Source organism: Streptosporangium carneum (assembly GCF_027922005.1).
In the GTDB taxonomy this organism is placed as follows: domain Bacteria; phylum Actinomycetota; class Actinomycetes; order Streptosporangiales; family Streptosporangiaceae; genus Streptosporangium; species Streptosporangium carneum.
Window position 1 is genome coordinate 80,426 of record NZ_BSEV01000022.1, and the last position, 81,522, is coordinate 161,947.

Consider the following 81,522-nt stretch of genomic DNA (forward strand, 5'->3'; position numbering starts at 1 on the left):
ACTCCAGCCCCATGACGTCGGCGAAGAACCTGGCGGCCCGTTCGTTGTCCGCGGCGGGGACGATGGTGTGGTTCAGCGTGACGGCCATGACGGTCCTCTCAGCTCAGGGCGCCGTGGACGAACAGGTCCACGATCTCGGCGGTGCTCGGTTCCGGGTCGCCCGCCGGATGGCGGGCGGTCGAGAAGGTCAGGTTGAGGAAGAGCGTCGCCAGACGCTCGGGGGGAAGGCGCAGCCGGTCGCGATCCGGCTCGAACAACTCGGTCAGCGCCTCGCGGGTCTCCCTGAACGAGGCCTCTCGGCCCGTGGGGGGAGCGCCGCCGCTCCGGACGTCTCCCTCCGCGGTCGGGGCGGGTTCCGAGGCGCTCTGAGCCGGTTCCGCGGAGGTCCGCGCGGGTTCCGGGGCGGTTCGGGAGGGGGCCGTGGGGGCTCCTCTTCCGGGGCGGCCCCGGGAGCGGTGCCCTGAGGCGTGCAGGGCGCCCAGGACGGCGCCGATCCGCGCCATGTGGGCTCGCATGGCGTCGGCGGCCTCGACCAGCCGGTCGGTCAGCGGCTGATCGAGGGGGACGGCGGCGAGCTGTTCCAGCACGTGGTCGGGGCGCAGCGCCTCGACCACGCAGGCGTCCAGGAGCTCGTCCTTGTCGGCGAAGGCCCGGAAGATCGTGGCCTCGCCGATTCCCGCCGCCCTGGCGACCTGCGCGGTCGTGACCGCGCTTCCGTGTTCGGCGACCAGGGGGAGCGCGGCCAGGACGATCATCTGACGCCGCTGCTCGGGTCTCATTCCCGGCGCGCGCCGCCGGGGAGGGGTGGGTGACATGTCTTCATGATGCGGAGTGAGTGCTCACTCCGTCAACGGCTTTTCCGGAACGCCAAGACGGGCGCCCCTCGTCTTTCGAGGGGCGGCCGTCTCCGAACGCCTGCGCTGTCGTGCCCCGCGGGCCGTCCAGCCGGTGGATCGTGCGCCACCGGCCGGACGGGTCATCGGTCGACGATCTCGTTCTTGCCGATGACCACCACGCCGTTCTGGGTCACCGCGAAACGGCTGCGGTCGTATTCGAGGTCGAAGCCGATCCGGGCCCCGTCCGGGATGACCACGTTCTTGTCGACGATGGCCTTGCGGACGATGGCGCCCCGGCCGACCTTCACGTTGCCCATCAGCACCGAGTCCTCCACCTGGGAGTGGGAGTGCAGCACCACGCCGGGGGAGAGGATGGAGCGCTCGGCCAGCCCTCCTGAGACGATCACGCCCGCCGAGACGAGCGAGTCGATCGCCCGGCCCACGCGGTCGCCGTCGTTGTGCACGAACTTGGCCGGGGGCAGCGGGTCGTGGCCGGTGTAGATCGGCCACTGGCTGTTGTAGAGGTTGAAGACCGGGTGCGCCGAGATGAGGTCCATGTGGGCCTCGTAGTAGGCGTCCAGGGTTCCGACGTCCCGCCAGTAGCCGCGGTCGCGTTCGGTCGAGCCCGGCACGACGTTGTCGGCGAAGTCGTAGACCTCGGCGGTGCCCGACTTCACCATCATCGGGATGATGTTCCCGCCCAGGTCGTGCTTGCTGGTCGGGTCGAGCGCGTCCTCCCGCAGCGCGTCGAGCATCGCCTGCGTCCTGAAGACGTAGTTGCCCATCGAGGCGTACACCTGGTCGGGCGCGTCCGGCAGGCCGACGGCGTCCTTGGGCTTCTCACGGAACGCCGTGATCCGCCGTCCCGCGGGATCGGTCTCGATCACGCCGAACTGGTCGGCCAGCGACAGGGGCTGCCTGATCGCCGCCACCGTCACATCCGCGCCGGAGTCGATGTGCTTGGCCACCATCTGCCGGGGATCCATCCGGTAGATGTGGTCGGCCCCGAACACGATGACGTGCTCCGGCATCTCGTCGTAGATCAGGTTCAGGTTCTGGAACAGCGCGTCCGCCGAGCCGGAGAACCAGTGCGGCCCGAGCCGCTGCTGCGCGGGCACGGGAGTGACGTAGTTGCCCAGCATGGACGACAGCCGCCAGGTCTGGGAGACGTGCCGGTCGAGGCTGTGACTCTTGTACTGCGTCAGCACGACGATCTGCAGATAGTGACCGTTCGCGAGGTTCGACAGCACGAAGTCGACGAGCCGGTATATCCCCCCGAAAGGTACCGCGGGCTTGGCCCGGTCAGCCGTCAGTGGCATCAGTCGCTTGCCTTCACCACCGGCGAGCACAACCGCGAGGACTCTCATAACCAGGACCTTAACCTGATGAACAGGGCTGAAACACTATGGTGATCGTATGCGCGTTGATCTGCTGAGTCGTGAGTATCCACCCGAGGTCTACGGCGGGGCCGGGGTCCATGTCGAGTACCTCGCCCGGGAGCTGCGCCGGCTCGCGGACGTCCGGGTCCGCTGTTTCGGAGCGCCGCGTTCCGAGGGCGGCGTCCAGGCCTACCGGGTTCCCGACGGCCTGGAGTCGGCCAACGCCGCGCTTCAGGTGCTCGGCGTCGACCTGGAGATGGCGGCGGGCTGCGAGGGCGCGGACCTGGTGCACAGCCACACGTGGTACGCCAACTTCGCCGGCCACGTGGCCAAGATGCTGTACGGCACGCCGCACGTGATCACGACCCACAGCCTTGAGCCGCTGCGCCCCTGGAAGGCCGAGCAGCTGGGCGGCGGTTACACGCTGTCGTCGTGGGCCGAGCGCGGCGCGCTGGCGACCGCCGACGCGATCGTGGCCGTCTCCGAGGGGATGCGCCGTGACGTGCTGACCTGCTACCCGGAGATACCCGCCGAGCGGGTCTCCGTGATCCACAACGGGATCGACACCGACGAGTACGCCCCCGACCGGGGCGTCGACGTCCTGGCCAGGCACGGGATCGACGCGGGCAGGCCGTACGTGGTCTTCGTCGGCAGGATCACCCGGCAGAAGGGCCTGGTCCACCTGCTCCACGCGGCCAGGGACTTCGCGCCGGACGCCCAGCTCGTGCTCTGCGCGGGCGCGCCCGACACTCCGGAGATCGCCGCCGAGGTCACCGGGCTGGTCAGGGGCCTGGAGCGGGAACGGGAGGGCGTCGTCTGGATCTCGGAGATGCTCCCGCGCCCCGAGGTGATCCAGATTCTCACCCACGCCACGGTCTTCGTCTGCCCCTCGATCTACGAGCCGATGGGCATCGTGAACCTGGAGGCCATGGCCTGCGAGACCGCCGTCGTCGCCACCGCGACCGGAGGCATCCCCGAGGTGGTCGCCGACGGCTCGACCGGCCTGCTGGTGCCGATCGCGCAGAGTGCCGCCGACGGCACCCCCGACGACCCGGAGCGCTTCGCCGCCGACCTCGCCGAACGGGTCAACCGGCTGCTGGCCGACCCGTCGCTGGCGGCGGAGATGGGGGTGGCCGGACGGGTCAGGGCCGTCGAGCACTTCTCCTGGGCCAGGATCGCCGAACGGACGATGGAGCTGTACCGGTCGGTCGGCCGGTCCTGACCGTCGGCTGTGCCGCCGGCGACATCGCTGGTGAACCGGCGCACGCGTGGTGATTCGCCCCTCCGGCTGGGTAGGACAGAGTCGATCTTGTGCGAGCCCGCCAGTTCGTCTGACACAGAAAGTCAGGAGGGGTAATGGTTCAGGGAAAGGCTCGGGGGCGCTCTTCCGGGGTGCTCCTCACGACGGTCCTCGGTCTGCTCGCGACACTCGCGACGCCCGGGGCCGCCGCGGCGGCGGGGGCGTGCTCCGCCGCCCAGCGGGACGGGGACGCCGGACAGGCAGGCGCCCGGTGCGGCGGCGGCGCGCCGTCCCGCGTCGAGCAGGTCTCCACCGGCTGGTCGATCCCCTGGGGAATCGCGTGGCTGCCGGGCGGGCGCGACGCCCTGGTGACCGAACGCGACAGCTTCCGGGTCTTCAGGGCCACGCCCGCCGGGGCCAGGGCCGAGGTGGGCACGGTGCCCGAGACGGTGACGACCAGCGGGGAGGGCGGCCTGCTCGGCGTCGCCGTCGACCCCCGCTGGACGAGGAACCACTACGTGTACTTCATGCACAGCGCCGAGGAGGGCAACCGGATCGCCAGGATGACCTACGACGGCCGCACGCTGGCCGACTACACGGTCCTGGTGCGCGGCATCGCCAAGAACCGCTTCCACAACGGCGGCCGCCTCGCCTTCGGTCCTGACGGCTACCTGTACGCCACCACCGGTGACGCGCTGAACCGCGACGACGCGCAGAGACGCGACTCGCTCAACGGCAAGATCCTGCGGATGACCACCTCGGGCGCGCCCGCGCCGGGCAACCCCTTCGGCACGCTCGTCTACAGCTACGGCCACCGCAACCCGCAGGGCATCGCCTGGGACTCCAGGGGCCGCCTGTGGGAGGCGGAGTTCGGCAACAACGCCTTCGACGAGCTCAACCTGATCAAGCCGGGCCGCAACTACGGCTGGCCGGTCTGCGAGGGCGAGTGCGACACCCCCGGCATGACCAACCCCAAGCGGACGTGGCCGACCTCCGAGGCCTCGCCGAGCGGCATCGCGATCGTCCGCGACGTCGTCTACATGGCGGCCCAGCGGGGACAGCGCCTGTGGCGCGTCCCGCTGTGCCCCGGTGAGGGCACCGGGACGCCGACCGCCTACTACCAGGGCGTCTACGGCAGGCTGCGCACCGTCGTCAAGGTTCCCGGCGCCGACCGGCTCTGGCTGTCCACGACGAACGCCGACGGAATGGGAGGGCAGCCGGACGGCTCCGACCGGATCCTCCGGGTCACCGTCTCCTGACCTCCCGCGCTCCCGGCCGCCCTCGACTCCCTCGGGCCGCTCTCCCGGCCCCGGCCCCGGACCCCTCGGGGCCGCTCGGCCGAACGCGCGCGGCCGGGGCGGCCGGAGGCTCAGCCCGAGGTGATGAAGTGCAGGATCACGTTGTGCACGTGGTGCGCCTTCTCGTCCCCCCGGAACTCCACCTCGTAGGTGTGGGCGCCCACGTGGATGGCGATCGCCCCCGACGAGAAGAAGGAACCGGCGAACGACCGGTTGCTCACCACGCTGACCGCCGAGACCTTGCTGTAGGGGATGCTCGTGAGCGCGAGCCGCTTCCCCGCGAAGGACTTGTCCTGCACGATCACGCGTTTGTCGGTCAGCCCGAGGAAACCGGTGCCCGCTCCGACCGCGTCGTAGACGGCGATGATCTGCTCATCCGGCAGCAGGCCGCTCTCGATCTGCTGTAGCTGTTCCCTCCGGTCGTATGCGATCTTTGTCATGACGCTCCCAGTATGTGATGCCCCGTCATCCTGGAGAACGAATGCGCCAAGAGGGGGGTTCCGCGGGTGGGTAAGGTCGGGGCCGTGAACTTTCAGATGAGGATCACCAACCGCCGCGGCGGCGTCAGCGCGGAGCCGTACGGCAGCCGCAATCTCGGAGGCATGTGCGGGGACGACCCCGGCGCGGTCGCCGCCAACCGGGCCAGGACCGCCGCCGAGTTCGGCCTCGAACGGGTCGTGTTCATGCGGCAGGTGCACAGCGCCGACGTCCGCTATGTGACCGAGCCGTTCGGCGACGACCCGCCCGCCCTCGACGGCGTCTGCACCGACGTTCCCGGCCTCGGCCTGGCGGCGCTCTGCGCCGACTGCGCCCCCGTCCTGCTGGCCGATCCCGAGGCGGGCCTGGTCGGAGCCGCGCACTCGGGACGGGTCGGCACCGTCCTCGGCGTGGTCCCGGCGCTGGTCGAGGAGATGGCGCGACGCGGCGCGGACCCGGCGAGGATGACCGCCCTGATCGGCCCGATGGCCTGCGGCAGCTGCTACGAGGTTCCCGTCGCGCTCCGCGCCGAGGTCGCGGCCGTGCTCCCCGAGGCGTGGTCGATCACCCGCGAGGACACCCCCGCCCTCGATCTGCGCGCCGCGATCACCTCGCAGCTGGGCAAGGCGGGGGTGCGCGACGTCACCCACGACACCCGCTGCACCATCGAGACCGCCGACCTGTTCTCCCACCGCAGGGACCAGCCGACCGGCCGCTTCGCCGGCTACGTCTGGCTGGAGGGCTGAGCCTCCCCGCCCCCGTCTCCCCCGAACCGCGTCACCCCCGCCGGCACCGTGATCAGGACGGGAGACGCTCCAGCACGACCACCGGGATCTCCCGATCGGTCTTCGTCTGGTACTCGTCGTAGGCGGGCCAGGCGGCGGTCATGATCGGCCAGAGCTCGGGCTTCTCCTCCGGCGTCGCCGTGCGCGCCCTCGCCCTGAACCGGTCGCCCAGCACCTGGACCTCGACCTCGGGATCGGCGCGCAGGTTGAGATACCAGGTCGGCGGGGCGTCGGCCCCGCCGTTCGACGCCACGACGAGATAGTCGTCGCCGTGGCGCTGGTAGATGAGAGGCGCGTCGCGCCTCTCGCCCGTCCTGCGTCCCGTCGTGGTCAGGATCAGGGCCGTGGTGCCCTGCCACTCGTGCCCCTCGGCGCCGTCGGTCGCGCGGTAGCGCTCGACGTGCTCCTTTCCGAACAACATGATCAGATCCCCTCTGGCGACAGTCGTACCTGGCGGATACCCGCCGGAGGGGATCCCTCACATCAGCCCGCGGCCAGGACGCTCCCGTAGGCGCGGGCCGCCAGGTCGGCGATGAGCCCGTGCGCGCCGAGAGGCTCGGCGCAGTCGGCGCCCGCCTTCGCCGCGGCCGCCTCCGCCAGCCCCAGGACGGCCTCGGGGCCGATGAGGCAGGGGGACAGCGCGATGCGCTGCGCGCCGATGCCGCGCAGCCGCTCGACCGCGCCCGCCACCTCGGGGGCGCTGTCCAGTGAGGCGACCAGGACGGGCAGCGTCAGCCGCGAGGCGAGGAGCACGGCCGTCGGCTGCGCCTCCGCCGCCGCGTTCTCGCCGCCGACGGTGGTCATCACGACCCCGTCGACGGGGCTGGAGACGTTGAGCAGCCGCATGCGGTCGGCCCTGGCCAGATCCCTCTCCGCGAGGCGGATGTGCAGCGCCTCGGCGAGCAGCGGGTGCGGACCCAGCGACTCCGTGACCGTCACGGAGACCCCGCTCGAGGCGACGGCCCTGGCGATCAGGCCGTCGGCGACCGGGTGCGGCCCGGTCAGCAGCGGCACCACGATGGCGGCGGTGCCGTCCTCGGGGCGTTCGCGGGCGGCGTCCTCCAGCTCGGAGGTCAGCTCCTTGCCGTCTTCGCCGAGGCCGGCGAGGCGGACCTCGATCTGTGGGTTGTCCCCTCGGATCAGGGCGGCCAGGTCGGCGGCGACACCCGAGGCGTCGCCGAGCGTGGCCAGCACCAGTGCCGGTGCCTCTGGCGGGAGGTGGGAGGGCACGGGCCTGCGGTGCCTGCCTGAGGGCCGCACGGCGCGCCCGCGCACGGGGAGGATGGAACTCTCACTCACATGCGCGGACTCTAGGCCTATTTCACGCTCTTTGTTGGCGAAAAAGGCAGCAATTCCGTCACGACATCTCCGGGAGGGGGTGATCCCGCCGCGCGACCCGCCTCGAGGTCGCCCAGCAGAGCCAGGCTCCGCTCCTCCCAGTGGGCGAGGCCCAGCTCGCGATGCCTGCCCGCCGCCGCGCGCGCGTGCTCCCGCGCGGCGGCCGTACGGCCGAGTCGCGAGGCCAGACCGGCCAGCACGTGGTGGACGCACCCCCAGGCGGCGCAGCCCGTGCCCGCCACGATCAGCTGGTCGGCGTACGGCAGCAGCCGTTCGTAGAGCGGCCCGGGGTCGGGCACGCCGAGCCCGGCCGAGACGAGTCCCCAGACGGGGACGAGAAAGTCGGCGATCCAGTCCTCCCCGACCTCGGCGCCCCAGCGCCCAGTCAGCTCCCGCGCGAGGTCCCCCCGTCCCGCCTCCATCGCGGCCAGCACGGCGACGGGGCGCAGCGGGAGCATCGCGGGCTGCTCGGCGGCCGCGACCAGCTCGTCGGCGAGCCTGGCGAGCCCGGCGCCCCGTCCGCGCCCCCACTCACAGGTGAACGTCGTCACCAGCCTGCGGAACTCGGCGCCCTGCCAGAGGCTGGAGCCGTACCGGACGTCGCCGAACAGGGACAGCAGCGCCTCGGCGTCCGCCCAGCGCCCGTCGAGCGTGCACCTGGCGGTCTCGGCGATGCGCACCATCGCCTCAAGCTCGGGGCGGCGGACCTCGTCCAGGAGCCGTTCGCAGCGGGCCAGGTCACGGTCCCACCCCGCCAGGTCTCCCGTGCGCAGCAGGCAGGCCATCCTCAGCACCCGCGCCACGAGCTGGGCCGCCCTCGGCAGGCCGGGGACGGCCAGCATCTCCCCGGCCGCGTCCAGCCGCTCGGCGTTGCGCCCCGGCGTCCAGCTCACCAGCAGGTAGTTGTTGAGGGTGCGCGCGAGCAGCCCGGGGTCGCCGAGACCCCGGGCGACCTCCACCGCCTCGGCCGCGTGCCGCTCGCCCTCGGCCCGCCGGGAGCCGTAGTACAGCTCCATGCCCAGCGTGCCCAGCAGCGCCGCCCTGTCGGCCTCGTCCAGCGGCCCGGCCAGCAGGTCCTCCAGAACGGTGACCATCCCCTCGTCGACCACGCCGTAGGGACGCCAGTTCCACACGGTGAGCCCGCCGAACACGGTGATCGCCGAGACCAGCGCCGCGCGGTCGCCCGTGCGCAGGGCCAGGCCGATCGCCTCCTCCAGGTCGCGGAAGGCCTCCTCCGCGTTCCCCACGGTGCGGCGGGCCTGCCCCAGCCCGGTCAGCACGGCGCACCGGCCCGCCTCGTCGCCGGGCGGCAGGCAGGAGAGCGCGAGCTCCCACAGCTCGACGGCCTCGGCGTAGGCGAGCCGCGCCGAGGCGTGCCGCGCGGCGCGGCGGGCGTGCTCGACGGCCTTCGCCGCGCCCCCGGCCTTCGACGCCGCGGCGAAGTGGCGCGCCAGCCGCACCGGCTCGACCCCCGGCAGCGCCTCCAGGCACAGGGCGATCCTCAGGTGCAGCCGGGCCCGCGCCAGGCGGCCGAGGCCCGAGTACAGCGCGTCGCGCACCAGCGCGTGGGAGAAGCGGTAGTCGAAGCCGTCCGGAACCTCCGACAGCAACCCGGTCGCCACCGCCGGTTCCAGCAGCGACATCACCTCCTCCACCGGCGTCGCCGTGACGGCCGCGAGCAGGTCGACCTCGACGTCGCGACCGGCCGCCGAGGCGATCCCGAGCACCTCCCGCGTCTGCTCGGGAAGCCTGGCGACGCGGCGCGCGATGACGTCGCGCGCTCCCGGCGGCAGCGCCGAGGACAGTCCCTGCTCGCTCTCCCTGAGGCGGAGCAGCTCGCCCAGGTAGAAGGGGTTTCCGCCGCTGCGCTCGAGCAGCGCGCCGACCAGCTCCGGGGACTCGGCGACCAGTCTCAGGCGCAGGTAGGACGACACGTCGTCGGCGTCGAACGGGGTCAGCTCGATCCGCTCGGTCGCCCGCTCCCTGGACAGCGCGCCGAGCGTGTCGCGCAGCTGCTCGGGGTGCTCGCCCGGCTCGGGCCTGAGCGTGGCCACCACGAGCACCGGGTGGCGGGCCAGCTCGCCGGCGACGAAGCCCAGCAGCCGCAGCGAGGAGACGTCGGCCCAGTGCAGGTCGTCCAGGATCACCATGAGCGGCCCGCCCGTGCCGGTCAGCGCGGACACGACCGACTCGTACAGTTCGAACAGCGCGACGTCCGGGTCCCGGCCGTGCCCGGGTGCCTCGCCGGACAGCGGTCCCGCGCCGTCGCCGCACTCCCGCAGCACCTGGATCCACGGCCAGAACGCCGGAGCCGTGTCGTCGAGGCAGCGTCCCCAGGCCACCCGGAAGCCCCGCGCCGCGGCCTCCTCCGCGGCGGCCTGGGCGAGCCTGGTCTTGCCGATGCCCGCCTCGCCGGTGACCAGCAGCACGCCCCCGTCGCCGCGCCGTACGCCGGTCAGCCGCTCCCGCACCAGGCGGAGCTGGGCGTCGCGGGCGACCAGTTTCTCGCTGACCGCGGGCTCGACCGGTCTCGCCGCCACCGGCGCGGCCGGGATCTCCAGCTCGGGGGCCTGCCCGAACACCGCCTCCTCGAGCCGTCGCAGCTGCGGCCCAGGCTCGATGCCGAGGTCCTCGGCCAGCCGCTCGCGGGCCCTGCGCAGCGCGCCGAGCGCGTCCGCCTGCCTGCCGACGCGGTACAGCGCCAGCACCAGCAGCCCCCACGACCGCTCCCGGTAGGGGTGCTCCTCCACCAGCGACTCCAGGTCGGGCACGCACGCCGCGCCCTCGCCCAGCGCGAGCAGGGCCTCGAACCGGTCCTCGACGGCCGCGACGCGCACCTCCGCGAGGCGGGCGGTCACGGGCTGGGCGAACTCGAGGCCGGTGAACTCCTCCAGGGGGTTGCCTCGCCACAGGGCCAGCGCCCGGTCCAGGACCCTGCGGGCCTCGCCGTGCTCCCCGCGCGCCAGCGCGCGCCCGCCGTCCTCGGCCCACGCGGTGAAGCGCGTCAGGTCGACCTGACCCGGGGCGACGGCGAGCAGGTAGCCGGGCTCGCGGGTGAGCAGGATCCGCGGCGGCGTGCGGGGCCTGCGCTCAGGCTCGAGCACCCTGCGCAGATGGGAGATGTACGCCTGGAGCGTTCCCGTGGCCCCGGAGGGGGCCTCACCCGCCCACAGCTCGTCGATCAGCCGGTCCAGCGGGACGACCCGGCCCGGCTCGAGGGCCAGCATCGCCAGCACGGCGCGCTGCTTGCGGGCGCCCAGGTCGAGCGGGCGGCCCGCGGCGTCGGCGGCCTCGCAGGCGCCGAACAGGCGGAAGGTCAGCCCCGTATCCATGTGTCCTCGTCTGTCTGCTGCGGTGCTCGCATCAGCCTATGCCGAGGCCGGACGGGCCCGTGGCGAGCCCGCGCGAGGACCTCCGGCCGGCGACGGGGACGCGGGACGGGGCGCGGGCACGCCGGGTGGTGCGGGCAGGGGGCGAGGAACGGGAAAGCCGGACGCCGGCTCAGACGTCCCGGTAGCCCTCCCACTCGTCCTCGAGGGCCGAGTGGACGACGGAGTCACGCCAGGCGCCGCGTGCGCGCACGTGGTGCCTGATCCTGCCCTCCTCGACCATCCCCGCGACGAGCATCGTGAGCTGGGCGGCGGTGTTCGCCGGAGACCTCGCGCCCCAGATGCGGTGCAGGCGCAGGTGCCGGAAACCGAACACCAGGATCAGCCGGACCAGGTCGGTGCCGATGCCCCTGCCCCAGTGGTCGGGGCGCAGGCCCATGCCGATCTCCGCGCTGTGGGGGTGGTCGGCCTCGATGTGCAGTCTGGCGACGCCGATGGTCCTGCTGTCCTCGACATCGGTCACCGCCAGGACGTACAGCCGCCTGGGCTCGACCTCCGCCGCCCTCAGCGCCTCGGCGACGATCCCCTCGACCTCCTCGCGGGTGCGAGGGTCGAACGGCAGATGCTCTGTCGCCGTCGGATCGCCGTACACGGCGTGTAACGCGTCCACGTCATCGACGGTGACTTCCCTCAGACGGAGCCTTTTGCCGGTGATCTCAACGTGGCGCATGCGCAGACGCTAACGCCTCAGAGGTCTCCCCGCTAGAGATCGTTCCGCATGACAACTATCCCACAGGTAACAAATGTGGATAGTCGCCCGGCGTGGTTCCGTCAGGTGGAAAATCCGGCTGGAGGCGATGACGGGAAACACCCTCTCCGCTAAGATCCACAGCCTTCCCGTACGGGGTGCGAAGGGGCGGGGCTCAGCCTCCGTCGGCGGGGGAGAGCGGACGCCAGGGAACCGGGCTGGACAGGACCATCATGCTCGACGGGTGACCGTACGGCGCGAGCCTGTCGATCAGCTCCTCGAAGGCGGTCATCGAGGAGGCGGCGACCCTGAGCAGACAGCAGGTGTCGCCGGTCACCCGGTGCACCTCCAGGATCTCCGGCCAGGCCAGCGCCTGGTCGTCGCGGAGCACGCAGCGCGGCCCGTAACACGACATCCTGATCAGCGCGGCCACCCCGCGTCCCGCCAGCGCCGGATCGACCCGCGCGTGGTAGCCGGTGATCACTCCTGTCTCCTCCAGACGCCGCACCCGTTCCGCGACCGCGGGAGCCGACATGTGAACCCTCCGGGCGAGCTCGCTGTAGGACAGCCGCGCGTCGCTCTGCAGCTCGGCCAGGAGTGTCCAGTCCATCGTGTCCACTATCACGCTCCGTCATCTGCTAACCCGAATGCTTCCAGTGCCTTGTGTTCCAAAGGCGTAAATCTGGAATCGCCTTCATTCCATGGATTTCCGCGCGTGTCAAGCGGCTGGCCGGTCGTGGTGATCCACGCCGTGGGGGGGCGAGGTGTGGCCCGCCCGGCCTTCCTGCCACATCAGGTGATCTCGTGGTCGCGCTGAGCGTCCGCGGGCGCGGTCCGGGCGGAGGGGCGGACGGAGGGGCCGGTCAACGGGAGATCGACGAGCGCAGCGCCCCGGTGAAGGCGGCGAGCGCCGGGTGGGCCGCGGCTCCCCGCCGGAAGGCGATCTGCGTACGGCGCCGCATGGGCAGCTCGGTGAGCCGGACGTTCTCCGGCGGGTCGGCGGCCCCGAGCTCGGGCACGAGCGCGACCCCCTGCCCGGCCGAGACCATCGCGAGCACGGCGGCGAAGTCGTCGATGTGGTGGCGGATCCTGGGGGCGAACCCGGCCGCCTGGCAGGCCCGCACGGTCATCTCGTAACACAGCGTGCCGGGCTTCGACACGATCCAGGAGGCGTCGCGCCGCCGCACGAGTGAGTCGCCGTCGTCGCCGGAGGCGAGATACATCGGCTCCTCCAGCAGCGGCTCGGTGTCCAGTGCGAGGTCCGGGGCCGCGGGCACGAAGTCGTACTCGTGGACGAGGGCGACGTCCAGGTCGCCTGCCCGCAGCCGGGGGGCGACCTCCGCGGGGTCGATCTCGTCCACCATCGGCTCGAGAGCGGGGTGGTCACGGCCGAGAGCGGCCAGGGCGGCGGGCAGGATGGTGCGGGTCGCGGTGGGGAACGCGCCGATCCTGATGGTCCCGGCCAGGCCGGTGCGGGCGGTGGCCAGCTCGGCCGAGGCCTGCTCGAGGCGTTCGAGCACGGCTTCCGCGTGTCCCACCAGCGCGATCCCGGCCGGGGTGAGGACCACCCGCCTGCCCGTCCTCTCGAGCAGCGCCACCCCCGCCTCCCGCTCCAGCGCGGCGAGCTGCTGGGAGACCGCGGAGGGGGTGAACATCAGGGCCTCGGCGACCGCCGCGATCGTGCCCCGGTAGGACAGTTCGCGGAGCAGGCGGAGTCGTCGCACATCGAGCATCAGCTCAGCTTAATACTCTCGGAAGAAAACAGAACTGGACCTGCATGGTTGTCGGCCGCGAGGCTGGAGCCATGACTCTCAGCGGTGTTTACCTTCCTCTGATCACCCCGTTCGCCGAGGACGGCGAGATCGCCTTCGAGGCGCTCGAGGGCCTCGCGCACGCCGCGCTCGAAGAGGGCGCCGCAGGGCTGGTCGCGCTCGGCACCACCGCCGAGGTCGCCACGCTCACGCAGGAGGAGCGGCGGGCGGTCGTCGAGCTGTGCGCCAGGGTGTGCCGGGAACGCGGGGCCGAACTGGTCGTCGGCGCGGGGTCGAGCGACACCCGGAGCTCCGCCGAGGCGCTGCGCGCCCTGAAGGAGTGGCCCGAGGTGACGGCCGCGCTGGTCACCGTGCCGTCGTTCGTCCGCCCCTCCGAGGTCGGGGTCCTCGCCCACTTCACCGCGCTGTCCGAGCAGACCCCCGTGCCGATCGTGGTCTACAACATCCCCTACCGGACCGGCCAGTCCGTGGGCGCCGCCACCCTGCGGCGACTGGGAGAGCTGCCCATGGTCGCCGGGGTCAAGCACGCGGTCGGCGGCGTCGACCAGGACACCGTCACCCTGCTGGCCGACCCGCCGGAGGACTTCGCGGTGCTGGCCGGAGACGACCCGTTCTTCTCCGCGTTGCTGGCCCTCGGCGCCTCGGGAGGCATCCTCGCCTCGGCCCACCTGCACACCCGCCTGTTCGTCGACCTGGTCGAGGCCTGGCGCTCCGGCGAGGTCGCCCACGCGCGCGCCCTCGGTCACCGTCTCTCCGTCATGTCCGCGAGCATGTTCGCCGAGCCCAACCCCACCGTGATCAAGGGAGTGCTGCACGCCCAGGGCCGCATCCCCACCGCCTCGGTCAGGCTTCCCCTGGTCCCGGCGAGCCGGGACTCCGTCGAGGCCGCGCTGCGCCTGCTCTGACCGCGAGGCCACCCTTTTCCCCGCTTCGCCTCCCCGCTTCGCCTCCCGGCCGGCCGTCGCCGGGAGACCGGGGGCAGGCGGGGGCGGCCGCCGCGAGTGTCGTGACGGCCTCCCGCGCCCGCCCTCACGCGACGCGGCCCCCGGCGACTCCGCGGGTACGCGCCCGGGTCAGGCACCCTGGCAGCTCGGGCACCAGAACAGGTTGCGGCCGGCGAGCACCCCGGTCCTGACCTCCGAGCCGCACAGGAAGCAGGGCATGCCGGAACGCCGGTAGACGTAGACCTCGCCGCCGTGCTCGTCGACGCGGGGCGGGCGGCCCATCGCCTCCGGGGTGTGCTCAGGCCTGACCGTGTCGATGTGGCCGACGCGCACCCCGTCGGCCATGAGCAGCACCAAATCGTCCCAGATCGCCGTCCACTGCTCGCGGGTGAGGTCGCGCCCCGGGCGGGCGGGGTCGATCCCCTGCCGGAACAGCGCCTCGGCGCGGTAGATGTTGCCGACGCCCGCCACGACCGACTGGTCCATCAGCAGGATCCCGACGGACGTGCGGCTGCGACTGATCCGCCGCCAGGCGAGCTCGGGGTCGGCGTCCGCGCGCAGCGGATCCGGGCCCAGCCTGCCGTGCAGCGCCTTCTTCTCCGCCGGGTCCAGGAGCTCGCAGGTGTTGGGGCCGCGCAGGTCGGCGTACTCCTCGGCGTCGCTCAGGCGCAGCCGTACCGCTCCGGTGGGGGCGGGGGCGGGTGTCGGGCCGAAGGCGTACTTGCCGTAGATCCCCAGGTGCACGTGGAGCCAGCGGTCGTCGTCGAAGCCGAGCAGCAGGTGTTTGCCGTGCGCGTCGGTCTCCCTGAGCACCCGCCCGTCGATCTGGAGCGCCCCCGCGGCGAACTTTCCCTGGGGGCTCTCGGCGTGGACGACCTCGCCACAGAACATCTGCCGGTGCAGCCCGGCCAACCGGTGAATGGTGTGTCCTTCAGGCATGGTCCGCCCATGATATGGCCTGAAGGGCGGCGTGCCCCGCCGCGGCGAGGACGGCTCCGACGGCGTAGGCGACCAGGTCGGCGACGCCGAACGTGCTGCCGAACACCAGCCTCGCCAGCACGCTGGCCTCGGAGAGCGCGGCGGGGACGGGCGTCAGCTGGGCGAACTCGACCGCCCAGCTGACGGCCAGGGCCCACAGCGCCGCCCTCACCGGGGAGAGCCGCGGCGCGACGAACAGGACCAGCGTGTGGATGAGCACGGTGTAGAGGGCGTCCCCGGCGTACTTGCCGAACCAGCCGTCGGTCACCGCGCGGACCGTCAGCCCGGCGGCGACGGTCACGACGGCCGCCAGGGCGGCGGGCAGGCGGTCACGGACGGAGGGGGACAGGCGGGTGACGAGGGGGGAGCGCACGGGACCACGATAACGAGGCCGCGAGCCCGGCCATGACGACGATCAGGTCAGCCGGGCGGCGCGGTCCTCCAGGTAGCGCTGCTCGGGCAGGCTGGTCGTACGGCGCGCGGCCTCGAGGTAGCCGGAACGGGCGGCCTCGCGGTCGCCGGCCATCTCCAGCAGGTGGGCGCGGACGGCGTCGAGGCGGTGGTGACCGGTCAGCTGCCCGTCGGCGTCCAGGGTCTCCAGCAGGTCGAGCCCGGCCCGCGGGCCCCGCACCATTCCGACGGCGACCGCGTGGTTGAGGGTGACCACGGGGTTGGGCGAGACCCGCGAGAGCAGCCCGTACAGGGCGAGGATCTGCGGCCAGTCGGTGTCCTGCGCGCTCGGGGCCTCCGCGTGGACCGCGGAGATCGCCGCCTGGAGCTGGTAGGGGCCGACCGGCGACGTGGCCAGCGCGCGCGTGATGAGCGCGACGCCCTCCTCGATGTGCTTGCGGTTCCACAGGTCGCGGTCCTGCTCGGCGAGCGGGACCAGAGCGCCGTCCGCGCCGGTGCGCGCGGGCCGTCGCGCGTCGGTGAGCAGCATGAGGGCCAGCAGCCCCGCGACCTCGCCGTCCGCGGGCAGCAGCCGGTGGACGGCGCGGACGAGCCTGATCGCCTCCCCGGTCAGCTCGGAGCTCTGCAGTTCGGGGCCCGAGGTCGAGGTGTGCCCCTCGTTGAAGATCAGGTAGAGCACGTGCAGGACGACCCGCAGCCGGTCGGCCCGCTCGTCCTGCGGCGGCATGCGGAACGGGATGCCGGTGGTCTTGACGCGCTGCTTGGCCCGGCTGATGCGCTGGGCCATGGTCGCCTCGGGGACGAGGAAGGCACGGGCGATCTGCGCCGTGGTCAGGCCGCCGACGGCGCGCAGGGTGAGCGCGACCTGGGAGGCGGCGGAGAGCGCGGGGTGGCAGCACAGGAACAGCAGGGTCAGCGTGTCGTCCCGGTCGGGCGGCTGCTCCTCGCCGGGGCTCGGCGTCACTGACTCGTCCGCGGGCGTCCGCGTCGCGGCGGTGACCTCCCTGCGCCTGCGCGCGTGCTCGCTGCGCCACTCGTCGGTCAGCCTGCGGGAGGCGACCGTGACCAGCCAGCCCTTGGGGTTGTCGGGCACGCCCTCCTTCGGCCACTGCACGGCGGCGGCCAGCAGGGCCTCCTGAACGGCGTCCTCGCACGCGTCGAACTGCCCGTGACGCCGGACGAGCGTGCCGAGGACCTGCGGCGTCAGCTCGCGCAGCAGGTCCTCGACGCCGGGAGGCGTTCCAACGCCCTCGCCCCGGCCGGGTTCGTCAGCGGCCACGGTTCCACCTCGTTGTCGCGGGCGGCGGGATGCCAGGACGGCAGGCTACCCGATCCGCGGCGGGAGCCCCGCCGCCTCCGCGGGGCGCGCACAGGATCGGCTCCGCCCGCGTCGTCGTGAGGCGGAGGCGACGGCCGGGTCAGGGAAGCGGCGGGAGGCGGGAGCCGTACAGCCACGCGGTGAAGACCCCGTCGAACGAGTGCGTCGTGTACTGCAGCGCCAGGTCGAGGAACATGTCCGTGGTGACGTTCCCGTGCCGGTTCGTCGTCGTCCACTCGCGCAGCAGCGCGAAGAACGCCAGGTCGCCGAGGATCCGCCGGAACGCGTGCAGGGCGAGCGCGCCGCGCTTGTAGACGCGGTCGTCGAACAGCCGCCGCGCTCCCGGGTCGGCGAGCACGAAGTCCTGGGGGAGCGCGGACAGACGCCGGTGCCAGCGCACCGCGTGGTGGTCGGCGGACTCGTCCCCCGAGGCCTCCGACCAGATCCACTCCGCGTAGCAGGCGAAGCCCTCGTGCAGCCAGATGTCACGCCAGTCGGCGACCGTCAGGCTGTTGCCGAACCACTGGTGCGCCAGCTCGTGGGCGACCAGCCGCTCCTCGCCGCGCCTGCCGTCCACGTGGTTCGCGCCGAAGATCGACATGCCCTGGGCCTCGATCGGGATCTCCAGCTCGTCGTCCACGACCACCGCGGTGTACGAGCCGAAGGGGTAGGCCCCGAACCGCTCGCCGAAGACCGTCAGCATCTGGCTCTGCCTGCCGAAGTCGTTGCGCGCCTTCCCCGCGAGCCCCGCGGGGAAGGCCAGCCGGACCCTGGCGCCCAGCTCGGCCTGCTGGTAGCGGCCGATCTGGACGCTCGCGAGATAGGTGGCCATCGGCTCGGGCTGCTCGTACACCCACGTGGTCGACGACGACGCCCGCCGCCGGGAGACCAGCTCCCCGTTGGCGATCACGGTGTACGGCGAGGCCGTCGTCACCGAGATCCGGTAGGCGGCCTTGTCGTCGGGGCGGTCGTTGCACGGAAACCACGACGGGGCTCCGATCGGCTGGCTGGCCACGATCACGCCGTCGCTGAGCTGCTCCCAGCCCAGCTCGCCCCAGTGGCTGGCGACGGGGCGGGGGTTGCCCGCGTAGCGCACCTCGACGACGAACGGCCCGGGGGCGAGCCGCTCCGGCGTCTTCGGGGAGACGTGGAGCTTGCCGCCGCGGTGGAGGAACCGCGCCGGTCTGCCGTTGACCGTCACCCCGTCGACCCGGAACGGGCCCAGGTCCAGGGAGAGACGGGTCAGCGGACGCAGCGCCCTCGCGGAGAGCCGGGCGACCCCGCCGAGCCGGTTGGGGCCGACCCGGTAGTCCAGAGACAGGTCGTAGTGCTCGACCCGGTACCCGTCGTCGCCGTGCGTGGGGAAGTAGGAAGGACGGGGGGTGCTCGGAACCACGTGTTTCCTCAGTGCTTTCCTGTGCCGCGTAGCGCTATGTGCGTTTATGCCATGCCGCGATCGGGTTGCCGAACCAGCGGGTCCCCGGCGGCACCGACTCGCCGCGCATCACCAGGGACGCCGGTCCGACCGTGGTGTTCTCCCCGATCGTCGCCGCGGGCAGCACCACCCCGTGCGGGCCGAGCGTCGATCCGTCCCGCAGGACGACAGTATCGATGCTCATGACCCGGTCATGGAACAGGTGCGTCTGCAACACGCAGCCCCGGTTGACCGAGACCCCGTCGCCGAGGCTCACCAGGTCGATCTCCGGCAGCCAGTACGTCTCACACCACACGCCCCTGCCGACGCGCGCGCCCATCGAACGCAGCCACAGGTTCAGCGGGGCCGTGCCCAGCCACATCCTGGCGAACCAGGGGGCGCCCAGCACCTCGACGAAGTTGTCCGCCAGCTCGTTGCGCCACACGAACGAGCTCCACAGCGGCCGGTCGCCGACCGTGATCCGGCCGAGCAGCGCCCACTTGGCCACGGTGGTGACCGCGGCGGCCAGCACCCCGGCGCCGAGCAGCACCACGCCGCTCAGCAGCGCCGCGACCGCGAAGCCGTACGATCCGGCGAGGCTCAGCAGGCAGGCGGCCACGAGCACGCCGACCGCGACCGCGCACATCGCCGGGACGAGACGGCACAGCTCGACGGCGGCGCGGGCGGCCCTCAGCCGGAACGGCGGGTCGTAGGTGCGGCTGCGGTCGGTGTCCTCGGCCGTGCGGCGCAGCTCGACCGGCGGCATGCCGAGGTAGGAGGAACCGGCCTTCGCCTTCTTCGGGGCGGCGGAGAGCACCGCGACCAGGCCGTCCTTCGGCACCTTGCGGCCGGGTGCGGTCATCCCCGAGTTGCCGAGGAAGGCGCGCTTGCCGATCCGCACGTGGTCGACCCTGAACCGCCCGCCGTCCAGCTCGTACGGCGCGACCATCGTGTCGTCCGCGAGGAACGCGCCGTCGCCGACGGAGGTCATCGACGGCAGCGCCAGCACCGTGGACAGCTCGACGTCCCGGCCGACCTTCATGCCCAGGGCGCGCAGCCAGACGGGGGTGGCCATGCTGGCGTACAGCGGGAACAGCCAGACCCGCGCCATCGACATCAGCCGGCCCGTCGACCACGCCTGCCAGGCCTGGCGGCTGTGCACCGGGTGGTGGCCGGGGCGCAGGCCGACCGCGAGCAGCCTGACCAGCACCAGGATCGTCAGGGCCAGGACGGCCATCGAGGTGACGGTGGCGAGCGGCACGCCGTACAGCAGGCCGGCCAGGGACGTCATGTCGCCGCGCAGGAGCACGGCCAGCCCCGGCAGCGCCGCGGCGACCGGCACGAGGCTGAGGGCCAGTGCGGACAGGCCGTAGACCGCGACCCAGCGGGGCGAACGCGGCGGCCGGTCCGCGGGCTGGCGTGCCTTGCCCATCCTGACGGCGGGGGCCCCGGCCCAGCGCTGCCCCGACGGGACCGAGCCCGCGACCGCCGAACCGGGCGCGACCTGGGCGTTCTTCCCCACCCGCGCGCCGGGGAACAGGGTCGTGCGGGCGCCGACCGTGGCGGAGGCGCCGATCTTGATCTCGCCGATCCGCACCTTGTCGCCGTCGATCCAGTAGCCGCTCAGATCGACCTCGGGCTCGACGGCGGCGTTCCTGCCCAGCTTGAGCATTCCGGTGATCGGCGGGGCCGAGTGGAGGTCGGCGTCCGCGCCGACCTGGGCGCCGAGCGCCCGCGCGTAGTGGGTGAGCCAGGGGGCGGTCGACAGCTCGACCACGCCGAGCCGTTCCGCGAACTGCTCGGCGAACCACACCTTCAGGTGCACCGCCCCGCCCCGGGGATAGGAGCCCGGTTTGAGGTTGCGCAGCAGCAGCCGGGCCATCCCTGCGGCCAGCGCGATGCGCCCGGCGGGGGAGACGAACACGACCGCGCCGAGCAGCACCAGCCACCACGAGACGGTCGGGACCCCGGGCAGCGCGACCAGGTTGGCGAGCACGGCCAGGCCGACCACCCAGCGCAGCGCGCCCGCGGTGAGCAGCGGCACGGTGAGCGCCGCCTGCGCGATCGCGGCGCGGCGCGGCATCGGCTCGACGACCCGCCCCGTCGTCACGACCTCCGTCGCGTCCAGCGCGGACAGGTGGGCGGCGAGCCGCCTCAGCGTCGGATGGTCGTAGACGTCGCCGACCGTGACGGACGGATGGCGGGTGCGCAGCGCCGAGACCAGCCGGGCCGCCGCGAGGCTGGTGCCGCCCTCGGCGAAGAAGTCGCCCTCGGTGTCGCCCAGGACGTTCTGCCAGCATTCGGCCACCCAGGGGTCGACGTCGGGCCGCTCGGCCTTCCGCTGCCGGGGCAGTGGCCACGGCAGGGCGTCGCGGTCGATCTTGCCGGAGGTACGGGTGGGCAGCTCGCCGATCACCGCGATGCGCGGCACCAGCGCGGCGGGCAGCGCCTCGAGCAGCCGGTTCCTGGCGTCCGCCTGGTCGAACCCCTCGCCCGGCACGACGTAGCCGACGAGCAACTGGTGCCCGCCGCCGGTGGTGCGGACCGCGGCCGCGGCTCCCGCGACCCCGGGCAGGGCCTGCAGGGCGGCGTCGACCTCGCCCAGCTCGATGCGGCGTCCGCCCAGCTTGATCTGCTCGTCCGCCCGCCCGACGAAGAGCAGCCCGTCAGGCTCGGCGCGCACCAGGTCGCCGCTGCGGTAGGCGCGTTCCCAGCCGAGGGAGGGGAGCGGGGCGTACTTCTCCGCGTCCTTGGCCGGGTCGAGGTAACGGGCGAGGCCGACTCCGCCGATGACCAGCTCGCCGGTCTCGCCCATGGGCACGGGGTCGCCCTCGCCGTCGACGACGACCAGGTCCCATCCGGCCAGGGGCAGGCCGATCCGCACCGGCCCCTCCCCGGTCAGCGGGGCCGCGCACGCGACCACGGTCGCCTCCGTCGGCCCGTAGGTGTTCCAGACCTCCCGCCCGGGCACGGCCAGCCGCTCGGCGAGCTCGGGCGGGCACGCCTCACCGCCGAAGATCAGCAGGCGGACGTCGTCGAGCGTCTCGACCGGCCAGAGCGCCGCGAGCGTCGGCACCGTGGACACGACCGTGATGCCCATCTCGGTCAGCCAGGGCCCCAGGTCCATGCCGGTGCGAACCAGCGCGCGGGGCGCGGCGACCAGGCAGGCGCCGTGCCGCCAGGCCAGCCACATCTCCTCGCAGGAGGCGTCGAAGGCCACGGAGAGCCCGGCCAGCACCCGGTCGCCGGGACCGAGCGGGTCGCCGGTCAGGAAGAGCCTCGCCTCGGCGTCCACGAACGCCGCCGCGCTGCGGTGGGAGACCGCGACGCCCTTCGGCTTTCCCGTTGACCCGGAGGTGAAGATGATCCACGCGTCGTCGTCGAGCCCGGGGCGCCGGTCCGCGTCGGGGTCCCAGGTCCCGCCCAGGGTGCCGAAGACCGTGATCTTCCCGCCCTCGCCGATGACGGCGCTCACCGCCGCCTCGCCGAAGACCAGCTCGGCCCGCTCCTCGGGGTCGTCGGCGTCCACCGGAACGTAGGCCGCGCCCACGGTCAGCGTGGCCAGGATCGCGACGTAGAGCTCCACGGTGCCGGAGGGCACCCGCACTCCGACCCGGTCGCCGCGCCCGACGCCCGCCTCCCGGAGTTCGTCCGCCACCCGGTTCACCCGGGCGCGCAGACCGGTGTAGTCGAGCTTGGTGCGCCCGTCGTCGAGAGCGGCGGCGTGGGGGTGACGCCGGGTGGTCTCGTCCAGGATGTCGATCAGAGTGCGGGCGGGCGCGGCGGGCTCTCCCGCGAAGATCGCCTGTGTCGGGGCGTTCGCCGGTATGAGGGCGTGCTCGATTTCCACCGTAATCGGATGCAAGGTCTCTCCAGTCAGACGACCGTGGCTTGCGTCGGATTACGCTCGCCGCATGTGGCTCCCTGTGACGCCACTCATTGCCGTCGTCATCCAACGATCCTAGAACACCTGCTATTCCGATATTTCTGAACTTTTAGCGTTATGGCTGGTCACGGCTTTCGTCACCCAGGGTGAGCTGGGCGCGCGTCGCCGTACGGTGGCTGTGATCCCCGCCACTTCAGGCCTGTGGGCCCGGGCCTTCGCGAGCCGCCTTCCGCCCAGCTCGGAGGCGTTGTCCGGCACTCCTCACCGATCGTTAGGGCCCGCCCTTCCCATGACGCGCCGAAGAAATTTGCCGCATGCTCGGTGATCGACGTCCGCCTTCGCCCTGCCCGGCCGTCGCGGCAATTGTTTGTTCATTGTTTGTAAATCGAAAATTCACAAAACTGGGAAGTGGAGTGATATTTCCCTACATGGGCGATTCGATGAACGAGAACGGCGCCGATGGACAACGGCTCGCGCTCCGCGCCTCGCTCTGGTCCGCTGCCGGCCTGCGGCGTGCCGTGCCGCCGCAGGGGGTCGCCTCCGAGGCGACCCCGCTCAGCGTGGAGCGGACCGGGCGCGCAACATGTCCGCGACGCCGATCCCGGCGACCACGAGTGCGGTGAGAAGGAACAGGCCCACCGAGACCACCATATGGTGGACGCCTCCCAGGGAGCTCGACTCCAGTTCGCCGCCGCGCGGTTCGGCGAGCGGCAGGACCTGCCTGCCGCCGGTCACCAGGGCTGCGGTGATCGGGCCGAGGACGGCGGCCATGCCGCCTCGACGGGCCGTCAGGGGAGCCGCCGAGGCCGTGGCCGCGGTCGCGACGGCCACAAGCGAGGCCAGCAGCAGCGCGCCCGGTATCCACGTCCCCTGGGCGGCGAGTTTCTCCGGCTCGCCGCCGGTCGCGGCCACGGCCAGCAGGAGCACCAGCACGACCGCGACGCAGCCGGCCGCCGCCAACGGGATCCGCAGGCGCGTCACCGCGACGGCGCAGCCGACGGCGAAACCGAGGAGCGCGGCCACAGGGCCCGCCGCGGACTGGAAGGCGGCCGCGTGCACCGCAAGTGTCATCGAGGTGATCGCGCCGACCTGCGCGAGCGCGGCGACGGCGGCCCCGGTGAAGGCGCGGACGCCGTTCAGGGCGGCGAGCGCCGCGGCGCAGGCCAGCGTCACCAGGCCGATCGCGCCCACGAGCACGTACGACCGCCGCCCCAGCGCCTCCAGCGACACGCCCAGCACCGCGCTGAGCGTCTCCCCGGTCACCACGACCGGGACGAACGCCAGCAGGGCGGCCAGAACCCCGGTCACCAAGGCCGGTGTGAGCGCCGGACGCGCCGCGTGCGCCCCGAACGGCGTGGCCTGCGCTGCCGCCGGTTCCCCGGAGACCCGGGGCAGCGGGCGCGAGCGCCGGACGACGGCCGTCAGGACGGCGGAGGCCAGGCCGACCACCGCCAACACGACGTACGCCATGGGAAGCCACGGCTCCTGACGCAGCCATCCGGCACCCGTCACGCCTCCTATGAGACTGGCGCCGACGGTCGAACCCGCCATCCCGGCCGCCGCGCCGACGGCGCCGGAGTCCAGCAGCTCCTGGGCCGCGCCCAGCATCGCCGTCACGGCCAGCGGCACGACGGCGGGCAGGAGGTAGACGAACCTCGCGGGCAACGCCAGCCAGGGGAGAAGGTACGGCAGGACCGCCATCGCCGTCAGCGCGGCCGAGCCCAGCAGCGGCCATGTCCACCGGCGCCGCATGAGGAGGCCCGCGACGAAGGCCGTCGCCTGGACCAGCGCGAGGACGAGAAAGGAACCGTCCCACGAGATCCACGCCGTCATGGTGACCGTGCTGGTCGCCAGGCCGCCTCCCATGGAGGCGAAGGCGACCAGGACGCAGACTCCCGTGACCGCCGAGGACAGCACCCAGGTCAGGGGCCGGGAGGCGGCCTGCGCCGCCCCCGGTCTACTGTCCGCCGTGGGCTGCATGGCCGGTAACCGTGAAGCGGAAAATCACAAAAACCCCCGTAAATCCCGATATGGCATGACAAATGTGAGGCAGCCTGGGCTCAGGAACCGCCGCCCCGCCCCGCGGCCCCGCCGCGAAGCAACGGGAGCACGCGCTCGCCGACGTGGTAGGCCTCCTCCAGGTGGGGCACCCCACCCAGCACGAACGCCTCCACGCCGAGCCCGATCAGCTCGTCGAGCCGCGCGGCCACCTGCCGGTAGTCGCCGACCAGGCCGAAGGCCGGTCCGGCGCGCAGCACGTGGAACCCGCCCCACACGTTGGGCGAGACCTCCAGCGCGCGATGGCCGTCGTCCTCGTTCCCCTCACCGGCGAGGTCCTGGCCGCGCCGCCAGCCGACCGAGTCGCCCAGGCCGACGAAGGCCGGGGTCGCGGCGGGACCGGGCCGCGCCCAGCCCCGCCTGATCTCCTCCCACGCCTCCTGTTCGGTCTCCCTGGCCAGCACGTCGAGGCGGACGGCGAACCTCGGGACGCGGCCGATGCCCGCGCAGTGCTCGCGCACCTGGTCGAACTTGGCGGCCAGCGAGGGAAGAGGCTCAAGCCAGGACAGATAGTGGTCGGCGTGCCTGCCCGCCGCGACGATCGCCGCCTTCGACGACCCGGAGAAGAAGATCTCCGGAAACGGCTGGCCGCTCAGGGAAGGGGGCAGGCCGCCGCCTTCCACCCGGTAGAAGCGGCCCTCGTGGTCGTAGGGGCGGTCGGCGTACCAGACGCCCTTGAGCACGTCGAGGAACTCCGAGGTCCGGGTGTAGCGGTCGTCGTGGTCGACCTTGTCGCCCCACCACAGCTGCTGCGGGCCCCCGCCGCCGGAGATGATGTTGTAGACCACCCGTCCGCCGGTGGCCACCTGCAGGCTCGCGGTCATCCGCGCCGCCTGCACCGGGTGCAGGAACCCCGGCTGGAAGGCGACCATGAAGCGGTAGACGCTCGTCTCCCCGGCCAGCGCGGCGGCGGCCGCCCAGGGGTCGTCGGTGTGCGGGAACGACGGCAGCAGCGCCCCGACGAAGCCGGACGTCTCCGTGGCCCGGGCCACCTCGGCCAGGTAGTCGAGATGGCTGTAGCCGTCGGGCCCGCCCTCCCTGGTCCCCGGAGCCAGCCCGCCGGTCGCGTCCTTCGCGAAACCGCCCCGGCTCGCCGCGCCCTTCCTGCGCAGCGACGGCTGGTCGCCCTCCATGGCCATGCGCCAGTAGAAGTCAACCGGCATGGTGCTTCTCCTTCGCCAACAGCGGGAGCAGGTGCTCGCCCAGCCGGTAGGTCTCCTCCAGATGCGGTTCCACCTCGAGGAAGAACACGGACACGCCCCTGTCGAGATGGCCGCGGACCGCGTCGGCGACACGCCCGTAGGAACCGACCAGGCCGGGCTCGTGGAAACCGGCGGCCGGTCCGTCCTCGTGGGAGCCGGTCAGACCGACAGTCCCGAAGCCGGGCCACAGGGCCGTGCACGGATCAGGCTCGGGGAACGCCTCCCGCGCCCCTCCACGCCGGATCCACAGGCGCAGGGCGTCCCTGCGCGCCTCGATGTCGTCCTCCCTGGCCAGCACCGGCAGCCGCAGGCCGTACACCGGTTCGCGTCCCGTCTCCAGGCTCAGTTCGCGCAGCGCGGCGATCCCCGAGTCCAGGTCGTCGTCGAGGCCGAACACGTGCACGTCGCCGTGCCTGGCCGACAGCGCCAGCGCCTCGGCCGAGAGGCCCGACAACTGCACCCGAGGGAAGGCCCTGCCGGACAGCGGGAACAGCAGTCCCCCGCCGAGCACCTCGTAGAAGCTCCCCTGGAAGTCGTAGTCCTCCTGGCTCCACACGCCCTTGGCCACGGTGAGGAACTCCTCGGCGCGGGCGTACCGCTCCGCGCCCTCCAGGAAGTCGCCCTGGGCGCGCGCCGTCTGGGGGTCCAGGTCGACGGTCAGCCGCCAGTCGAACCGGTCACCGGAGAAACGCTGCAGCGACGCCGACAGCTTGGCCGCGTACACCGGGGTCGCGATCCCCGGATGGAACTCCGCCGTCACCCGCGTGTGGCGGGAGCCGCGCAGCAGCCCGCCCGCGACGACCAGCGGATCCTGCCCCGCCGGGTCGAACGGCGCGAGCACCCCGTCCAACCCCGCCAGTTCGGCCGCCCGGCCGACCCGCGCCAGCCGTTCGTACGGCCCCGCCGCGTCCGAAGGCCGCAGGTCGGTGACGAAGTCGGGCAGCGGAGGAAGGGCGGCCGCACGCCGCCTCTCGACGGGCAGCGTCAGATGGAACTCCGGCGTCACGCGTCCCCCCACTGAACCCCGGCCGGGAAACCCGGGGGAACGACAGGGGCCGGAGGGGGGACGTCCTGGCGAACTCCGGAACGAACAGTCATCGAAACCCTTTCTGCGTAGGAACTCAAGGCCTCGGTCCTGCGGAAACGCGATTCGGCGCTGTGCCCGGCGACGGTGTTTCGCTCCCCGGCCCGCCGCTCGGCACGGGCTCCACGGACTGCGATCGTAAGGTAAAAAGCCGCAGAATCCAGGAGGCAGCCAATATTTCGTGACGAGAATGTGCGGCAGTCGGCGAACCAGGCATCACGCCATTCGTCGCAACAGGACGGGACGCCGTTCTCGTCGTTCCCCTCACGGCCAGGCAAGTATTTGGAGCCAAACGGAATTGCCGTACGGGTTCAGGGTCCATCCCCAGTCATGGGAAAGGGCTTGCACGACGCCGAGGCCTCTGCCCGACGTTCCCAGCCGGGCCGCCCGCCGCATGCGGGGAATCCTCGTGGAGGAGTCGTGGACGTCGACGGTCATCAGGTTCTTCTCCCTGCCGACGGTGACGCGGATGGCGCTCGCCCGGGAAACGCCCGCCGTGTTGTGCGCGATCGCGTTGGCGACGAGCTCGGAAACCAGCAGCTCGGCGATTTCGGGGACGTGCGCCACGACATTCCAGTCGGTCGCCGTGTCGCGGACGAACCGGCGCGCCGACGCCACGCTTTTCTCCTCGCGGAGTATCCACTTCTCTCCCAGCGGGAAAACCCTGGGATCCAGCCCGTGACGATATTCGGCCAGCACGGCACACGCCTTGAGCTCCGCGTCTGAGCTTTCTCTTCCTGTTCTGGAATTCATATGCCCAGGGTGTCGGGTCGCAGATACTCTTGGTAGTCGAACGGTCGCCAGATGTGAGTGCTGGGGTTCACGTCGCCGTCACTGAAATCCGGTAAGGAGGGCACCATGGTCAACCTTTACGCGCCTCAAGCGATCTGGGGCAGAGAGCTGCGCCACTACCGGAAGGCGGCGGGCCTCACCCAGGGCCAGCTCGCCCAGCGGATCCACTTCAGCGAGTCCCTCATCAGCGGAGTGGAGACCGGCCAACTCCCGGCCAGCCCCGAGTTTGCGCAGGTCTGCGACATAACCCTCGACACGGGCGGGGCGCTCCAGCGCCTGCTCGACTGGAGGCATGGGCAGCAGATCCCCTCATGGTTTGGGAGGTGGCGGGACAAGGAGCGAGAGGCAATCGCGTTGCGTTCCTATGAACCACTCGTATTCCCCGGGCTGCTTCAAACGGAGGGGTATGCTCACGTGCTGCTACGGGGTGACGAAGCAGCCGTAGCGGCTCGTCTGGACCGGCAGGCCATTCTTACCCGTGAAAGCCCCCGACCGCCGACGCTTCGCTGTGTGATTGACGAGGCGGTTCTCTACCGTCCGATCGGTGGCCCCACGGTGATGAAAGAGCAGTTGGAGCATCTTCTGGCTGTGATCACTCCTCGGTTGAGTCTTCAGGTGCTTCCGCACGGAATGCACCCTGGCTTGATGGGCGGGTTCGCAATCGCGACGCTGGACGGAGGAAGCGACGTACTGTATGCGGAGACGGCCGTGCGCGGCCTGACCACAAGCGATCAGGAAGACGTCATTGTGGCCGTGGAGCGTTTCGATGCGATTCGGAGCGAAGCGCTGCCCATGGGCATGTCCATCGATCTCATCCAGAAGGCGGTAGAAAAATGGACCTGAGTGAAGCCAGATGGATTAAGTCAAGTCTCTCTGGGGACAACGGCGGAAACTGCGTTGAGGTCGCAAAGCCCGTGAATATTGTCGACGGATCCGCGCACAAGGCCGAGCACACCGCACTGATCGCCGTACGCGACTCCAAGGACCCCGAAGGCCCCAAGCTCTTCTTCACCCCCGCAGAGTGGGATGCCTTCCTCAACGGCGTGAAGGCCGAAACGTTCGACCGCCGGTAGACCGCGAAGCCCTCCGGTCGTCCAAAACAATCGTTTTGGACGACCGGAGGGCTTCATTTCTGTTCGAGAGAGGTCAGCTCAGCAGGTCGAGGACGGTGTGCAGGGCGTCATCGATCTCTTCGATCTCGGCCGGGTCGAGGCGTCCGGCGAAGTCGCCCAGACGATGTGCGGCGACGGCCATGGTCTGCTCAACCATGATGCGTGTCTGTTTTCCGAGGAGTTCGACTTCGGGGCGGAAAGGGGCAGGAGGGGCGCTGGCCGAAGTGGGGGCGATGAGCACCGTGGAGAGACGGGTCAGGAAGTCCGACTGGAGGGATCACTGCGAAACGTTCGCCGCGCTGCTCATGGCCCATCGCGTCACGAGGAGCACGGAGTCGGTAGACGTCACCACGCACGCAGATGCTCCGTGTCCTTCATGATTGATTCTGCTTCGGCTCTGTCGGTTGGATCGTTGGCCAGCCTTTCGACGGCGATCCGTGCCAGTTCCATGCGGTGGAGGCGCTGGGTGATGACGAGTGCCTCGCGGACGGCTTCGGTTGCGGAGCGTCCGTCAGAGGTCAACTCGGTGAGAGCTCTCTCGGCCTTGGCGTCGAGATCAACGGTCAACGTGGCCATGTCCTCACTGTACGACGGTGGGTCCTGTGGGCTTTCAGTGAAATCCGTGATCGATCGACTCCTTGCAGCGATCGTGGCAGGTCGAGAGTCGACCTTGACCTTCCGGTCCCGCTGGGCAGGGCATGGGGAAGCCGGTTCCTGTTGTCGGCCGCCGCCGGATCATTGAGCCGACACTCTCACGTCGGCCTCTGGGGCGGGCGTCGCTCTCCGCCGGTGAGAGGAAAGAAGGCGCGGGTTTTCTGATCGTGGGCGGCCATCGGCGTCCATTCCGCCAATGGCCGGACAGGGTGGCGTCTCCACGTCGAGACTTCGCCGTTGCCGAATCGGCGACAAGTTCTCGCATCGTTCGGCGATGCCAACTTATCCCGTGTCGGGAAAACGATGGATTCGTCGCGTAGCGATGCCCGATTTGCGGCAGATCCGCTTTAGGGGTCTCTTTCACGGTTTCCCCTTCTGGTTAGGGTTCGCGTTTAAGAATGTCGATACACGGCGGCGCTCAAGGGCTGAACGGCTGCCAGGGGCCAGCCTTGGAGTTCGCTTCGTCGTCGTTGAATTCCGGCAAAGAGGATGTTCTCTATCAAGAGCTGCGCATTTCGGTCATCTGAGGGGATGGGATAAGGGCTGGCGGCTCTGGTCGGGGGCCGTCCTCCGGTCCGCCCCTCTTCATGCGGAACCGCCTCCACTACCCTTGTGACACGCGGCCGGCGAGGCGAATCTCCACAACCGACAGGTGCGGATTCACCCTGTCTCTTCCGGCCACTCTGCGAACCGGAGGTTTGGTGTCCGACCCGAATGTCCCCCTGGACGCACTCCCGTCAGCCGCTCCGCCGGAGAGACAACCCATGCCTCCGGAGGTGAAAGCGGCCCGGTGGATCATGTGGGTGCAGTCGCTCCTCGGGATTCAGGGCGTTTTCCTTGCCCTTTTTCTCTACGGTCTCACCACCGGGGAAATGCCGTGGTTCATCTGGCCTCTGGCTGTCCTGCCGATGCTCACGGGCCCGCTGTCGCTTCTGCTGGGGACACGGTGGAGGTGGGTGCTTGCCATGGTCTACGTGGTCGAGGGGATATCGATCCTGGAGTTCGGCTACTGCCTGGTTCTTCTGCAGGTCCTGGGAATCTTCACGGTGGCCTACATCGTCCTGGGAGTCGTTGTGATCGTCAGGCTGTCGGGCGCGTCGGCGGGTCGCTGGTTCGATCGATAGAAGCACTTCGAAAGGGCGGCCTGTTACGGACGGGTCGCCCTGTTTTTTAGGCCGTCGCCCATGTGCCACCCGACGGTCCCCGTGTCGCCGATATGCTCATTTATGTAGGTTTGTAGGCCATATTTCTGATGTGAGAAAGTTCAATCTCAGATCTTGATCCTTCCCAGTCTTGTATGGGATTCTGGCGCGTTGTGGCGGGGAAAGCGACGGGGGAGTTGGAAGCCGCGTTGTCGCGGGTCGCACGGCTGGGGGCGGAGCACGCCTCAATGCTCGATTCGTGCGCGCGGTGCATGGCCGCGCACGCCTGGGTCGGTGGAGGAGCTCCGAAGTTCGACCAGATGCTCGCCGTCCGGCGCGCGAGCCTGCAGGCGGCCTTCACGGCGGCGGCCCAGGAAATAGCCCAGCGAATCAGACAACTCGGCGGTCAGGCGCACGTCCCGTCGTTCTCGACCTCGATCAGTGTGATGGCCCCTTCGCCGGGGGCGTTCTCCGGGATGGACATCGCCGCCATGACCCGCATGGTGGCCGACCTCCAGCGAGCCGGGCAGGACCTGCCCCGCGCTGGACAACGGCTCAGCGCCGAACTGTCCGCGCTCTGCCTTTCCTCCCCCTCGGGACAGCAGATCCTCGACACCGGGGTCTGGGCAGACGAACAGGCACGCGACCTGCGGCAGCGGCTGACCACGATCCAGCAGACGCACGACATCGGCACGGCCAGCAAGGCGACGGCCGCCTTCGGCCTGTTCGGTGGACACGCCCCCGGCTCGGGCGAGATCGGCAAGCTGATGACCGCCGCCGGAAAGGGGGACGGCACAGCCCTGAAGACCCTGAAGGACCTGCAGGACACCGGAAAGGACACGACCCTGGCCGCCCGGCTCAACGTGTGGTGGCGCGAGCTGGACAAGACCGCCCAGGCCCAGCTGATCGCCGCCTCCCCGGGCCTGATCGGCGCTCTGAACGGCCTCCCCGCCACGGCCCGCGACCAGGCGAACCGCAAATACCTGGCCGAACAGAAGGCCACGATCCCCCAGGAACTGGCACGGCTGCGCGCTGCCTGGACGGAGCTGAAGGAGACCCAGAAGAAACTGGCAGGCGGGTCGAACGCAATCCGGGATCCGCGTGGACTCTCCAACCTCCCCACACTGAAGGAGCGAGAACTGCTTCAGTCCATCGAGGAGCTGGAGCTGAGGTCGCGGCAGATCACATCTGTGGAGAAGAGCCTGGCACTTGGCGGCCAGAACGGCCGCCCTCCGGCTATGCTGCTGCAACTGGAGCTGGGCGGTCTGGGAAAGACCGCCGTCTCGTTTGGAAATCCAGACGAGGCTGACAACCTGGCAGTCTATGTCCCCGGCACTGGAACCGTGCTGGACGGTTTCGGTAATCAACGCTCCGATGCCGAACGCGCCGCCCTCACGTGGGACCGTGCAAGCTTCCATGCGCCGGGAAAGAAAGTCGCTTCCATCGCCTGGCTCGGTTACGAGGCTCCGCAGTGGGGGACAACCGTGAGCCTGAACGGTACGGTCGCCAACGCGAACGCTGCCACGAAGGGGGCTCCCTTGCTGGCATCCTTCACTGATGGTTTGCAGGCGGCCCACAAGGGGGCATCGGACGTCCGGCTCAGCGTTTTGGGACACAGTTATGGCTCAACGGTCGTCGGTCTGGCCGCACAGCAGCGCTTCGGTAAGTTCGCCGATCAGGTGATTTTCGTAGGAAGTCCTGGCGTGGGGGCGGGAAGTGCGAAAGACCTGGGAGTTGACTCGGTATGGGTAGGGGAGTCGCCGAACGACCCGGTGGGGGATCTCGGATCCCTCTTTCTGGCGCCCGTTCGTTCATCCGATGGTCTGAAGTGGGGAAGCCCGCTCGGAGTCGATCCCAGCGACAGTCAGTTTGGAGCTCGCCAGTTCCCTGTCCAAGGCAGCGGGAATTCCTACGATTTTGCGGCTCACTCAAGTTACTGGGACCCTAACTCCGCTTCGCTTGAGAACATCGGTCACTTGATCGACGGTCAGTACAACAGGCTTTATAAGCCTCCTGCATCACCTGTGAGGCCGCCCTCTCCTACTGCGCCGCCTCCTGCGCCCCAGGCGATGCCAACAGAGAATCCGCTGCCCCACCCACTGCCCTCACCCAATCCGGCCGGAGGATAGATGTCGCGTTTTGTTGCGATAGTTGTAGTTGTCATGCTCCTTGCCGCCGGGTGCTCTTGGCAAGGAGCGGTACGCGATTCTCCAGGAGGAGCTGTGGACAGGCCTACGATGACCCAACCCCAGGCACTTGAACGGGTCGAACAGCTCATCAAGGAGACGGTCGACATGATGACTCCGAAACCCCGTCTGGAGCTCTATCGGCCCAGTGTGAACGTCGGTAGCTGCCTCGACCCCACTGACGGCGGCTCTGAGAATCGTGTGGTGATCAACCGCTCATACTATCTACACGACATTCCTAAGGAAAAACTAGGAGAGGTGGCCGGACAGGTTAGACGATATTGGGAGCAGAAGGGGTATCACATCGAGGGAGTCTCGCAAGATGGTCTAGGCGTTGCGGGGCGCTCCCGGCCTGACGACTTCTTATTGTCCCTTTCGGCCATCGGTGAGGGTGATTTCCTGGGGTTGGGAGCCACATCGCCCTGCGTCTGGCCGAATGGAACGCCCGAGCCCTCCTCCAGCTCTTGACCTGGTGGCACGAACGCTCACCCCTCATATGGCAGGTGCGGTCCCTGGTTCCTCTGGACGTTTTCATGCCGGTCTGAGATGATCACCGGCCGGTGAGGTGCCAGTGAGGGACATGATCAGTGACTGACGGAGAACCGGTCCCGCGGCGTATCGAGACGTTGTCTCCTGGCGACCCTGTGGAGATCGGGCCCTATCGCATCGTCGGGCGGCTGGGTTCGGGCGGCATGGGGGTCGTCTACGCGGGGGTCGACGGGGCGGGGCAGCGTGCGGCGGTCAAGCTCGTGCACGCCGCCTACGCGGGTGACATGGAGTTCCGCAGGCGCTTCGCCCGGGAGATCACGGCTCTGAGCCGCGTGCGCGGAGTCTGCACGGCCAGGGTGCTGGCGGCCGACGCGACCGCGGCCCTTCCCTGGATGGCCACGGAGCACGTGCCCGGCCCGACGCTGGAGGAGCGTGTCCGCGCGCACGGCCCGATGACCGGGGACGAGCTGTACGGCCTCGCCGCAGGTCTGGCCGAGGCGGTGGTCGCCATCCACGCGGCCGGTGTCGTCCACCGCGACCTCAAGCCCACCAATGTGCTGCTCTCCCCGCGCGGCCCCCGCGTCGTGGACTTCGGCATCGCCCACACGCTGAACGCCACGACGATCACCCGATCTGGTGTGGTGGTCGGCTCTCCCGGATGGATCAGCCCGGAGGAGTACCACGACGAGGTCATCGGGCCGGGCGTCGACGTCTACGGGTGGGGACTTCTGATCGTCTACGCGGCCTCAGGCAGGCCGCCCTTCGGAACCGGCCGCTCCCAGGTTCTGGCCCTGCGCACGCTCAACGAGCCCGTCGACGTCTCGGACGTCCCGCCTCCGCTCCGTGACCTCGTGGAACGTGCCACGGCGAAGGATCCCGCCGACAGGCCGGGGGCCGGAACGGTGCTGAGCGGCGTGCTCGAAAGCTGGGAAGGGCTGCGCGAGACCGTCGTGTCCCCTCGTGACGACGCGACCGTCGTGATCACTCGGCTGCTGGAGCAGACCTGGACGGGACCGCCGGTCTCCGCGGTCGAATGGCCGTCTCCGCCCAGGCCGCCGTCGAAAGGGCCGTCGATGGCGTGGTCCTGGGTCGTCGGCGCGGTCGCGGGCACGGTCGTCGCTCTCCTGGGCTTCGCCGGAGTCGTGATGTGGACCGGCGCCGGCGTCCCCTTCTTGGAGGCGGGCGCGCCGGAGTCTCCGATCCCGGTCTCCTCGGCGCTCACGGCCGTTTCGACGACGGCGTCGCCTTCCGGGCCGCCTCAGGAGACGGTCACCCCGACGCCGCCCGCCACCCCCTCGGAGGAGCCGTCCCCCAGCCCCGACGTCGAGGACACCGCCCTCGACGAGGAGACGCCCACCCCCGAGGCGTCCGCGACCCCGTCTCCGACCGCGCCCGCGCGCCGGCGGGTCGAGTTCCGGGGGGTCGGTCTGACGCTTCCCCGAGGATGGGAGCTGACCGGGGACGACGACTTCTACTGCGTCACGGCTCCCTTCCTGGTCGGCGACCATGACACTCCCAACTGCCGCCTGGGAACGCTGGTCGTGACCTTGGGCGGGGATATGCACGCGGGGCCGGGGAACGGCACGCCGTACGACTCGGTCGACGACTGGGGATTCGGCCGATACACGCAGGACAACGACTGCCTGGCGCACGAGGGGGAGTTCGCCTCTCCGCAGGACGCCTGGAAGTACGACCGCATCCAGCGTCCGGCTCCCAAACTGCTGCTCCACGACACGGTCCGGATCGGCGGCTTCCGGGCCGATCACGCCAGGTGGAAGATCTCCTGCAAGTACAAGTCTCTCGTCTCCGAGGTCTGGTACGTCCCCGACGCCAAGATCACTTTCTATGTGTCCGGCATGACGGCCGGACATCGGCCGGAATACGAGAAGATCATCAGATCCGCGGACTTCACCGAGCATCTACGCGACCCCGAGCTCGAAGACGTCGGGTAACGAGGGCCCTTTCCGGTCTGCGGTACGCGACGACGGTCTCCGCGGGCCGAGACCGGATCGCGCGCCGTTGTGTCAGACGGCGTAGCGGCAGATCAGGGCCTCGGTGGGGTGGCGGAAGGCGCCGACGACCACGCGGGTCGGCTCGTGATAGGCGCACGCGGAGAGCGGGTTCGCCGGTATGGCCGTTCCGTTGGTCAGCAGGCAGACGTATCCCGTGGTCCGGTACGGAGAGACGACGGAACGCGAGTCGACGCGGTTGATGCAGTATCCGGCTCCGGAGACCGGGCCGTAGACGACGTCGACCGTGCCGCCCAGCGCGGCGGCGCCGGTCGCGGCGGTGGCCTGTGCCGGGGCCGCGGCGAGCGCGCAGGCCAGCAGTGTGCCCGCTGCCAGGGTGAGAACGCGACGGAGCATGGGGTCCTCCTCGTGATGGGGGGTGACGGCCTGTTCGGTGGGCGCGGTTCTCAGGGCGGCGTGAACCGCCGCCTTGGAAGGAAGAGGGTGACTCTGGCAGGTGCCTGCCACACCGAATTGGCCGTGAAGAAAGGGGGTTTGTGCTGCTCCTCGAAGTATTGGATAGGAAACTTTCCTGTGCAATACGCGTTTTCCACACCTTCGGACCGCCACGTTCGCCTTACCCGTCTCCTGTCGTTCGGAGCCGGAGCGTCTCCTGGGGCGTCGTTCGGGCGGAACGGGAGACCGCGGGGCGGCGTCCGGTCGGCCGGTGAAGCGACCGGGCGCCGCCCCGCGGTCCGCTCAGGAGGCGGCGGCGCTGGTGATGACGGCGAAGCGCGCGCCGTTCGGGTCGGAGATCACGGCGAAACGGCCGACGTCGGCGACGTCGACGGCGGGCACGAGGACGGTGCCGCCGAGCGTTCCGGCCAGGGCGACGGTCGTGTCACAGTCGGGAACCTCGAAGTAGGGCAGCCAGTGCGGCCTGTCGCCCTCCTGGAGCGGCATGAGGCCGCCTTGGTCGGCGCTCTCCCCTTCGGCGGCCGACACCACGATGTAGGTGATGCCGTCGAACGGCAGCTCCTGGACCCTCCAGTCGAAGACCGACTGGTAGAAGGGGCGGACGGCGTCGGGGTCCGGGACGTAGAGCTCGGTCCAGGCCAGGGAGCCGGGGACGGTGACGAGGTCGAGGCCCTTGGTCTCACCGGGCTGCCAGACGGCGAACTCGGCGCCGCCGGGGTCGGTGAACCCGGCCATCCGGCCGGCGGTGAAGACGTCGTCCGGCGCGAAGCGCACCGTGCCGCCCGCCTGCTCGACCGCCTTCGTCGTGGCGTCGGCGTCGGCGGTGTGGAAGTAGACCGTCCAGGCCGGGATCGCGCCCTCGGCGACGAGCGGCCCGGCGGCGGCGACCGTCCTGCCGTCGAGCTGGAAGAAGCCGTACCCCCCGGCCTCGGGTCCGGCCGACTGGAAGCTCCAGCCGAACAGGGAGCCGTAGAAGGCGGCGGACGCCTCGACGTCGGGGCTGCCCAGGTCGATCCAGTTGGGAGCGCCGGGGACGTAGTCGGTGGTGAGCATGATGTGTTCCCTGCGGGTGATCGTGCGGTCGGTGGACAGCCCGTTCGGGCTCGCGTGTCCGGAGACGACGCCCCTCGTCGGGCTGCCCGCACAGCCTGGCAGGCCCCACCGACAGTTTTCGGTCACTCGGATCCGGAGGCGGCGGCCAAGGGGCGGATCATGGAAGCGCCCGTGTTCCGGAAGGCCTCGGCGCTGCCGACGACGAACAGCGTCCTGGCGGCGAGGTCGAAGCGGAGACGGTCGCGGTACTTCCGTGTGCCGGCCCTCTCGTGGTCGATTTCCTCCCTGCCGGGGAAGACGTCCTCGGGGAGCGTCGCGGTGTGGAGGCGGCCGAGGCCCAGCCTGGTTCGTACGGCGGGCCACCGGGAGGTGGGGAACTGCAGAGAGTGCCGCACCAGAACCAGGTCCAGGGGCTCGACCGGAGCGTCCGGACGCACCATGCCGGTGGGAGGCGTGTTGGCCCGCATGGGCAGATAGATCAGCGAGCGGCGGGAGCGGGCGGCCGGCCCCCAGGCCGTCGGCGGTGAGTCTCGGCCTTTCCACGGCGCTGTTCCTCTGTCGACTTGGTCGAATCCGTCGAGGTGTCCGTCGGCTTCTGGTCCTGGCGGCGGCCGCGTGACGGGATGGCCCGATGGGCGGAGGGTGGCGGCGGTTCGTTCGGCATGTTCGGCAGCGGCGTTACCTGGAGGCGTACGCCGCGATCTCGATCATCTTCGTGGTCAGCGTGCTGGGCCTGTTCGGTATCGGGGAGACGGACAAGCTCGCCGCCGCCGCCCTGCTGGCGGTGGTGCCGATCACCATGCTGATCCTGGAGATCCTGGACAAGCTCGAGAGCCAGGGGGACCGGAGCGGCACCTGGCTGCGCACCTCGTGGCCGCCGGAGCTGGAGCGGCGCATGACGGCCGCGACGGACGACGTCGTGATGGTGGGGGTCGCGCTGCCGCGCATGTTGACCAACTACGTCTCCCACCTCGAACGCAGGCTCAGGGCGGGCAGGTCGGTGGGGATCGTCCTGGTGGATCCCGAGGGCGAATACGGGCCGAACCTCACCACGCAACGCGAGCACGGCAGGCCGAACGCGGAGCGGAACCGGCAGGTCATCAGGACCAGCATCATGACGATCGACGACGAGCTGCGTTCCGATCCCGGACTGGCCGAACGGGTGCGCCTGGTGCTGGTCGACTTCCCCATCGGGACCGGGGGCGTCCTGTTCGACGCCCGGATGGTCCCGGACGCCGAGGGCAGGGTCGAACTGGTGCTCGGCCGTAACCCGGAGATGTATCTCGAGCGCTACCCCTTCGGGGTCGGCGGCTACGAACACGAGCACCTGGTGGTGACCCGTCAGCATCCCCACTGGCTGGACCATTTCCGCAGGGAGTTCGAGAACACCGCCAACTTCGGCCGGGTCCCGGCCACTCCCGGGTCAGGCCTGGGTCAGGCCGCCGGACGGTCCGGCACGGCTTCCTGACGGCCCGGCTCACCGCGGGCCGTCAGGGCGCTTTCCGGTAGCTCGTGGAACGCCGGGGAGGGCGCATCCTGGGAACACGGTCATCCGGGAAAGCGGAGGAACGACGGCGGGACATGGTCGGCCAGCCAGACGCCGTTGGCGCTGAGACGGAACTCGTGACCGGCGGCGCGCATCGCGGCGGCGTCGACGACGAGGACGACGGGGACGCCCCTGCGGGCCCCGACGCGGGTGGCCGTCTCCCGGTCGGGGGACAGGTGGACGTGGTGGCGGTTCATCGGCTGCAACCCCTCGGCGCGGATCGCGGTCATGTTCCGCGCCACGGTGCCGTGGTAGAGGAACGCGGGCGGCTCGGCTGCCGGGAGGTCGAGGTCGACGGCGACCGAATGTCCCTGGCTGGCCCGGATGCGATCTCCGTCGATCACGTATCTCCGCTTGTCGTTGTCCGCGACGACTCGTTCAAGCTCGGCCCGGGAGACGGGGAAGCCGTGCGCTGCGGCGGCCGTGAGAAGGGTGTCCACCTCGACCCAGCCGTTGGCGTCCAGCGTGATCCCGATCCGCTCGGGCTGGTGCCGAAGATGCTTGGCGAGGTACTTGGAGATCCGTACCATCCGCCGCTCGTCCATCGGGTCCTCCCCGCCGCGACTGGGCGGCTTCGGTATTCGGGTCACGGTGTCCGGTTCCCGGAACTGCGCGAATTGTCGCGCGTCCGCGCGATGGAGGCCAACGTGTTTTCGCGCCTGTATGCGGACCACAGGCCGGGCACGGAGTGATCACCGCGCGGTTCCGCGCCGAATCCGGTCGGCTCGCCAAGCCGAATCCAGTCGGTTCGCTCAACGGAGTGCCCGCCGTGCGCGAGGCGATCAGCGACTGCTTCCATCTCCCGGGCACGTGCCGCACGGGTGTCGTCGACGACGCCGTCATCGACCCGCTGAGGAACCGTCTCCGTCGCGCCGAACCGCTCCATCAGCGACCCGCACAGATCGAAAAGGGCCTCAGAGAAACTCTGAGGCCCTTTTCGATCTGTTGAAACGAGTGGACGATACAGGGATTGAACCTGTGACCTCTTCCGTGTCAGGGAAGCGCTCTCCCGCTGAGCTAATCGTCCTCATGAAACACGAGAGGTGGAGACGGGATTTGAACCCGTGTACACGGCTTTGCAGGCCGTTGCCTCGCCTCTCGGCCACTCCACCGGAGTGAGAGCCCGAAGACCCTTCGAGCGGAAGACGGGATTCGAACCCGCGACCCTCACCTTGGCAAGGTGATGCTCTACCACTGAGCCACTTCCGCGTGTTTTCGCCGGGTGTTTCCCCTGCGGCAACGAGAGAACTCTAGCGGGTTTTCCGGGTGCTTGCGTAACCGTGGTCGCCGGTGCGCGCGTGAGCGCGGTCAGTCGGGCCTGCGCAGCCTGCGGACGACGCCGCGTTCCACGGCGGGCAGAGTGAGGAAGATCTCCAGGATCCGGGTGAGGCGGTGCACCTCGATGCGGTGGAAGGCGGGGCCGTCCGCGCGGGCCAGCAACAGGGTCAGAGCCAGCGGCGGCAGGGGCGCGGCGACCACGTGGAGGCCGGAGTCGAAGGTGGCGGCCGTCGGGCGGGCTGGGGTCTCCTGGGGGAAGGGGATCTCAGAGGGGGCGCGCCAGCTGGAGTGGACGACCACGCGCGGGTCCTCCTCGGTGCCCGCCGCCGCCCAGTCGGCGCTGAACAGCACCGGCATGGAGTCGATCAGCGTGGCCAGCGCGCGGTCTCCCGCCGTGGTGATGTATTTGAGGATCTCCAGCTCCGGGTAGGTGCCGGGCGCCTCGCGCGTGCCCCACACGCCCTCGACGGACACCCCCGGCACACTCTCCAGGCTCTCGACCAGGGGCTCCCTGGGGGAGGAGTCGGGCCAGAAAACGGTGACGTCGTCGACCGCCCGCCCTCCGCCGCGCTCGAGCACGACGATCTGGGTGATGTCGGCCCCGGCGGCGCCGAGGGCGCGGGTGACGTTTCCCAGCGACCCGGGCTGGTCGGGCAGTGCGATCCGCAGTCGCAGGAGCATCCACGGCCTCCGCTGTCACGTGTGACGTACGCCAGGGCCACCCTATCCAGGGGTGATTCGTCCCACCGAGCCCGGTGCGGTAAAAACACCAGGTGGAGTCGTTGAAACTGGGATCGCTCGAGGTCTGGCCGCCGGTGGTTCTCGCACCCATGGCCGGGATCACCAACGCGCCCTTCCGGACCCTCTGCCGCGAGCAGGGGGGAGGGCTGTTCGTCTGCGAGATGATCACGACGCGGGCGCTGGTCGAGCGCAACGCCAAGACGCTCAAGATGATCCGGTTCGATCCGAGCGAGAAGCCCCGCAGCATCCAGCTCTACGGCGTCGACCCGGTGACCGTCGGCAGGGCCGTCCGCATGATCGCCGAGGAGGACCTGGCCGACCACGTCGACCTCAACTTCGGCTGCCCGGTGCCCAAGGTGACCCGGCGGGGCGGCGGCTCCGCCCTGCCGTACAAGCGGAACCTGCTGCGGGCCATCCTGCGGGAGGCCGTGCGCAACGCGGGGACGCTCCCGGTGACGATGAAGATGCGCAAGGGCATCGACGACGACCACCTCACCTATCTGGACGCGGGGCGGATCGCCGTGGAGGAGGGCGTCTCGGCGATCGCCCTGCACGGCCGTACGGCGGTGCAGCACTACGGCGGGACCGCCGACTGGCAGTCCATCGCGCGGCTCAAGGAGGCGGTGAGCGAGATCCCCGTGCTCGGCAACGGCGACATCTGGAGCGCCGCCGACGCGATGCGGATGATGGCCGAGACCGGGTGCGACGGCGTCGTGGTCGGCAGGGGCTGCCTGGGAAGGCCCTGGCTGTTCGCGGACCTGGCGGCGGCCTGCGAGAACCGCCGGGACGGTGCGGGCGGCACGGATGACAGGGAGAGCGGCGGCGAGCTCGCCCGGCCGACGCTGGGCCAGGTCGCCGCGACGATGGAGCGGCACGCCACGCTGCTGGCCGAGTGCTTCGGCAACGAGCAGCACGCCGTGGCCGACTTCCGCAAGCACGTCGGCTGGTATCTCAAGGGCTTCACCGTCGGCGCCGACCTCCGCCGCCGCCTGGCCACCTCGGAGAGCCTCGCAGGCCTGAGGCAGGGGCTGGCCGAGCTGGACCCGGCCCAGCCCTGGCCGGAGGGCGTGGACGCGCCGCGCGGCAAGACCCACCCGCGCGACCGCGTCCACCTGCCCGCGGGGTGGCTGGACGACCCCTACGAGGTCGTCGTCCCCGGAGCGGACGCCGAACTGGAGACCTCCGGCGGCTGAGGGCTGCCACGGCCTCGGCCTATCAGAGGCCATTGTTCGCCCTTTTCGGGAAAGAAGCGGATCCGGGAAGGAAAGGGCTTCGCCTCTGCCGGTTTTTTCTTGCCGGGTGTTTCGCGACGGTCATCAGACGTCAATGTCGGAGCGTCGGTGACGCGGGCCGAGACGGCGTGTGTGGATCCTGGATCTCTGCAAGGCCTCGTTCTGCGGCGAGACCTTTCGGAGGCCGGGATCATCCCGGTTGATGCGGCCGGAAGGGGGATTCCCGGCCGTTCGTCGGAGACGCGTCTCGTAAAGGGGAAAAATCCATATGAAGCTTTTTGCGCGCGTGGGGCGATGGCTGGCCGTGGCCGCCGTCCTGCCGGTCGCGGGGGCGGCGCTCACCGCGCCCGCCGACGCGGGCACGGCGGTCTCGGGAAAACCGGGGGAGGCCGCCGCCCATGCCCGGAGCGCGACGCCGACCTTCTGCCTCAACGCGCACCTGGCCAACATCGGCTGGCAGGGGTGGCGTTGCGGGAGCGCCACGTGGATCACCGTGGGCACGACCGGGCAGAGCCGTCGCATGGAGGCGCTCCGGATCCGGTTCGGCAACAGTGACGGTTACGTCTGCGCCGAGGCCCACCTGGCCAACATCGGCTGGCAGGGCGCGCGCTGCGGGCTGGCGGGACAGCTCATCGAGGTGGGGACCACGGGCCAGTCGCGGGCGATGGAGGCCATCCGGCTCTACACCTCCGACTTCAACATCTGCCTCGACGCGCACCTGGCCGGCATCGGCTGGCAGGGCACGGCCTGCGCGATCGCGCCCGGGACGCTGACCCGCGGCACGACGGGACAGTCAAGGCCGATCGAGGCCCTCAACGTCCTGGCCTGGTAGCCCGCGGCGCCTCAAGGGGGACTCAGGGGCGGCAGGCCCAGGTCGCGGCGCAGGTGCTCGGCCGTGAAGGAGCCGGTCGCCTCGAGGAGCCGCCCGGGCGTGCCCTCGAACACCACGGTGCCGCCCCGGCCTCCGCCGTCGGGGCCGAGGTCGACGACCCAGTCGGCGTTCTTGACGACGTCGAGGTTGTGCTCGATCACGATCACCGTGTTCCCGCCGTCCACCAGGCTGTCCATGATGGTGAGCAGGTGCTTGACGTCCGACATGTGCAGCCCGGTGGTCGGCTCGTCCATCACGTACACGCTGCCGGTCTTGCGCAGCTCGCCCGCGAGTTTGATCCGCTGGCACTCTCCGCCCGACAGGCTGCTCAGCGGCTGGCCGAGTTTGAGGTAGCCCAGTCCCACCTCGTTGACCGCGCGCAGGACGCGCCGGGGTTTCGTCTCGGTGAAGAACTCGGCGGCCTCCGCGGCCGTCATCTCCAGGACGTCGTGGACGGACCTGCCGCGCAGCGTGTGCCGGAGCACCTCCTGTCTGAACCGCCGTCCCCGGCAGACCTCGCACCTCGACGTGACGCCCTCCATGAACGCCAGGTCGGTGTAGACGACCCCCAGTCCCTGGCAGTTCGGGCAGGCGCCCTTGGAGTTGAAGCTGAACAACGCGGGGCTGACCCCGCCCGCCACGGCGAACAGCCTGCGCACCTCGTCCATCAGCCCGGTGTAGGTCGCGGGGTTCGACCTGATCGAGGTTCCGACCGCGGACTGGTCGATGACCACCGCCCCGGGATGCCGGGCCAGGAACACCTCGTTGACGAGCGTGCTCTTGCCCGACCCGGCGACTCCGGTGACGACGGTGAGCACACCGGTGGGGAAGCCGACCGTGACGTTCCTGAGGTTGTGCGTGGTCGCGCCGGTGACGGTCAGCGTCCCGGTCGGCTCGCGGAAGAAGGTCTTGAGCGGCGGGTTCTCGCGCATGTGCCGCCCGGTGAGGGTGTCCGCCCCGTGCAGGCCCGTGACGTCGCCCTCGTAGACGATCTCGCCTCCGTGCGCTCCCGCGCGCGGCCCGACGTCCACCACGTGGTCGGCGATCCCGATGACGTCGCGGTCGTGCTCGACCACGATGACCGTGTTGCCCTTGTCGCGCAGCTCCCGCAGCAGGCCGTTCATCCGGGTCACGTCACGGGGGTGCAGGCCGACGGTCGGCTCGTCGAAGATGTAGGTCATGTCGGTGAGGCTGCTGCCCAGATGCCGGACGATCTTGATTCGCTGCGACTCCCCGCCGGAGAGCGTGACCGTCTCACGGTCGAGGCTGAGGTATCCCAGGCCGATGGAGACCAGGTGGCGCAGCCGGTCGAGGATCGCCGCCACCATCGTCTCCGCGACCGGTTCGGTGATCTCGGCGATCACGTCCACCAGGTTCCAGGCCTCCATCGCCGACAGCTCGGCGATGTTGCGGCCGTTGATCCGGCTGGCCAGCGCGGCCTGGCTGAGCCTGGCCCCGCGGCACAGCGGGCAGGTCAGGGTGGAGACGAACGTCAGCAGGGTCTCCCGCCTCGCGGTCGTCTCGACGTCCTTCTTGATGTAGAGCCTGTCGAACTTGTCGATCAGGCCCTCGTACTTCTGGGGCGCCGTGCCGCCCTGTGTCTCGAACGAGACGTCGGGCCCCTGGCCGCGCAGCAGCGTGTTCCACTCCTTCTCGGAGTAGTCGGCCAGCTTCCTGTCGTTGTCGAACAGCCCCGAACGGGCGAACGTCTTCCAGAACCACGTGCCGACCCCGAAGCCGGGCAGCAGGATCGCCCCCTCGTTCAGCGACCTCGTCCTGTCGATGGCCAGGCCGAGGTCCAGCGCCGTCTTCCTGCCGATCCCCTCGCACTCGGGGCACATCCCCGTGGGGTCGTTGAAGGAGAAGGCGTTGGAGTATCCCGCAGGCGGCGTGCCGACGCGTGAGTAGAGCAGCCGCAGCAGCGGGTGGATGTCGGTGATGGTGCCGACGGTCGAGCGGGAGTTGCCGCCCAGGCGCCGCTGCCCGACGACGACCGCCGCCGAGAGGTTCTCGATCGCGTCGGCGTCCGGCCTGCCGTGCCTGGGCAGGCGGTTGCGGGCGAACGTCGAGAAGGTCTCGTTGAGCTGCCGCTGCGATTCCGTGGCGATCGTGTCGAACACGATGGACGACTTACCCGACCCCGAGACGCCGGTGAAGACCGTGATCCGCCCTTTCGGAATCTTCAGTGAGACGTTCTTGAGGTTGTTCTCCCGGGCGCCCGTTATCTCGATATGGCTCATGGCCGAGATGTTAGATGTAATTAAAATTATTTTTTTATCGTGATTTACGGCAATATGGAATTCACGGCGGACGCCGCGGAAGGGTGTTCGGACCGCCGCCGCTCCGGTCGCACCGGCAGTGGCCGGGGACCCGAGGCCGCCGAGCGGCTCGGCGTCAGTCCCAGGAGGAGACTCGCCAAAGTGGCCGGCCCTCACCCTGGGACTGCCCGACGCCGGCTTGACCGTCCACGAACCGCCGGAGCCCGACGGCCACATCCGGCGCCTGACCGGGCGCCCTCAGGCGTCGACCGAGCCGCCGCTGCGCCAGTAGACGTTGTTCTCCCTGCTCAGCAGCCCGTCGTCGACCAGGTAGCGGCGCAGTGCCGCGTAGTCGTCGTGGAAGGCGCGCAGTGCGACGTCGACCTCCTTCTCCGGATAGCGGACCCCCGGTTCGAAGACCTGGGCGATGTAGTTGAGCACGACCAGCTGCTTGTCGCGCTTGGTGGGGATCGCCCTGAGTCGTCCCTCGACCAGGAACGCCTGAAGCACCCTCTCCTGAGGGGAGGCGGCGGGGGTTGCGGGCCTGGCCGTGGCGTGCAGCAGCTCACGGAACCGTTCCCGTCGCACCTGCCAGCGTCCCCCCTCGTCCTGTACGGCCAGCCCACCGCGTTCCAGCCGGTCCAGCGCCCGCCGCACGGCCTCCCTGTCCAGCCCAGACTCCTCGGGGCCGCCGCCCAGAGCCAGCGCCGACAGCACCCGCAGCGTGTCCTCCTGGTACAGCAGGCCCAGCACCTGCCTGATCGCCTCGTCGCTCATGCCCTCATTCTTGTCGGTCCCGTCTGCTACTTCTGCCTCATGGACAGTCATGGAGTGAGCCCCGATGAGTTCCTGCGGATCGCCTCGGCGCTGCCCGAGGTCGAGCTGGCCCAGCACAGCGAGGAGTGGGTCGGGCTCAGGGTCAGGGGGAAGGGCTTCGGCTACCTGTCCGAGGCCAAGCGGACCGCGCAGCTCAAGGCGACCCTGGCCGAGCAGGCGGCGATGGTGGGGGACAACCCCGAGGTCTACGGGCTCTCTTGGACCAGCGGTCAGTTCGGCTGGGTCGAGGTCCGGCTGGCGAAGGCCGACCCTGAGGAACTGGTCGAGGTGATCACCGACGCCTGGTGCCTGACCGCCCCGCGCCGCCTGGTCGCCGACTACGAGACCCGCGCCGGGCTCGCCCCGATGGCCGAGATCCCCACGGAGGGCTGAGGCGTGTTCCATAGGCTGTAGGCGTTCGACGCCTGCCGGTTCCGGGAGAAGGGGATGTGCGTGCCGGTGTGGTCTGCCGGGAGCGGCTCGGAAACGGTGCGGGGCCTGCAGGAGAGAGCGGCCCGGGCTCTGCCCGCCGAGCACGTCGAGGATGTCGGAGGGTGGTGGCTGCGCCACGCCCCCAACTGCTCCTGGTGGGTGGGAACGGTGCTGCCCCACGGTGACGCCGGGCCGGGCGAACTGGTGCGCAGGGTCGTCGGGGCGGAGGACTTCTACACCGGTCACGGCCTGGCCGCGCGGTTTCAGATCAGCCCAGGAGCGTGCCCGGAAGGGCTCGACACGGTTCTGGCGGAGCGCGGCTACCGCCGTCAGAGCCCGATGTCGTTGCAGGGGGCGTCGACCGCGCGTGTCCTGGCACAGGCGCCGACAGGCTCGCTGCGGGTTCGGCTGGACGACCGCCCGACCCGCGAATGGTTCGAGACCTGGCGTGCCGTGCACGGTCACGACGGCGACCCCCGCGCCGAGTGGGACATGCTCGGCCGGGTGGAGCGGCCGTGCGCCTACGCCGGCGCGATGATCGGGGACGACGTTCTCGCGGTGGGCCGCGCGGTCGCCGACACCGGCTGGGCGGGAGTGTTCGGCATGGCCACGCTTCCCGAGGCGCGCGGGAGGGGCGCGGCCCGCGCCGTGCTCGCCGCGCTGGCCGAATGGGCCGGCGCGCACGAGGCGGGCCGCATGTATCTCCAGGTGGAGCGCGACAACGTCCCGGCCCTACGGCTGTACGAACGGGCGGGTTTCAGCGAGATATGCGGTTACCACTACCGCGGCGCGGAGTGAGCCTCAGGATCCGTCGCTTCCGATCCGGTCACAGGCGGTTGAGGCCGATGACGTGGAGCACGGCGCGGCCCTCCTCGTCGGAGGCGGCCAGGTCGACCTGGGCGTCGATGCCCCAGTCGCCGTCGCCCGCGGGGTCGGCGATGACCTGGCGGACCTTCCAGAGCTCCTTCTCCTCCTCGATGCGGAGCAGGCCGGGACCGCGGGCGTCCGGGCCCGTGCCGACCTCGTCGTGGTCGTCGTAGTAGGCGTCCAGGGCGGCGCCCCAGTCGACGTCGGGGGCGAGCTCGGCAAGCTCCTCCTCCCGCTCCAGGGCGGCCAGCTCGACCAGCCGGAACATCGCGTTGCGGACCAGCACCCTGAAGGCGCGGCTGTTGGCGGTGACCGGCTTGGTCTTCTCCTCGAGGGAGGGGGCCTCCAGCTCGCCGGTGGGGTTCTGCAACTGCTCCCACTCGTCCAGGAGACTCGAGTCGACCTGCCTGACCAGCTCGCCGAGCCACTCGATGAGGTCGATGAGGTCCTCGGTCTTGAGGTGCTCGGGGATGGTCCGCGACAGGGTGCGGTAGGCGTCGGCGAGATAGCGCAGGACGGTCCCCTCCGACCTGGCCAGCTCGTAGAACTGGACGTAGTCGGCGAAGGTCATCGCCCGTTCGTACATGTCCCTGACGACGGCCTTGGGGCTGACGGTGTAGTCGCCGACCCAGGGGTGGCCGCGGCGGTAGGTCTCGTACGCGCCCAGCAGCAGGTCGGCCAGCGGCATCGGGTAGGTGACCTCGTTGAGGAGCTCCATCCGCTCCTCGTACTCGACGCCGTCGGCCTTCATCTGCGCCACGGCCTCCCCGCGCGCCTTGTTGAGCTGGGCGGACAGGATCTGCCGGGGGTCGTCGAGGATGGACTCGATGATCGAGACCATGTCCAGGGCGTAGGTCGGCGACTCCATGTCCAGCAGCTCGAGGGTCGCCAGCGCGAAGGTGGACAGGGCCTGGTTGAGCGCGAAGTCCTCCTGCAGGTCAACGGTCAGCCTTGCCATCCGGCCCTGGTCGTCCGGCTCGGAGAGCTTCTCGACCACGCCGCCCGCCAGCAGCGAGCGGTAGATCGCGATGGCCTGGCTGATGTGCCGCCGCTGCCACTTGCGGTCCTCGTGGTTGTCGGTGAGCAGGTGCCTCATCGCGGCGTAGCAGTCGCCGGGACGGTTGATCACCGCGAGCAGCATCGCGTTGCTGACCTTGAACCGGGAGTTCAGCGGCTCCGGCTCGGCGGTCTGCAGCTTCTCGAAGGTCTCCTCGCTCCAGCCGACGAAGCCCTCCGGCGGCTTCTTGCGGGCGTAGCCGCGCCGCCTCTTGGGGTCGTCGCCGATCTTCGCCAGCGCCCGCTCGTTCTCGATGACGTGCTCGGGGGCCTGGCAGGCGACGTAGCCGATGGTGTCGAAGCCCGCCCGGCCCGCCCGCCCGGCGATCTGGTGGAACTCGCGGGCGCGCAGCCGCCGCACCTTGTTGCCGTCGTACTTGCTCAGCGCCGTGAACAGCACGGTCCTGATCGGCACGTTGACGCCGACGCCGAGGGTGTCGGTGCCGCAGATGACCTTCAGCAGGCCCGCCTGGGCGAGCCGCTCGACCAGCCTGCGGTACTTGGGGAGCATCCCGGCGTGGTGGACGCCGATGCCGTGCCGTACGAGGCGTGACAGGGCCCGGCCGAAGCGCGTGGTGAAGCGGAAGTTGCCGATCATCGCGGAGATGGCTTCTTTCTCCGCCTTGGTGGACATGTTGATGCTCATCAGCGCCTGTGCCCGCTCCATGGCCGCGGCCTGGGTGAAGTGGACGACGTAGACGGGGTACTGGGTGGTGGTGAGCATCTCCTCCAGGGTTTCGTGGAGGGGGGTGAGCCGGTAGGAGTAGACCAGGGGGACAGGGCGCTCGGCGTTCTTGACCACCGCGGTCGGCCTGCCGGTGCGGCGGGTGAGGTCCTCCTCGAACCTGGTGACGTCGCCCAGCGTCGCCGACATCAGGATGAACTGCACGTTGGGCAGCTCGATCAGCGGCACCTGCCAGGCCCAGCCGCGGTCGGGCTCGGCGTAGAAGTGGAACTCGTCCATCACGACCTGGCCGATGTCGGCCTGGGCGCCGTCGCGGAGCGCGACGTTGGCGAGGATCTCGGCGGTGCAGCAGATGATCGGGGCGCCGGGGTTCACGCTGGCGTCGCCGGTCATCATGCCGACGTTCTCGGTGCCGAACACCGCGCACAGGTCGAAGAACTTCTCCGAGACCAGAGCCTTGATCGGCGCGGTGTAGAAGGTGCGCACGTCCCGGGTCAGCGCGGTGAAGTGCGCTCCGGCGGCGACCAGGCTCTTCCCCGAACCGGTCGGGGTCGACAGGATCAGGTTGTTCCCGGAGACGACCTCGATCAGCGCCTCCTCCTGGGCGGGATAGAGGGTGAGCCCCCGCTCGGCGTTCCATCCGACGAACGCGTCGAAGATGGTGTCGGGGTCGGCGTCGATCTCTTCTGGCAGGCGATCTACAAGGCTCACGGTTCAATACTGCCGAAGAACTGGAGGTGCTCGGACCGGCTTGGGCGACGCCCGCGATTACATCGCGGGCAAAATAGCGAACTCGAGGGCGCTAGATCCTCTTAAATACCGCCAAATGGTGATTAAGCGGACGGGGTGGGGGCGGGAGAAAACGACCTGGCGAGCGTCAGCCCCGCCAGAAGCATGCCCGTGCCGACCACGGCCGCAGGCCCGGGAACGAAGCCCATCACCGTGAAGGTCAGCAGGCCCGCGGCGGTGAGCGCCGTGGCCACCACGATCCTCGCCGTCCCTCCCCGGTACGGCGGGACCGCCGCGGGCGTCTCGAACCGGGCGAAGCAGCGCAGCAGCGGCCACAGCGCCAGAGTGAGCATGAGCAGCCAGTGCGGCCACCCCGACAGCCAGGCGGACGTCCCCGGCGCCGGAGTCGAGACGCCGAGACCCACCACGACCACCGACGCCACCACGAACAGCGCGCTCATGTGCCACAGGTAGACCGTCATCATCCGGGGCGCGGCCCAGCCGAGCACCCTGGTCACCCCGGGCCACTGGGCGAACCGCACGATCCACGGGCGCAGCGCGGTGGCCAGCCCGATCTGGCCGACGCCGACCGCCAGCAGCGCTATCGTCGGCGGCGCCATGTTCGACACGGCCGCGCCCGGCATCCCGATCATGCTGCCCGGGTAGGGGCCGAAGGCCACCAGCGCCGCCGCCAGGCCGTACCCGGTGAGCGCCATCGCCCAGGGGCGGTGAAGACGGCCGTCGGCGTAGAGGAAGCCGAGCTGGTGCACCGCCAGCCAGACCAGCCCGATGTTGAGGAACCCGACGACCTCCAGCCCCGTGGCGAAACGCGCGACGTCGACCACGACGGCGCCGGCGGACAGCGCCGCGGGGACGCGCCAGCCGTACACCATGTTGAGCCGGAGCATCCGCGGGGTCACCGCGACCACGACCAGGTAGATCGCCAGGAACCACAGCAGCTGCCCGGCCAGGCGCGCGGCCGTGACCACCGGCTGCTGCGGCACGCCGAGCGCCAGCAGCAGGTGGGGCAGCGGGATCCAGACCACCGCCAGCGGCACCACCGGCAGGGCCAGGCGGCGCAGCCGTACCGCGAGCCAGGCGGGGATCGTCTCGCCGCGCCGCACCGCGCCCCGCCAGCTGATCGCGTTGGCCGCGCCCCCGGCGAAGAACACCAGCGGCATCACCTGGCTGACCCAGGTGATCGTCCAGGCCCAGCCGGTCGCCAGCGCGTTGCCCGTGGAGATCCGCCCCTCCGCGAAGGACAGCACCGGCATGCTCCAGTGCTGCAGCACCACCAGCGCCATGCCGAACAGGCGCGACACGTCGATGAAGAGGTCGCGTCCCGGTGGCGGCGGCGCTGTGCGGGCGGCGGATCGGGTGACGAGGGCGGTCACGGGGGTCTCGATTCCTTGGAGGGGTGATGTCACGACCCTCCCGCGCGGGGCCCGGTTCCCGCAGTGACGCCCGCATCCGTCTTGACGTCGGCGTCACCCCCCTTCCGGGGGTAGGGCCAGCCCTACCCCCCGACGCCTGCGCGCAGGGTCGAGCTACCGGTCCGGCCCTCGTACCGTTGGGCTCATGAGAACCCTCCTGCGCCGCATCGGCATCGACAGCCGCTATCTGATCGTCGGCTTTCCCGTCTCACTGGTCTTCTTCGTCCTGATGGTCACGGGTTTCGCCGCGGGGCTCGGGACTGTGGTCGTCTGGGTGGGCGTGCCGATCCTGGCGTCGACGTTGATGCTGGCGCGAGGCATGGCCGACGTGGAACGGCGGCTGCTGCCGGAGGTGCTCGGCCGTCCCGTGCCCCGGCCCCGCTACAACCGCGCGCCGGAGAACGCGGGATGGTTCCGCCGCATGGTCAACCCCCTGGCCAGCGTGCAGTCGTGGCTCGACCTGCTCTACGGCATCGTGTCCTTCCCCATCTCGGTCGTCACGTTCGTCGTCGCGGTGGTCTGGTGGGCGGGGACCATCTTGGGCCTCACCTACCCGATCTACGGATGGGTCGTCGCCGGCATCCCCGACAACCAGGGGCTTCCCGAACTGCTCGGACTGGGTGACAGCGCCGTGATGGAGGTGCTGTTCAACACCGGCATCGGCCTGCTGTTCGCCCTCACCCTGCCGGTCATGACCCGTGGCGCCGCGCTCGTCCAGGCCGGGCTCGGGCGTGCCATGCTGACCAGCGTCGCCGAACTGCACGAGCGCATCGACGACCTCGCCGAGGGCAGGGCCGCCGCGGTCTCGGCGGAGGCGAACGCCCTGCGGCGTCTGGAGCGGGACATCCACGACGGGCCGCAGCAGCGCCTGGTCTCCCTGGCCATGGACCTGTCGCGGGCCCAGCGCCAGCTCAAGCGCGACCCGCAGGCGGTCGAGGAGATGCTCAGCCAGGCCATCACCTCGACCAGGGACACCCTGGACGAGCTGCGCGCCCTCTCCCGCGGCATCGCGCCGCCCATCCTGACCGACCGAGGCCTCGCCCCCGCGCTCGCCGCGCTGGCCAGCCGCTGCACGATCCCGGTCGAGCTCGACATCCAGACGACCGGCCGCTTCGCCGCCGCGATCGAGAACACCGTCTACTTCGTGGTCGCCGAGTCCCTGACCAACGTGGCCAAGCACAGCCGCGCGACCGTCTGCACCGTGACCCTCGCCAAGTCCGGTGGCGTCCTGATGCTGACGATCGGGGATGATGGGGTCGGCGGTGCGCACACCGCCAAGGGGCATGGCCTGTCCGGCCTCGCCGACCGTCTCAAGGCGGTCGACGGGGAACTGGCGGTGGACTCACCGACGGGCGGGCCGACAGTGATCGTGGCGGAGGTTCCGTGCGGGTAGTCGTGGCCGACGACGCGGTTCTGATCAGGGAGGGTCTGATCAGGCTGCTGGAGGAGTTCGGATGTGAGGTGGTCGCCGCCGTCGGTGACGGCGACCGCCTGGTCGAGGCCGTCGTCGAGCACAGGCCGGACGTGTCGGTGGTCGACGTCCGGATGCCGCCGAGCTTCACCGACGAGGGCCTGAGGGCCGCCGTCGAGGCACGCAGAAGGGTGCCGGGCACGCCGGTGCTGATCCTGTCCCAGTACGTGGAGGTGTCCTATGCGGACGACCTGCTCGCCGACGCCAGAGGCGCGGTCGGCTACCTGCTCAAGGACCGGGTGGTCGACGTCGACGACTTCATGGGGGGCCTGCGCACGGTCGCCGCGGGTGGCACCGTCTTCGATCCGCAGGTGGTGGCGCAGCTGATGGTACGGCGCCGCCGTGACGACCCGCTCGCCCAGCTCACCCCGAGGGAGCGGGAGGTCCTCGGCCTGATGGCGGAGGGCAGGTCGAACCCGGCCATCGGCCGCCAGCTCGTGATCAGCGACGGCGCCGTCGAGAAGCACATCCGCAGCATCTTCGCCAAGCTCGGCCTGTACGCCGAGGACAGCGACCAGCACCGCCGCGTCCTGGCCGTCCTCGCCTACCTGCGCTCCTGACGTCCGGCCCGCGTTCGACGGGAGGGATCATGATCTCGGTGTTCGGCAGCGCCACCATGGACCTGGTGGCCTACGTCGACTCCCCTCCGGGACCCGGCGAGACCGTGACGGGCCGGGCCTTCCGCGCCGTTCCCGGCGGCAAGGGAGCCAACCAGGCCGTCATCGCGGCCGCCCGCGGTCGGGACGTGGGAGGCGCTGCCGGCCCTCCCTCAGGACTGCCGGCCCTCCCTCAGGAGGGGAGGCGCCGAGACGACGGCGACCCGTCCCGTCCGCGGGAGATCCATGAGGGATCCGCCGGGGAGAAGAAGACGCGTCAGCCGTCGATCAGCGACGTGCCGGACAGCGTGATCAGGAACGCGCCCGCCGAGAGCAGGGCCACCGCCCAGGAACGGCCGATTGCGGCCCAGATGGCGGCGGCCAGGAAGCAGACCAGGGCGAGCAGCTCGATGACGTTCACGGGGTCCTCCGGTGAGGTCGGGGGGAACCGGTCAGGCGATCACCGCCTGCGGCAGGCGGCCTCTGCCCCACCGGCACCGGAGGTAACACGAAGATCGGTTTTTCTCGCCGCCCCGCCTAGACCCCGTCCCAGAGCTCGGCGGCGGCCTCGGCGCAGGCCACGTCCTGGGCGACGGTGCCGCCGCTGACGCCGACGGCGCCGGCCACCCGACGATCCTCGTCCGAGTCCCTGAGCGGGATCCCGCCGCCGAAGCACACGTAGCGGTCTCCGGCCAGGCCGTACAGCTCGCCGCCCGGCGCGACCAGCGGCGCGAGGTCGGCGGTCGGCATGCGGTGCGCCACCGAGGTGTAGGCCTTGCCCGAGGCGAGGGCCGGGCCTGAGATCTCCGCGTCGTCCATACGCTGGAAGGCGACCAGATGGCCGCCCGAGTCGACCACGGCCACCGACACGAGGGCCCCCTCGCGTACCGCCTGCTTCACCGCGGCCTCACACATGCGCAGCGCGAGTTCGAGGTTCACCTGGCTCCTCACTCACTCTTCGAGGCGATCGAAGTGGACAATCTGCTTTGTATCCATGCCCGGCGGCGGGATGCAAGATCTCATAGGAGATCGGAAGTTCTGACTGCGCACACGGAGGATTCATGCAGGCCCACGACCTGTCCGCAGGCGGCGACGTGCTGGCCCGCGTGCACGGCACCGCCCGTGAGGCGGCCCGCTTGCACGGCCTGCCGGACGCCGAGGTCACACTGATCAACGTGTCGGAGAACGCCACCTACCGGGTCGACGACCCGGCGACGGGGAGGCGGTCCATCCTGCGGGTGCACCGGCTCGGCTACCACTCGACCACGGCGATCCTGTCCGAGCTCGCCTGGCTGGAGGCGCTGCGGCGCGAGGCGGGGATCGCCACCCCCTCGGTCCTTCCCGCGCCCGGCGGGCGGCGGGTGCTGACCGTTCCCGGCGCGCAGCCCCGGGACTGCGTGATGTTCGAGTTCCTGCCCGGCACGGAGCCGCCGAGGGAACGGCTGGTCCCCGACTTCGAGCGGCTCGGCGCGCTCACCGCGCGGATGCACCGGCACGCGCGGAGCTGGCGTCCTCCGTCCTGGTTCACCCGGTTCCACTGGGACCACGACGCCGCTCTCGGAGCGGAGTCACGCTGGGGCCGCTGGCAGGACGGGACGGGCGTCGATCCGGAGGTCTCGGCCGTGCTCGGACGGCTCGACGGGGAGCTGCGGGAACGGCTGCGCCGTTTCGGCCGGAGTCCTGAGCGTTACGGCCTGATCCATGCGGATCTGCGCCTGGCCAACCTGCTGGTGACGGACGACGGGCCGCCCAGTGTGATCGACTTCGACGACTGCGGCTTCGGGTGGCGCCTCTACGACCTGGCCGCCGCGCTCAGTTTCATCGAGCACGATCCCCAGGCGCCGGAGATGGTCGCCTCGTGGGTGCGGGGCTACCGCACCGTGCTCGACCTTCCGGCCGAGGACGAGGCCGAGATCTGGACGTTCGTCATGTTCCGTCGTCTGCTGCTGGTCGCCTGGATCGGCACGCACACCGGCGCGGACATCGCCGCCGAGCTCGGCGCGGGATACACAGAGGGCACCTGTGAGCTGGCGGAACGCTACCTGTCCGGAAGGATGGAGGGTCCGGGCTGACCGGTCATCCCCGGCATCGCCCGCATCCCCGGCCCTCGCCGTACTCGACGAAGACGAGCTGGTCGGGGGCGATCAGGTTGACGCCGTGGATGAAGTTCGCGCCGATCTCGGGGACACCCGTGAGGATCCTGACGACCGCGTTCGCGACCAGGTGGCCGGAGATCCCGGCCGAGGCGGCCGTCACGCCGGGACCGCCGAGGTCGACGGAGAAGCCTCGGGAGTCGGCGTGCCGGGGGGACTCCAGATCCCTGCGCCGCTCCTGCGCGCTGACGACGCACTCGTAGCAGAGCCCGCGCCCTGGAAGGAAGACGCCGACGGTGACGAACGGGCCGTTGTAGCCTCCGCCCACCCAGGGCAGGCCCGCCGCCGCGCACGCCCTGCTCGTCCACACCCTGATCCCGCCCGGCCCTCGGGGCTCGTCGGCGCACAGCGCCACGACGTCGTAGCCCGCGATGAGCCCGGCCAGGTCCTCCTGGGAGGTGGTGCGCGCCCTCGCCCCGGTGATCCGCACGTCGGAGTTGAGGGCGCGCAGCCGTTCCAGGGCGGCCTCGGCCTTCGGCCTGCCCACGTCCCGCTCGGAGTAGAGGACCTGACGGTTGAGGTTGGACAGCTCCACCAGGTCGGCGTCCACGCAGTGCAGGGTTCCGACACCCGAGGCCACCAGGGCCTGCGCCGCGGTCGCGCCGGTCCCGCCCAGGCCGAGCAGGAGCACCCGGGCCTGCCGCAGGCGGAGCTGGACCTCCCAGCCGTGTTCCCTGGGTGTGAGATCCGCCCAGCGGAAGAAGGCGTAACTGCGGCTGTAGCGCTCCCGTTCGCGCGGGCTCAGCTCCGCGGGGAGGGCCGCGCCCGCGTCCTCGACGTGGCCGGAGCGCATCAGCTCGCCGACCAGCTCCGCCGCCTCCGCGAGGGGAAGCCCGGTCAGGCTCCCGGCGATCTCGGCGGGGGTACGGGTGCCGTCCATCGCCCGCAGGGCCTCCCACACCAGGCCGTCCGGGTCCTCGATCTCGTGGGCCACACCGTAGATCTGGCCGCCGATCCGGATCCTGCCGTCCGCGAGCCGATAAGTGGCGTGTTCCTTCTTCACTCTTGGCAGCCGCACGGCGTCTCCAGAGGGCCGGTCCGATGTCACACAGGCACCGAACCGGCCGAAACCGCTCGGCGTCAGTTGCCGCTGGAGTTGCTGGCGACGTTACCGGTCGTCTCGACCTTGTCGAGTCTGCGGATGCGGATCCTGGTCCTGGCCTCGGCCACGACCTCGGCGGGTTGCTGGCTCCTGGGGTTCTCGGCCATCACGCACTCCATCCGAATCGGTGTTGCTGGTGTTTCCTCCGAGCTGTCCGACTTACTGATGATCATAATGGGAGGCGAGGGAAACGACTTCAACCCTTCTTTCGGCATTAGTGTGATTTTGACGGTATTTACTTCTGAAGTAGGTCGTGCCCGAAGTAAGCAGTGCTGTCAAAGGCAGGACCACCCCCGCGAGACCGGCCAGTGTGAGAACCGGCGCGATCCCCAGAACGGCGCCCGCGGGGCCGGTCAGCACCAGACCGAGGGGGGTCAGCGCCGAGGCGGCGATCCAGTCCAGCGACGTGACACGGGCCAGCCGCTCGGCGGGCACCTCGCGCTGGAGCGACACCACCCACTGCACCGCGAAGACCTCCAGCCCGAACCCGGCCAGGGCGAAGCAGACGCAGGCGATCCAGGGGGTCTGCGGCAGCCACAGGGCCAGTGGCACCAGTCCGTACACCGTGAGCCCCGCTATCCCCGCGAGCCCTGACCTGCGGGGTTTCCAGACGATGCTGACGATCCCCCCGAGCAGGCCGCCGACGGACAGCAGCGCGAGGCTGGTCCCGTAGAAGGCGTCACCGCCGAAGTCCTCCCTGGCCAGAACCGGAAGCAGGACATGGACCGGGGCGATCGTGAGCATGGACTGCAGCGCGGTCACCACGATGACCGTGCCGATCCAGCGCCGCTGCCAGACTTCGCGCACGCCCTCCGCGATCTCCCGCCGGGCGGTGGTGCGGGGCGTGCGGACCACCGCGGGCTCCCGCAGGCGCAGCAGGGCGCACAGGCTGAGCGTGAAGACCCCCAGAGCGGCCAGGAAGGCGGCCCTGACCGAGGCGGTCGACACGAGGAAGGCGCCCAGGCCGGGGCCGGCGATCGCGCCGACACGCCAGGAAACGGCGTTCAGGGCCGCGCCCGCCGGTCGTTGCCGCGGTGTGAGCACCGAGCCCAGACACGCCTGGAAGGCGGGGCGGAAGAACGACTCGGCCGCTCCGGCGAGGAAGACCATCCCGCCGAGCACCCATGCCGACGTCACACCCGACAGGCCGACCGTGACCACGCAGCACAGGAACGCCTGCGAGGCGAGCATCACGTGCCGCCTGGGCAACCGGTCGGCCCACACCCCGCCGAGAAGCCCGAAGAGGACCAGGGCGGCCCAGCGCGAGGCGAGAACCGCGCCGACCGTGGTGGCGTCGCCGCCCGCGTTCAGCAGCGAGACGACCACCGCGACGGGAAAGATCTGGTCTCCGGCGACGGAGGCGATCAAACTAACCCAAAGGGTTCGGAACTCGCGGCTGCCCATCACCGAGCGGGCGAGCCATTGCCGCATCACACTTCGGAGGGCGCTCATGCTGGTGAATGATGCGCTATTTCCCTGTGGGTAACAAGGTTGTCAAGGATGCTGTAGTGCTTTGCGTATTTCGTCGTCATCGGGGGCCAAGTCAAACGCCCGTGTCAGATCGGCGACCGCCTCCTCCTCGCGTCCCAAGGCGCGCAGTGCCATCGCCCGGTTGAACAGCAGCACCGGATCCGCGCCCGGCTCGAGAGCGCGGGTGAAGTCGGCGACCGCGCCCTCGGCGTCGCCGGTCTCGAAAGCCAGCGCCCCCCGGTTGGCCCAGGCCGTCGCCAGTTCCGGGGCGATCTCCAGCGCCCGGTCGAAGGCCGCCCTCGCCCGTTCGGGACGGTCCTGCGCCATCTCGACCTGCCCCAGCGCGCACAGCAGATACGGGTTGAGCGGATCGAGCCCGAGTCCGGCCTCGGCGTCCGCTCTGGCCCTGCCGTACTCGCCGAGCGCGGCCAGCAGGCCCGCCCGGTTGGCCAGCCCGTCCACGAACTCCGGGTCCAGCTCGAGCGCGTGGTCCAGGTCGGTGAGAGCTCCCGCGTGGTCGCCGGTGGAGAAACGGATCTCGGCCCGGTTGTAGTACGGCTCGGGGAAGGGCGGGCCGACCCGCATCGCCGTCTCGTAGTCGGCGACCGCCGCCTCCAGCCTGCCCAGCCGGTGCAGCAGGTTTCCCCGGTCGATGTAGTAGTCGGGGTAGCCGGGGTCGATCCCGATCACCGTGTCCAGGTCCTCCAGCGCCTCCTCGGGGCGGCCCAGCATGACGGAGAGCTGCGCCCGGTTGGCCAGCAGCACCATCCGGTGGATCGGGTGCTCGTCCGGAGCCAGGTCCCGCTCCGCCAGGTCCAGCGCCTCCTGGACGAGCTCCAGCGCCTTGGCGGGGCGGCCGAGCCGCACCTCGACCAGTGCTCTGCCGTTGAGGTCGAAACCCAGCTTGAACGCCCGCTCACGCGGGTCGGGAAGCAGGGTGGAGATGGCGATCGCCTGGTTCACCCAGGCCAGCGCGGAGTCGAGGTCGCGCAGGGCGGGGTCGTGGTTGCGGACCTTGAGCATCGCCGTCGAGTAGGCGGCGGCCGCGTGCGTGGCAGGGGAGACGCTCTCGCGCCTGGCCGTGTCGAACAGGGCCTCCGCCTCGCCCTCGCGGCCCAGCGCGCCCAGTGCGGTCGCGGTGCTGTGCAGCAGCCGCCACCAGGTCCCCGGTTCGGTGTCCCGCGGGTCCGTCAGCGCCAGCGCGCGCAGCCCCAGCTCCGCGACCGCGTCGTGACAGCCCGCCTCCAGGCACCACTCGACGGCGAAGCGGAACGCCTCGACCGCCCTGTGCGGATCGGTGCCGTGCTCGCGGTGGTAGGGGATCGCGCCGAGCCGCGCCCCCAGCGTTCCCTCCCGCTCCAGCTCGTCGGCGAGCTCGTCGTGCGCCTCCGGGCTGAGGGGTTCCTCCGGCACGGCGCGCCCGCCGGTCACCACGGTCAGCAGTTCTGGGCGGATCCGGCGGCGCAGCACCGCCAGCAGTTCCCTGTCGGTCGGGTCGGCGTGGTGAACGTTCTCGACGACGAGCGTCCTGGGACCGATTTCGGTCAGGTACTCGCGGACGAACTCGGCGATCCCGTTCGACAGGCGCAGGGTCCGGCGGGGCGCGTGGACCAGGATCCGTTCCGCCTTCGGCAGCAGACCGGCGAGCGACCGGCGTCTGATCGGGATCAGGTCGTGCATGTCAGGCGCCACCGCCCGCAGCTCCGTGTCGTAACGGGCCACGAGTTCGGGGGGCGCGACGGGAACAAGGGCGGAGACGATCGCGCTCGCGGCCGTGTACGGCCCGCGCAGGCGCCGGTCGGCGTCCACGGGGGACAGGAGCAGGGGGGCGAGGGGCGGGTTCTCCTGAGGGAACGGTCCCAGACTCACCAGTCTCCTTTATGAGGTTTTATGCGTATATGGGGGCCGGCGCCCATCGCTGGGCGCCGGTTCTGTGACTCGACGTCAGCCGACGTGCTTGGGGCTGGCGGCTCCGCTGAGGGTAATCGTGCCGGGCTTGTGAACAATTACTCGCTTCATCGCGTGCCTCTCCCAGAAATAAGAACAAATCGCAAGTATTCGCACTAGTCACTCGGGTTGACAAGCTCTCTTTCTGAGAGTGGCCGGATCAGGACAACCCTATGGACAAATCGCCCGAATGCCCATATTTCTGACTGGGCTGTGCCGCCTGGGAGCGCTCCCCTTGGACCTTCGCCCTTGACGCCCGATCTCACCCACCCCTCTCACCCACCCCTCTCAGCCCCCCGTGAGGCCACCCCATGGGAGGCTGCCCCGTCCGCCCCGACGACGGAAACAGGGGCCGGGCGGTCGAGAGGGGGGGACGGGGCCGGACGTCGGAGCGACGGCAGGTCGCGTCCGGCGTCCGGCCCGGCAGGGGTTCCCGGACTCACCCCGTGTGAACGGGCTCCCGCTCGGCGACGGGAGCGGATGCGGATGAGGAACGACGGGGACGTCGGAAACGCTCCTTGATGTCTTCGACGATCGTGTAGAGGGTCGGCAGCAGGAGCAGGGTGAGAAGCGTCGAGCTGGTCAGGCCGCCGATGACGATCACGGCCAGAGGCCTGGAGAGGAAGCCTCCGTCGCCTGTCACGCCCATGGCCATGGGCGTGAGCGCGAAGATGGTCGCGACCGCCGTCATGATGACCGGCCGGACCCGGTGCCTGCCGCCCTCCACGACCGCCTCGCGGGCGCTCATACCGCTCTCACGGTATTGACGGACCAGGTCGAGCAGCACGATCGCGTTGGTCACCACGATGCCGACCAGCATCAGCATGCCGATCAGGCTGGGCAGCCCCAGCGGCGTCCCGGTCGCGACCAGCAGACCGAGGCCGCCGGTCGCCGCGAACGGGATCGAGATCAGCAGCATGAACGGATGCGCCAGGCTCCGGAACGTCGCCACCATGATCAGATAGACGATCAGGATCGCCGCGCCGAGAGCCGCGAACAGGCTGTTGAACGAGCTGGACTGCTGCTCGCTGACCCCTCCGATCTCAGCCGTGGCGCCCGCGGGCAGCTTCAGGGCGTCCAGGCGCTTCTTGAGGGCGGCGCTCGCCGCGCCGAGGTCCTGACCGGAGAACTTGGCGCTCACCGTGGTCGCGCGCTCCCCGTCGATCCGCGTCAACCGGGTGGGCGCCGTCACCGTCTCGATCGTGGCCACGTCGTCGAGCTTGACGGTCCGGCCGGCAGGAGTGGGGATCCGCAGGTTCCGCAGTGCGGTCACGTCGTCCGCCCGGGCGTCGACGTGCAGGGACATCTCGCGCTCCGCGCCGTCGAGCGTCACCTTGGCGACCTGCTCGCCCTGGGTGACGAGGGCCACGGCTCGGGTGATCTGACCCTCGGTGAGCCCGTGCGCCACGGCGGCTTCGCCGTCGACGCGCACGGAGATCTGCCTGGAGGTGCCGGCGATGCCGGCCTTGACCTCGGAGACGCCCTGCGTCTGCCGCATCGCCTCGCTGACGAGGTTCGCCGAGCGCGTCAGTGACGTCTCGTCGGCCGCCGACACGGTGACCGCGAGGTCGGTGCCTGCCAGCCCTCCCTCTTCGCCGAGGACGGTCACCTTGCCGGCCTCCGGGGCGGAGGCGGTCAGCTCGGCGAGCCGGGCACGAGCGGTCTCCCTGAGGGCCTTCATGTCCGAGCCCTCCTTGGCGGTGACGGAGAACGTCGCCACGTTCCGGGCCCCGCCCTCCTCGCTCCGGTCAGGGCCGACGGTGACCTGATAGGAGGCGAGCCCGGGCAGCCCCCTGACCGTCTCCTCCACGGTGCGCGCCGCCTCGTCGGCCGCCTGAAGGCTCGTCCCCGCGGCCAGTTCCTGACGTACCTGGAAGGTGTTCTGCCCGGAGCTGCCCAGGAAGTCGGTCTTGATCTGGGTGCCCATGCCCACGGTCACCACGAGGATCGCGAAGGCGCCCAGGAGCGTCACCCAACGACGTCGTACGGCGAAGCGGACGACGGGGACGTAGACGCGCTGGAGCAGGCCGTTGCGCTCCTTGGCCTCCGCGGCCTCACGGGTCACCCCGCCCTTGGCCGGCTTGAGGAACCAGTAGGCGAGCACCGGGATCACCGTCAGCGACACCAGCAGCGACGCCAGCAGCGCGATGGTGATGGTCAGCGCGAAGGTCGAGAACAGCGCGCCGGTGATCCCCCCGGTGAACGCGATGGGCAGGAACACCGCGACCGTGGTGAGCGTGGAGGCCGTGACCGCCCCCGCCACCTCGCCGGTGCCCGTCCTCACCGCCTGAAGCTTGGCCTCGCCGTAGCCCAGGTGCCGCTTGATGTTCTCGATGACCACGATGGAGTCGTCGACGACCCGGCCGACGGCGATGGTCAGGGCGCCGAGCGTCAGCATGTTGATCGTGAAGCCGTTGACCCACAGGCCGATGAGCGCGACCACCAGGGACAGGGGGATCGACAGCAGGGTCACGACGGTGGAGCGGACGGAGAAGAGGAAGACCAGGATGACCAGGGCGGCGAAGCCCAGTCCGAGCAGGCCCTCGGTGGTCAGGTCGCCGATGGACTCCTGGATGAACTCCGACTGGTCGAAGGAGACCTTCAGCGTGGTCGTGCCGCCGAGGGACCGGGTGAGGGCCGGCAGTCTTCTCTTCACCTCGTCGGCGATCGCCACGGTGTTTCCCGTGGGCTTGGCCATGACGGACACGTTCAGGCTCGGCCTGCCGTCGGTGCGGGTCAGCGTCTCCGGGCGCTCCTCGACGGCGCGCACGTCGGCGACGTCGCCGACGGTGACCTTCGGGGCCAGGTAGAGGTCGCGCACGTCGGCCAGGGAGCCGAAGCCCTCACCGATCTGCAGGGCGAGCGACTCGCCGTTCGCGGTGAGGGTGCCCGCGGGCACGACGGACCCGCTGGAGCCGAGAGCGGCGGCGACGGCCTCGGCGGTGAGCCGGTGTTCGCGAAGTCTGCCCTGGTCGAGGCGGACCTCCACGGACTGCTTCCGCTCGCCGCTGACCAGCACCTGGCTCACCCCGTCGATGTCGCCCAGCTCGCGGGGCGCGATCTCGGAGAGCCTCCGGCTCAGCGTGCGCTCGTCGTCGCCCGTCGCGGCGAGGAAGAGGACGGGGAAGTCGTTCGACATCCCCGGCGCGACCTGCGGGACCACGCGAGGCGGCAACTGCGCCTGTATCCGGCCGATCCGCTGCTGCAGATCCTGGACCGCCCTGTCCAGGTCGGTGCCGTACTCGTATTCGATCGAGATTCCCGCCAGGCTGTCACTGGAGAAGGAGGTGACCTTTTTCTGGCCGACCCCTCCCGTGACGGCCTCCTCGAGTCTCTCTGTGACGTTGCGTTCGACGATCTGCGGCGCCGCCCCGGGATAGACGGCCGTCACACTCGCCGTGGGCACGGAGAACGACGGAAGCAACTCCTGTTTCAAGGACATCGTGGCGATCGCGCCGAATATGAGCACCGCGATCGCCAGAAGTGCCACCAACGCCCTGTTGGCGAGGCTTATCCGGGTGAGAATGTTCAACGGAGGTCTCCCTCGGGAATGGTCATCCCACCCAGGGTTCGCGTTCCGGCCCGGCTCGCGATACCGGCCAAGGTCGCGGATCACATCAACGAAAGTCGCACCGCCGTGGTCTTTGGTCGATGCTCCTCGCCTGCCGCCGGTCCGGGGGCGAAACGCCGGACAGCGTGAACGGACCGCGTGGATCGCGGGCGCGCCGGACGCGTGCGGAGGGGGCCGGTCACGCGCGGTGGATGCGCCGTCCGCTGACCTCGACAGGAGTGATCCGGATGTGGAGCTCACGTTCGCCGCCGGCCCACGGCTCGACGTCCGTGGCCGTCACCGCCGCCTGTTCCCGCTCCGAGGAGATGTGGTGGGCGGCGCCCCGGATGAGCACGCTCCAGCCCTGCCGTCTGGCCTCGTCGATGTGGTCGACCTCGAAGGCGACCTTGAAGTCGACCCCCTCGACGCCGGTGCGCAGGTTCGTGTCCAGCGGGCCGCCGAAGGCGGTGCGGAGCAGTACGGAGCCCTCGTGCATCGTGTAGTTGACCGGCAGGATGAGCGGGCCTGTGGGAGTGTCGAAGGCCACCCGGCCCACGCCTCCGGCTGAGACCAGGCGCATGCACTCGTCGGCGTCCAGTTTCTCCAGCCGCGGTGGCCGGGTCGCGCGGGTGCTCTCCGGGGGCAGGTCCACGGTGGCTCCGAGCAGTTCCTCGCTGCTGGTTTCGAGCGCCGCGGCCAGCCGGTCCACGGTTCCCGCGCTGGGGGAGGCGGCGTTCTCCTCCAGATAGCCGAGATAGCCGGGGTCGATTCTGGCCCGCCCCGCCAGTTGTTCCCGGCTCAGGCCGAGAGACCTGCGCCGTTGCGCGACCCGGCGGCCGAGGTCGCCCGGTGCCGTGATGTGGTCGGTCATGAGGATCCCCCGTTCGCGGATGAGTGGAAGGCGCGGCCCGCGGTGGCTTCACCGCCTTCGCGGCGGCTCCCGCTCCGATCCCCGCCGGTCACCTCTCGTCGTCTCCGGTGACCGCGGGTGCCGGCGCGTCTCATACCCCGCGAACCGGCTGATCACTCGGTTCCCCGGACCCGGCGGGAACGCCTCAGCGCGGCAGCGGGGTCCGTTCCCCCGTGGCGTCGGAACCGGAATGGGCGCGGGGTTTACGGAGAAACGGCATCCCGGGAAGGCCCACGTTGATGAAGGCTTCCGCCTGAAGCGCGGATATGCCGATGCGCGGCAGGTCACGGGCCGCCGGGTAGATCACGAACCTGGGGGTCCACTGGGGGTGGAACTTGGCGTTGAACCTGTACAGCGACTCGATCTGAAACCATCGGGAGAAGAAGACGAGGACGGCGTACCAGGCTCGCAGCACCGGGCCCGCGCCCAGTCGCTCGCCTCTGGCCAGCACCGCGCGGAACATGGCGAAGTTGAGCGAGACCCTGTTCACGCCGAGATCGGGGGCCGCCTGCAGCGCCTTGACGATCAGCAGTTCGTTGAGCCCGGGGTCGGCGTCGCGGTCACGGCGCATCAGGTCCAGGGAGATGCCGTCGTCACCCCAGGGGACGAAGTGCAGGACGGCCCTGATGTCCTCGCCGGGCAGGGCCGTACCCGTCTCGGCGGCCTTGTGTGCCGTGACGACGACGCAGTCGCCGTCGGCGGGGTCGCCGAAACGGCCGAGCGCCATCGAGAAGCCCCGTTCGGTCTCCGTGCCGCGCCATGAGTCGGCGGCGTTCCTGATCCGTTCCCTCTCCGGCTCGGCGAGGGTTCCGACCCGCCGTACCTGGCAGGTGTAGCCCGCGCGTTCGGTGCGCTTCACCATCTGCCGGACGTTGCGCATCGCTCTGCCCTGGAGGGTGAAGCCCGCGACCTCGACGACGGCCTCGTCGCCGATCTCGAGGGCGGACAGGCCTCCCTCCCTCGTCCAGACCTCCCCTCCGGTCTCGCTGCATCCGATCACGGCGGGCACCCAGGCGTGTCGCCTGGCCTCCTCCAGGAAGCGCCTGATCGCGCCCGGCCACGCCTCGGTGTCGCCGACCGGGTCACCGCTGGCCAGCATGACCCCGGCGACCACCCGGTAGGCGATCGCCGCCTTGCCGGAGGGGGAGAAGATCACGCTCTTGTCGCGGCGCAGGGCGAAGTAGCCCAGCGAGTCACGGGCTCCGTGCCGGGCGAGCATGGCCCGTACGGCCTCCTCCTGCCCGGCAGTCAGCTCGGCCACCGGTTTCTCCGGGCGCAACGCCAGGTAGAGGGTCGTCACCGCGGTGAGCAGCCCGAGACCCGCGAGGGAGAAGTAGACCAGGTCGGCTGTTCTCTCCGAGGAGTAGACGACCGGGCCCTCCAGACCGACGAGCCCCAGCAGCACGTGCTGGAACCGGTCGCCGAGGCTCGGGTCTCCGACGATGGTGTGCGGGTGGGCGTTGACCACCACCCAGCCGATGGCGACGTCCAGGACGCACAGGAGCAGGAAGTTCCACAGCGCCCTCCACCGGGTCCGGGGGTCGGAGAGCGCGTAGAACTCGCGCCGGTTGACCAGGAGCAGCGTGAGGAGCAGCAAGCTGATCAGGGCGCTGACGGGGCGGCGCAGGTGCAGGAGTTCGATGAGGGCGCTCAGCGGCAGCAGCAGGACCACGGCGCGCCAGGCTCGCACCTTCCTCCGCTTGAGCGCGTGCGCGATCATGACGAGCAGGATGCCCATGACGAGCGACGCCGCCTGGGCGAGGGAGGTGATCGTTCCAGGGAGGAAACCCGCGATCTCGCTCATCCGGGTCCCCCTGAACGGAGGGAACACGGCCTTGACGATGTCCAGGACTCCGATCGTCAACGCCGCGTAGCCCGCGGCGGCGGGCACCCAGGGGCGGGAGACAGGCGGACGATCCCTCATGAGAGGACATTACTGCTGGTCCGGCTATATGCGGATCATAGTCCTGCCTGGGCGGCGTCAACCTGTGAGGACACTGAACGGTGATGTCCGCCGCACCGTGCGAGGCCGGCCGACACGACGTTGACCGTGTCCTTGCCGCTTCCGAGTGACTTCGACCGTGAAGACGGGGTGTGGGAAAACAATGATCCCCCAGGTCTGCGACCTGGGGGATCATGAGATGGTGGACGATACAGGGATTGAACCTGTGACCTCTTCCGTGTCAGGGAAGCGCTCTCCCGCTGAGCTAATCGTCCTCGCCGAAGACAAGAGGTGGAGACGGGATTTGAACCCGTGTACACGGCTTTGCAGGCCGTTGCCTCGCCTCTCGGCCACTCCACCGAGTGGGGGCCGTAGCCCCTTCGAGCGGAAGACGGGATTCGAACCCGCGACCCTCACCTTGGCAAGGTGATGCTCTACCACTGAGCCACTTCCGCGTGTGTTTCCGGCCGAGCCGGTCTCACGGACAGAACTCTAGCGAATACTCGCCGACTCCCCAAACCGGAGCATGCGTCCCCGTCGGCGCGGCAGGCGATCCGGGCTCGGGCGACCGGCTCGCCGCGCCTCACGGTCCGGGGCCCGCGGAACGTCTCAGGGCCCGCCGGGGTGTTCGTCGCTCATGAGGCCGGCCGGATGGCGTGAACAGCCCGTAAGCCGCGAAACGCTTCAGGTGGGGCGTCTCGCGAGGCCGGTCCCGGTCGTCCTGGCCGTACGAAATCCTGCACGACACTTTGATCCTGGGCGAAGGATGTCTGGGTTAGCGTCGAAACATGGTTGCCGAACACGTCGCGGTCGACGCCGCCATCGCGCCGACCGCCGCGCTCATCGCCGATCCCACGCGGGCCGCCATGCTGACCGCGCTGCTGGACGGCCGCGCGCTGGCCGCGGGAGAGCTGGCCGCGCTCGCGGGGGTGAGTGCCGCGACCGCCAGCTCCCACCTGGCCAGGCTCCTGGGGGGCGGCATGGTCACCGTGGTGTCCCAGGGCAGGCACCGCTACTACCGTCTCGCGGGGCCCGAGGTGGCCGAGGTGCTCGAGGTCCTGGCGAGGGTCGGCGCGCGTCCCGAGACGCGTTCCCTGCGCCAGTCCCGCCAGGCGCGCCTGCTGGAGGAGGCGCGGACCTGTTACGACCATCTGGCGGGGCGCGCCGGTGTGGAACTGCTCCGCGCGCTTCTCGCGGCCGGATGCCTCGTCGGCGAGGAGGCCTTCGAGGTGACCTCGGAGGGGAGGGCGGGGCTCGGCGGGCTCGGTGTGGACGTCGACGCGGTCAGGGGCGCGCGGCGCAGGTTCGCCCCCGCCTGTCTCGACTGGACGGAGCGCCGCCCGCATCTGGGGGGAGCCCTCGGTGCGGCCCTGACCTGCGCTCTCATGGACCGGGGGTGGTACCGCAAGGGGGCGGTGCGCCGGGTGGTCGAGGTCACGGAGGCGGGCAGGGAAGGGGTGGCGGCAATCTTCGAATGTAAGGACCCAACCTTGCATGCACTAGTTACATAACGCGATGTAAGGGGCTAACATCGCATGCACCAGTTACCTGTGTGCACGTGAACGCGAAAGAGTGACAGCATGCGCGACAAAGCGGTCGTGAATGTCGGGCCGGAGCCGCTGAGCTTCGACGAGGTCGTCAGGGTGGCCCGGCACGGCGCCGAGGTGCGTCTCACCGACGACGCCGTGGCCGCCATGGCCGCGGCCAGGACACGCGTGGACGAGCTCGCCGAGAGCCCCACCCCCGCCTACGGCGTCTCGACCGGGTTCGGCGCCCTGGCCACCCGGCACATCGACCCCTCGCTCCGCGCTCAACTACAGCGCTCGCTGGTCCGCTCCCACGCCGCGGGGTCGGGCCCCGAGGTCGAGACCGAGGTCGTCAGGGCGCTGATGCTGCTGCGCCTGCACACCCTGGCGACCGGTCACACCGGCGTGCGCCCGAAGACCGCCAAGGTGCTCCAGAGCCTGCTCAACGCGTCGATCACTCCCGTGGTGCACGAGTACGGCAGCCTGGGCTGCTCGGGCGACCTGGCCCCGCTCTCCCACGTGGCCCTCACGATCATGGGCGAGGGCGTCGTCCGTGACGCCGCGGGCGACCTGGTCGAGGCCGCCGAGGCGCTCAAGCAGGCGGGCGTCGAGCCCGTCGAGCTGGCGGCCAAGGAGGGACTGGCGCTCATCAACGGCACGGACGGCATGCTGGGCATGCTCATCCTGGCCATGGACGACCTCGGCCGCCTGTTCAGGACCGCCGACGTCGCCGCCGCCATGAGCGTCGAGGCCCTGCTCGGCACCGACCGCGTCTTCGCCGCCGACCTGCAGGCGCTGCGCCCGCATCCGGGCCAGGCCGCCAGCGCGGCCAACCTCAGGGCACTGCTCAGGGACTCCGGGATCATGGAGTCGCACCGGGACGGCACCTGCACCCGCGTCCAGGACGCCTACTCGTTGCGCTGCGCCCCACAGGTCGCGGGAGCCGCCCGTGACACCCTCGCGCACGCCGCCGCCGTCGCCGCCCGCGAGCTCGCCTCCGCCGTCGACAACCCGGTGGTCCTGGCCGACGGCAGAGTCGAGTCCAACGGCAACTTCCACGGCGCCCCCGTCGGTTACGTGCTCGACTTCCTGGCCATCGCGGTCGCCGACGTGGCGAGCATCTCCGAGCGCCGTACGGACCGCATGCTCGACGTGGCTCGCAGCCACGGCCTGCCCGCCTTCCTCGCGGACGACCCCGGCGTGGACTCCGGGCACATGATCGCCCAGTACACCCAGGCCGCGATCGTCTCCGAGCTCAAGCGCCTGGCGGTGCCCGCCAGTGTGGACTCCATCCCCAGCTCCGCCATGCAGGAGGACCACGTCTCCATGGGCTGGTCCGCGGCGCGCAAGCTGCGCCGTTCGGTGGACGGCCTGACCCGGGTGCTCGCGGTGGAGATCCTCACCGCCGCCAGGGCTCTGGACCTGCGCGCGCCGCACCGGCCCGCCCCCGCCACCGGGGCCGTCGTCGCCGCGCTGCGTCAGGCGGTGGCCGGTCCGGGACCCGACCGCTTCCTCGCCCCGGAGATCGAGGCGGTGACGCGGCTCGTCGCGGACAACGCGGTCGTCGCCGCCGCCGAGTCCGTCACCGGGGCGCTGGAATAGCCGCCACCACCTCGACCTCGATCAGCAGCCCCGGCACGAACAGCCGTGACACCTCCACGGTCGTGCTGGCCGGGGGCTCGCCGGTGAAGTAGCGTCCCCGGACCTCCCCGTACTCCCGCACCAGCGACATGTCGGTGAGGAACGTCCGGACGTGCGTCACGTCGTCGAACGTGCAGCCCTGGTCGGCGAGGACGCGTGCCAGCAGTTCCATCACGTACTCCGACTGGCGCGTCATGTCCCCCTCGCCGACCACCCGGCCCTGCTCGTCCAGCGCCACCTGCCCGGAGACGAACAGCAGGTCGCCGGTCCTGGCGGCGTGGGAGTAGTAGCCGTTGGTCGCCGGGACCGAGGCCGGGTTCAGCTTCCGGACGCCGGTGCGGCGTGCCGTGCCGACGTTCCCGAAGACGGCTGTCAGATCCTTGTCGCCGAGCCCGGCGGAGACCGCCTCCAGCAGCCTGTCCCTGGCCGAGGCCGCGAGCGTCTGCCGCGGGTGCGAGGCCAGCGCCAGGTCCTTGGCCGCGAGCCCGAGAGCGTACCGCGTCTCCGGTGGGCCGTCCTCGACGGCGGGGCGGACCCGCTCGACCAGGGAGCCCAGCGGAGTGTCGCCGAGCACGTCCAGCAGCGCCCCGGTGTCCACGCCGGTCGCCTCCGCGTACGCGAGGTTCTCCGCGAGCAGCACCTGGGCCGGGACCAGCGCGCTCATCACCGCCAGCTTCATCGCCGCCCCCGCGCCGGGGCCGCCGACCTCCCGCACCCGCCCGAAGACCTCCAGCACCTCGCGGCAGCGCGCCAGATCCTCGGGCAGCCCGCCGGCCAGCACCGTCAGCGTGCCGTCCGCCGCGGGCAGCACGCTGCCGAGCACCGGCGCGTCCACCAGCCCGACCTGGGAGGGCAGCCGGTCGCGGAGCTCGGCGACGGCCTCGGGCCCGATCGTGGACATCTCCACGACCAGCGTCCCCGAACGCAGTCCGGGCGAGGCGTCCGACAGCACCCGCTTCACCGTCGCCGGGTCGCTGAGCATCGTGATCACCAGATCCGCCTCGGCCACCGCCTCAGCGGGGGAGGGAGCGGCGACGGCTCCCTCGATCACGCGGAAGGTGCGGTTCCAGATCGTGACCTTGTGTCCCGCCGCCACGAGCCGCCGAGCCATCGGGGCGCCCATGCGTCCCAGACCGAGAAAAGAAATCATGCCCGCCACGCTAGGAGGCCCGGAGGCATTCCACCAGCGACTAGATTTCATGGAACCCATGCGTAGGAGGAATGTGGACGTCGACTCGCTGCGCCTGATGGACGCCGTCGCCCGGACGGGGTCGTTCACCGCCGCCGCCGCCCTGCTCAACTACACCCAGTCCGCCGTCTCCCGGCGCATCGCCTCCCTCGAACAGCGGGCGGGCGGCCCGCTGTTCGAGCGGCTTCCCCGCGGCGTACGGCTCACACCGGCGGGCGAGGCCCTTCACGTCCACGCCAGGGCCGTGCTGAACCGGCTGGCCATGGCCGAGGAGGAACTGGCCGGAATCCACGGCGGCTACCGGGGACGGCTGCGCGTCGGCGCCTTCGCGACCGCCAACGTCGCCCTGGTCCCCAGAGCCCTCCGGGCTTTCGGGCAGCGCTTCCCCGAGGTCGCCCTCACCCCGGTCGAGGGGCCGAGCGGCGGCCTGTTGCGCCGGATGCGCGAGGGCGCCCTCGACATCGCCGTGATCAGCGACTACCCGTCGGGCCTGCCGTACGACGAGGAGGTGGAGACGGTCGAGCTGGTCGAGGACGAACTGCTGATCGTGCTGGCCCCCGACCACCCGCTGGCGGGCAAGGAACGGCTCGACCTGCGCGAGCTGCGGGAGGAGACCTGGATCGAGGCGCCCCCGCCAGGGCAGACCACCATGCTGGACGCGGTGTGCGCCCTGGCCGGATTCGCTCCCCGCGCCAAGCTCAGGATCGCCGAGTGGACCGGCAAGTTCGGGTTCGTCGCCGCCGGGCTCGGCGTCACGCTGGTGCCCGCCATCGCCGCGCGGGCCGTACCGGCCGGTCTCGTCCTGCGTTCCCTCGGAGACCTCGCCCCACGCAGGACCGTCTACGCCGCCCTGCCGCGCACGACCCCGCCCACAGCGCTGCCCGCCGCCCGCACGCTGGTGCGCTTCCTGAGCGAGGCGGCGGGACAATAGCGGAGTGCACGACTCATTCGCCCACGTAGGGGATCATCTGGCCATCCGGCTCCGCGACGTCACCACCGACCTGTCCGCCCTCGACGGCCGGGGGTGGTGGGCCGTGGTCGTCGACTACGAGGGCAAGGTCACGTGCGCGAGGTTCGACGACGTACGGCCCGCGCCACTGCCCGCGCCGCGTGCCCCGTGGCGCGGACCGCACCCCTCCTCGTGGCGCAGCTCGCTGGACCAGGCCGCCTACGAGGACGGCGTGCGCCGCATCCGAGACCGCATCGAGCGGGGCGAGGTGTACCAGGCCAACCTGTGCCGGGTGCTGACCGCGCCGTTGCCCGGGAACCCGGATCCGCTGGGGCTGGCCGTACGGCTGGCGGAGGGCAACCCCGCCCCCTACGCCGCGACGGTGAGCCTGCCCGGGCTGAGCGTGGTCTCCGCCTCACCCGAGCTCTACCTGTCCAGGGAGGGCGAGGTGATCGAGTCCAAACCGATCAAGGGAACCGGGGCCACCGCGGACGACCTCCTGGAGAAGGACTACGCGGAGAACGTGATGATCGTCGATCTGGTCCGCAACGACCTGGGCAGGGTCGCGGTGGTCGGCTCGGTGAGCGTGCCCGCGCTGTGCGAGGTGGAGGAGCATCCGGGGCTGGTGCATCTGGTCTCCACGGTCAGGGCCAGGCTCGCCCCCGAGTTCGGCTGGCCGGAGCTGTTCGCGGCGACGTTTCCCCCCGGCTCGGTGACCGGCGCCCCGAAGTCCTCGGCCCTGCGTGTCATCAGCGAGCTGGAGTCCGAGACGCGCGGGCCGTACTGCGGAGCCGTCGGCTGGGTCGACGCCGACCGGAAGCGAGCGGCGCTGGCCGTGGGGATCCGCACCTTCTGGCTCTCGCCCGGCGAGATCCGTTTCGGTACCGGCGCGGGCATAACCTGGGGCAGCGACCCGCGCAGAGAGTGGATCGAGACCGAGTTGAAGGCCTCTCGGCTCATAGCGCTCGCTTCAACATCAGATCCAGCAGTTTCAGGAGGAACCCGATGAACGTACCTGTATGGGTCAACGGGGAGCTCATTCAACCCGAACAGGCGACAGTCTCGGTGTTCGACCACGGCCTGCTGGTCGGTGACGGCGTGTTCGAGACGGTCAAGTCCGTCAACGGCGCGCCCTTCGCGCTCACCCGCCACCTCGACCGGCTCAGGGTCTCCGCCGGACGCCTGGGCCTGCCGGAGCCGGACGTCGAGGCGATCACCGAGGGCGTGCGCGCCTGCCTGGCGGAGGCGCCTGCCTGGCGGCTCGGCAGGATCCGCATCACCTACACCAGCGGCCCCGGTCCGCTGGGATCCGACAGGGGGGACAGCGGGGGGACCACCGTGGTGGTCGTCGCGGAGCAGCCGTCGTTCCCGGCGACCGCCGACGTCGTCGTCGCGCCGTGGCCCCGCAACGAGCGCGGCGCGCTCGCCGGAGTCAAGAGCACCTCCTACGGCGAGAACGCCATGGCGCTGTTCCACGCCAGGTCCAGGGGCGGCGGCGAGGCGATCCTGGGAAACCTGGCCGGGAACCTCTGCGAGGGCACCGGCAGCAACGTCTTCATCGTCCGTCAGGGACGCCTCGTCACCCCCACGCTCGCCTCGGGCTGCCTGGCGGGGGTCACCCGCGCGCTCACGCTCGAATGGTGCGGAGGCGTGGAGGAGGAGATCCCGCTTTCGGCCCTCTACGAGGCCGAGGAGGCGTTCCTGACCTCCACGACCCGCGACGTCCAGCCGATCCGCATGGTCGACCAGACGCTGCTCCCCGCCGCGCCCGGGCCGATCACCGCCAAGGCTATGCGGATCTTCGCTGAGCGGAGCGCGGCCGACATCGACCCGTGACGGGTCACTCCGGGTAGGACACCTGGGTCTGGGCGTTCAACGTCTTCGTCGTGACCTTCTTGGCCGGGTCGGTCAGCGGGTCGTCGATCCGGAGGACGTCCAGGCCCCTGGTGATGTCGCTGGAGTAGATGTGGCCGTTGTAGTAGTAGGCCGACCATGATCCCGCGGCCGCGTCGACGGGGCCGCGCTCGAAGAAGCCGATCTCCCTGGGGGCGGCGGCGTCGGTGAAGTCCCAGACCGAGACCCCGCCCTGGTACCACGACTGGACCATGATGTCCCTGCCGGGGACCGGCAGCAGCGCCCCGTTGTGCGCGACGCAGTTCTCGTCCCGCTCCTGCTCTCTCGGGATCTTGAAGTAGCCGCGGAGCGTAAGCCTGCGGTCCTCACCGAGGTCGTAGACGGCGTTCGCGCCGTGGTTCCTCGGGGTCTCCGAGTCGCAGGTCGCGCTCATGCCGCCGCCGAGCTCGTCGCTGAAGACGACCTTGGTCGCGGCGTTGTCGAACGTGGCCGAGTGCCAGATCGAGAAGTTCTCCTTGTCGCGCACGTGTTGGATCACCTTGGGGTTCACCCGGTCGGAGATGTCCAGCAGGACCCCGTCGCCGAAGCAGGCGGCCGCCGCCAGGTCCTTCTCCGGGTAGGCCGTGATGTCGTGACAGCCGCCCTCACGCGGCTCCTCCACCGACAGCACCGGCTGCGAGACCACCCTGGCGGCGGCGGGGTCTCCCGTGGGGACCTCGACCACGGAGAAGTTGTTGTGCGGACCCGGGCAGGTCGGCTCTCCCGGCACCGGCCCCGCGGAGGAGACGTAGAGGTAGAGCGTGTCCTTGTCGCGCCCGGGGACGAGGGTGTGGGTGTGGGAGCCGCACTCGGTGGCGACCGCGGAGACGAACCTGGGGTGGGCCTTGTCCGTGATGTCGAAGATCCGGATGCCCTCCCAGCCTCCGCTCCGCCCCTCCTCGCCCTCGTCCTCCTCGCGCAGGCCGCCGGCGCACTCGGGGCCGCTTCTGGGGGTGTCGACCGACAGGAACAGCAGGTTCCCGCTCACCGAGACGTCGTTCTGCTCGCCGGGGCACAACACCCGGCTGACCACGGCGGGCCTGGCCGGGTTCGACACGTCGAGCACCGTGAAGCCGTCGAAGTTGCCGACGAACACGTGGTCGTCCTGGAAGGCCAGGTCGGTGCTCCACGACTGGGGGCCGTCCAACGGAGCCTCGGAAGGCACGTTCGCCAGGTGCTTGACGTTGGCGCTGTGCAGGGCGTCCCCGGTGGTTTTCACGGCCGACGGCGTCCAGGCTGAGCCCCGCAGGGCCGGCGGCTCGGGATCGGCGCCGCATCCGGCCACCAGAAGCAACGCTGCCAGGCCGAATGCCGCTGTCGATCGCACCATGCCCCCGTTTTGGTAAGTGTCCTTGCCCCATTATTGAAGGTATGCGAAGGATGCGTTTGCCATACGGGGGCGTTGCGGCGATCTTTGCGGCGACGGTTCTCTCCGGCTGCGCCATGGCGGGAACCGGTGAACGGGTCCCGCTGGTCGCGGGCACGGACGCACCGGTGATCATCCCGGGCGGGCCGGGGGACGCGGGCCGTACGGCGACGCCCGGCGAGCGTCTCGGCGAGTCCGAGGCCCGTGTGACGGCGGCCGACGTGCGATTCGCGGAGAACATGGTCCCGCACCACAGGCAGGCGCTGGAGATGGCCGCGCTGGTCCCCTCCCGGTCGTCGTCGCAGGAGCTGCGGAGACTCGCCGAGCGGATCACCGCCGCGCAGCGGCCGGAGATCACGGCGATGACGTCATGGCTGAGGTCGGTGGGCAGGGTTCCGCGAGGCCATGACGACCACACGGTCCCGCCGGATCGGATGAACCGGCTCAGGGCCGCCAGGGGAGCGGCCTTCGACGACCTCTTCCTGAACCTGATGATCACTCATCACGAGGCGGCGGTGGAGATGGCCGCGCGGCAGCTCAGAGAGGGCGCCGACAGGGTCATGCTGGCCACCGCCGAGGACGTCGTCTCCGGTCAGGGCGTCGAGATCGCCCGGATGCGGGAGCTGCTCGCGACGTGGGCGTCGCGGAGGTCATGAACTCCAGAGCATGTTGCTCAGCTCGGCGTCGAGGTCCATGAAGTCGGTCTCACGCCCTGCGGGCACCAGTTCGTACGTGCGGTGCAGGAACTCCGTGAGCGGTGCCAGGGGCACCTCGAACAGGGCCTGTCCGAACGGCGACGTGAGACTGATGTGCAGCGTGCGCTCGCCGTCTGCGCGCGCGGGCCACACCTGGACGTCTCCGTCGCCGACTCGCCGCACGATGCCGACGGTCAGCAACTCGCGGGCGAAGATCCACTCGACCGGCTCGTCGTTCCCCACATGGAAGGCCATTCTGATCGCGTAGGGATCATCGGCCGTGTAGCTGAGTCCGGCGAGCAGGGGGACGGTGGTACGGTCGGGGACCACAAGCCGAAGGCCCAGCTCGGCAGAGACGGTGGAGCTGTTCATCGTCAGCCAAACCTTTTTCGTCGTCGGTCCCCTCTTCGGGGCTTTCACTGCTCTGGCGGACTCTCTTCGTCCCGAGCTATGACGCGGAACAAAGAAACCTGTAGGAAAGATTCCGCCTCCGGGCCCTTCTGTAACACACATCACAGCGCGACATTTGGGCATCTACCTGGCTAAACATCACCAACAGGGCCATATTTGCAAGGGTTTTGCGTATCGTTTTGGTCACCGTCGACTCCCCCCTGGGGGCGTCTCAGGCGATAGAGGTCGAGCCTGGGTCGTACGGTGCTTCTACGGATCAGGACGATGCTATGACACCGTAGCCCCCCGCCGGACGCATCCCAGGACCTTTGGCTCCCGTCCGTGTCGCGCCTCAAGATCCTTTCCCTCGTGGGCGTCACTTCGCCAGTGCTCCCGGATTGCTGTATGGTTTTCCACGTCGGCACCGAGAGGTGCGAGACAGGGCGGGCGATTAGCTCAGCGGGAGAGCGCTTCGTTCACACCGAAGAGGTCACTGGTTCGATCCCAGTATCGCCCACACAGATGTGACGCAGGTCAGAGCCCGCCGGTTGACACCAACCGGCGGGTTTTTCGCTGCCTGGCACCGGGCGATGTCCGATTCCGGGAGCGAAGCGGAAACGGATCTTGAAAGTCCGATTCCCGGGGGCCGAGGCGCCCCACCACCCCCTCCCGTCCGCTAGAAGCGAACTCCGGCCAGCCTGCCGGACCGCCCTGCGGCGAAGATTCCTCGGCTGGAGAATCTGAGACACCGCCGCGTCCCGGTACGGCTCGAGCAGCCGATCCAGAAGCGGCGCCGTTGAGCGGCGAGGGATACCCGCCTGCCCCCACACCGCCTCCAGGGCGGCCCGCTCCATGAGCGCGGTCTCCCACCGCTTCTGCAGCGCGTCCATCGCCTCGCCCCGCCTCTGCTCCGACACGTGCGTGTAGTGGTCCCGCGTCGCCGAGGCGATCCGCACGTCGTCCTCCACCGAGTGGCCCACGCGTTCGTCCGCGGGCGAGGTGGTCTGGGTCGAGAACCAGTGCCTCGCTCCATCGCACTGCCATGAAGGCGTACAGGAGCTCCCGGGTGAGGTCGTCGTCCTGCCCTGACATGGCTGCCACCCGCTCGGCGAACAGCAGCGCCTCCAACGGAGTTGGTACGGTCGCGCCTTTGTTCTTCTTCGCCAAGGCCTTCTCCGCCCGCCGGACTCCGCGGCGTCCCTTGGCCTTGGGCTTGGCCGCGGGGTTGAACTGGATCCGATGGGGGATGGCCGCTGACAGGCAGAACGGCCGTCGTAGACCGACTTCCAGGTGCCGCTGACGGCCTTGCACTCGTCGTCCTGCTGGACGTTTTTGCCGTCCCGCTTGAGGATGACCTCCTGGGGGTCGCAGCCGGAGCCCTTCCTGCTCTGACTCTGCCAGTGCGGGAACTTCGATCTCGAGTAGCCGGCCATCGAGTGGGACTGGGCGACCGTGCGCGATCCCAGCGCAGTGCGGGCCGCTGCGGCGGTAATTGGCGTCGGCAGGCCGGCGGCGGACACTGCGGTGACGGCTTGAGCCGGGGCGGCGTCGAGTGCGCCGAGCCCGGGGCCCGTGCCGTCATGGTGGCGCGGTGGGGTGATCATGCGCAGGTGGAGGCGGCAACATCCTCGTCGCGGCGTTAAGCGTGTGATCGACTACTCATAGTTATGTTCGTGAGGTCATCCACTCCGCGAAAGGGATCATCCGATGCGCCGCATCACAGCCACCCTGGTTACCCTCACCGCCGCCACAGCCGTGGCCCTGGTCCCGCCCGGCTCGGCCTGGGCGGCGAACGGAGCACTGTGGGTCAACGGCAAGCGCCACCACAACCCCAGCGGCTGCTACACCGTCAGGCCTGGGTCGCTTTCGGTGACCAACCGCACCAACACGGCGGCTGTCATCTACGAAGGCTATAGGTGCAATCACCGGATACTCGGTGCTGTCGGGCCCGGCCAGCGCGGCGCATGGGAGTCCGGCGGCAGCATCTATATCAACTAACGAGAACCGGTGCCCTCGCCCGAGTTGGGCGGGGGCTTCTTGTGATCGCCCTGTCAGCCAGGCAGGCTCAAAGTGGAGAACGAGTCGAATCGGACTGCGCGTCTGCTCTCCTCGATCCAGAAAACGCAGAACACCATCTGCCCGTCGTGCCGCGTTCCCGGAATGCGGCTGCGCCACAGGTTGGGGAAACCCTCCACGCGGGCGGCCCCTTGATAAGGGTCCACGTAGCGATCCAGGGCCCAGTTCACGACCGCGGTCAGGATCTCCTTGCGGGCAGCCGAGGCGGGTTCGTTCAGCTCCCAGATGTCCAGGGCCTCACGTAAGTTCTCCAGCTGGTAGTTGGCGGCGTCAGGCACGGGCCGCCAGCCACGCGCGGATGTCCTCCGGGCTGTCCGGCCTGGCCGGCTGTGCTCGCCGTTTCTCGGCGCCTTCCAGCATGCGGGCGAGGTCGGCGGGGTCGGGCTGAGGCTCGTCGTCTTCGTCGTCGGCTTGGTTGGCGAAGAACTCGCGGATCCACTCCAGTTCGATCCGGGCGTTCCCGCCCGGGGGCCGGCCGTGGTCGGCGCGCCGCCAGGGATCCTCGCAGTGGGTGAGGTTCTCCAGGTCCGTCGCAGACAGGTTGCCGTACCTGCTGAGGACGTAGCCGACGGTGTTGAGCTCGGCCTCTGACAGCAGGGGAGGCTCCTCGATGTGGATGTCGCCGTACTTTTCGTCGCCCCAGAGTTTGCCGACGACCGGTCCCATGTCCCACGCGGAGATCGACTCTCCGAACAGGGGCTTGCCGAAGGCTGCCAGGTGGTGTCCCTGTGCGTAGTACAGGAGTTTGTGGAGCTTTTTCACGCCTATGCCGGGTTGCCGTTGGCGGAGTGCTGCGGCGATGGCGTGAGCTGAGACCGGCATGTCGTCAGGGTACGGCTCATCGCTGGAGGGACGTAGGCTCATTTCGTCATCGCGCTTCCCGAACATGTGTTCCATCATGGCTGATGGGAGTGACAGTTCCTCGCCCGACACCTGGTTAATCTCGTGAGGTGGCAAAACTGCTCCGTCGAGATTCGTCGGCCTCAGGATCCATGTGGCTCATGGTGCCCTGTGTGGACGATCATGCGCCCGCCTGACTGCGCGCGAATGTGGTCACTGCTCGTTTGGCGCGGGCGTCTGCATGATGGCCGCGACCTCCTCGCTCGCTCCGGCATCGTGGGCCCGCCAGGCGCGGCGGGCGTCGTCGGCGAGGCGTACCGGGGCAGCGGTCATCGCGCCGAGCTCGGGATCCATGCCGCCCATGCTCGCGATGAGGTGATCGTGCGTAGGCTGGCTGTAACACCAGATCCGGCTGGAACGGTGAAACCGCGTGCAGATTCCACCTCCTCCTGCCCTCGACTGGACGTATCAGGTCGCCGCTCGGGCCTTCGGCGCCGCCGTGGTGGTACGGGGCGCCGCCCCCTGAACACGAGAAGACCGCCCCGCCCCGAAGACGCCGAGGGAAGCGGCCGGAGTTCCTGTGCCAGTGCCGGGCGACCCTCTCTGCGGCGCTACCGCCGAGGGCGGGCGGCGCGGTGGCGTGTCCGGGCGAGCATGAGCAGCACCGGAAGGCACAGCACGGCAACGGCGTAGGCGAAGTACCGCACAGCGGTGAGAAGTCCGGCGGAGACGGCGAGGAGGCCGACGCCGAGCCCGACGGCGAACTGGCATGTACGACGTTCGCCCTACCGGTCAGCAAGTCCACCCAGAGCGGCCACTTCAAAGCCCTGCGGGAAGCCGGCGTGATCCGCCAACGCGACGAGGGAACTCGGCGTTTGAACCGTCTGCGCCGAGACGATCTCGACGCCCGCTTCCCCGGACTGCTCGACCTTGTCATCCCCCAAGGGCGTGAGGTGATCGCCGGCTGGTGACCGGAGCAGTGCCCGGCGTCGGCGGAACCGGTCCTGACCACTCGCCCTGAACAGGGGAAACGACGCGGGAACCTCAACGGGCGCCGTCTGTGCGGGGACCGCCGTGCCTGACGTCTCCGACGCCGCCGTCCGTGCTGTCGCGAGATCCTCCGAGCCCGGACCGTCCACATCGTCTGTCAGGCGTTCCCGAGCGGAGGCGACCAGTGATCCCGAACGACTGTCACGCGCCGGGAGCCCGGTACACCACCTCCTGCCTTGCGGCCTCGTCGATCTCCTCCGCGGTCAAAAGCACCACCGTCCGCGTTCTTGCTTTGCCGGCTGCCGACACGGTGAGGCCCACAGCCGCCGAAGCCACGTTGTTCGGTATTTCGGCGATGACGTAGACATCGGTCTCGCCGAACGCGAAGTACACCTGTTCGACCCGACCGCCGACGCTCTCCACCAGGCGCTCCACCGCTTGGCGCCGTCCGGTGCCTCCTTCTTGAAGCACCCCTTTGAGGCCGTCCACCGTATAGCTCGCCTGAATGAGGTATTTGGGCATGATCGAGTCCCCTTCCCGTACCATCGCCCCAGCGTGAGGCGGTTACGAGGCGGGCTGTTCTCGGCTTCGGGTGACGGTAATCCCACCCGTTGCACTGATTTCCCTCTCTTCCTTCACCGGAACGGAGCAGGCAGGGAGGTGTTGATCGCTTGATTGGAAACCTGCTGTGATGTTGAAACCGTAGGCGTCAAGGGCTGGTCGGATATGCGTCGCTCGTGCCCGCACTGTCAAAAGGACGTTGATGGCCTTGGAAGAACACCCTGGCTCCTGGACCTACGACCCGGACGCCGGCGCAACCTACTTCTATCTGCACGGTCCGATCCCGGACGGGGGAGTGGCCCGCATGGTGCCGGTGGATGCCATGGTCAACCTCGACCTGGACGCCGACGGGCGCGTCATCGGCATCGAAATCCTCGCCACCTGGCCGCAGACGCCGGCCGCATCGAGAGAACCCGCAGGCAAACCGAACGCTGGCTACGCCGGCACGTCGGCCGTCTCGAAGCGGCCGAAGGCGTCTGGCTGCGCCCGAATGGCGACCGCCGACCCGACACCGTCTGGAAAGCCGAGGTCTACCGGCAGCACTTCGCCGGCCGGGAGATCGCCGGAGTCATCGAGGACCGTGTCGGGGTCGTCCGCATGTGGCGCGGCCTCGGCCTCACCGTGCTCCAGGTCGCCGAGGGCGACTACTGAGGTCACGGCGGTCACCCAGACGGGGGCCGCCGGCCAGCTGTTCGGCTTCGTGGTGGAGCGCCTCGACGAGCAACAACTCCAGGCGCAGTTCCTCGTCCACCAGGTCGTCGAGCGCGTCCATGACCGTCCTCCTCGGGCTGGGGGACGGTTCACGGTGCCCGGAAGGCGGCAGATGTAACAGGCGATCTGAAGTGATCAATCTCTCTTCCAGAGAGGCTCTTTTTCGGTGTGCGCGCTGAAACCACACAGATGTCGTGTGGGGCGGGTGTCCGGACAATCTTGACTCGTCTCCTGCGGGGCGTATCGTCCGATTTGGAAAGTTTCTTAACCGAAGCGCCAATCGCCTTCGGAGCCGGAGGAAGCGCCCATGAGAAGAACCCGGGCCGCGGCCGTGTCCGCCACCGCCCTGCTCGCCGCGTCGCTGCTGGTGGGCTCCGCATCCCCCGCCCACGCCGCCCCGACGGGCTGTACCACCTGGCAGGAGGGGTACGTCGTCCACAGTCAGTGCACGGGCGGCACAGGCACGCAAGCGGTTTACGTGAGTGGCCTGCACGTGAACCCCGCAGTGGGATGGGTCGCCATGAGCGGCCCCCGGGTGGGGGTGGGCGAGATATCGTCGGTCAACTTCCCGGGCACCGTGTGGTATCGAAGCACCACCGTGTACGACTGACGCGACGCCGGGCGGCATGACGACGCCCCCGCCTCCAGCGCGGAGGACGGGGGCGTCGGCGCGGTCTCGGCGGTGCTCGCCACGCGGCGGTTCCCGCGGCGATCGTTCCTCGCCGGTGGCGAGGTTCTTCCGGAGCTCGTCGCCGCTCTCCACTCGACGGCCTTCGACACGCTCCCAGCCGTCAACGATTTTCTCAATTGAAAGCGGCATTCGCCCTTTGAATCGCGGAGGAAGCGAACGTGAAAAGAAACCGGGTCGCTGCCCTGTCGGCCACCGCCTTGCTCACCGCCGGGCTGCTGATCGGCGTCGCGTCACCTGCCCACGCCATTCCGGGAACCTGCACGGCCGACACGGGGAGAACGGACCGCGTCTCCAGTTACTGCGCGACCGGCACCGGAGAACACCAGATCGCCGTCAGCTACCTCCACCGCAACGGTCAGCGCATGGAGGCGAAAGGCTCATGGGCGTCGGTGGGCCAGACCTCCTACGCCGACATCAACGGGACGGTCCTGCTGTGGTGGATCAATCTGAGGTGAGGGGCATGGCGACGCCCCCGTCTCCGGTGCGGAGGGGCGGGGGCGTCGCCATGTGGGGGGCAGGGCGGTCGGCCGCCTGCGGTCGTCGCTCTCCCGGCGCCTGCCGGGAGAGC

Annotated in this window: 76 protein-coding genes, 7 tRNA genes and 2 pseudogenes (1 of these 85 running past the window's edge); 31 read left to right on the forward strand and 54 right to left on the reverse strand. The window is 70.3% G+C overall.

Annotated elements, in window-relative coordinates:
• The 3 genes from PKF00_RS33340 to glgC all read right to left on the reverse strand — a co-directional run.
• Window positions 1-88 carry the start of a VOC family protein gene (locus PKF00_RS33340; protein ID WP_271221688.1) on the reverse strand. It extends 287 nt beyond the left edge of the window, so 88 of the gene's 375 nt are visible here — the first part of the coding sequence; the start codon lies at window positions 86-88; its stop codon lies beyond the left edge, outside the window.
• Window positions 89-98: 10 nt separating this feature from the next.
• Window positions 99-815: a TetR/AcrR family transcriptional regulator gene (locus PKF00_RS33345; protein ID WP_271221689.1), complete on the reverse strand. Its 717-nt coding sequence runs from the start codon at window positions 813-815 to the stop codon at window positions 99-101.
• A gap of 161 nt (window positions 816-976) precedes the next feature.
• The gene (gene glgC / locus PKF00_RS33350) at window positions 977-2,209 is read right to left on the reverse strand and encodes a glucose-1-phosphate adenylyltransferase (protein WP_271221761.1); all 1,233 of its coding nucleotides are present in this window, start codon (window positions 2,207-2,209) and stop codon (window positions 977-979) included.
• Window positions 2,210-2,252: 43 nt separating this feature from the next.
• Between glgC and glgA the strand changes: the two genes are divergently transcribed.
• Together glgA and PKF00_RS33360 are read left to right on the forward strand one after the other, a co-directional pair.
• On the forward strand, window positions 2,253-3,437 hold the full coding sequence (gene glgA / locus PKF00_RS33355; RefSeq protein WP_271221690.1) for a glycogen synthase: 1,185 nt from the start codon (window positions 2,253-2,255) through the stop codon (window positions 3,435-3,437).
• 134 nt (window positions 3,438-3,571) lie between these two features.
• Window positions 3,572-4,714, forward strand: coding sequence for a PQQ-dependent sugar dehydrogenase (locus PKF00_RS33360; RefSeq protein WP_271221691.1), 1,143 nt, complete (start codon window positions 3,572-3,574; stop codon window positions 4,712-4,714).
• Between the two features lie 110 nt (window positions 4,715-4,824).
• Here PKF00_RS33360 and PKF00_RS33365 read toward each other — a convergent pair whose 3' ends face one another.
• The gene (locus PKF00_RS33365; protein WP_271221692.1) at window positions 4,825-5,193 is read right to left on the reverse strand and encodes a PH domain-containing protein; all 369 of its coding nucleotides are present in this window, start codon (window positions 5,191-5,193) and stop codon (window positions 4,825-4,827) included.
• A gap of 96 nt (window positions 5,194-5,289) precedes the next feature.
• Between PKF00_RS33365 and pgeF the strand changes: the two genes are divergently transcribed.
• On the forward strand, window positions 5,290-5,976 hold the full coding sequence (gene pgeF, locus PKF00_RS33370) for a peptidoglycan editing factor PgeF (RefSeq protein ID WP_271221762.1): 687 nt from the start codon (window positions 5,290-5,292) through the stop codon (window positions 5,974-5,976).
• A 52-nt stretch (window positions 5,977-6,028) separates the two neighbouring features.
• On the opposite strand, the gene PKF00_RS33375 is transcribed toward pgeF, so the two are convergent.
• The 6 genes from PKF00_RS33375 to PKF00_RS33400 all read right to left on the reverse strand — a co-directional run bounded on the left by PKF00_RS33375 (window position 6,029) and on the right by PKF00_RS33400 (window position 13,163).
• On the reverse strand, window positions 6,029-6,436 hold the full coding sequence (locus PKF00_RS33375; RefSeq protein WP_271221693.1) for a nitroreductase family deazaflavin-dependent oxidoreductase: 408 nt from the start codon (window positions 6,434-6,436) through the stop codon (window positions 6,029-6,031).
• A gap of 62 nt (window positions 6,437-6,498) precedes the next feature.
• A complete protein-coding gene (locus PKF00_RS33380; RefSeq protein ID WP_271221694.1) occupies window positions 6,499-7,314 on the reverse strand; it encodes a sirohydrochlorin chelatase in 816 nt (271 codons plus the stop codon).
• A gap of 17 nt (window positions 7,315-7,331) precedes the next feature.
• Window positions 7,332-10,685 carry an ATP-binding protein gene (locus PKF00_RS33385; protein WP_271221695.1) on the reverse strand — a complete coding sequence of 1,118 codons (3,354 nt, stop codon included), beginning with the start codon at window positions 10,683-10,685 and terminating at the stop codon, window positions 7,332-7,334.
• Window positions 10,686-10,854: 169 nt separating this feature from the next.
• Window positions 10,855-11,412 carry a GNAT family N-acetyltransferase gene (locus PKF00_RS33390; RefSeq protein WP_271221696.1) on the reverse strand — a complete coding sequence of 186 codons (558 nt, stop codon included), beginning with the start codon at window positions 11,410-11,412 and terminating at the stop codon, window positions 10,855-10,857.
• 193 nt (window positions 11,413-11,605) lie between these two features.
• A complete protein-coding gene (locus PKF00_RS33395; RefSeq protein ID WP_271221697.1) occupies window positions 11,606-12,040 on the reverse strand; it encodes an Lrp/AsnC family transcriptional regulator in 435 nt (144 codons plus the stop codon).
• 253 nt (window positions 12,041-12,293) lie between these two features.
• Window positions 12,294-13,163 (reverse strand): LysR family transcriptional regulator, encoded by an 870-nt coding sequence (locus tag PKF00_RS33400; RefSeq protein ID WP_271221698.1) that lies wholly within the window; start codon window positions 13,161-13,163, stop codon window positions 12,294-12,296.
• A gap of 71 nt (window positions 13,164-13,234) precedes the next feature.
• Here PKF00_RS33400 and dapA point away from each other — a divergent pair, with 71 nt between their 5' ends.
• A complete protein-coding gene (dapA, locus tag PKF00_RS33405; RefSeq protein ID WP_271221699.1) occupies window positions 13,235-14,107 on the forward strand; it encodes a 4-hydroxy-tetrahydrodipicolinate synthase in 873 nt (290 codons plus the stop codon).
• Window positions 14,108-14,275: 168 nt separating this feature from the next.
• On the opposite strand, the gene PKF00_RS33410 is transcribed toward dapA, so the two are convergent.
• From PKF00_RS33410 to PKF00_RS33450, 9 genes are all read right to left on the reverse strand, one after another.
• The gene (locus PKF00_RS33410) at window positions 14,276-15,085 is read right to left on the reverse strand and encodes an Fpg/Nei family DNA glycosylase (RefSeq protein ID WP_271221700.1); all 810 of its coding nucleotides are present in this window, start codon (window positions 15,083-15,085) and stop codon (window positions 14,276-14,278) included.
• A complete protein-coding gene (locus PKF00_RS33415; protein WP_271221701.1) occupies window positions 15,078-15,497 on the reverse strand; it encodes a ribosomal maturation YjgA family protein in 420 nt (139 codons plus the stop codon). Before PKF00_RS33415 ends, PKF00_RS33410 begins: the two co-directional genes overlap by 8 nt.
• Before the next feature lie 42 nt (window positions 15,498-15,539).
• Window positions 15,540-16,814, reverse strand: coding sequence for an RNA polymerase sigma factor (locus PKF00_RS33420; protein WP_271221702.1), 1,275 nt, complete (start codon window positions 16,812-16,814; stop codon window positions 15,540-15,542).
• Window positions 16,815-16,953: 139 nt separating this feature from the next.
• On the reverse strand, window positions 16,954-18,249 hold the full coding sequence (locus PKF00_RS33425) for a M1 family metallopeptidase (protein WP_271221703.1): 1,296 nt from the start codon (window positions 18,247-18,249) through the stop codon (window positions 16,954-16,956).
• Between the two features lie 34 nt (window positions 18,250-18,283).
• A complete protein-coding gene (locus PKF00_RS33430) occupies window positions 18,284-22,117 on the reverse strand; it encodes a Pls/PosA family non-ribosomal peptide synthetase (protein ID WP_271221704.1) in 3,834 nt (1,277 codons plus the stop codon).
• Between the two features lie 591 nt (window positions 22,118-22,708).
• On the reverse strand, window positions 22,709-24,133 hold the full coding sequence (locus tag PKF00_RS33435; RefSeq protein WP_271221705.1) for a hypothetical protein: 1,425 nt from the start codon (window positions 24,131-24,133) through the stop codon (window positions 22,709-22,711).
• A gap of 80 nt (window positions 24,134-24,213) precedes the next feature.
• Window positions 24,214-25,374, reverse strand: a complete 1,161-nt coding sequence (locus PKF00_RS33440; RefSeq protein ID WP_271221706.1) for an LLM class flavin-dependent oxidoreductase — start codon at window positions 25,372-25,374, stop codon at window positions 24,214-24,216.
• Window positions 25,364-26,419: an LLM class flavin-dependent oxidoreductase gene (locus PKF00_RS33445; protein ID WP_271221707.1), complete on the reverse strand. Its 1,056-nt coding sequence runs from the start codon at window positions 26,417-26,419 to the stop codon at window positions 25,364-25,366. The genes PKF00_RS33440 and PKF00_RS33445 overlap by 11 nt, the downstream gene beginning before the upstream one ends.
• A gap of 342 nt (window positions 26,420-26,761) precedes the next feature.
• Complete coding sequence (locus tag PKF00_RS33450) at window positions 26,762-27,115, reverse strand: ATP-binding protein (RefSeq protein ID WP_271221708.1); 354 nt, start codon at window positions 27,113-27,115, stop codon at window positions 26,762-26,764.
• A 240-nt stretch (window positions 27,116-27,355) separates the two neighbouring features.
• Here PKF00_RS33450 and PKF00_RS33455 point away from each other — a divergent pair, with 240 nt between their 5' ends.
• Both PKF00_RS33455 and PKF00_RS33460 read left to right on the forward strand, forming a co-directional pair.
• The gene (locus tag PKF00_RS33455; protein ID WP_271221709.1) at window positions 27,356-28,132 is read left to right on the forward strand and encodes a helix-turn-helix domain-containing protein; all 777 of its coding nucleotides are present in this window, start codon (window positions 27,356-27,358) and stop codon (window positions 28,130-28,132) included.
• A complete protein-coding gene (locus PKF00_RS33460; protein ID WP_271221710.1) occupies window positions 28,123-28,362 on the forward strand; it encodes a DUF397 domain-containing protein in 240 nt (79 codons plus the stop codon). The genes PKF00_RS33455 and PKF00_RS33460 overlap by 10 nt, the downstream gene beginning before the upstream one ends.
• A 73-nt stretch (window positions 28,363-28,435) precedes the next feature.
• Here the strand turns inward: PKF00_RS33460 and PKF00_RS33465 are convergent, their stop codons facing one another.
• Both PKF00_RS33465 and PKF00_RS33470 read right to left on the reverse strand, forming a co-directional pair.
• Window positions 28,436-28,642, reverse strand: coding sequence for a type II toxin-antitoxin system PemK/MazF family toxin (locus tag PKF00_RS33465; RefSeq protein WP_271221711.1), 207 nt, complete (start codon window positions 28,640-28,642; stop codon window positions 28,436-28,438).
• Window positions 28,643-28,746: 104 nt separating this feature from the next.
• Window positions 28,747-28,977 carry a hypothetical protein gene (locus tag PKF00_RS33470; RefSeq protein ID WP_271221712.1) on the reverse strand — a complete coding sequence of 77 codons (231 nt, stop codon included), beginning with the start codon at window positions 28,975-28,977 and terminating at the stop codon, window positions 28,747-28,749.
• Window positions 28,978-29,819: 842 nt separating this feature from the next.
• Between PKF00_RS33470 and PKF00_RS33475 the strand changes: the two genes are divergently transcribed.
• The 3 genes from PKF00_RS33475 (at window position 29,820) to PKF00_RS33485 (ending at window position 34,824) form a co-directional block, all read left to right on the forward strand.
• Window positions 29,820-30,179, forward strand: a complete 360-nt coding sequence (locus PKF00_RS33475; RefSeq protein WP_271221713.1) for a hypothetical protein — start codon at window positions 29,820-29,822, stop codon at window positions 30,177-30,179.
• Window positions 30,180-30,352: 173 nt separating this feature from the next.
• Window positions 30,353-32,326, forward strand: a complete 1,974-nt coding sequence (locus PKF00_RS33480; protein ID WP_271221714.1) for an alpha/beta hydrolase — start codon at window positions 30,353-30,355, stop codon at window positions 32,324-32,326.
• Between the two features lie 644 nt (window positions 32,327-32,970).
• The gene (locus PKF00_RS33485) at window positions 32,971-34,824 is read left to right on the forward strand and encodes a serine/threonine protein kinase (RefSeq protein WP_271221715.1); all 1,854 of its coding nucleotides are present in this window, start codon (window positions 32,971-32,973) and stop codon (window positions 34,822-34,824) included.
• A 72-nt stretch (window positions 34,825-34,896) separates the two neighbouring features.
• Here the strand turns inward: PKF00_RS33485 and PKF00_RS33490 are convergent, their stop codons facing one another.
• The 3 genes from PKF00_RS33490 to PKF00_RS33500 all read right to left on the reverse strand — a co-directional run bounded on the left by PKF00_RS33490 (window position 34,897) and on the right by PKF00_RS33500 (window position 36,818).
• The gene (locus PKF00_RS33490) at window positions 34,897-35,238 is read right to left on the reverse strand and encodes a hypothetical protein (RefSeq protein ID WP_271221716.1); all 342 of its coding nucleotides are present in this window, start codon (window positions 35,236-35,238) and stop codon (window positions 34,897-34,899) included.
• Between the two features lie 342 nt (window positions 35,239-35,580).
• Window positions 35,581-36,477 carry a VOC family protein gene (locus PKF00_RS33495; RefSeq protein WP_271221717.1) on the reverse strand — a complete coding sequence of 299 codons (897 nt, stop codon included), beginning with the start codon at window positions 36,475-36,477 and terminating at the stop codon, window positions 35,581-35,583.
• Complete coding sequence (locus PKF00_RS33500; protein ID WP_271221718.1) at window positions 36,474-36,818, reverse strand: hypothetical protein; 345 nt, start codon at window positions 36,816-36,818, stop codon at window positions 36,474-36,476. The genes PKF00_RS33495 and PKF00_RS33500 overlap by 4 nt, the downstream gene beginning before the upstream one ends.
• A gap of 164 nt (window positions 36,819-36,982) precedes the next feature.
• Here PKF00_RS33500 and PKF00_RS33505 point away from each other — a divergent pair, with 164 nt between their 5' ends.
• Window positions 36,983-37,819, forward strand: a complete 837-nt coding sequence (locus PKF00_RS33505) for a hypothetical protein (protein ID WP_271221719.1) — start codon at window positions 36,983-36,985, stop codon at window positions 37,817-37,819.
• 80 nt (window positions 37,820-37,899) lie between these two features.
• Here the strand turns inward: PKF00_RS33505 and PKF00_RS33510 are convergent, their stop codons facing one another.
• The 6 genes from PKF00_RS33510 to PKF00_RS33535 form a co-directional block, all read right to left on the reverse strand.
• Window positions 37,900-38,442 (reverse strand): RNA 2'-phosphotransferase, encoded by a 543-nt coding sequence (locus PKF00_RS33510; protein WP_271221720.1) that lies wholly within the window; start codon window positions 38,440-38,442, stop codon window positions 37,900-37,902.
• A gap of 41 nt (window positions 38,443-38,483) precedes the next feature.
• Window positions 38,484-38,783 (reverse strand): hypothetical protein, encoded by a 300-nt coding sequence (locus tag PKF00_RS33515; protein ID WP_271221721.1) that lies wholly within the window; start codon window positions 38,781-38,783, stop codon window positions 38,484-38,486.
• A 69-nt stretch (window positions 38,784-38,852) separates the two neighbouring features.
• Window positions 38,853-38,924: transfer RNA gene (locus PKF00_RS33520), tRNA-Val, on the reverse strand.
• 14 nt (window positions 38,925-38,938) lie between these two features.
• Window positions 38,939-39,009, reverse strand: a tRNA-Cys gene (locus PKF00_RS33525).
• Between the two features lie 25 nt (window positions 39,010-39,034).
• Window positions 39,035-39,106: transfer RNA gene (locus PKF00_RS33530), tRNA-Gly, on the reverse strand.
• Window positions 39,107-39,205: 99 nt separating this feature from the next.
• Complete coding sequence (locus tag PKF00_RS33535; RefSeq protein ID WP_271221722.1) at window positions 39,206-39,856, reverse strand: ACT domain-containing protein; 651 nt, start codon at window positions 39,854-39,856, stop codon at window positions 39,206-39,208.
• 92 nt (window positions 39,857-39,948) lie between these two features.
• Here PKF00_RS33535 and dusB point away from each other — a divergent pair, with 92 nt between their 5' ends.
• Together dusB and PKF00_RS33545 are read left to right on the forward strand one after the other, a co-directional pair.
• Window positions 39,949-41,109, forward strand: a complete 1,161-nt coding sequence (gene dusB / locus PKF00_RS33540) for a tRNA dihydrouridine synthase DusB (RefSeq protein WP_271221723.1) — start codon at window positions 39,949-39,951, stop codon at window positions 41,107-41,109.
• Window positions 41,110-41,416: 307 nt separating this feature from the next.
• Window positions 41,417-41,980: a hypothetical protein gene (locus PKF00_RS33545; protein WP_271221724.1), complete on the forward strand. Its 564-nt coding sequence runs from the start codon at window positions 41,417-41,419 to the stop codon at window positions 41,978-41,980.
• A gap of 11 nt (window positions 41,981-41,991) precedes the next feature.
• Here PKF00_RS33545 and PKF00_RS33550 read toward each other — a convergent pair whose 3' ends face one another.
• Entirely contained in the window at window positions 41,992-44,259 is a 2,268-nt protein-coding gene (locus tag PKF00_RS33550) for an ATP-binding cassette domain-containing protein (RefSeq protein WP_271221725.1), read from the reverse strand.
• 276 nt (window positions 44,260-44,535) lie between these two features.
• On the reverse strand, window positions 44,536-45,054 hold the full coding sequence (locus PKF00_RS33555) for a DUF2087 domain-containing protein (RefSeq protein ID WP_271221726.1): 519 nt from the start codon (window positions 45,052-45,054) through the stop codon (window positions 44,536-44,538).
• A 54-nt stretch (window positions 45,055-45,108) separates the two neighbouring features.
• Between PKF00_RS33555 and PKF00_RS33560 the strand changes: the two genes are divergently transcribed.
• Complete coding sequence (locus PKF00_RS33560) at window positions 45,109-45,486, forward strand: MmcQ/YjbR family DNA-binding protein (RefSeq protein ID WP_271221727.1); 378 nt, start codon at window positions 45,109-45,111, stop codon at window positions 45,484-45,486.
• A gap of 60 nt (window positions 45,487-45,546) precedes the next feature.
• On the forward strand, window positions 45,547-46,323 hold the full coding sequence (locus tag PKF00_RS33565) for a GNAT family N-acetyltransferase (RefSeq protein ID WP_271221728.1): 777 nt from the start codon (window positions 45,547-45,549) through the stop codon (window positions 46,321-46,323).
• Window positions 46,324-46,351: 28 nt separating this feature from the next.
• Here the strand turns inward: PKF00_RS33565 and PKF00_RS33570 are convergent, their stop codons facing one another.
• Entirely contained in the window at window positions 46,352-48,844 is a 2,493-nt protein-coding gene (locus PKF00_RS33570; protein ID WP_271221729.1) for a DEAD/DEAH box helicase, read from the reverse strand.
• 122 nt (window positions 48,845-48,966) lie between these two features.
• Window positions 48,967-50,256, reverse strand: a complete 1,290-nt coding sequence (locus PKF00_RS33575) for an acyltransferase family protein (RefSeq protein WP_271221730.1) — start codon at window positions 50,254-50,256, stop codon at window positions 48,967-48,969.
• 184 nt (window positions 50,257-50,440) lie between these two features.
• On the opposite strand from PKF00_RS33575, the gene PKF00_RS33580 reads away from it, so the two are divergent.
• The 3 genes and pseudogenes from PKF00_RS33580 to PKF00_RS33590 all read left to right on the forward strand — a co-directional run.
• A complete protein-coding gene (locus PKF00_RS33580) occupies window positions 50,441-51,688 on the forward strand; it encodes a sensor histidine kinase (RefSeq protein WP_271221731.1) in 1,248 nt (415 codons plus the stop codon).
• Entirely contained in the window at window positions 51,679-52,326 is a 648-nt protein-coding gene (locus PKF00_RS33585; protein WP_271221732.1) for a response regulator, read from the forward strand. Before PKF00_RS33580 ends, PKF00_RS33585 begins: the two co-directional genes overlap by 10 nt.
• A gap of 29 nt (window positions 52,327-52,355) precedes the next feature.
• A pseudogene (locus tag PKF00_RS33590) lies at window positions 52,356-52,529 on the forward strand (PfkB family carbohydrate kinase); the annotation flags it as partial.
• 110 nt (window positions 52,530-52,639) lie between these two features.
• On the opposite strand, the gene PKF00_RS33595 reads toward PKF00_RS33590, so the two are convergent.
• A complete protein-coding gene (locus PKF00_RS33595; RefSeq protein WP_271221763.1) occupies window positions 52,640-52,783 on the reverse strand; it encodes a hypothetical protein in 144 nt (47 codons plus the stop codon).
• 116 nt (window positions 52,784-52,899) lie between these two features.
• Window positions 52,900-53,301, reverse strand: a complete 402-nt coding sequence (locus PKF00_RS33600) for a GlcG/HbpS family heme-binding protein (RefSeq protein ID WP_271221733.1) — start codon at window positions 53,299-53,301, stop codon at window positions 52,900-52,902.
• Between the two features lie 122 nt (window positions 53,302-53,423).
• On the opposite strand from PKF00_RS33600, the gene PKF00_RS33605 reads away from it, so the two are divergent.
• On the forward strand, window positions 53,424-54,434 hold the full coding sequence (locus PKF00_RS33605) for a phosphotransferase enzyme family protein (protein ID WP_271221734.1): 1,011 nt from the start codon (window positions 53,424-53,426) through the stop codon (window positions 54,432-54,434).
• Between the two features lie 4 nt (window positions 54,435-54,438).
• Here the strand turns inward: PKF00_RS33605 and PKF00_RS33610 are convergent, their stop codons facing one another.
• The 10 genes from PKF00_RS33610 to PKF00_RS33655 form a co-directional block, all read right to left on the reverse strand.
• A complete protein-coding gene (locus PKF00_RS33610; protein ID WP_271221735.1) occupies window positions 54,439-55,533 on the reverse strand; it encodes a HesA/MoeB/ThiF family protein in 1,095 nt (364 codons plus the stop codon).
• A 62-nt stretch (window positions 55,534-55,595) separates the two neighbouring features.
• Window positions 55,596-55,724, reverse strand: a complete 129-nt coding sequence (locus tag PKF00_RS33615; protein ID WP_271221736.1) for a hypothetical protein — start codon at window positions 55,722-55,724, stop codon at window positions 55,596-55,598.
• Window positions 55,725-55,776: 52 nt separating this feature from the next.
• The gene (locus tag PKF00_RS33620; protein WP_271221737.1) at window positions 55,777-57,069 is read right to left on the reverse strand and encodes an MFS transporter; all 1,293 of its coding nucleotides are present in this window, start codon (window positions 57,067-57,069) and stop codon (window positions 55,777-55,779) included.
• Between the two features lie 42 nt (window positions 57,070-57,111).
• The gene (locus PKF00_RS33625; RefSeq protein ID WP_271221738.1) at window positions 57,112-58,956 is read right to left on the reverse strand and encodes a tetratricopeptide repeat protein; all 1,845 of its coding nucleotides are present in this window, start codon (window positions 58,954-58,956) and stop codon (window positions 57,112-57,114) included.
• A gap of 517 nt (window positions 58,957-59,473) precedes the next feature.
• Window positions 59,474-62,566 (reverse strand): efflux RND transporter permease subunit, encoded by a 3,093-nt coding sequence (locus PKF00_RS33630; RefSeq protein ID WP_271221739.1) that lies wholly within the window; start codon window positions 62,564-62,566, stop codon window positions 59,474-59,476.
• Window positions 62,567-62,783: 217 nt separating this feature from the next.
• Entirely contained in the window at window positions 62,784-63,455 is a 672-nt protein-coding gene (locus PKF00_RS33635; RefSeq protein WP_271221740.1) for a pyridoxamine 5'-phosphate oxidase family protein, read from the reverse strand.
• A gap of 184 nt (window positions 63,456-63,639) precedes the next feature.
• A complete protein-coding gene (locus PKF00_RS33640; RefSeq protein WP_271221741.1) occupies window positions 63,640-65,418 on the reverse strand; it encodes a phosphatidylglycerol lysyltransferase domain-containing protein in 1,779 nt (592 codons plus the stop codon).
• Window positions 65,419-65,636: 218 nt separating this feature from the next.
• Window positions 65,637-65,711 (reverse strand) — tRNA-Val (locus PKF00_RS33645).
• 14 nt (window positions 65,712-65,725) lie between these two features.
• Window positions 65,726-65,796, reverse strand: a tRNA-Cys gene (locus PKF00_RS33650).
• Window positions 65,797-65,819: 23 nt separating this feature from the next.
• Window positions 65,820-65,891: transfer RNA gene (locus PKF00_RS33655), tRNA-Gly, on the reverse strand.
• Window positions 65,892-66,224: 333 nt separating this feature from the next.
• Between PKF00_RS33655 and PKF00_RS33660 the strand changes: the two genes are divergently transcribed.
• Both PKF00_RS33660 and hutH read left to right on the forward strand, forming a co-directional pair.
• Window positions 66,225-66,947: an ArsR/SmtB family transcription factor gene (locus tag PKF00_RS33660; protein WP_271221742.1), complete on the forward strand. Its 723-nt coding sequence runs from the start codon at window positions 66,225-66,227 to the stop codon at window positions 66,945-66,947.
• A gap of 69 nt (window positions 66,948-67,016) precedes the next feature.
• Window positions 67,017-68,564, forward strand: a complete 1,548-nt coding sequence (hutH, locus tag PKF00_RS33665; protein WP_271221743.1) for a histidine ammonia-lyase — start codon at window positions 67,017-67,019, stop codon at window positions 68,562-68,564.
• Here hutH and PKF00_RS33670 read toward each other — a convergent pair.
• Complete coding sequence (locus PKF00_RS33670; protein WP_271221744.1) at window positions 68,545-69,753, reverse strand: NAD(P)-binding domain-containing protein; 1,209 nt, start codon at window positions 69,751-69,753, stop codon at window positions 68,545-68,547. The two genes, hutH and PKF00_RS33670, sit on opposite strands and share 20 nt — an antisense overlap.
• A 58-nt stretch (window positions 69,754-69,811) precedes the next feature.
• Between PKF00_RS33670 and PKF00_RS33675 the strand changes: the two genes are divergently transcribed.
• Genes PKF00_RS33675 through PKF00_RS33685 form a run of 3 tightly spaced genes read left to right on the forward strand, consistent with a single transcriptional unit; the run spans window position 69,812 to window position 72,577 of the window.
• Window positions 69,812-70,723 (forward strand): LysR family transcriptional regulator, encoded by a 912-nt coding sequence (locus PKF00_RS33675; RefSeq protein WP_271221745.1) that lies wholly within the window; start codon window positions 69,812-69,814, stop codon window positions 70,721-70,723.
• 4 nt (window positions 70,724-70,727) lie between these two features.
• Window positions 70,728-71,750 carry a chorismate-binding protein gene (locus PKF00_RS33680; protein ID WP_271221746.1) on the forward strand — a complete coding sequence of 341 codons (1,023 nt, stop codon included), beginning with the start codon at window positions 70,728-70,730 and terminating at the stop codon, window positions 71,748-71,750.
• Window positions 71,747-72,577, forward strand: a complete 831-nt coding sequence (locus PKF00_RS33685) for an aminotransferase class IV (RefSeq protein ID WP_271221747.1) — start codon at window positions 71,747-71,749, stop codon at window positions 72,575-72,577. Before PKF00_RS33680 ends, PKF00_RS33685 begins: the two co-directional genes overlap by 4 nt.
• A gap of 4 nt (window positions 72,578-72,581) precedes the next feature.
• Here the strand turns inward: PKF00_RS33685 and PKF00_RS33690 are convergent, their stop codons facing one another.
• Window positions 72,582-73,964 (reverse strand): LVIVD repeat-containing protein, encoded by a 1,383-nt coding sequence (locus tag PKF00_RS33690; RefSeq protein WP_271221748.1) that lies wholly within the window; start codon window positions 73,962-73,964, stop codon window positions 72,582-72,584.
• Between the two features lie 50 nt (window positions 73,965-74,014).
• Here PKF00_RS33690 and PKF00_RS33695 point away from each other — a divergent pair, with 50 nt between their 5' ends.
• Window positions 74,015-74,656: a DUF305 domain-containing protein gene (locus PKF00_RS33695; RefSeq protein WP_271221749.1), complete on the forward strand. Its 642-nt coding sequence runs from the start codon at window positions 74,015-74,017 to the stop codon at window positions 74,654-74,656.
• Here the strand turns inward: PKF00_RS33695 and PKF00_RS33700 are convergent.
• Window positions 74,651-75,067 carry an SsgA family sporulation/cell division regulator gene (locus PKF00_RS33700; protein WP_089210725.1) on the reverse strand — a complete coding sequence of 139 codons (417 nt, stop codon included), beginning with the start codon at window positions 75,065-75,067 and terminating at the stop codon, window positions 74,651-74,653. The two genes, PKF00_RS33695 and PKF00_RS33700, sit on opposite strands and share 6 nt — an antisense overlap.
• Window positions 75,068-75,530: 463 nt before the next feature.
• Between PKF00_RS33700 and PKF00_RS33705 the strand changes: the two genes are divergently transcribed.
• Both PKF00_RS33705 and PKF00_RS33710 read left to right on the forward strand, forming a co-directional pair.
• Window positions 75,531-75,602: transfer RNA gene (locus PKF00_RS33705), tRNA-Val, on the forward strand.
• Window positions 75,603-76,792: 1,190 nt separating this feature from the next.
• Window positions 76,793-77,083, forward strand: coding sequence for a hypothetical protein (locus PKF00_RS33710; RefSeq protein ID WP_271221750.1), 291 nt, complete (start codon window positions 76,793-76,795; stop codon window positions 77,081-77,083).
• A 53-nt stretch (window positions 77,084-77,136) separates the two neighbouring features.
• On the opposite strand, the gene PKF00_RS33715 is transcribed toward PKF00_RS33710, so the two are convergent.
• From PKF00_RS33715 to PKF00_RS33725, 3 genes are all read right to left on the reverse strand, one after another.
• The gene (locus PKF00_RS33715; protein WP_271221751.1) at window positions 77,137-77,439 is read right to left on the reverse strand and encodes a hypothetical protein; all 303 of its coding nucleotides are present in this window, start codon (window positions 77,437-77,439) and stop codon (window positions 77,137-77,139) included.
• On the reverse strand, window positions 77,432-77,983 hold the full coding sequence (locus PKF00_RS33720; RefSeq protein ID WP_271221752.1) for a Panacea domain-containing protein: 552 nt from the start codon (window positions 77,981-77,983) through the stop codon (window positions 77,432-77,434). The genes PKF00_RS33715 and PKF00_RS33720 overlap by 8 nt, the downstream gene beginning before the upstream one ends.
• Window positions 77,984-78,214: 231 nt before the next feature.
• A complete protein-coding gene (locus tag PKF00_RS33725; protein ID WP_271221753.1) occupies window positions 78,215-78,355 on the reverse strand; it encodes a hypothetical protein in 141 nt (46 codons plus the stop codon).
• A gap of 281 nt (window positions 78,356-78,636) precedes the next feature.
• Here PKF00_RS33725 and PKF00_RS33730 point away from each other — a divergent pair, with 281 nt between their 5' ends.
• Window positions 78,637-78,972 carry an ArsR/SmtB family transcription factor gene (locus PKF00_RS33730; protein ID WP_271221754.1) on the forward strand — a complete coding sequence of 112 codons (336 nt, stop codon included), beginning with the start codon at window positions 78,637-78,639 and terminating at the stop codon, window positions 78,970-78,972.
• Window positions 78,973-79,192: 220 nt separating this feature from the next.
• Here PKF00_RS33730 and PKF00_RS33735 read toward each other — a convergent pair whose 3' ends face one another.
• On the reverse strand, window positions 79,193-79,513 hold the full coding sequence (locus PKF00_RS33735; RefSeq protein WP_271221755.1) for a GYD domain-containing protein: 321 nt from the start codon (window positions 79,511-79,513) through the stop codon (window positions 79,193-79,195).
• Window positions 79,514-79,754: 241 nt separating this feature from the next.
• On the opposite strand from PKF00_RS33735, the pseudogene PKF00_RS44745 reads away from it, so the two are divergent.
• Together PKF00_RS44745 and PKF00_RS45255 are read left to right on the forward strand one after the other, a co-directional pair.
• Window positions 79,755-79,916: pseudogene (locus PKF00_RS44745) on the forward strand (DUF2283 domain-containing protein); the annotation flags it as partial.
• A gap of 38 nt (window positions 79,917-79,954) precedes the next feature.
• On the forward strand, window positions 79,955-80,203 hold the full coding sequence (locus tag PKF00_RS45255; protein ID WP_438827870.1) for a phosphatase domain-containing protein: 249 nt from the start codon (window positions 79,955-79,957) through the stop codon (window positions 80,201-80,203).
• On the opposite strand, the gene PKF00_RS33745 is transcribed toward PKF00_RS45255, so the two are convergent.
• Window positions 80,169-80,324, reverse strand: coding sequence for a hypothetical protein (locus PKF00_RS33745; RefSeq protein ID WP_271221757.1), 156 nt, complete (start codon window positions 80,322-80,324; stop codon window positions 80,169-80,171). The two genes, PKF00_RS45255 and PKF00_RS33745, sit on opposite strands and share 35 nt — an antisense overlap.
• A gap of 246 nt (window positions 80,325-80,570) precedes the next feature.
• Here PKF00_RS33745 and PKF00_RS33750 point away from each other — a divergent pair, with 246 nt between their 5' ends.
• Window positions 80,571-80,873, forward strand: a complete 303-nt coding sequence (locus PKF00_RS33750) for a hypothetical protein (protein ID WP_271221758.1) — start codon at window positions 80,571-80,573, stop codon at window positions 80,871-80,873.
• Window positions 80,874-81,112: 239 nt separating this feature from the next.
• Window positions 81,113-81,409, forward strand: coding sequence for a hypothetical protein (locus PKF00_RS33755; RefSeq protein ID WP_271221759.1), 297 nt, complete (start codon window positions 81,113-81,115; stop codon window positions 81,407-81,409).
• Window positions 81,410-81,522: the final 113 nt, after the last annotated feature.

Excerpts from the sequence above, each read along its gene's own strand:
- PKF00_RS33345 (WP_271221689.1), bottom strand. The coding sequence starts at position 815 with ATGTCACCCACCCCTCCCCGGCGGCGCGCGCCGGGAATGAGACCCGAG.
- glgA (WP_271221690.1), top strand. The coding sequence starts at position 2,253 with ATGCGCGTTGATCTGCTGAGTCGTGAGTATCCACCCGAGGTCTACGGC.
- PKF00_RS33360 (WP_271221691.1), top strand. The coding sequence starts at position 3,572 with ATGGTTCAGGGAAAGGCTCGGGGGCGCTCTTCCGGGGTGCTCCTCACG.
- PKF00_RS33365 (WP_271221692.1), bottom strand. The coding sequence starts at position 5,193 with ATGACAAAGATCGCATACGACCGGAGGGAACAGCTACAGCAGATCGAG.
- pgeF (WP_271221762.1), top strand. The coding sequence starts at position 5,290 with ATGAGGATCACCAACCGCCGCGGCGGCGTCAGCGCGGAGCCGTACGGC.
- PKF00_RS33375 (WP_271221693.1), bottom strand. The coding sequence starts at position 6,436 with ATGTTGTTCGGAAAGGAGCACGTCGAGCGCTACCGCGCGACCGACGGC.
- PKF00_RS33385 (WP_271221695.1), bottom strand. The coding sequence starts at position 10,685 with ATGGATACGGGGCTGACCTTCCGCCTGTTCGGCGCCTGCGAGGCCGCC.
- PKF00_RS33390 (WP_271221696.1), bottom strand. The coding sequence starts at position 11,412 with ATGCGCCACGTTGAGATCACCGGCAAAAGGCTCCGTCTGAGGGAAGTC.
- PKF00_RS33395 (WP_271221697.1), bottom strand. The coding sequence starts at position 12,040 with ATGGACTGGACACTCCTGGCCGAGCTGCAGAGCGACGCGCGGCTGTCC.
- PKF00_RS33400 (WP_271221698.1), bottom strand. The coding sequence starts at position 13,163 with ATGCTCGATGTGCGACGACTCCGCCTGCTCCGCGAACTGTCCTACCGG.
- dapA (WP_271221699.1), top strand. The coding sequence starts at position 13,235 with ATGACTCTCAGCGGTGTTTACCTTCCTCTGATCACCCCGTTCGCCGAG.
- PKF00_RS33410 (WP_271221700.1), bottom strand. The coding sequence starts at position 15,085 with ATGCCTGAAGGACACACCATTCACCGGTTGGCCGGGCTGCACCGGCAG.
- PKF00_RS33435 (WP_271221705.1), bottom strand. The coding sequence starts at position 24,133 with ATGCAGCCCACGGCGGACAGTAGACCGGGGGCGGCGCAGGCCGCCTCC.
- PKF00_RS33440 (WP_271221706.1), bottom strand. The coding sequence starts at position 25,374 with ATGCCGGTTGACTTCTACTGGCGCATGGCCATGGAGGGCGACCAGCCG.
- PKF00_RS33455 (WP_271221709.1), top strand. The coding sequence starts at position 27,356 with ATGGTCAACCTTTACGCGCCTCAAGCGATCTGGGGCAGAGAGCTGCGC.
- PKF00_RS33460 (WP_271221710.1), top strand. The coding sequence starts at position 28,123 with ATGGACCTGAGTGAAGCCAGATGGATTAAGTCAAGTCTCTCTGGGGAC.
- PKF00_RS33470 (WP_271221712.1), bottom strand. The coding sequence starts at position 28,977 with ATGGCCACGTTGACCGTTGATCTCGACGCCAAGGCCGAGAGAGCTCTC.
- PKF00_RS33475 (WP_271221713.1), top strand. The coding sequence starts at position 29,820 with ATGCCTCCGGAGGTGAAAGCGGCCCGGTGGATCATGTGGGTGCAGTCG.
- PKF00_RS33480 (WP_271221714.1), top strand. The coding sequence starts at position 30,353 with ATGGGATTCTGGCGCGTTGTGGCGGGGAAAGCGACGGGGGAGTTGGAA.
- PKF00_RS33490 (WP_271221716.1), bottom strand. The coding sequence starts at position 35,238 with ATGCTCCGTCGCGTTCTCACCCTGGCAGCGGGCACACTGCTGGCCTGC.
- PKF00_RS33500 (WP_271221718.1), bottom strand. The coding sequence starts at position 36,818 with ATGCGGGCCAACACGCCTCCCACCGGCATGGTGCGTCCGGACGCTCCG.
- PKF00_RS33505 (WP_271221719.1), top strand. The coding sequence starts at position 36,983 with ATGGGCGGAGGGTGGCGGCGGTTCGTTCGGCATGTTCGGCAGCGGCGT.
- PKF00_RS33510 (WP_271221720.1), bottom strand. The coding sequence starts at position 38,442 with ATGGACGAGCGGCGGATGGTACGGATCTCCAAGTACCTCGCCAAGCAT.
- PKF00_RS33515 (WP_271221721.1), bottom strand. The coding sequence starts at position 38,783 with ATGGAGCGGTTCGGCGCGACGGAGACGGTTCCTCAGCGGGTCGATGAC.
- PKF00_RS33535 (WP_271221722.1), bottom strand. The coding sequence starts at position 39,856 with ATGCTCCTGCGACTGCGGATCGCACTGCCCGACCAGCCCGGGTCGCTG.
- PKF00_RS33545 (WP_271221724.1), top strand. The coding sequence starts at position 41,417 with ATGAAGCTTTTTGCGCGCGTGGGGCGATGGCTGGCCGTGGCCGCCGTC.
- PKF00_RS33550 (WP_271221725.1), bottom strand. The coding sequence starts at position 44,259 with ATGAGCCATATCGAGATAACGGGCGCCCGGGAGAACAACCTCAAGAAC.
- PKF00_RS33555 (WP_271221726.1), bottom strand. The coding sequence starts at position 45,054 with ATGAGCGACGAGGCGATCAGGCAGGTGCTGGGCCTGCTGTACCAGGAG.
- PKF00_RS33580 (WP_271221731.1), top strand. The coding sequence starts at position 50,441 with ATGAGAACCCTCCTGCGCCGCATCGGCATCGACAGCCGCTATCTGATC.
- PKF00_RS33605 (WP_271221734.1), top strand. The coding sequence starts at position 53,424 with ATGCAGGCCCACGACCTGTCCGCAGGCGGCGACGTGCTGGCCCGCGTG.
- PKF00_RS33615 (WP_271221736.1), bottom strand. The coding sequence starts at position 55,724 with ATGGCCGAGAACCCCAGGAGCCAGCAACCCGCCGAGGTCGTGGCCGAG.
- PKF00_RS33620 (WP_271221737.1), bottom strand. The coding sequence starts at position 57,069 with ATGAGCGCCCTCCGAAGTGTGATGCGGCAATGGCTCGCCCGCTCGGTG.
- PKF00_RS33635 (WP_271221740.1), bottom strand. The coding sequence starts at position 63,455 with ATGACCGACCACATCACGGCACCGGGCGACCTCGGCCGCCGGGTCGCG.
- PKF00_RS33640 (WP_271221741.1), bottom strand. The coding sequence starts at position 65,418 with ATGAGGGATCGTCCGCCTGTCTCCCGCCCCTGGGTGCCCGCCGCCGCG.
- PKF00_RS33660 (WP_271221742.1), top strand. The coding sequence starts at position 66,225 with ATGGTTGCCGAACACGTCGCGGTCGACGCCGCCATCGCGCCGACCGCC.
- hutH (WP_271221743.1), top strand. The coding sequence starts at position 67,017 with ATGCGCGACAAAGCGGTCGTGAATGTCGGGCCGGAGCCGCTGAGCTTC.
- PKF00_RS33670 (WP_271221744.1), bottom strand. The coding sequence starts at position 69,753 with ATGATTTCTTTTCTCGGTCTGGGACGCATGGGCGCCCCGATGGCTCGG.
- PKF00_RS33675 (WP_271221745.1), top strand. The coding sequence starts at position 69,812 with ATGCGTAGGAGGAATGTGGACGTCGACTCGCTGCGCCTGATGGACGCC.
- PKF00_RS33685 (WP_271221747.1), top strand. The coding sequence starts at position 71,747 with ATGAACGTACCTGTATGGGTCAACGGGGAGCTCATTCAACCCGAACAG.
- PKF00_RS33690 (WP_271221748.1), bottom strand. The coding sequence starts at position 73,964 with ATGGTGCGATCGACAGCGGCATTCGGCCTGGCAGCGTTGCTTCTGGTG.
- PKF00_RS33695 (WP_271221749.1), top strand. The coding sequence starts at position 74,015 with ATGCGTTTGCCATACGGGGGCGTTGCGGCGATCTTTGCGGCGACGGTT.
- PKF00_RS33700 (WP_089210725.1), bottom strand. The coding sequence starts at position 75,067 with ATGAACAGCTCCACCGTCTCTGCCGAGCTGGGCCTTCGGCTTGTGGTC.
- PKF00_RS33710 (WP_271221750.1), top strand. The coding sequence starts at position 76,793 with ATGCGCCGCATCACAGCCACCCTGGTTACCCTCACCGCCGCCACAGCC.
- PKF00_RS33720 (WP_271221752.1), bottom strand. The coding sequence starts at position 77,983 with ATGCCGGTCTCAGCTCACGCCATCGCCGCAGCACTCCGCCAACGGCAA.
- PKF00_RS33725 (WP_271221753.1), bottom strand. The coding sequence starts at position 78,355 with ATGGATCCCGAGCTCGGCGCGATGACCGCTGCCCCGGTACGCCTCGCC.
- PKF00_RS33735 (WP_271221755.1), bottom strand. The coding sequence starts at position 79,513 with ATGCCCAAATACCTCATTCAGGCGAGCTATACGGTGGACGGCCTCAAA.
- PKF00_RS33745 (WP_271221757.1), bottom strand. The coding sequence starts at position 80,324 with ATGGACGCGCTCGACGACCTGGTGGACGAGGAACTGCGCCTGGAGTTG.
- PKF00_RS33750 (WP_271221758.1), top strand. The coding sequence starts at position 80,571 with ATGAGAAGAACCCGGGCCGCGGCCGTGTCCGCCACCGCCCTGCTCGCC.